This window comes from Mucilaginibacter flavidus (assembly GCF_024055575.1).
In the GTDB taxonomy this organism is placed as follows: Bacteria; Bacteroidota; Bacteroidia; order Sphingobacteriales; family Sphingobacteriaceae; genus Mucilaginibacter; species Mucilaginibacter flavidus.
This window is the reverse complement of record NZ_JAMXOE010000001.1, coordinates 806,478-921,820: the sequence shown is the minus strand read 5'-3', so window position 1 is coordinate 921,820 and position 115,343 is coordinate 806,478. Positions and strand designations below refer to the sequence as shown.

The 115,343-nt window shown below is 43.1% G+C and carries 102 protein-coding genes and 1 tRNA gene (2 of these 103 cut by a window edge); 58 read left to right on the top strand and 45 right to left on the bottom strand.

All coding sequences use genetic code 11. From position 1 onward, the window contains the following. From NAF19_RS04110 to NAF19_RS04095, 4 genes are all read right to left on the bottom strand, one after another. Positions 1-2,009 carry the 5' portion of a caspase family protein gene (locus tag NAF19_RS04110; RefSeq protein WP_252788535.1) on the bottom strand. It extends 334 nt beyond the left edge of the window, so only the first 2,009 of its 2,343 coding nucleotides appear in the window; its start codon is at positions 2,007-2,009; its stop codon lies off the left edge, out of view. Beyond that, entirely contained in the window at positions 2,006-2,980 is a 975-nt protein-coding gene (locus tag NAF19_RS04105; RefSeq protein ID WP_252788534.1) for a WD40 repeat domain-containing protein, read from the bottom strand. Before NAF19_RS04105 ends, NAF19_RS04110 begins: the two co-directional genes overlap by 4 nt. An 8-nt stretch (positions 2,981-2,988) precedes the next feature. Beyond that, positions 2,989-6,198: a caspase family protein gene (locus NAF19_RS04100; RefSeq protein WP_252788533.1), complete on the bottom strand. Its 3,210-nt coding sequence runs from the start codon at positions 6,196-6,198 to the stop codon at positions 2,989-2,991. 137 nt (positions 6,199-6,335) lie between these two features. Beyond that, positions 6,336-7,964 (bottom strand): C1 family peptidase, encoded by a 1,629-nt coding sequence (locus tag NAF19_RS04095; protein ID WP_252788532.1) that lies wholly within the window; start codon positions 7,962-7,964, stop codon positions 6,336-6,338. 545 nt (positions 7,965-8,509) lie between these two features. Here NAF19_RS04095 and NAF19_RS04090 point away from each other — a divergent pair. Together NAF19_RS04090 and NAF19_RS04085 are read left to right on the top strand one after the other, a co-directional pair. Next, positions 8,510-9,268 carry an SDR family NAD(P)-dependent oxidoreductase gene (locus NAF19_RS04090; RefSeq protein ID WP_252788531.1) on the top strand — a complete coding sequence of 253 codons (759 nt, stop codon included), beginning with the start codon at positions 8,510-8,512 and terminating at the stop codon, positions 9,266-9,268. A 779-nt stretch (positions 9,269-10,047) separates the two neighbouring features. Then, complete coding sequence (locus tag NAF19_RS04085) at positions 10,048-11,193, top strand: amidohydrolase family protein (protein ID WP_252788530.1); 1,146 nt, start codon at positions 10,048-10,050, stop codon at positions 11,191-11,193. Between the two features lie 2 nt (positions 11,194-11,195). Here NAF19_RS04085 and NAF19_RS04080 read toward each other — a convergent pair whose 3' ends face one another. Next, positions 11,196-12,071, bottom strand: a complete 876-nt coding sequence (locus NAF19_RS04080; RefSeq protein ID WP_252788529.1) for a helix-turn-helix transcriptional regulator — start codon at positions 12,069-12,071, stop codon at positions 11,196-11,198. Next, on the bottom strand, positions 12,068-12,448 hold the full coding sequence (locus NAF19_RS04075) for a VOC family protein (RefSeq protein ID WP_252788528.1): 381 nt from the start codon (positions 12,446-12,448) through the stop codon (positions 12,068-12,070). The genes NAF19_RS04080 and NAF19_RS04075 overlap by 4 nt, the downstream gene beginning before the upstream one ends. Before the next feature lie 330 nt (positions 12,449-12,778). On the opposite strand from NAF19_RS04075, the gene NAF19_RS04070 reads away from it, so the two are divergent. From NAF19_RS04070 to NAF19_RS04060, 3 genes are all read left to right on the top strand, one after another. Continuing rightward, positions 12,779-16,027: a SusC/RagA family TonB-linked outer membrane protein gene (locus NAF19_RS04070; protein WP_252788527.1), complete on the top strand. Its 3,249-nt coding sequence runs from the start codon at positions 12,779-12,781 to the stop codon at positions 16,025-16,027. Between the two features lie 40 nt (positions 16,028-16,067). Beyond that, a complete protein-coding gene (locus NAF19_RS04065) occupies positions 16,068-17,540 on the top strand; it encodes a SusD/RagB family nutrient-binding outer membrane lipoprotein (protein WP_252788526.1) in 1,473 nt (490 codons plus the stop codon). Positions 17,541-17,636: 96 nt separating this feature from the next. Next, on the top strand, positions 17,637-18,521 hold the full coding sequence (locus NAF19_RS04060) for a BT_3044 domain-containing protein (protein ID WP_252788525.1): 885 nt from the start codon (positions 17,637-17,639) through the stop codon (positions 18,519-18,521). Positions 18,522-18,691: 170 nt separating this feature from the next. Here the strand turns inward: NAF19_RS04060 and NAF19_RS04055 are convergent, their stop codons facing one another. Genes NAF19_RS04055 through NAF19_RS30520 form a run of 3 tightly spaced genes read right to left on the bottom strand, consistent with a single transcriptional unit; the run spans position 18,692 to position 22,417 of the window. Continuing rightward, entirely contained in the window at positions 18,692-19,318 is a 627-nt protein-coding gene (locus NAF19_RS04055) for a response regulator (RefSeq protein ID WP_252788524.1), read from the bottom strand. A 9-nt stretch (positions 19,319-19,327) separates the two neighbouring features. Continuing rightward, positions 19,328-22,255, bottom strand: a complete 2,928-nt coding sequence (locus NAF19_RS04050) for a sensor histidine kinase (RefSeq protein WP_252788523.1) — start codon at positions 22,253-22,255, stop codon at positions 19,328-19,330. A 39-nt stretch (positions 22,256-22,294) separates the two neighbouring features. After that, complete coding sequence (locus NAF19_RS30520) at positions 22,295-22,417, bottom strand: hypothetical protein (protein WP_256484198.1); 123 nt, start codon at positions 22,415-22,417, stop codon at positions 22,295-22,297. A 190-nt stretch (positions 22,418-22,607) separates the two neighbouring features. On the opposite strand from NAF19_RS30520, the gene NAF19_RS04045 reads away from it, so the two are divergent. Then, positions 22,608-23,099, top strand: coding sequence for a c-type cytochrome (locus NAF19_RS04045; RefSeq protein ID WP_252788522.1), 492 nt, complete (start codon positions 22,608-22,610; stop codon positions 23,097-23,099). Positions 23,100-23,140: 41 nt separating this feature from the next. Here NAF19_RS04045 and NAF19_RS04040 read toward each other — a convergent pair whose 3' ends face one another. After that, complete coding sequence (locus NAF19_RS04040; RefSeq protein WP_252788521.1) at positions 23,141-23,836, bottom strand: LytR/AlgR family response regulator transcription factor; 696 nt, start codon at positions 23,834-23,836, stop codon at positions 23,141-23,143. Next, positions 23,833-24,978: a sensor histidine kinase gene (locus NAF19_RS04035; RefSeq protein WP_252788520.1), complete on the bottom strand. Its 1,146-nt coding sequence runs from the start codon at positions 24,976-24,978 to the stop codon at positions 23,833-23,835. Before NAF19_RS04035 ends, NAF19_RS04040 begins: the two co-directional genes overlap by 4 nt. A 195-nt stretch (positions 24,979-25,173) precedes the next feature. Here NAF19_RS04035 and NAF19_RS04030 point away from each other — a divergent pair, with 195 nt between their 5' ends. Next, entirely contained in the window at positions 25,174-26,118 is a 945-nt protein-coding gene (locus tag NAF19_RS04030; protein ID WP_252788519.1) for a GLPGLI family protein, read from the top strand. Further along, positions 26,115-28,787 (top strand): carboxypeptidase regulatory-like domain-containing protein, encoded by a 2,673-nt coding sequence (locus tag NAF19_RS04025; protein WP_252788518.1) that lies wholly within the window; start codon positions 26,115-26,117, stop codon positions 28,785-28,787. Before NAF19_RS04030 ends, NAF19_RS04025 begins: the two co-directional genes overlap by 4 nt. Before the next feature lie 8 nt (positions 28,788-28,795). Here the strand turns inward: NAF19_RS04025 and NAF19_RS04020 are convergent, their stop codons facing one another. Beyond that, positions 28,796-29,176 (bottom strand): hypothetical protein, encoded by a 381-nt coding sequence (locus tag NAF19_RS04020; RefSeq protein ID WP_252788517.1) that lies wholly within the window; start codon positions 29,174-29,176, stop codon positions 28,796-28,798. A 146-nt stretch (positions 29,177-29,322) separates the two neighbouring features. Here NAF19_RS04020 and NAF19_RS04015 point away from each other — a divergent pair, with 146 nt between their 5' ends. Beyond that, positions 29,323-29,883 carry a dihydrofolate reductase family protein gene (locus tag NAF19_RS04015; protein ID WP_252788516.1) on the top strand — a complete coding sequence of 187 codons (561 nt, stop codon included), beginning with the start codon at positions 29,323-29,325 and terminating at the stop codon, positions 29,881-29,883. Positions 29,884-29,925: 42 nt separating this feature from the next. On the opposite strand, the gene NAF19_RS04010 is transcribed toward NAF19_RS04015, so the two are convergent. After that, the gene (locus NAF19_RS04010) at positions 29,926-31,017 is read right to left on the bottom strand and encodes a serine hydrolase domain-containing protein (RefSeq protein WP_252788515.1); all 1,092 of its coding nucleotides are present in this window, start codon (positions 31,015-31,017) and stop codon (positions 29,926-29,928) included. An 82-nt stretch (positions 31,018-31,099) separates the two neighbouring features. Here NAF19_RS04010 and NAF19_RS04005 point away from each other — a divergent pair, with 82 nt between their 5' ends. Continuing rightward, a complete protein-coding gene (locus tag NAF19_RS04005) occupies positions 31,100-31,306 on the top strand; it encodes a DUF2683 family protein (RefSeq protein ID WP_252788514.1) in 207 nt (68 codons plus the stop codon). 305 nt (positions 31,307-31,611) lie between these two features. Here the strand turns inward: NAF19_RS04005 and NAF19_RS04000 are convergent, their stop codons facing one another. Together NAF19_RS04000 and NAF19_RS03995 are read right to left on the bottom strand one after the other, a co-directional pair. Further along, positions 31,612-32,064 (bottom strand): helix-turn-helix domain-containing protein, encoded by a 453-nt coding sequence (locus NAF19_RS04000; protein WP_252788513.1) that lies wholly within the window; start codon positions 32,062-32,064, stop codon positions 31,612-31,614. A gap of 2 nt (positions 32,065-32,066) precedes the next feature. Further along, positions 32,067-32,399: a type II toxin-antitoxin system HigB family toxin gene (locus tag NAF19_RS03995; protein ID WP_252788512.1), complete on the bottom strand. Its 333-nt coding sequence runs from the start codon at positions 32,397-32,399 to the stop codon at positions 32,067-32,069. A 122-nt stretch (positions 32,400-32,521) separates the two neighbouring features. Between NAF19_RS03995 and NAF19_RS03990 the strand changes: the two genes are divergently transcribed. Beyond that, complete coding sequence (locus NAF19_RS03990) at positions 32,522-33,295, top strand: DNA-formamidopyrimidine glycosylase family protein (protein ID WP_252788511.1); 774 nt, start codon at positions 32,522-32,524, stop codon at positions 33,293-33,295. Here NAF19_RS03990 and NAF19_RS03985 read toward each other — a convergent pair. Next, positions 33,292-33,660 carry a winged helix-turn-helix transcriptional regulator gene (locus tag NAF19_RS03985; protein WP_252788510.1) on the bottom strand — a complete coding sequence of 123 codons (369 nt, stop codon included), beginning with the start codon at positions 33,658-33,660 and terminating at the stop codon, positions 33,292-33,294. The two genes, NAF19_RS03990 and NAF19_RS03985, sit on opposite strands and share 4 nt — an antisense overlap. Positions 33,661-33,740: 80 nt before the next feature. On the opposite strand from NAF19_RS03985, the gene NAF19_RS03980 reads away from it, so the two are divergent. The 7 genes from NAF19_RS03980 to NAF19_RS03950 all read left to right on the top strand — a co-directional run bounded on the left by NAF19_RS03980 (position 33,741) and on the right by NAF19_RS03950 (position 42,326). Then, complete coding sequence (locus tag NAF19_RS03980; RefSeq protein ID WP_252788508.1) at positions 33,741-34,625, top strand: NmrA family NAD(P)-binding protein; 885 nt, start codon at positions 33,741-33,743, stop codon at positions 34,623-34,625. Between the two features lie 228 nt (positions 34,626-34,853). After that, a complete protein-coding gene (locus NAF19_RS03975) occupies positions 34,854-35,534 on the top strand; it encodes an SGNH/GDSL hydrolase family protein (RefSeq protein WP_252788506.1) in 681 nt (226 codons plus the stop codon). A gap of 95 nt (positions 35,535-35,629) precedes the next feature. Further along, the gene (locus NAF19_RS03970; RefSeq protein WP_252788504.1) at positions 35,630-38,656 is read left to right on the top strand and encodes a glycosyl hydrolase; all 3,027 of its coding nucleotides are present in this window, start codon (positions 35,630-35,632) and stop codon (positions 38,654-38,656) included. A gap of 12 nt (positions 38,657-38,668) precedes the next feature. Beyond that, positions 38,669-40,108, top strand: a complete 1,440-nt coding sequence (locus NAF19_RS03965; RefSeq protein WP_252788502.1) for an arabinose isomerase — start codon at positions 38,669-38,671, stop codon at positions 40,106-40,108. 21 nt (positions 40,109-40,129) lie between these two features. Beyond that, positions 40,130-40,444, top strand: a complete 315-nt coding sequence (gene rhaM, locus NAF19_RS03960; protein WP_252788501.1) for an L-rhamnose mutarotase — start codon at positions 40,130-40,132, stop codon at positions 40,442-40,444. A 306-nt stretch (positions 40,445-40,750) separates the two neighbouring features. Continuing rightward, positions 40,751-41,506, top strand: a complete 756-nt coding sequence (locus tag NAF19_RS03955) for an SDR family oxidoreductase (RefSeq protein WP_252788499.1) — start codon at positions 40,751-40,753, stop codon at positions 41,504-41,506. Between the two features lie 238 nt (positions 41,507-41,744). Further along, on the top strand, positions 41,745-42,326 hold the full coding sequence (locus NAF19_RS03950) for a TetR/AcrR family transcriptional regulator (RefSeq protein WP_252788497.1): 582 nt from the start codon (positions 41,745-41,747) through the stop codon (positions 42,324-42,326). A gap of 2 nt (positions 42,327-42,328) precedes the next feature. Here NAF19_RS03950 and NAF19_RS03945 read toward each other — a convergent pair whose 3' ends face one another. From NAF19_RS03945 to NAF19_RS03920, 6 genes are all read right to left on the bottom strand, one after another. Then, the gene (locus NAF19_RS03945; RefSeq protein WP_252788495.1) at positions 42,329-44,077 is read right to left on the bottom strand and encodes an STN and carboxypeptidase regulatory-like domain-containing protein; all 1,749 of its coding nucleotides are present in this window, start codon (positions 44,075-44,077) and stop codon (positions 42,329-42,331) included. Positions 44,078-44,080: 3 nt separating this feature from the next. Next, positions 44,081-45,052 carry a FecR family protein gene (locus NAF19_RS03940; RefSeq protein WP_252788493.1) on the bottom strand — a complete coding sequence of 324 codons (972 nt, stop codon included), beginning with the start codon at positions 45,050-45,052 and terminating at the stop codon, positions 44,081-44,083. After that, positions 45,049-45,669: an RNA polymerase sigma-70 factor gene (locus NAF19_RS03935; RefSeq protein WP_252788491.1), complete on the bottom strand. Its 621-nt coding sequence runs from the start codon at positions 45,667-45,669 to the stop codon at positions 45,049-45,051. Before NAF19_RS03935 ends, NAF19_RS03940 begins: the two co-directional genes overlap by 4 nt. A 263-nt stretch (positions 45,670-45,932) precedes the next feature. Next, positions 45,933-46,724, bottom strand: a complete 792-nt coding sequence (locus NAF19_RS03930) for an SDR family NAD(P)-dependent oxidoreductase (protein ID WP_252788488.1) — start codon at positions 46,722-46,724, stop codon at positions 45,933-45,935. Next, on the bottom strand, positions 46,721-47,701 hold the full coding sequence (locus NAF19_RS03925; protein ID WP_252788486.1) for an SDR family NAD(P)-dependent oxidoreductase: 981 nt from the start codon (positions 47,699-47,701) through the stop codon (positions 46,721-46,723). The genes NAF19_RS03930 and NAF19_RS03925 overlap by 4 nt, the downstream gene beginning before the upstream one ends. A gap of 2 nt (positions 47,702-47,703) precedes the next feature. Then, positions 47,704-48,384, bottom strand: coding sequence for a DUF6134 family protein (locus tag NAF19_RS03920; protein ID WP_252788484.1), 681 nt, complete (start codon positions 48,382-48,384; stop codon positions 47,704-47,706). 425 nt (positions 48,385-48,809) lie between these two features. Between NAF19_RS03920 and NAF19_RS03915 the strand changes: the two genes are divergently transcribed. From NAF19_RS03915 to NAF19_RS03900, 4 genes are all read left to right on the top strand, one after another. After that, complete coding sequence (locus tag NAF19_RS03915) at positions 48,810-51,374, top strand: BamA/TamA family outer membrane protein (RefSeq protein ID WP_252788481.1); 2,565 nt, start codon at positions 48,810-48,812, stop codon at positions 51,372-51,374. A gap of 309 nt (positions 51,375-51,683) precedes the next feature. Further along, positions 51,684-52,829, top strand: coding sequence for a M28 family metallopeptidase (locus NAF19_RS03910; protein ID WP_252788480.1), 1,146 nt, complete (start codon positions 51,684-51,686; stop codon positions 52,827-52,829). Positions 52,830-52,833: 4 nt separating this feature from the next. Beyond that, positions 52,834-53,814: a hypothetical protein gene (locus tag NAF19_RS03905; protein ID WP_252788478.1), complete on the top strand. Its 981-nt coding sequence runs from the start codon at positions 52,834-52,836 to the stop codon at positions 53,812-53,814. A 104-nt stretch (positions 53,815-53,918) separates the two neighbouring features. Next, positions 53,919-54,692, top strand: coding sequence for a TlpA family protein disulfide reductase (locus NAF19_RS03900; protein WP_252788476.1), 774 nt, complete (start codon positions 53,919-53,921; stop codon positions 54,690-54,692). A 124-nt stretch (positions 54,693-54,816) separates the two neighbouring features. On the opposite strand, the gene NAF19_RS03895 is transcribed toward NAF19_RS03900, so the two are convergent. Continuing rightward, positions 54,817-55,590: a MerR family transcriptional regulator gene (locus NAF19_RS03895; protein ID WP_252788474.1), complete on the bottom strand. Its 774-nt coding sequence runs from the start codon at positions 55,588-55,590 to the stop codon at positions 54,817-54,819. A gap of 117 nt (positions 55,591-55,707) precedes the next feature. On the opposite strand from NAF19_RS03895, the gene NAF19_RS03890 reads away from it, so the two are divergent. Together NAF19_RS03890 and NAF19_RS03885 are read left to right on the top strand one after the other, a co-directional pair. Continuing rightward, complete coding sequence (locus NAF19_RS03890) at positions 55,708-56,265, top strand: arylesterase (RefSeq protein WP_252788472.1); 558 nt, start codon at positions 55,708-55,710, stop codon at positions 56,263-56,265. 96 nt (positions 56,266-56,361) lie between these two features. Beyond that, positions 56,362-56,784, top strand: coding sequence for a pentapeptide repeat-containing protein (locus NAF19_RS03885; RefSeq protein WP_252788471.1), 423 nt, complete (start codon positions 56,362-56,364; stop codon positions 56,782-56,784). A gap of 475 nt (positions 56,785-57,259) precedes the next feature. On the opposite strand, the gene NAF19_RS03880 is transcribed toward NAF19_RS03885, so the two are convergent. The 6 genes from NAF19_RS03880 to NAF19_RS03855 form a co-directional block, all read right to left on the bottom strand. Then, a complete protein-coding gene (locus tag NAF19_RS03880; RefSeq protein ID WP_252788469.1) occupies positions 57,260-57,673 on the bottom strand; it encodes a DUF5655 domain-containing protein in 414 nt (137 codons plus the stop codon). A 237-nt stretch (positions 57,674-57,910) separates the two neighbouring features. Next, positions 57,911-60,292: an ABC transporter permease gene (locus NAF19_RS03875; RefSeq protein WP_252788466.1), complete on the bottom strand. Its 2,382-nt coding sequence runs from the start codon at positions 60,290-60,292 to the stop codon at positions 57,911-57,913. A 171-nt stretch (positions 60,293-60,463) separates the two neighbouring features. Next, positions 60,464-62,905 (bottom strand): ABC transporter permease, encoded by a 2,442-nt coding sequence (locus NAF19_RS03870; RefSeq protein WP_252788464.1) that lies wholly within the window; start codon positions 62,903-62,905, stop codon positions 60,464-60,466. Between the two features lie 188 nt (positions 62,906-63,093). Beyond that, a complete protein-coding gene (locus NAF19_RS03865) occupies positions 63,094-65,550 on the bottom strand; it encodes an FtsX-like permease family protein (RefSeq protein ID WP_252788462.1) in 2,457 nt (818 codons plus the stop codon). A 161-nt stretch (positions 65,551-65,711) separates the two neighbouring features. Continuing rightward, positions 65,712-68,102: an ABC transporter permease gene (locus NAF19_RS03860; protein WP_252788460.1), complete on the bottom strand. Its 2,391-nt coding sequence runs from the start codon at positions 68,100-68,102 to the stop codon at positions 65,712-65,714. Positions 68,103-68,198: 96 nt separating this feature from the next. Further along, positions 68,199-70,559 (bottom strand): ABC transporter permease, encoded by a 2,361-nt coding sequence (locus NAF19_RS03855; protein WP_252788459.1) that lies wholly within the window; start codon positions 70,557-70,559, stop codon positions 68,199-68,201. Between the two features lie 323 nt (positions 70,560-70,882). Between NAF19_RS03855 and NAF19_RS03850 the strand changes: the two genes are divergently transcribed. Both NAF19_RS03850 and NAF19_RS03845 read left to right on the top strand, forming a co-directional pair. After that, positions 70,883-71,602, top strand: coding sequence for a carbonic anhydrase family protein (locus tag NAF19_RS03850; protein WP_252788457.1), 720 nt, complete (start codon positions 70,883-70,885; stop codon positions 71,600-71,602). A gap of 268 nt (positions 71,603-71,870) precedes the next feature. Then, positions 71,871-73,340, top strand: coding sequence for a glycoside hydrolase family 30 protein (locus NAF19_RS03845; protein WP_252788455.1), 1,470 nt, complete (start codon positions 71,871-71,873; stop codon positions 73,338-73,340). Positions 73,341-73,431: 91 nt separating this feature from the next. On the opposite strand, the gene NAF19_RS03840 is transcribed toward NAF19_RS03845, so the two are convergent. The 5 genes from NAF19_RS03840 to NAF19_RS03820 form a co-directional block, all read right to left on the bottom strand. After that, positions 73,432-74,061 carry an ATPase gene (locus NAF19_RS03840; RefSeq protein ID WP_252788454.1) on the bottom strand — a complete coding sequence of 210 codons (630 nt, stop codon included), beginning with the start codon at positions 74,059-74,061 and terminating at the stop codon, positions 73,432-73,434. Further along, positions 74,061-74,312 carry a hypothetical protein gene (locus NAF19_RS03835; RefSeq protein ID WP_252788452.1) on the bottom strand — a complete coding sequence of 84 codons (252 nt, stop codon included), beginning with the start codon at positions 74,310-74,312 and terminating at the stop codon, positions 74,061-74,063. Before NAF19_RS03835 ends, NAF19_RS03840 begins: the two co-directional genes overlap by 1 nt. A 486-nt stretch (positions 74,313-74,798) precedes the next feature. Beyond that, positions 74,799-75,755: an acetyl-CoA carboxylase carboxyltransferase subunit alpha gene (locus tag NAF19_RS03830; protein ID WP_252788451.1), complete on the bottom strand. Its 957-nt coding sequence runs from the start codon at positions 75,753-75,755 to the stop codon at positions 74,799-74,801. 136 nt (positions 75,756-75,891) lie between these two features. Beyond that, the gene (locus NAF19_RS03825) at positions 75,892-76,392 is read right to left on the bottom strand and encodes a hypothetical protein (RefSeq protein WP_252788450.1); all 501 of its coding nucleotides are present in this window, start codon (positions 76,390-76,392) and stop codon (positions 75,892-75,894) included. A gap of 86 nt (positions 76,393-76,478) precedes the next feature. Then, a complete protein-coding gene (locus NAF19_RS03820; RefSeq protein WP_252788449.1) occupies positions 76,479-77,576 on the bottom strand; it encodes an acyltransferase family protein in 1,098 nt (365 codons plus the stop codon). 320 nt (positions 77,577-77,896) lie between these two features. On the opposite strand from NAF19_RS03820, the gene NAF19_RS03815 reads away from it, so the two are divergent. After that, positions 77,897-78,622, top strand: coding sequence for a hypothetical protein (locus tag NAF19_RS03815; protein ID WP_252788448.1), 726 nt, complete (start codon positions 77,897-77,899; stop codon positions 78,620-78,622). Positions 78,623-78,743: 121 nt separating this feature from the next. On the opposite strand, the gene NAF19_RS03810 is transcribed toward NAF19_RS03815, so the two are convergent. Next, a complete protein-coding gene (locus tag NAF19_RS03810; RefSeq protein ID WP_252788447.1) occupies positions 78,744-79,484 on the bottom strand; it encodes a LytR/AlgR family response regulator transcription factor in 741 nt (246 codons plus the stop codon). Positions 79,485-80,292: 808 nt separating this feature from the next. Here NAF19_RS03810 and NAF19_RS03805 point away from each other — a divergent pair. Continuing rightward, positions 80,293-82,266 (top strand): tetratricopeptide repeat-containing sensor histidine kinase, encoded by a 1,974-nt coding sequence (locus NAF19_RS03805; protein ID WP_252788445.1) that lies wholly within the window; start codon positions 80,293-80,295, stop codon positions 82,264-82,266. A 26-nt stretch (positions 82,267-82,292) separates the two neighbouring features. Here NAF19_RS03805 and NAF19_RS03800 read toward each other — a convergent pair whose 3' ends face one another. Next, positions 82,293-82,580, bottom strand: coding sequence for a hypothetical protein (locus tag NAF19_RS03800; RefSeq protein WP_252788444.1), 288 nt, complete (start codon positions 82,578-82,580; stop codon positions 82,293-82,295). A gap of 312 nt (positions 82,581-82,892) precedes the next feature. On the opposite strand from NAF19_RS03800, the gene NAF19_RS03795 reads away from it, so the two are divergent. The 8 genes from NAF19_RS03795 (at position 82,893) to NAF19_RS03760 (ending at position 91,722) form a co-directional block, all read left to right on the top strand. After that, positions 82,893-82,963: transfer RNA gene (locus tag NAF19_RS03795), tRNA-Gln, on the top strand. A gap of 172 nt (positions 82,964-83,135) precedes the next feature. Next, the gene (locus tag NAF19_RS03790) at positions 83,136-84,080 is read left to right on the top strand and encodes a ribose-phosphate pyrophosphokinase (protein WP_252788443.1); all 945 of its coding nucleotides are present in this window, start codon (positions 83,136-83,138) and stop codon (positions 84,078-84,080) included. Positions 84,081-84,188: 108 nt separating this feature from the next. Further along, on the top strand, positions 84,189-84,773 hold the full coding sequence (locus NAF19_RS03785) for a 50S ribosomal protein L25/general stress protein Ctc (protein WP_252788442.1): 585 nt from the start codon (positions 84,189-84,191) through the stop codon (positions 84,771-84,773). Positions 84,774-84,934: 161 nt separating this feature from the next. After that, the gene (gene pth, locus NAF19_RS03780; protein ID WP_252788441.1) at positions 84,935-85,495 is read left to right on the top strand and encodes an aminoacyl-tRNA hydrolase; all 561 of its coding nucleotides are present in this window, start codon (positions 84,935-84,937) and stop codon (positions 85,493-85,495) included. Between the two features lie 223 nt (positions 85,496-85,718). Next, complete coding sequence (locus NAF19_RS03775; protein ID WP_252788440.1) at positions 85,719-88,151, top strand: outer membrane beta-barrel family protein; 2,433 nt, start codon at positions 85,719-85,721, stop codon at positions 88,149-88,151. 12 nt (positions 88,152-88,163) lie between these two features. Then, positions 88,164-88,511: a Spx/MgsR family RNA polymerase-binding regulatory protein gene (locus NAF19_RS03770; protein ID WP_252788438.1), complete on the top strand. Its 348-nt coding sequence runs from the start codon at positions 88,164-88,166 to the stop codon at positions 88,509-88,511. A gap of 271 nt (positions 88,512-88,782) precedes the next feature. Then, positions 88,783-90,798 carry a M1 family metallopeptidase gene (locus tag NAF19_RS03765; protein WP_252788437.1) on the top strand — a complete coding sequence of 672 codons (2,016 nt, stop codon included), beginning with the start codon at positions 88,783-88,785 and terminating at the stop codon, positions 90,796-90,798. Positions 90,799-91,038: 240 nt separating this feature from the next. Then, entirely contained in the window at positions 91,039-91,722 is a 684-nt protein-coding gene (locus NAF19_RS03760; RefSeq protein WP_252788436.1) for a hypothetical protein, read from the top strand. Positions 91,723-91,789: 67 nt separating this feature from the next. On the opposite strand, the gene NAF19_RS03755 is transcribed toward NAF19_RS03760, so the two are convergent. Further along, on the bottom strand, positions 91,790-93,547 hold the full coding sequence (locus NAF19_RS03755; RefSeq protein WP_252788435.1) for a DUF885 domain-containing protein: 1,758 nt from the start codon (positions 93,545-93,547) through the stop codon (positions 91,790-91,792). Between the two features lie 298 nt (positions 93,548-93,845). Next, positions 93,846-94,370, bottom strand: coding sequence for a hypothetical protein (locus tag NAF19_RS03750; protein ID WP_252788433.1), 525 nt, complete (start codon positions 94,368-94,370; stop codon positions 93,846-93,848). Between the two features lie 252 nt (positions 94,371-94,622). Between NAF19_RS03750 and NAF19_RS03745 the strand changes: the two genes are divergently transcribed. The 3 genes from NAF19_RS03745 (at position 94,623) to NAF19_RS03735 (ending at position 96,724) form a co-directional block, all read left to right on the top strand. After that, on the top strand, positions 94,623-94,781 hold the full coding sequence (locus tag NAF19_RS03745) for a hypothetical protein (protein WP_252788432.1): 159 nt from the start codon (positions 94,623-94,625) through the stop codon (positions 94,779-94,781). Between the two features lie 189 nt (positions 94,782-94,970). Then, on the top strand, positions 94,971-95,195 hold the full coding sequence (locus tag NAF19_RS03740) for a hypothetical protein (RefSeq protein WP_252788431.1): 225 nt from the start codon (positions 94,971-94,973) through the stop codon (positions 95,193-95,195). An 800-nt stretch (positions 95,196-95,995) separates the two neighbouring features. Further along, positions 95,996-96,724, top strand: coding sequence for a hypothetical protein (locus NAF19_RS03735; protein ID WP_252788430.1), 729 nt, complete (start codon positions 95,996-95,998; stop codon positions 96,722-96,724). 19 nt (positions 96,725-96,743) lie between these two features. Here the strand turns inward: NAF19_RS03735 and NAF19_RS03730 are convergent, their stop codons facing one another. Beyond that, positions 96,744-97,175, bottom strand: coding sequence for a DUF1801 domain-containing protein (locus NAF19_RS03730; protein WP_252788428.1), 432 nt, complete (start codon positions 97,173-97,175; stop codon positions 96,744-96,746). A gap of 1,410 nt (positions 97,176-98,585) precedes the next feature. Between NAF19_RS03730 and rpsL the strand changes: the two genes are divergently transcribed. From rpsL to NAF19_RS03705, 5 genes are all read left to right on the top strand, one after another. After that, positions 98,586-99,008, top strand: coding sequence for a 30S ribosomal protein S12 (gene rpsL / locus NAF19_RS03725; RefSeq protein ID WP_096350116.1), 423 nt, complete (start codon positions 98,586-98,588; stop codon positions 99,006-99,008). A gap of 19 nt (positions 99,009-99,027) precedes the next feature. Further along, on the top strand, positions 99,028-99,495 hold the full coding sequence (gene rpsG / locus NAF19_RS03720) for a 30S ribosomal protein S7 (protein ID WP_252788427.1): 468 nt from the start codon (positions 99,028-99,030) through the stop codon (positions 99,493-99,495). Between the two features lie 151 nt (positions 99,496-99,646). Next, positions 99,647-101,758: an elongation factor G gene (gene fusA, locus NAF19_RS03715; protein WP_252788425.1), complete on the top strand. Its 2,112-nt coding sequence runs from the start codon at positions 99,647-99,649 to the stop codon at positions 101,756-101,758. 113 nt (positions 101,759-101,871) lie between these two features. Further along, positions 101,872-102,177: a 30S ribosomal protein S10 gene (gene rpsJ, locus NAF19_RS03710; protein ID WP_022830652.1), complete on the top strand. Its 306-nt coding sequence runs from the start codon at positions 101,872-101,874 to the stop codon at positions 102,175-102,177. Between the two features lie 675 nt (positions 102,178-102,852). Continuing rightward, positions 102,853-103,068: a hypothetical protein gene (locus NAF19_RS03705; RefSeq protein WP_252788424.1), complete on the top strand. Its 216-nt coding sequence runs from the start codon at positions 102,853-102,855 to the stop codon at positions 103,066-103,068. Positions 103,069-103,412: 344 nt separating this feature from the next. Here NAF19_RS03705 and NAF19_RS03700 read toward each other — a convergent pair whose 3' ends face one another. The 3 genes from NAF19_RS03700 to NAF19_RS03690 form a co-directional block, all read right to left on the bottom strand. After that, complete coding sequence (locus tag NAF19_RS03700; protein WP_252788423.1) at positions 103,413-103,709, bottom strand: hypothetical protein; 297 nt, start codon at positions 103,707-103,709, stop codon at positions 103,413-103,415. A 114-nt stretch (positions 103,710-103,823) separates the two neighbouring features. After that, positions 103,824-104,318, bottom strand: a complete 495-nt coding sequence (locus tag NAF19_RS03695; RefSeq protein ID WP_252788422.1) for an EVE domain-containing protein — start codon at positions 104,316-104,318, stop codon at positions 103,824-103,826. Positions 104,319-104,349: 31 nt separating this feature from the next. After that, on the bottom strand, positions 104,350-105,042 hold the full coding sequence (locus NAF19_RS03690) for a hypothetical protein (protein WP_252788421.1): 693 nt from the start codon (positions 105,040-105,042) through the stop codon (positions 104,350-104,352). Between the two features lie 130 nt (positions 105,043-105,172). On the opposite strand from NAF19_RS03690, the gene NAF19_RS03685 reads away from it, so the two are divergent. From NAF19_RS03685 to NAF19_RS03675, 3 genes are all read left to right on the top strand, one after another. Further along, a complete protein-coding gene (locus tag NAF19_RS03685; RefSeq protein WP_252788420.1) occupies positions 105,173-106,432 on the top strand; it encodes a prephenate dehydrogenase in 1,260 nt (419 codons plus the stop codon). Between the two features lie 107 nt (positions 106,433-106,539). Then, positions 106,540-106,794 carry a type II toxin-antitoxin system Phd/YefM family antitoxin gene (locus NAF19_RS03680; RefSeq protein WP_252788419.1) on the top strand — a complete coding sequence of 85 codons (255 nt, stop codon included), beginning with the start codon at positions 106,540-106,542 and terminating at the stop codon, positions 106,792-106,794. A gap of 17 nt (positions 106,795-106,811) precedes the next feature. Next, on the top strand, positions 106,812-107,090 hold the full coding sequence (locus NAF19_RS03675; RefSeq protein WP_252788418.1) for a Txe/YoeB family addiction module toxin: 279 nt from the start codon (positions 106,812-106,814) through the stop codon (positions 107,088-107,090). A gap of 17 nt (positions 107,091-107,107) precedes the next feature. Here NAF19_RS03675 and NAF19_RS03670 read toward each other — a convergent pair whose 3' ends face one another. Further along, positions 107,108-108,523, bottom strand: a complete 1,416-nt coding sequence (locus NAF19_RS03670; RefSeq protein ID WP_252788417.1) for a C45 family autoproteolytic acyltransferase/hydrolase — start codon at positions 108,521-108,523, stop codon at positions 107,108-107,110. Between the two features lie 112 nt (positions 108,524-108,635). Between NAF19_RS03670 and NAF19_RS03665 the strand changes: the two genes are divergently transcribed. Continuing rightward, positions 108,636-108,800 (top strand): hypothetical protein, encoded by a 165-nt coding sequence (locus NAF19_RS03665; protein WP_252788415.1) that lies wholly within the window; start codon positions 108,636-108,638, stop codon positions 108,798-108,800. A gap of 238 nt (positions 108,801-109,038) precedes the next feature. Here the strand turns inward: NAF19_RS03665 and NAF19_RS03660 are convergent, their stop codons facing one another. Both NAF19_RS03660 and NAF19_RS03655 read right to left on the bottom strand, forming a co-directional pair. After that, positions 109,039-109,668, bottom strand: coding sequence for a hypothetical protein (locus NAF19_RS03660; RefSeq protein ID WP_252788414.1), 630 nt, complete (start codon positions 109,666-109,668; stop codon positions 109,039-109,041). Continuing rightward, positions 109,655-110,005 carry a PadR family transcriptional regulator gene (locus tag NAF19_RS03655; protein ID WP_252788413.1) on the bottom strand — a complete coding sequence of 117 codons (351 nt, stop codon included), beginning with the start codon at positions 110,003-110,005 and terminating at the stop codon, positions 109,655-109,657. The genes NAF19_RS03660 and NAF19_RS03655 overlap by 14 nt, the downstream gene beginning before the upstream one ends. Before the next feature lie 150 nt (positions 110,006-110,155). On the opposite strand from NAF19_RS03655, the gene NAF19_RS03650 reads away from it, so the two are divergent. From NAF19_RS03650 to rpmC, 10 genes are all read left to right on the top strand, one after another. Further along, entirely contained in the window at positions 110,156-110,458 is a 303-nt protein-coding gene (locus NAF19_RS03650; protein WP_252788411.1) for a S24 family peptidase, read from the top strand. 249 nt (positions 110,459-110,707) lie between these two features. After that, positions 110,708-111,325 carry a 50S ribosomal protein L3 gene (gene rplC, locus NAF19_RS03645; RefSeq protein WP_252788410.1) on the top strand — a complete coding sequence of 206 codons (618 nt, stop codon included), beginning with the start codon at positions 110,708-110,710 and terminating at the stop codon, positions 111,323-111,325. A 1-nt stretch (position 111,326) separates the two neighbouring features. Continuing rightward, the gene (gene rplD / locus NAF19_RS03640; RefSeq protein WP_252788409.1) at positions 111,327-111,956 is read left to right on the top strand and encodes a 50S ribosomal protein L4; all 630 of its coding nucleotides are present in this window, start codon (positions 111,327-111,329) and stop codon (positions 111,954-111,956) included. Between the two features lie 2 nt (positions 111,957-111,958). Continuing rightward, positions 111,959-112,249 (top strand): 50S ribosomal protein L23, encoded by a 291-nt coding sequence (rplW, locus tag NAF19_RS03635; RefSeq protein WP_252788407.1) that lies wholly within the window; start codon positions 111,959-111,961, stop codon positions 112,247-112,249. 8 nt (positions 112,250-112,257) lie between these two features. Next, positions 112,258-113,085 (top strand): 50S ribosomal protein L2, encoded by an 828-nt coding sequence (gene rplB, locus NAF19_RS03630; protein ID WP_252788406.1) that lies wholly within the window; start codon positions 112,258-112,260, stop codon positions 113,083-113,085. A gap of 2 nt (positions 113,086-113,087) precedes the next feature. Further along, positions 113,088-113,354, top strand: coding sequence for a 30S ribosomal protein S19 (gene rpsS / locus NAF19_RS03625; RefSeq protein ID WP_073405792.1), 267 nt, complete (start codon positions 113,088-113,090; stop codon positions 113,352-113,354). A gap of 3 nt (positions 113,355-113,357) precedes the next feature. Further along, on the top strand, positions 113,358-113,786 hold the full coding sequence (gene rplV / locus NAF19_RS03620; protein WP_256484195.1) for a 50S ribosomal protein L22: 429 nt from the start codon (positions 113,358-113,360) through the stop codon (positions 113,784-113,786). A gap of 6 nt (positions 113,787-113,792) precedes the next feature. Beyond that, positions 113,793-114,704: a 30S ribosomal protein S3 gene (gene rpsC / locus NAF19_RS03615; RefSeq protein WP_252788404.1), complete on the top strand. Its 912-nt coding sequence runs from the start codon at positions 113,793-113,795 to the stop codon at positions 114,702-114,704. A 48-nt stretch (positions 114,705-114,752) separates the two neighbouring features. After that, a complete protein-coding gene (gene rplP, locus NAF19_RS03610) occupies positions 114,753-115,175 on the top strand; it encodes a 50S ribosomal protein L16 (protein WP_073405789.1) in 423 nt (140 codons plus the stop codon). A 92-nt stretch (positions 115,176-115,267) separates the two neighbouring features. Further along, on the top strand, positions 115,268-115,343 hold the beginning of the coding sequence (rpmC, locus tag NAF19_RS03605; protein WP_252788403.1) for a 50S ribosomal protein L29. 128 nt of this gene lie beyond the right edge of the window; the window shows 76 of its 204 coding nt (coding positions 1-76); the start codon lies at positions 115,268-115,270; its stop codon lies beyond the right edge, outside the window.

Below are 115,343 nucleotides of genomic sequence, written 5' to 3'. Positions count from 1 at the left end.
CTTTGGCAGGCATCCAGGATAAATACCTGTTTTTGGGCGGCTATGTTAATAGCATATTGCTGCAGCATTTTTGAGGGTATGCCGTGCAGTTCCAATGCTTCGTCAACATTTTTTAAATCGGTTACGTCATTGGGCACCAGGTAAAATTCTTTGTTTTTTTCGCTGATAACCCCGTGGCCTGCATAATAGAAGACGAACACATCCTGCGGCCTGGCGTTTTTTTGAACATCGGTAAGGGCAGCTATAATACCGGCTTTGTCGGCTTTGTCATCGGTTACCAGGTAGGTTTTAACGCTGGTTACCATTGTGCGGGCATCACGTTCAGCTTCATCCTTAAAAGCCGTGGCATCGGCCAGCGCATAATTGAGCGCCATTTTTGGATTTTTATATTGATTGATGCCAACCACCACCAGGTTCAGCGTTGCATTTTTATCGATAGCAGCAATTATGCCGCCTGCGTTTGTACTAACCGGGGCCGGAGCGACTGCTGCATTACCCCCGGTATAAATTACAGCTAATTCATCGGGCGTGCTCTCTGTCCGCTGCGTGTTTAGCGCCAAAGCACGGACGTTGTTCTTGCCCGGCAGCAGGTTGATGGTGTATTTTTTTGTAACCGTGCTTGCCTTGCTGTCATTTGTTACTATCAGATTCCGGGAGGTAAGCGTTACAATTTTACCATTGTGAAAAACTCTTATTTCATCAATGGCATCGTCGGGCGATGTTGCTGTAACAGTAATTTCCGCTACACCGGTTGTGTTATTAAAGGTGGGAATATCATTGCTTACCACCAGGTTGCGCTGCCCGGCCTCGTACGTCATTTTTACCTTTGGCACCATTTTAAGGTTATTAATGTCAACCGGCAGCGGCGCAAACTGCTCACCATTAAGAACCCGATTGATAAGCAAGGGGGTGAAAAACTGCTCGTATAGGCCCTCGAGCGGGATAATTTCCTTCCCCCGGGTGTAATACATTTTCTTCAGCACATTTGCCGATGCATCAAACCTGCCATCGGGCATAAAGGCCACCCATTCTTCATTTTCATCAAACAGCACCAGCTTTATCAGCTCCCTATGGTTTTTCCAATCCCATATCCTGATGGTATTATCCCACGATGCTGATACCAGGTACTTTTCGTCATTCATGAAGGTACTATAGCTAACAAATGCATTATGTCCACCCAATTCGCCGGTTTTGGTAAAAGTATTCAGGTCCCATACTTCAATAGTGTTGTCCATATTAAGCAACGCAAATTTCAGGTCATCGGTAACTATTGCGTTGTAGATGGTGTTGTCGCCAAAAGCTTTTTCGGCGATAAGCTCGCCGGTATTAGCGTTTAACCACAACGCTTTTTTATTATAGCGGTCGATACAAAAGACCACCTTGTTGTCGGCGGTGAATTTGAATGTATAATCTTCTCCTCCGCGTTCCCAAAGTTTAACACCCGAAGCAATATTAAAACAGGCCATAAAACGCGAAGGCTTTTCCTGCCTGATACCAAAAGCTACATACATTTTGTTATCGGGCGAAAACGCGCCTATCCCGGCAGTGCCCGTTACCGCGTAATTGCCTGTTGCAATAGTTTTAAGTACTTTTTGAGTTACTACATCAATTATTATAACCGCTGTTCCGCCCGCCGAGGCCAACAGCTTCCCATCTTTCGAAAAAACAATATCCACAGGAATGTCTTTGTCTTTTTGTGGAGTTTTAATTTCGTCGTAATCGTCGCCTGGTGCTTCTGCGTTGTACAAGTTTACAAAATATGCCGACGCGTTTACGCCGGTTTTACCGTCGGGCGAAATACCTATTATATTGCTGCCATAGTTGTGGCGCAGGTTATCGACCGAAAATCCGTTGCGGGTTATATTAAGCTGCTTAAAATTTATTTTATCGCCGCCTAGCAATATAGTACTGGCCAATGCCGGTATTTTTAATGATTGAACAGACAACAGTGCATCGCCAAAATTATTCCCGGTGAGGTTGTTGGTTGTATTAAAGGCGTACAGGCTCACGCCAACCTTGCCCTGCTTGTTTGTTCCGATAATATACTCTCCAGGTTTAGCTGTAAAAAGGTACTGTTAGCTTCGCCCTGGGGTACTGTATACAAATTGGGGGCTGTATGGTTTACATAATCAAACACAGCAAAATCCTTACGCGATTGCAACAAGCACAGTCCTGTTTTTTTATCGAATTGTATGGCTTGGAAATTATAATAAAAGCTAAAAATGCTTTTAAATTCAATGTTAGTTTCCCATTTTAACTGTTTCGTACCGGCATCAATTAACTGTATATTATACTTACGGCCGCCGCTTTCCTTTACGCCCATCATCGTTCCATCAGGCAGGAAGCTTAACATCTTTACATCGCTGTTAAATATTTCCAATTCTTTACCCGCGGTGTCGATAAGTACCGAGCCTTTCAGGCGCGTGTAGCAAAGTAGTTTATCTTCCTGTTTATTTAATGATATCCGCGCAAATTCAATATCATAATAATCCGGCGCCGAAAGCTCGTATAGCTTTTTAACCGAAAAATCCTGCATATCCAGACTTAGCACATCCGCCTTGTACTGTTCAGGCTGGTTCGTGATATATAAAGTGCGGTCGTTAGTTGCCAAGGCTCCGTACACAAATCCTTTAAGCGCAACCTGTTTAGTGATCTTGAATTTATCGAAATCAAAAACCATCAAAACATCCCTGCCCATAGCGAGCAGCTCGGTGCCGTTGTTTTTGAAGATAAACTGGCTAAACGAATAAGGCTTACCTTCGGCTGTTTTATTGGGGAAATTGTAAATCAATTTACCTGAGGCCAGCTCCCAGATTTTGGTGGTGGCATCAGCCGACGATGAAATAAGATATTTATTGTCCGGCGACACGATTGTTGCCTTTATATCGCCAGTGTGCCCTGCCGGCAGCGTAAGCACGGGACCTTGCGAAAAGCCTTTCAATCCTAAAAAACAAAATATCAGCAAAAATATTTTTTTCATGGCCTTATTTATTTAATCACCTCCACCGGGAAATCATCACCCAAACCATAGCTCGATGGATATTGCGGTGTACCGTTATATTTCTTCATCAAATCGGGCACCTGTACCTGCAAATAATTTTTAAGCCCATTAATGGTTATCATTTTATTGCTGGCTGCCCCGCCCTTCATGGCCTTAAGCAGTACATAAGTAAATGCCCCATGGCCCAGCTGCGAAAACTCGTTAGCAAATTGCTGACTACCGCTGGCGGCTATCCAGTGCGTTCCTGTGCTGCGGGCTACAACGGCCATGCTTTTTTGACGGTCGGCATCATCTGTTAACAATGTAGAAAACGCCCCTGCGCTCTGGCAGGCATCCAGTATAAACACTTGTTTTTGGGCGGCTATATCAATAGCGTATTGCTGCAGCATTTTTGAGGAAATGCCGTGTTGGGCCAACGCTGCGTCTACATTATTCAGGTCGGCAACATCGTTTGGCACCAGGTAAAACTCTTTGTTTTTATCGCTGATTACACCGTGGCCTGCATAGTAAAATACAAACACATCCTGTGGTTTGGCATTTTTCTGCACCTCGGCAAGGGCAGCTAAAATGCCGCTTTTGTCGGCCTTATCATCGGTAACAAAATAGGTTTTAACACCGGTTATCATGGTTTTTGCATCCTGTTCGGCCACATCCTTAAATGAAGTAGCATCGGCTAATGCATAGTTGAGCCTCATTTTAGGGTTTTTGTAGGCGTTGATGCCCACTACTACCAGGTACATGGTGGCATTACGATCAACCACATCTATGATGACGCCGCTTTTATTAACCGGCGCAGGTGCATTTGCTTGTGCGCCACTATTGTAGGTTACCATTATTTCGTCAGGCTCGCTTTCAGTTCGCTGCCCGTTAAGTGCTACGGCGCGGATGTTGTTTACACCCGGCAGCAGGCTTATTGTATATGTTTTTGAATCGGTGCCGGTTGTGTTATCGGTAACAAAAAGTCCGCGTGTTGCCATGTTTACGATTTTACCATTTTGAAACAGCCGAATCTCGTCCACTTTGTCGTTCTCGGCCGATGCTTTTACAGTAATGTCTGCAATGCCAGTGGTGTTTTGATAGGCAGGTATCTTATCGTCAACCACGTTTAGATTACGGGTAACCTGGGCGTATGATATCTTTATCAACGGCGACGGATTAATGACCACATCAATAGGATCGAACTGCTCGCCATTTACCGAACGTTGATAAAGGTTAGGGGTATAAAATTTTTCGTAAACAACATCCAGCGGGACCTTGCGCCTGTTGCTGTAATAGTAAAGCTTTTTAATGCCAGCATCAGTTCCCTCAAACCGGCCGTATTGGTCTATAAAAACAAAATCGTTGCCATCATTAAACAGATAAATTGTACCTAACAGCTTACCGGTTTGTGGGTGCCAAACTTTAATTGTGTGGTCTAACGATACCGTATACATGGTTTTGCTATCAGGCGCAAATAATGCCTTACGGATAGCCGATAAATGAGCTTGTTTGGTGTAAACCGGCTTGCCCTGTATATCGTAGGCCGTCATTTCGCCGTCGTAATTTAAAGCAAAAAGTAATGATAGGTCCGGTGTGCAACTGTAAACACCAAAGGGCCTTATTTTAGGGTAGGCTGCCGACTTTGATTCCAGGCTGCCATCGGCAAGGTTGTATTTTTCGGTGGTGTTATTACGCACCAGCAATACATTTTTTTTATCAGCTGATATGGAAATAAAATCGGTGGTTTCACCATCGGGGATGTCTTTATCAAACAAAATAGCGCCTGTGTTTATATTCCACACTTTAGCATGGTTATATTGGTAACCTTTTTCCATCCCTGCAAGCAAATCCTTGTCTGGATGCAAATAGGGGGTTTCGGTACTTTTAAAGTTAAATACTGGTTGACTAATACCCGTTTTGACATTTATGCGATAAAGGGTGTTTAGTTGCCGCGGCACCGAAAATGTTGTGTAATAAACATTAGCGCCATTTTTTGAAAAAAAGAAATTTGCCCTTTCATTGCTCGATGCTTCATTCGTTAACTTAATAAATGGTTGCAGCATTTTACCGGTAACTATGTTTTTGATATACCCTTTATGGTCATCAAACACGGCAACTGTATCGCCTGTTGCACTAAATGTGGTCATTTCTGTTCTAACCGGGAGCACTTTGTGCCTTATGGGCATTAATTTCACCAGGTTAATGCTTTTAAATACCGAGTCGTCGGTCATAATGTTCAGTATGCCCGTTGCGTCACTGTACTCCATCGAATTAAAGGTACTCATACCCAGGTCAGCTACTTTTCTATTAAACAAGTGCCCAACATGATTATCATTTGTGTTTACATCAAAAATTTGAGCCATATCGCTCGCGTAAACCGTATTGCTTGCAGGTATAAAACTGCACACGGTATACCTGCTGTTGATTTTTAACTGACCGACAGGCGTAAATGATGCATCGTAGATGGTGTGATTGAAGACAAATTGCTTGCCCGGGCCTTCTGCAGGTATCACATAGCCCTTACCCGGCACCGACTTTAACAGCTTGCCAGTGTACACATCATAAATATCGGCGCTTACCTGGCTATAGTTCTTCACTACGTAAGTAACCATAGCATCCATATTAGGTAAATAATTAAAGGCGCCGATTCCGGCAGGAGGCCGATAATCGAGCACCATTTTTTTTTGTGCAGGGTCCCATACTTGCCAGCCTGTTCTATTAGTTATAACCAGGTTGCCCGTTGTGGTTATATCGATACCAGTCCTGTCATCGAGCGGATCAATCACCTTCACAACTTGCAGGCTTTTTATATCCAATTCGTTTATCTCCCCATTATAGTTTATGGAGTACAGTTTGCTGTCATCGGGCGAAAATGCAACGTATGTGCCTGAAATTTTTAGGTTGAATAGCAGCTTACCTGTTACGGTGGAATAAATAGTATAACCGTTCACCACTATTTTTGTCCCATCGTTGCTGATAACGAAACTTCGCAGCCCCCCTTTTCCTACAGGAAAAGTGTATAATTGGTCGTGCGTTTTAATATCCCACATCACTATCTTTTCATCCTCTGTACTATACAGGTATTTGCCTTGCCGGTCAGGTATAATCCTGTTAATTACCAATGAATTTCCGCTAGGAATAATAATGTTACCTGTTTGCCCATAGCTGCCATAGACGAAAAAAAGTACCGCGCACACTAAGAGGATTATTTTTTTCATTTTTTATACTCAAGATCTCCATTTGATAACCGCTTACCGCCGAATGCTAACCTGCAGTTGGATACAAATTAGCATCGGGCACAGCAGTAGCATTTGGTTATCGTTTTTCGTGATACGGGCCGATTGTGGAAGTTGTTTTACTGGTGTTTAATCTCAACCATCAATGGTACTACGCTTCCTGTCGTAGGCCGTTTGTCGTCGTCGGTAACTGTTAAATTCCGGGTAGATAATTTTTTGGTGCTGAAACCTACCTTATCGCCGGCGTATTGAATATTGGCTTTATCAATCAGTTTATTGCCAAGCACGGTTTTTATTTTAGTGCTCAGGTTGCCCTTCATACCGTTCATTTTATCTGCAATGGCGGTTGCATCCAGTTTCTGGGCCGAGTACAATATCAGCAGGTAATCCACTCCCTTTTGCTCATCCAGCTGGATCACTTTAGTATCCGATGGAAAAGCGATAGTACTGCCCGCACCAACGTGGGTCGATATCATATCGTCAAAAGGCAAAATGCGGTTTACTTTACCCGTTAAGTCGCTGGCAAAGGCATATACATAAGCCTCATTGTCAACATTCATATAAAACCTGAACTTGGTGCCGCTGGTGTAGCTGCCTGCCATGGTATAGGCCACTAAATCTTCTTTAGCGTTGGCATCATCCTCAACTGTTAAATTGCGGGTAGATGTTTTATTTACAGGCATATCGTCACCGGTGTTTAGTTTAAACTCCAGGTTGCCGCTCAGTGCAAATGTTGGCGATTCAGGTACCGGAACAGGTTTTGGTTCGGGTTTTGGCGTTGGCGTTGGCTGCGGCGTAGGCGTAGGAGTAGGAGTAGGAGTAGGAGTAGGAGTTGGCGGTACGGGTTTCGGTGCTTCATCTGGCGCAAGGGTATTGGGGTCGCCAAATACTTCCACGGCAAGCTTGCACCAGTTCGGAAAATCGGAATAGCGTATCCAAACAAAACCGCCATCGCCCCATTTGGTGCCCCAACTGTTCATGATACGGAATGCGCCGCCTTCAATATGGTCGTCATAACCAACTATGGCCATGGCGTGGCCGTTATGCTTCCAGTCTTTCAATTCCTCATTCGGGTCGGGGTGCCAAACTGCCGACTTAATGCGGAAAAACGACTCAGGTATATGCCAGCCGCCAGATACCGGGTAGCCCTCGGCCAGCGCCTTTTTTACCGATGATATCATCACATCAGCCGGCTGAATGTATTTGTCCTCGCGCATCATCCCGGCTGCGGCAAACAACATTGCGCCATCCTGTACCTTATAATTTGCCGCTTCCGATTTTACATTATCTGTTAGTTGGAATCCGCATTGGTACGGCACTTTGCTTAACAGCGCATCGCCCGTTTTTATCATAAAGAAAATAGCTTTTATGGCGTCCAGGCCATCCTGGCAATCGGCATCGGTGGCACTTTTTACCTGTTCATAAATATAAGTTGGCGAAAAAGTGTATTTATTAATTAAAGCCTTATCGGTGATATTGTGCGTTTTTGCATATAATATGGTGGCTATATCATAAGCACTGGTGAAAGCTACGCAGGTGCCGTGATTGCCCTGGTCGCCGGGAGTTGGGCAATACTTTTCGAGGCTTACACTTTCAGGAAGCCCGCGAAAGCTTCTGAATGATAATGTGACTTTTTGAGGCGCGGCCGCAATACTTTCAGCGTTGAATATTGCACCCATTCGGTGTTCCTGGGCAAAAAGTGTAGTGCCCGCAAACAGGCAAGCAAGGGCAAACAGGTAAGTTTTCATTTTATAGGGATTATTTAAACTTTGTTAATATTTCTGCCACTCAGCGCAAAACAGTATCTGGTTATAAAAGGGAACATTGTTTGATAAACGAAACCGCATCCACAGGGGGCAGGATGTTGTAAACACAGCTGGTTATATGCGTTTTTTATCGTTTATCAAATCAATATCTAAAAATAATATTATTTTTTATATCATTCATACTAAGTGTTGTATGAAACAATATAATTATATAATATTTGTTTATGCCGGAATGATTTGCCGCATTATATAATACAAAGCTAATCCGTGGCATAAAGTTGGGCAATACCGTTAATGGGGTATATTTATATGCGTGTTAACCCGCAATAATAATTATTGGGTTCGGAGTATTGAGAGAGGAAATGGCTGGAGAATATCTGTAAGCCGGTCACCGGGTTTTGCCGGGCGTGTTACAAACGGTTTTTACGCAAAACACAAAAGGCCCCCCCGGCCGGGTTAAAAATATTCGACGTATATATCTTAAATTCGGCACGGCGACAATAAACCCTCGCTATAATTTTATCGTTATGGAATGTGTTTTTAATGCAAAGGGCAAAGTTGCAATTGTTACCGGTGGTGCATCGGGCATTGGCGAAGCAACGGTTTGGAAATTTATTGAAGCCGGTGCAAGCGTCGGTATTTTAGATATCAATGATACGGATGCCAACAGGCTCGTAGCCCAAATAGAAAACAAGGGCGGCATCGCCAAATACGTGCATTGCGATATGCTTAGCGAAGACAGTATCAAAACATCCATCGATGAGATTGTTACCGCTTTCGGCAGGCTCGATTATGCTTACAATAATGCCGGCATAGGTGGAGATTTTGCCAAAATTGAAGATTACCCCACTGATAATTGGGATAAGGTGATTGCCATTAACCTGCGTGCCGTTTTTCTTTGCATGAAATACCAGATCCCTCACATATTGAAGCAGCAAAAAGGGGCGATTGTAAACTGTGCATCGGTATTGAGCACCGTAGCTTACATGAACGATTCTGCTTATGTAGCCTCAAAATTTGGCGTGCTGGGGCTTACTAAAAACGCAGCGCTCGAGTATGCAACAACCGATTTGCGCATAAACTCAATAAGCCCCGGTTTTACACTGACACCCATGATAAAAAATGGCGGCGAAGAAAAATTAAAGCAAATAGCCCAAAAACATGCCATACAGCGGCTGGCCAGTCCCGAAGAAATGGCACAGGGCGTAATCTGGCTTTGTTCGGATGGCGCCTCATTTGCAATCGGCCTTAATTTGCTGCTTGATGGGGGCTATACTTTGCAGTGAGGGGGTGAATAGTGAGTGATAATTGCCAAAAAACGTTGCTGTTCACACTGAAACATATAGAACAGGGTGGAACAGGAAATTTCAATACACTTTCGTAAAAAGTGCATTTCCGGGATATTACGACGGTTTTTTATTAAAAAGCGCCATCAAAAACTCTAAAAATGCTGACAAAACAGTGTCAGCATTTCATCGTTTTTAATGACGAAATTTGCAGCCGCACTGATATCCGCCTAACAAATTGTCCATCGGGTAATAAATAATGAACAGCGAAGTTGACGACCTTTTAATTCTAAAAAAATAAGGCATAAAAAAAGGAATCCACACCTCGCGTAAAGATTCCTTAATTAACTATTAACTAACCTTATCATCAATGAAAAATTAGTTGATCAAATATATAAGCCGTGTTTATCGGTCGATATGCCATTACAACCAATTTGCAGTCGCTGTGTATGCCACAACCGAAAAATACCCCCTGTGGGGTGATAGATTAAAGGTTTGTTGAAGGTATCTTTAGCTTTGGAAATCGAGTGTGTTGTACGTCAATTGCGAAGGCCTGTATTCGGCAATGTCAACAGATGGTGGAGAAATCTGCCAGGTGTCGTGCGCTAATACTTATATCGTAAAAATAACAGGGAAAACAATATAAACTAAACACCAAAACTGAAACAGCGGGCGCGAAAGTGCCTGCTGTTTTTTGTAACATGTTTACAATAATCTGGCTATGATTTTAGTTTAGTTTCAACATATTTGTTTACTTAATATTTGTACATCAACCTAAAATGAAATCATTAAAACTTGTTTTTTTTGCACTGTTAGTCGCATCGGCTTTTACATTGTCTGCGCAGGATAAAATGGACATTGAAACCTATAACCCAAAATCGACCCTGGTTGTAAAGCAGCATTTAATTAAAAAAGCCAAATACCCCTTTATTGATGTGCACAACCACCAATGGGATATGCCTGGCCAAAACCTGGGAGAGTTATTGAACGATATGAACGGCCTAAATATGGCAGTGATGGTAAACCTGAGCGGCAGGGGCGGTAAAATGGTTGATAACTACTATAAAGGGCGCAGTTTGTTCAGTGTAAATGGTCCGGAATATTTTAACCGCACAATGGACAATGTGCGTAAAAATGGCAAGGGCAGGATACTGGTTTTTACCAATGTTGACTGGACCGGAATTGGCGACCCGAACTGGACTAAAAACACCGTTGCACAAGTTGAAAAAGATGTAAAAAACGGCGCCAGCGGGCTAAAGGTATACAAGGAGTTAGGGCTTGAAATTTACGATAAAATCGGCAAACGGGTGGCGGTTGATGATCCGCGCATCGACCCGATTTGGGAAAAATGCGGCGAGCTGAAAATACCTGTGCTGATACACACCGGTGAACCCATTGCCTTTTTTGACAAAATGGATAATACCAATGAGCGCTGGCTTGAATTGAAATTACACCCCGGCAGGGCCAGGCCGGCACCGCAGTACCCCAGTTGGCAGCAGGTAATGAGCGAGCAGCACCGCGCCTTTGCAAAACACCCGCATACCACTTTTATTGCCGCGCATTTGGATTGGCTGCCCAACAACCTCGACGCACTGGGCAAACTGCTCGACTCATTACCTAATGTGATGACTGAGTTTGCAGCTGTGATGGAAGAAATAGGAAGAGAGCCCAGGACTGCCCGCAACTTCTTTATTAAATACCAGGACAGGATATTGTTTGGCAAAGATACCTGGAGCGTACCCGAATATGGTTTTTACTTCAGGATGTTGGAAACGGATGATGAATACTTTCCGCCGCTAAGGAAGTACCATGCTTTCTGGAGCATGTACGGGTTAAACCTGCCCGACGATGTGCTTAGAAAAATATACTATAAAAACGGGCTGAAACTTTTTCCCAAAATAGATAAATCGTTGTTTCCCGGATAGCATTAGGCGGCAATACCGGTTCTGAAATTGCCGGGGGTAATGCCATATCGGCCTTTAAAAAAGCGGATAAACGAGCTTACATTGTCAATGCCTATCATGCTCACAATTTCGTTTACCTCGTAGTTCGTGTTTTTCAGCATGTGTTTGGCCTGGCCCAGCCTTACCTGTATTAAATACTGGTAAGGCGAGCAATGAAAAGTTTGCTTAAAGGTGCGGCAAAAATGAGTTTGCGAAAGGCACGCGTGCTGGCATATCTCGGTTAATGTTAAAGCCTGGTTGTAATTGCTTATAATATAGTCTTTGGCAATATTTAAACGCTTAAACAGTTCTGTGCGCGTTTTGTAACTAAGCGCTTTCAGTTCGTCACTTTTTGTTAAAATCTCTTTGTTATATATCCTGTAAAAGTTTATTAATGAATGCAGCAGGTACTGATCAATCAACATTTCATCAGTAGTATCCGTATTAATAATTTCCTGCAAATGCAGCAGGTTATATCGCATGTCTCCTTTCAGCGGATAAATGGTTTCTAAAAACACAGGGGCTGAATTTTCGGGAACAAAAAACGGCTCGTCAAGCAACAGCGATTGAGCAGCGGTTGCGCTGTGATGAAAGGAATTTAAAAATTGTGAATCGTATAGAATAGAGATTGTATTGACCGGTATTTCTGAATAAATTTCCCTGCCAAACACCGTTCCTTCATTAATAACCAGGAAATTTCCGGGCAGGATATTCAGTTTTTTATTCCCTAGTTTATATTGCTCCTGCCCGTCAACAACCATCCTTATCGAAAACTCGTGGCACTCGTTAGCATAAGTGGCGTTTGTAGTTATTTCGCTGTATATTTTGTTTTGGTTATTTACAATCTGGATCTTTTTCATAGTTCATCGTTATAATCCCTGTGTTCTAACAAGGTGTATCTGGTGCCGTTGTTGTCTACAGCAACTGCTCTTAGCCCATCGCTGGTATAGCCGGGTATTCCGTCAAATTGTACCCCTTGTTTATCAAGCAGGTAGTAATCCTTCAGGCAGTCGTCGGTATTTATAACTATTGGCGAATTATAATCGTCATGATCAGCGTGCAACGCGATGAAATAACTCCGTCCCGATTTGTCGTGGAGCAGAAACCCGGGCCTGCCGGGGTTTTCGGCATTATACAGGTTACTTACATTAACAAAGCCCAGGTACTGCGTAAGGAACTTTAGCGTCGCCCGGGGTTCCTTCACACATATTTCCGCATAAGTTAGTTCTTCCGTCATGTCCTTCAAGTTTTAGATGGTCAGTTACTGTATAGGTTTTAGGGGCCTGTATTTTAATGCATTACAAAGCTACCTGTAATGGCTGCGGCTGCCATACCCCTCAAGGGGGTATTTTTCAAAATACGCCCTTGGCGGGCCTTCCAGTGCGCAAAAAGGCTATAAAAGCATATCCGGTTACAGGGGTAATATCTAACATTACACTTTGACTAATAACTGACCATATGACTGCAATTTTGTACAAGGAGATCCCTCCGTGATTCCGCCTCCCTTTATTTAGGTGCTGCTTGAAATAGTCAGCGATATAAAACTTCAACTAATCATTAAATTTTTATGAAAAAACTATTACTACTAATACTAGTCATCGTAACAGCCCAGGTAACCGTTGTTTTTGCGCAAACCCGCACAATTACAGGTACCGTTACGGGTAAGGATGACAATTTCCCGCTTCCCGGTGTAAGTATAAGCGTACCCGGAACCCAGATTGGTACAGTAACCAACGATTATGGTAAATACACTATTAAGGTACCTGCATCGGCAAAGTCGATCGCTTTCTCGTTTGTAGGTTATAACAAGCATGTTGCCGAACTCGGTGCTACCGACATCGTTAACATAGCGCTCGAAACAAATGCAAAGCAATTAAAAGAAGTTATAGTAACAGGCGGTTATGGCATTAAGCAAACAGCAAAATCAAACTCCAATTCGGCGCAGGTAGTGTCGGCCACAGAATTAAACACCATTCGCGAGCCAAACATTAACAACGCGCTTGCCGGTAAAGTTGCCGGTATACAGGTGCGCAGCCAGTCGGCAGCGGCATTGGGCCGAAATACCGAGGTAAGGCTACGTGGTGCATCAGGTTTTGGTGTGGGCCAGGGCGCTCTATACGTTGTTGATGGCACTGTGCTGCCAAACGTCGATGATGTGAACCTGGACGATGTTGAGAGCGTTACCGTTTTGCAAGGCGCGGCTGCAGCTGCCTTATTAGGTTCGCAGGGCGCTAATGGTGCTATCGTAATCACCACATCGAAAGCTAAAAAGAATGGTGGCCTTGGCATCGACCTTAGGCTAGGCGCAACTTTCGACAGGGCTTATATATTGCCAAACTACCAGAACACCTATGGCGGGGGTAACAACCCGGTATTTACCCAGTATACATGGAAAGCTGGTGACCCTGACCATTGGAAAGCACTAAGCGGCAAGTACTATCCTGACTATTCGGATGATAGCAGCTGGGGTCCTAAAATGGTTGGCCAGGAATACATTCCATGGTATGCGTGGTACGCGGGTACCCAATATACCGGTAAAACAGCTTCCTGGACACCACACCCAACAAATGCCGCCGACTTTTTTCAAACAGCGCCGCTGCTTGATAACAGTATAATGTTTAACAAATCGGGCGATGACTACAGCTTTAAGTTAGGGTATGGCAACCTTTATCAAAAAGACCTTATACCTAACCAGGATTTGAAAAGGAATACACTGAACCTCAACTACAACTACGATTTAAACAAACACCTGTCGTTAACTTCAAGTATTAACTACACCAATCAAAAGCAGAACGGGGTGGTAAATGATAATTACGCAGCCCTTGCCACAGGAGGCCTTACCCAATGGTTTCACAGGGATATGGATATGAATAAATTAAAGGAACTGCGCCACTTGCAATACGGCCCGGGCCAGTATGCAAGTTGGAACCACAGCGATCCTGCGGCATGGAACCCCGCCAACCCAACCGCATTTTACGGCGGTAATTATTGGTACAACTATTATACTTACCAGGATTTGTTGAAAGACCCATCAAACACTGATCGCTTTTTTGGAAACATAGCGCTTACCTATAAAGTGAACAACGATTTAAGCTTTAAAGCAACCTATCGTAAACAGCAACTCACGTTATGGCAGGAAAATTATACGCCTACCGAATTGGAAATAAGTGCAAATCAAACGGGTGTAAAAGCTGGTTATTTTTCAAATAACGCTTACTCAAACAGGGAAAACCTTGAATTTTTGGCGACATACACCAAAAAAATAAAGGAATTTAAGGTTGATGCCAACGTAGGTACTGATAAATTTCACTGGACATTTAAGAACAATTTCGCTGCAACAAACGGTGGTTTAACTATCCCCGGCTTGTATAATGTTGGCAACAGTGTTAATCCGCCTACGATAGCTAACGCCAGGATTGCTGAAGCGTATAACGCGGTTTTGGGCCACGTTGCTTTAAGCTGGAAAGACCTGATTTTTATCGACGGCTCGATGCGTAACGACTGGTTTTCAACTTTTCCCCAAAACAAAAACGACGTATTGTCAAAATCAGCCGGTATATCATTTGCTTTCAGCGATTTGCTCAAAAGCCAGGATAAATGGTTAAGCTATGGAAAATTAAGGGCTACCTACGGGCAAATTCCTAAAGCGTTGGGCAACACCAACGAAACCTTTGGGGCATACCTTTACCCGGGAGCATCGTACATAGTGAACCCGCAAAAACTTAACGGGCAGCTTGTACAATCTACACCAAACCAGCTTGTTGACAATCAAATTCACGGATCAACAGTAACGCAGAAAGAGTTAGGCCTGGATTTGCGCTTCCTGAACGACAGGATTGGGGTTTCGGGCACGTATTGGACCGGTTCCGAAATTGCGATACCAGCTTCGATAGGTGTAAACGGCGCCAGCGGTGTAAACTCTATTCTGACAAACTTTGGTGATGTCGAGAAAAAAGGGTTTGATTTAAACATCAATGGTTACCCGGTGAGAATACCGAATTTCTCGTGGAATATCTCGTTAACCTACTCAAACCTTTTAGAGGATAAGGTGGTAGAAATCAGTAATAAATACGGCATTTACCAGATTATTGTAGCGCTAAACACCAACTTTGGTTCAGCCGGCGTTCCGTTCCTGGTGCAAACAACAGGTAAGCCGTGGGGACAGATTTACGGCCCCGGCATATTGCGTAATGCTGCCGGTGTTCCAATTTTAGATGCAGCCGGTATGTATCAAAGAAACCCCGCCGTTTACTTCGGCAGTGTTCTTCCAAAACATACAGGTGGTATCCAAAATACCTTCACCCTGTTTAAAGATATTGCCTTTAACTTCAATATCGACTACCAGTTTGGCGGCAAGTTTGCGTCGTTAACTGATGCATTCGGATCGTTATCGGGTACAACTTACCGCACAGCTGCTTTAAACGACAAGGGTAACCCGGTTCGTGATGCGGTTGCCGATGGCGGTGGCGTTCACCAGGTTGGTGTTGATGCAAACGGCAAAGCGGTAAGCATGTATGTTAGCGCTTACGATTATTACCACAACAACTTTAACAACGCTACTGAAGATGAGTTTGTTTACGACCTAACCTTCATTAAACTGCGTGAGGCCGGTATTTCATACCGTCTCCCTGTTAAAAAGTGGGGCCTAAGTAATGTTATAAAAAATGCAACATTCCAGATTCAAGCACATGACCTTTGGTTAATATACGCTAAAACGAAAGATTTTGACCCATCGCAAATAAGCGCAGTACAGGGCGAATCGGCGCAATTGCCTGGTACACGAGGCTTTGGATTTAACTTAAAAGTAGGTTTCTGACAAGCTGCTAACACGAAAATTTAATTTAAATATTTAACGGATGAAAAAGATTTATATATACGCGCTCACTACCCTGATGTTTTGGGGAGTAGCGAGTTGTAGAAAGCCAAACGATTTTGGCACCACTAACCTGAATCCTGATGCGGTTACCCAACCAGTGGTTTCGGCTCTTTTGGCAAGCGTTGAAAATGACCTCCCGAATTATGGGTCAACAGGTTTTGCACTGGGGCAGGGTGCATATGCACAGTATTTTTCTGAAACGCAGTACCCTGCCGTTTCATTGTACGCCGCTCCGGCCGTTGGTTTTACCGGCCCGTACGTAACTGATTTGTACGATTGCCAGAATGTTATCGGCCTCAACCAGAGCAAAAATTCTGTTGTTGCTGCTATTATTATGCAGCAATATATTTACTGGGTATTAACTGACACTTTCGGCGATATACCGTATAGCCAGGCATTACAAGGGTTGAAAGCTATTACTCCTGCTTATGACAAGCAGGAGGATATTTACAAAGGTATTGTCACCAAAGTTGCGGCTGCTGTTGCTTCAATGGATGGTGGTGCTGTACCAGGGGATCTTTTTTATGGCGGTGATGCTGCCGGGTGGAAAAGAGCCGGTAATTCGTTAGTAATGATGGTTTCCATCCAGGCATCAAAAAAAGTTCCGGGCGCGAGCGATTTTTATGCAACTGCATTTAAAGCGGCATTAGCGTCAGGGTCTATTACCACAAACGCCCAAAACTTTGCGTTTGCCTTTCCTGGCGGTTCGTTTAAGTCGCCGTGGTATAATTTATATAATGGCAGAACTGACTGGGCCGAAAGCAAAACGTTGACTGACTACACCAAGGCTACAAACGATGGCCGGCAGCTGATGTTTGGCGGCTCGTTTAGCGATCCGGGCCAAATAACAGGCGGCACCGTTACTTCTAACGATGGCGTGCCCTACGGTGTTGACCGCACCACGGCCAACAATTATATAGCGGCTAATTCTGATTGGGCGCTTGTTATGAGGGCTGATAAACGGAAAGATGCATCTACAGTTAACATTATCGATGCCGCTGAAGTTACCCTGGCAACTGCCGAGGCAATTAATATTGGCTGGGTTACCGGCGATTTGGTAGCTACCTATCAAAATGGTATAAAATTATCGTTCGAGCAATGGGGGGTTGATCCGCCCACTAATACATACCTTACTAATTCAAACGTCGCAATTAGCCCGGCTCCTGGTGCCGCAAACGCAAAAAATATTGCGGTGCAACAATGGGTAAGCGGCTATCCTGACGGACATATTGGTTGGAATATTTGGCGTAAAACAGGTTACCCTGTTTTAACTCCTGCCCCGGCCGCAACAAACACATCTAAAAAAATTGTAAGGAGATTTATTTATACTTCGGCCGAACAGCAAACCAATGGCGTAAGCGTAAATGCAGCCATTGCCCGGGAAGTGCCTACCGCAGGTACCGACTCGCAGGATAACGCGGTTTGGTGGGATGTAATTGGCCAAACTCCGTGAGTTTAGCGTAGCTTTTAACAATAAGTCAAACTATCATGAGCGGTAGCCATACACTGGTTCTGCTCATGATAATTAAACAACACTAAAGAATTAAAGATGAAAAATAAATTTTTACAATACACGCTCATTGGCTGCTCGGCGATGGTGCTGTTCAGCGCCTGCCGTAAAGACCCGTTCAGCGGGATAGAAACTAAGCAATCGGGTAAATCTTATGTTTACATTACCGAAGCCCAGGAAAACGACCTGCATTTTCTGCCATTTACTGATACAAAAACGGTAACAGTATTTACCTTAAGGAGAGATGCTGCAAATAGTGCAGACTTGCAGAAATCGGCGTCAATTGTACTCACGCAACTTGACCTCGCTGCATATAACACAGCACACAACACTACCTATACGCCAATTCCGGGTACATTAGCTACGCAAACTGCCGACCCATCGATCGTAACGTCTGCAACAGGTGTTACGTTTAACCTGGCTCCCGGTGTTTTTGCCAAAAATTACTCGTTGGATATTAAAGGACCGGAATTTGATCCATCAAAACAATATGCCGTATTACTGGCTATTACAAATTTTAACGGCTATTCAAAAATGCATTCGCCCGCTGGCACCAGCCTGGATACTATTCTTGTTACGCTGGGCGTTAAAAATATTTACGACGGCGTATACCATGCGAGTGGCACATTTGTGCGGGTTGGGCTAGACCAGCGGACTATTGACGAGGATAAGACACTCGGAACAGTGGATGCGAATACTGTATCGTCGACCGCGGCAGACATAGGTGAGCCTATAACTTTGCGCGTAAATGCAGATAATTCCGTTACAGTAACGTTTGTAGGGGCGAGTTTAACAGATTTACCCGGGCCATTTACTCAAGACGGTGTCAATGTATATGACCCTGCCACTAAAACATTTACGTTGCACTATCAATACAGAGGGGGGGCAAGGACCACCGAAGAGACCCTCACGCTGAAGCAATAAGCCAGGCGGTTTGTTAACAGGAAAGCCGGTCACAAGAAATGATCGGCTTTTTTGTTAAAAAAAGCCGTGTGCACGGTTTTCAGCAATGTTTGAACCGTGCTTTATTTGGGGGCTTTGGCACATTACCTACTGCATCGATGTATATTATTACCCTAACTCAAGACTAACAATTAAATTAACCTGTTTTTTTTGACGACCTTAAGTGCATCGCTGCGGGAGTTAACGTTAAGCTTTGAGTAAATATTTTTGATATGTGTTTTTACGGTTTCAAGTTCGATAAATAATTCATCGGCAATCTCGTTCCTTTTTTTGCCTTCACTGATCATTTTTATGATTTCTGTTTCGCGCTTTGAAAGTGGCGAGTCGGTGTTTTTTTGAAACGATTTGATAACGATAGACGCGATTTTTTTTGACATTGGCCCGCCGCCCGCACGGGCATCGTAAATTGCCTCAATAATTTTGGCTGACGAAACATCCTTGGTTAAATAGCCTGACGCGCCATTGGCAAGGGCAGCAAATATCTGCTCCTCAATTTCGTATACCGTAAGCATTATAACCATTGCCTTAGGCACCAGCTTTTTTATAAGCGGGATAGCCTGCACGCCATTGGTGCCCGGCAATTCAATATCGAGTAAAATAATGCCAGGGTCATCATTAACCAATTTCTTTTCAGCGGCGTCGAAACTACTGTAACAGCTAACAACCTGGAACCCGCATTCATCCTCAATCAGTTGTTTGTATGCGTGTTGCAATATTTGGTCGTCTTCAATAATTACTATTCGTATCGTTTTTTGCATAGCACTTGTTTAAGGAATGGGTAATAACAAAACACTGGTTGCGCCGGCATTATTATTTGATATAAAAGTTAACGATGCGTTGAGTTTTTTTGCGCGGTTCCGCATGTTTTTAATGCCGTTACCTCCCGAACTATGTTCAGGGTCGAAACCGCACCCGTTGTCGGTAACATCAAACTCAATGCATCCATCACTTGTAATATCAACTGCAAAAGTTACAATATTTGCTTTTGAGTGCTTTAATATATTAGTAAACAGTTCTTTAAATATCAGTATAATGTTCCTGCTGTGCCCCAACGGCAGTGTCATTTGGTTCAAGCGGAGCTCATCTGCAGGGAGGTTGAAATTTAACTTAACATCAATATTCATAAATAAGTTTTCAGCAAAGCCCTTTATTACATCCAGCACCTCGGCCAAATTATCATTGTCAGGATTTAAGGCCCATAAAATATCTTTCGTACCGGCATACATTTCAGATGCACTGAGTTGTATTTGTTCAACCAATTTGCTTTCGGTCTCGCTATGCCGGGCAAAATTGCGGGCCAGCAGTTCTGCAAGCATGTTTATACGGGTTAGCTTATTGCCAAGGTCATCATGAAAATCTTCGGCAGTTTGCCTTCGTACCAGGTCTTGTTCATGATGCTTAAGCTGGTTTATATAGTTTAATTTTTTGCGATGGCTGTAGATTTTATAAAGGTAGATGCCAAAGACTAGCGAAAGCAAAAAAAGCAGGATGATAAACTTAAACTCGGCGGTTTGATATATGGTGGGTACTATAGTAAAAGTGTACGATACGGTATCGCTTATCATACCGTCAACAATGGCTTTTATCTTAAATGTATAAGTGCCCGGCGGAAGTTGCGGATACTCAACGGCGTTATTCTGAACAGGCCAGCTGAAATCTTTATCCAATCCCTCAAGCTTGTAACGGTAAAAAATATCGCGGTTGTCGCCAAATTCAATAGCCTGGAATTTTATGGCCAGCCTGCTTTCGTCTGATGACAGCTCCAACTTTTCGGGGATTCTGTAACCGTTTTGATATACCGAATTAAACTTTATATCCGGGTTATTAACCGAAACCTTTTGAATTGCCAGGTGAAGCGATAGCGGCGGCTGTTTTTTGACATTGTTGTCGAAAATTATAATGCCATGTGTTGTGCCTATCCAAACCTTGTGATCGGTTAGTAAAACGGCATTTTGGTTACATTCATAAACATCGGCAGGTGCAATTAACTTTTTGAAAATAGGGGTATCGTTACCTTCAATCATATAACGGTTTATCGATCTCGAGGTACCGAGCCACAATTGGTAGCCCACAACAAGCATCCCTGAAATGGTGTTAGGGCTGGCCTGGTTTTTAGTGTCGATATTTCGCAGCTTACCTGTTCGGGTATCCAGGCCATATAAACCCTTGTCGGTGGTGCCAATCAAAATAGTTGTCCGGTATTTCTGCATGCAATTAATACTGGAGCCCTGGAGTAGTCGGCTTTCACCTGCTATTTTTTTATCCTTAACCAATACCAGCCCATCAAACGTGCCTACGTACATCGAGTCGGTGCCCATCGTCAACAGGCTGTTGCATTGGTAATTGAGCCCGTAAATTGGTATAGTCTTATTATTTTGAATATAAAAGCAACCAAAATTAGTAGTAAACCAAATAGTGCGGTCCTTACTTTGGGTTATAAAAGTGCAGCTTAAGTTGTTTGATATTTTAACGGTTCCGTTTCTTGTTTTCTTCCACAAACCAAAGTCATCGGTACCAATCCAGAGGTCATCATTGGTGTCAACGTATAGACAGTTTATGCGGGCATCTTTAAATTCGGGCGGCAGGTTTTTAATCTGGGTGATTTTACCGTCTCTACAACCTTGTAATCCGCCGCCATAAGTAGCAATATAAATTTCGCCGCGGCGGTTTTTAACCATGGCCATGGCCAGCTGGCTGGTAAGCCCCTGCGATTTATCATAAACCAGGTAATCGTCAAGCTGGTATTTATATAAACCAGCGCCGTCGGTGCCAAACCAGATATGGTTTTCGTAGTCAACAAATATCGAAAATACCCTGGTGTTGGTAAACCCGTTAGTGTCGTCAAAGTGCTTCAGCGTGTGGTTTGATAATAAATATGCACCCTTATCGGTACCCAGCCATAAATCAAGATTATGGTCAATGGCGAGGCATACTAAACGCATATTAATTTTGCTGATAAGTGCATTATCAACCGTTGTGGTTACACTGTCTTTTAGAAAAAGTAGCTGACTTTGAGTAATCATGTAAACCTGGCCGGCATGGTGAGGCACCACTGCGAATTGAATTATATCACCAACGTTTTTAAACGCATTCAGTGGCGCAAACGGGTCCCATTTGTTATAGCGTAATTTGTAAATACCTTTATTTTGGATGGCTGCATAAAGGCTGCCGCGTTCGTCTTTTTCAATATCGGTAATAACTTCGTTATCTACTGTTATTTGCTGCTCTACGAGTTTTTGATTAACTATCTTAAATAGTTTTTGATCGCTTAGCGCCCAGATATTATCGTGCCGGTCGCACACAATACGCCGTACAGGTCTTAACGTATTTTTACCGGTAAATGGGTAGTTAATTAATCCCTTTGCCTCAAAGCAGGTTAAGCCGCCCGAATTACCGCACCACACCCGACCGCTGTTATCGGTGCCTATGGCGAAATTAAAATAGTTTTTAATGCCATTACCCACCGTAAACGAGGTAAACTGCTTGCCGTCGAAACAATTTATCCCGCCTAAATTCGACAACCAGATCTGGTTCAGTTTGTCTTTGGTAATTGATGTTACCTGCGATTGCAGCAAACCCTTATCGATATCATAGTGCTGAAAATTATATTTTTGGGCAATTAGGGCATGGGCAAATAGCGTTAAGACAGTAACGATAAGCCAACGGATATAATATTTCGAGCTAACTGGGGCCATGTTTTACAATCGGAACATAAATATACGATAATAGGGAGTTTAATGGGCGACCATTAAAAGACCTTTGGCTACAGGTTCGCGAATATCTATCTGCGTGCATAAACTGCTTGCGGTTAATATAATAACAAGCAAGCTAATGGTTAGTTGTAATGCCTTTTTCATTAAGCGGTTAATAGTTAATCAGCTACTGTTACCAAAAGTACTTTTTAGAAATTGATGAAAAATACCCCCGGAAGGGGTATTTCAGATTCACGTTAAAGTGGTCGAAATTGCCGTTGCGTTTACAAATACCCCTGCCGGGGGGATGTTTCCGGGGCGGGATATCGATAAATTTGATAAACAAACCCGCAAAATGAAAAGAAACCTCACAATTGTTTTCTCCTTACTGCTTATTGTTACATTTTTTAGCGCGTTCAACTTAAACGGCAGCGGAAAGCAAAATGCTAAAAACGGCCCCGATTCGATTTTAGCCGATCGTAAACACTATGTTGATGAATTAAGACAGGCGATAAAAGGCAAGGAAAACATGCCTGCCGATTCTGTTTTTAAGAATATTAAATTATTGAAAGGTGTACCGGCCGGCAAGCTGATAGCCATCATGAACTTCGGGTACTCAAACTCCCTTGGCGTAAGCTGCGGCTATTGCCACGAACCAGGGCATTGGGAATCGGAGGTTAAACCGCAAAAAGAAATCACAAGGCAAATGGCAGCAATGAACGCCGCCATTAATAATCAATTATTGAAAAATATAAGCGGGCTGCAAAGTGCCAATCCTATTGTTAATTGTACCACATGCCACCGTGGCTCGGTTAAACCGGCGCTTGATATGCCTGCTGTAAAGTAATGTTAGTCTGTTTTCTTGAGTCGGAATCCTGCGAAACGTGCTTACAGCAACCCCAATCTCGTCTTCATCTCGTCCCTATACGTGCTCCCGATAGGGATTTTATGGGCGCCAATAATCACCTGGTGGTTCTCAACCATGGTAATATGCCGTATAGCAACCACGAAGGATTTATGCACCCGTACAAAATTTTGCGCCGGTATCACCTTAAAAATATCAGCCATATTTTGGCGAATAAGAATTTTTTTCTCGTTAAGTACAACCGAAATATAGTTGCCGTCTTTCTCTAAATATAAAATGTCGGCAATTTTTACCTGGTAGGTTTGCGGTCCGCTTTTAACAAACGCATATTCGGGGTGTTCGTCCTTGCGCTGGGAGTTGCTTTTCAATGAGTGCAGGCTTAAGGCTTTGTTAACAGCAGTTAAAAAACGCTCAAATGTTATGGGCTTAAGCAGGTAATCAATCGCATTAAGGTTGTAGCTTTCCACGGCATAATCGCTATAGGCGGTAGTAAATACAACCATGGGCTTAACCGCAAGCGACGAAAACAGCTCGATGCCGTTAATGCCCGGCATGTTTATATCCAAAAAAACAAGGTCGGTGTGGGCACGGTTCAAAAACTCCATGGCCTTAACCGGCTCACGAAACGATGCCTGCAGTGTTAATATACCGCTTTTTGCGCAGTACCGCTCAATTACTTCCAGGGCCTTGGGTTCGTCGTCAATAGCGATGCAGTTCATTGGTTTAAATTTATTTTTAGCTCGACCCTAAATTTGTCTTCGTCGTTTTTTATCAGCAGCTCATGTTTGCCGGGGTAGAGCAAATCGAGCCTGCGTTGCACATTCGCTAACCCGATACCGCTTTTGTCATCATGCATCTTTTTAATAAAGCTATAGTTTTTATTAGTGCAGGTAAACAGTAATTCTTTATCCGTAACAGATATGGCGATATCAATAAACGAGGTATTGTTAATGGTTACGCCATGCTTAAACGCATTTTCAACAAAAGGGATGAAAACCATCGGCGCTATAAATAAATCAGCGGGTAGTTCGCCATAACGAAAATCAACTATCGCCTCATGGTCGGCATAGCGCAGCTTATTTAGTGCAATGCAGCTTTTAATATATTCTATTTCGTTTTTAAGCGGCACGGTCTCGGCGTTGCTTTCATAAATCATATACCGCATCATACCCGATAGCTTTGAAATGCCATCGGCCAGTTCATCATTGCCCTTATCCTGCGCCATCGAAAACAGGTTGTTGAGCGTGTTAAACAAAAAATGAGGATTCACCTGCGACTTCAGGAATTTTATCTCGGTGCTGAGCTGGTGGGCTTCCAGTTGTTTGCGAAGGAACTCGCTTTTGATCCACTCTTTCGAAAAAAAGTAAGCTATTGCGATGCCGAGCATCGAAAGAAAAGTAATGACGTGTGTAACCTGGAAAAGCCCGATCCGCTTAATGATTACAGGATCGTGCGATGTACTATTGATGTCTAGAATGGCGGTAGTAGTTGAAGCCGCGTCCATCTTTAAAATATCGGAAGCCGGCGAAACAAAAATTAGTGTCAAGACATAATCGAACATGAATATAAATGCAGTCCAGCCTAATACAGCTGCTACACGTGCCATGCTGCTGTTAAACTTCATTACTTGTTTCAACAGCCTAAATGCAACGCTGTAAAATAAAAGCATCAACATAGATAATGTTAAAAACGACTGTGTATAAGCCGTTTTGATGGTTACGATCTGCTCCGTCTTGCCGTTCACAACCTGCCTGAATACCTGGAAATGCTTGGCCGAGTTCCCCGTGGTGTAAAATATGGCCGCCCAAAACAGTACGTGCAATACTATTTCAACCAACTGATTTCTTTTGATTCGTAACATATTAAAACTAAGGTAATACTTATTGCACCAGCTTGAAAATATGTGGTGCCTATTGCCGATAATAGGGGGCAAACCATACTTTTTTTGAAAAGCCGGATAACAAATATTGGGCTTTCACAGCTTAAAATCACGTGTTTACACCTAAGTTTTTGCCATACCCTGCCAACGCTTTACAATTGAAGAAAAATTAATATTATGAAACCTATCAACTCAGTTTTCCTACTTATTGTTGTGTTTAGCATACTGTCGATCAGGAGCAGGGCACAGCAAAACCCCGAACGGGCACAACTCGTTATTCATTACAATTTTTCGCACCTGCGGGATACAACCAACCGGGCAGCGCCTTTTACCGAAAAAATGATTTTGTTTTTAGGCAGTCACTCCAGCGCTTATAAAAGTTACGATAAAGCAATGGCAGATGCCTTAATGAAGAAACAAATTCAGGAGCAAATGGCCGCTAATGGGGGCGGCGGTGAAATACGAGTAATGCGGGGCAAAAATTCGGGCTCGAGTACCGAATACTACCAGTTTGCCGGTAACGGAAAATTAGTGCGGAGGGAAAAACTAATAAACAGCTATTTGATTGAGGAGCCGCTGCCAACAATTAACTGGAAAATAAATAGCGATACTGCGACATTCGGCGGCTTGCATTGCCAGCAGGCCACTACCCATTTTAAGGGTCGCGAATACATTGCCTGGTTTTGCCCCGACCTGCCTTTTCATACCGGGCCGTGGAAATTAAATGGTTTACCCGGTGTAATCGTAGATGCTCATGATACCAAAAACGAAGTGGTGTTTAAATTTGACGGGGTAGAAGATATAAGTAAGGCTCCGCTTGTTGCAGAGGCCACGGTTAGTGCCCCGTCCTCGCCCAACGTTACCATTGTAACGATTGGTGGTGCTGACGACGGCGACCCCAACGTAATACAATTGCCCCAAGGCGCTATAAAAACTACCGATAAAGAATATACAAACTTACGCGAAGCGATGCGGAAGGATCCTGATGCTTTTACGCAATCGGCAATGGCTGGGGCAGGTATGGGCGCACAAGGTGGTGGCGGCCCACAGCCGGTTATTAAACTCAAAATTGGACCTGGCCCGGTTATTAATAACCCAATTGAATTGCCCGAAAAGAAATGATGAGCAACTTCAAATTTGCGCTGCCGGTTCTTCTGTTTATGCTGCTTGCTTTTACCGGATTCGCACAAACAATAAGGGGGACCGTTAAGGATACTGCCGGCAAAGGGGTACCCTATGCCAGCATAAACCTGAAAGGTACGGGCAGTGCCATAATTGCCTATACCGTTACTGGTACCACTGGTCAGTTTGCGCTTAATTTGCCTGCGGATGTCCCTAAAAGCGGCTTAAAGGTGGAAGTAAGCTGCATTGGTTTTAACAAACAAGCTAAAGAGCTGATAGACTTTACCGCACCTTGCAATTTTACACTAGGCATAGCAGTAAACCAGCTGCAGGGCGTTGTAATAAAAAATAACAGGCCGTTTTTAAAAACAAGCGGTGATACCACCGGCTACAAAGTATCCGACTACAGCAGCCCGCAGGACAGGGTGATTGGCGATGTAATAAAAAGACTGCCCGGCGTACAGGTGGCTGCAGATGGCAAAATATCATACAACGGCAAGGCGATATCAAATCTTTATTTGGGTGGCGATAATTTGCTCGATGATAAATATAACATCGCGACAAATACCATCCCCCACGGCGCGGTAGACCAGGTGCAGGTTATTGAAAACCATCAGCCCATTAAAATGCTGAAGGATAAAGTAGTGAGTGAAGACGTTGCCCTCAATCTTAGTTTTAAAAAAGATGCCAAATTGCAGCTGATAGGGCAGGAAACAATTGGCGGCGGTATCCCCGGTAAATACGACGAGAACCTAAATGCCATGATGTTTAAGGATAATTTCAAAGCCATAAACTACCTTAAAGGCAATAATACGGGTTTTGATTTGGCCGAAGATTTGATATCGCACAACGTGCAAAACTACTTGCAGCGTATTGATAATAATAAACCCGGCACCATGTTATCTACCGGTACAGCCGGCGACCCTGATTTGCCGCGTAACCGTTACCTTTTCAATCAATCAGGTATCATCAACCTAAATAATCTTGTGCATTTAAAAAAGGATGTGCTGTTACGGGCCAACCTGTATTACCTGCACGATACCCAGTGGCAGGATTATCAGAAACGGGCCGCCATTTATTTGCCAAACGATACGGTAAATTACTCCGAAACTCAGCATAATAAACGCCGGCCGGATATTTTGCATGGCGGCTTAACCTTAAATATTAATAAGGATAAATACTATTTAAATGATGACTTTATTGCCGATTATAACCACAATACCAGCTACTCCGCATTAACGACAAACGGCACGCCGGTTAACCAGGTTTTAAGAGATAACATTGCTGATTTTTCGAACGAGTTTAACCTGATGCAGACCTTCAAAAGCAACAATATCATTGAGCTATCGTCGTACATTAACCATATTGCCGAGCCGGAAAACCTGGCTATAAGCCCCGGCTTGAACCCACAGTATTTTAACAATGGATTACCCTATAATAAGCTAAACCAAACGGTTAATGTGCCAACATGGTTTACCAATAACTACATCTCCTACAAAATACCTTCCGATTATGTAACCCAAACCTATCGGGCAGGTTTTAGCCTGCAAAAGCAAAGGCTGGGCTCGGGTTTAAATACTACGCAGATTGATAACTCAGTTAATGCGGTTACCGATAGCACCAGGAATAATTTGAACTGGTCGCGGCAAAAGTTGTACACCCAGGCGATTTTCGATTACCCTGGGAAGGTGCTTAAGGTAAACCTTACGCTGCCTTTAAGCCTGCAGCAAACAAATTACAGCGATGGCTTTTTTGCAGTGGATAAGAAGTCGACCCATTTGTATTTTAACCCCAGGCTTTTTGTTAAATACCAAACCGGGGTAGAGAATTATTTAAGCCTTGTATACGGCATCCGAAACCAAACCGGCAATATCGCCGATATTTATCGCGGCTATATTTTGAAAGATTACCGCACCCTGCTGGCCAACAATGCCGACCTAACCGAGCAGCGCGACCAAACGGCGGCCCTGGGCTTTAATTATCGCAAGGCCATTACGCTATTCTTTTTTAGTGTATCAGCCGCTTACGACCATATATCAGCTAATAATATTTCGTCGAGCATAGTCAATAACAATATAGCGCAAAACATAGTGCTGCCGTTTGCAAACAGTACAAACTCGCTGTCGCTTAGTGGCTATATCAGCAAGTATTCATTTGCTCTGCGTACAACGTTTAGTGGGGGGATATCGTGGCAGTCTGCAAGTTCAAACCAGGTGCAAAACAATATCCTGCTGCCTTATAAAACTATATCGGTAACCGAAAATGCCGGTGCCGAAACGAAGGTGAGCAGCACACTAAATATAAGCTATAAGGTAATTTACAACCAGTTGAGCAGCAAATCATCCGCTGCTACATCGACAACTGCAATCAGGAGTATTTTCCAGCAGGCTGCCATTAATTATAATCCAACAGAAAGGCTTGAATTTAAATTAGCAGGCGACGATTATTACACCCATACCGGTACGTTGAATAACCAGAAATATGTTTTTGCCGATGCGTCGGTTAGGTATAAATTAAAAAAGCTGAAAACTGATTTCGAGCTAAGCGCCAATAATCTTTTCGACACAAAAAAATATAATGCGCTGTATTTGTCGGCCAATAATTTCACTTCAAATACCTACACTATACCTGGCAGGATTATATTGTTGAAGGCTACGTTTAATTTATAGGGTGTGGATTATTTAACTAACAGTTTTGGCGGCACACGGCTGCGCCAGGCATTTACCAGCAATTCGGCTAAGTCATCCGGTTTTACCGCTTTAAGGTCGACCAGCATGTAGTTGGTATTTAAATAATGGTCGGTAACATAAAAGATAGTTGGGTCGGCATCGATCCATTTATCACGGTCGATATTGTAAACCACAAGTGTTTCGCCATCCTCACGCAACCGGCTGAATAAGTTTTTGCCGGCATAGAAACCGGGGGTGCTGTAACAGGGCTTTTCATTTACGCCGGGCAGTGGCATTACCGTTTTGCGGATAAATTCCAGGTAAATTATGGTGGCCGGCTCTTGTAGCTTTTGGGCAACATTGAACCGCCATTGGTGCCTGTTATTCATGGTGTTTTAATTTATTTTACTAATTTATCATTTGGGCAGCACCCGTTATAAATTTTAACGGAATATTTTTTGTGTTGTCCAATTATGTTAACCTCGTTTGATATGTGGTTAATAAATAAATTTGATAACCACTAAAAATTAAAATCATGAGAAAATTAACAGTGTTTAACCACATATCGCTCGACGGATATTTTGTAAGTGCCAACGGCGATATGAGCTGGGCTCACCGCGGTAGTGACGATCCGGAATACCAGGCTTTTGTTTCAAACAATGCCAGCGGCGATTCTGAAATGCTGTTTGGCAGGGTAACCTACGATATGATGAACAGTTTTTGGCCAACCCCTGTTGCACATCAACAAATGCCTGTAGTGGCCGACAAAATGAACAATGGCCGCAATGTGGTTTTCTCCCGCAAAATGGACAAAGCTACCTGGAACAACACCAAACTGGTAAAAGGCGATTTGGTTGAAGAAGTTAAAAAAATGAAGGAGGAAGAAGGGCCGGGTATGGTAATAATGGGCAGTGGCAGTATTATTGCTCAATTGGCTGCTGCGGGCCTGATAGATATATACCTGATAGTAGTAAACCCGGTTGCCCTTGGCGGCGGACGGACCTTGTTTGAAGGATTGCCCATTATGTTAAGCCTGACACTTAAGTCGAGCAGAACGTTTAATAATGGTAAGACTTTCTTAACGTACGAAGCTTAGAATAGTCATTAATTGAAAAAGCGGACCGCGCCGCTTTTTCAATTAATATTTAATTATTGCCTTTAATTTACCCCAAAGCTCGTTGTCAAAATCAGATCCTGCCGGTTTAACTCCGCCTGCCGTGGTGCCCATACGGATAATAACCAATTGCTGCGATGGCACAACATAAATTTTCTGGTCGTTTTTGCCAAGTGCGGCGAATAAATCTGTCGGAGCATTAGGGATTATAGAGCCCGGGAATACAATTTGCGATTGCGGCAGCATGTTACTGCTTTTGCCGTTAAGCCAGGTTAAATAGCCATAGCTCAGATTTATACTTTGCGAGGTGTTAACCTGGCTGTGAAAATAATTGGTATCGCTTAAAATGGCGGTGGTGTTCCACTTGCCTTTATTTAACAGCAGCAAACCAAACCTGGCCATGCTGCGCGGGTTGCTATAGAATATGTTGTTCGAGTTTGGCGTTTTTACCCATAAACCATTCATCCCGATTTTATCCCTTATTTTTTGCTGGAAATAGGCATTATAGCTTAATCCGCTAGCTTTCTCAACCACGGCATCCAATAAGGTATAAGCCGCATTGTGATATGCCCAGCGCGTGCCCGCGTTAGCTTTAAAAACAAGGCAGCCGGGCAGGGTGCAATCAGGGTCTGCCACGCCGTCGTCAAGCCCGGTCGTCATGGTTAGCTGGTTTTTTAGAGTGATTAAATTTTCTTTGTCAGCGGGTTCCGATGTCCAGCCCGTTCCCAGGTATTTCGAGGTGCGGTCATTGATATTCAGCAGGCCTTCCTGTTGGGCAATGCCTACCAAAAAGCCGGTCATGGTTTTACCTGCAGATGCCCAGTACCAAAGGCTGTCGGCTGTAAATGTTCCGAAATATTTCTCGGTCACTATTTTGCCGCCTTTAAGTATAATAAATGCCTTGGTCCCTTTGCCTTGCAGGTAAGGGTAAAGATTGTTTAGCGCAGTATTGTCCCAGCCTAGCGAAGCAGCGGTAGTTGTTTGCCATTCGGTTGCGCCGATGGGCGGGAAGTATAGTGATTGGGTTGTGGTGCTTTTATTTGGATCACTACTTTTTTTGCACGATGCCATGGAAATGATAGCGAGGATTATTAAGTAGGGGTATATTTTTTTCATATTTGACGTTATACGGTTTTATGCTTGGAAGGTTGATGCGTTTAAAGGTTTAATGTTATAATTTGAATTGTTATATTTGTATATGGACGCCTTGATTGTTTACCCGGAAAATAAAGAGCAGCTGATCGCTTTAAAAGCAGTGATGAAAGCTATGAAGATTTCTTTTGAGCAAAAAAGCGATACATACCCTGATTTCGTGCTTGATGGAGTAGAAGAGTCGTTGAAAGAAGCAGATGAAGGAAAACTAACGCCATATACAGGTATTAAGGACATGTTGGATTTGGCATGAATTTGTCAATATTTTACACACCTCGTTCAAAGCAAACACTTGCCTCTGTTCACAGCTTTATACAAAATAAATTTGGAACTAAGGCCTCCGATAAATTCATAATTAAGGCAGAAAAAACTATTAAGCTCGTGTCGGTTCATCCGTTTATGTTTAAAGCAAGTTCAATTGATGACCGTGTGAGAATCGCTTTAATCACGAAACAAACATCGTTGTTTTATAGGGTTACAGATACATCGGTACATCTTTTGTTCTTTTGGGATAATCGTCAGGAGCCAGTTATGCCTGCATTGTAACCTGAATCCAGATTACTTAACATACCGCAATTGCTTGGTTGTATTCATTACACTCGCATTACGCAAATGCGAATTAATCGGCGAAATTAATTTATATGGACGATTAAAAGCTTCTTGCCTCACTTTAAAGCGCTCAGCTAATTTTCGTATCACCTCTTTTGAAAGCCCTTTTTTATAATTCAAAATATCCGAAACATAACCTTTACTAATCCCTAGTATCACGGTCATGTCCTGTGGTTTTAAATGATGGTCGTGCATTAATGAGCGCAACAATATAATAGGGTCTGTTTCTTTAAAGGTGTTATGCTCCTCATCGTATTTTTCAATTAGAAGTGTTAGTAAGTCAACCTCATCTTGAAAGGCTTCACCGTTTCCCAATATCAAAATATCTTCGAGGTGGTTACAATATTGGTCGTATTGCTCCCTGTTTTTAATGATGGTATATTTTAATGTCGCTGTTTCCATTGTTAATACAAATTAATGGTGTATTGTAATCCGTCGTTACATATTTTATCATAGGCCGAATGTGTGCCTATCCAGCACACAAATAAATGAACTTGCTTTGCTCCGAAAATATAATTACAAATCATCCGGTGGTTATTTCCGCCAATGTCAAAAATTACCCGGTTACAGCCTTTTCCCAAAAGGTCAGCAGTATTAAAGGTGTTTTTGATGTCGCCCGGCTGTTCCCAATTTGCAAGTTTTAACTTTTCAATCCAGTCCTCAAGCGAAACCTTACTTCTTGCGTTTATGCGTGCAAAATCTTCTAGTGTTTGTCTTTTAATGAGGTGGACTTTCATTCTTTTAACAAATATAAATAAAATTGTTCACATTTTGTGAACCTTATGTTTGCTTTTTTGTTGATAGATTATGTTGCAATTGGACGTAGATTATTTTTTACTTTGAAAAAAAACAATCCACCATGCCCGAACTACCCGACCTCCAGGTTTTTAGCCATAACCTCACCAAGCTATTTAAAGGTAAAAAGCTTGAAAAAATTGAGATTAAAGTTGCCCAAAAGCTAAACGTGCCCGAAAAACAGGTACAAGATGCTTTGGAAGGTAGTAAGCTTGACAAAGTTGTCCGCGTTGGCAAAGAGTTGCAATTTGAGTTTGATAACAACCATGTGCTGGCTACTCACCTGATGCTGCATGGCCAGTTGCAGCAATTTGATAAAACCAATAGCCATAGATTTACCATAGTTGAAATGCTTTTTGAAGGCGACAAAGGCCTTGCCTTAACCGATTTTCAGAAAGCCGCCACCCCAACCCTCGATCCGGAGAAACTGGATACGCCGGATGCCCTGGATTTTGATGAAAAGTACCTTGAAGATAAATTAAGCAAAACCAAAACACCGGTTAAAACAGTACTAATGGACCAAAAGGTATTGCGCGGGATAGGCAATGCTTATGCTGATGAGATTTTATACGATGCAAAATTATCACCCTTCTCCGCATCTAATAAAATACCTTCAGCCAAAGTAAAGCAGCTGGCAAAATCAATTAAGAAGGTATTGGAAGATGCCGAAAAACAAATTTTAAAACACACACCCGATATCATCAGCGGCGAGTTCAGGGATTTTATGCAGGTGCATCAGCCCAGGAAGAAACAAACACCAGCCGGCGAAACTATTCATCAAAAACCCGTAAGCTCGCGCAAAACTTATTATACAGCGGAGCAGGAATTATTCAGTTAGGCTGATTTCATATAACGTTTACTGTCGCGAAGACCCCAATCGGCCATTGCATTTAATACGACCGTTAGGTCTTCGCCCGCTTCGCTCAGGTAATAAGTTACAAATGGCGGTACTACATTTTCGGCTTTGCGGATAACCAGGTTATCGTCCTGCAATTGCTTTAAATGCTGTATCAGCATCTTTTCGGTCACAGCCGGGATGGCGCGTTTCAACTCGCTATAGCGTTTGGGGCCGCTCATTAAATGGTACAGTATAATGGGTTTCCAATGTCCGCCAATCTTATTAATAGCATAAGTAACCGGGCACGCGGTAATTGATAATCCCTTGTTAAAATTCCGGGTCGAGCTTTCTTTTATTTGTGTCATACGCTTACATACTTTGGGGTAAGTACTTGTAAAAAAGTAAGTACAAATATACCTTTGTTCGCAAGAAATAAAAACACAAAATGAAAATTACAATAACAGGATCATTAGGAAATATCAGCGGGCCATTGGCTGCCGCTTTAGTTAAGGCTGGTCACCAGGTAACCGTGGTAAGCAGCAGTGAAAACAGGAAAGCCGAAATTGAGGGTTTGGGTGCCACGGCAGCCATTGGCTCGGTTGAAGATGTTGAGTTTTTAACCGGCGCATTTAAAGGTGCGGATGTGGTTTACACCATGGTGCCGCAACAGCACGATTCGGACGACTATAAAGGTTTTATCCGTGCAACGGCCCAAAAACTTGCTGATGCTGTTAAGGCAGCGGGCATAAAACACGTAGTAAACTTAAGCAGCATTGGCGCGCATTTGCCGGCCGGAACTGGCCCCATTGCAGGCATGCACGATGCCGAAGAAATTTTAAACGAGCTGGGTGGAGTCATCATCAAGCACCTGCGCCCGACATCGTTTTATTATAATTTTTTCGCCAATATCGGCATGATTAAACACGGCGGTATATTAGGCGGCAACTATCCTGCGGATACCCGCCTGGTATTGGTTCACCCGAAAGATATTGCTGATGCTGTGTTTGAAGAAATAACCGCGCCATTTACCGGAAACACCATCCGCTACATCGCCAGCGAAGAAACAACCGCAGCTGAAGTTACAGCCGTAATTGGCAAAGCAATTGGTAAGCCCGAACTTCCATGGGTTGAATTTACCGATGAGCAATCCATCGGCGGCATGCAGCAGGCCGGGCTATCTGAGGACGTTGCTAAAAATTTAACCGAAATGGGTAATGCCATTAACAGCGGCATTATTTGGGAAGATTATGATAAGCACAAGCCGGCGTTATCGAAACGTAAATTTGTGGATTTTGTGAAGGGAGAATTTTTGGCGAAGTATAACGGGTAACATTCTTAATCTATTTCTTTCTCCGCGCTCTTTGTGCCCTCTCCGTTATCTCCGTGGTTGTTTTTTACCGTGGAGGTCGCAAATATGGCACGGAGTTCGCGGAGTTTTATTTTGGTATCGGTTTTTAATTTGTTTTTACTTACGCCGGTTATAAATTTCCGCGTGTACAAAATGAAAAAACAGCTTTTTAAAATCGGGTTGCTTCTATGCATTACATGTAATCTTGCGATGGCACAAGCTGCAAGCAATACTGCAACACCCGACACCGCCTATCTCTCCACCATCATCACCCAACTCAATAAACAATGGCCGGCCAACCGCACAATTAATCTTGTTTTTCACGGACACAGTGTTCCATCCGGATATTTTAAAACGCCCGTTATTAATACATTGGGCTCGTATCCATACCTGCTGCTGTCAAAACTAAATGCCAAATACCCTTATGCCGTTATCAATATCATTAAAACCTGCATTGGCGGCGAAAACTCGGAGCAAGGGGAAAAACGTTTTAAGAAAGATGTGTTAACCCACAAGCCTGATGTCGTTTTTATCGACTATGCCCTGAACGACCGCAACCTTGGCCTCGAACGCGCCCTCATAGCCTGGGAGAAGATGATAAAGGCCGCTTTAAAGCAAAATATCAAAGTTGTTTTGCTAACCCCAACGCCCGATGTTACAGAGAATATACTCGACCCCAATTCACTGCTGGCACAGCATACCGCTCAGATAATAGCATTAGGAGCAAAATATCATATCCCGGTTGTTGATAGTTATCAGCAGTTTAAAAATATCAAAGCCGGTGGCCAAAGCCTCGAACCTTATATGGCACAGTTTAATCATATTAATGGAAAAGGGCACGCGATTGTTGCTCAACAGATTGCGGTTTTGTTTGATGCTGAACAACACTAAGTTACACGCGGCGAGTTGACCGCAATCCCTAAAAGATTGTACGGGATAGTATTATCAACTCAAGAAAATAGATTTGTACATCCCTGCATTAAACCATGTATAAACAAAATCTACTTATCCGGCTAGCAGTTGCCCTGTTTGTGGTAACTGGCATTGTTCAGCAGTCAGCTGGGCAAACAACCGACTTAAAAAAAGGCTTCCTTAATCCACCCGCCAGCGCCAAACCAGGTGTATACTGGTATTTTATGGATGGCAACATGACAGCCGAATCAATGACGAAAGATTTGGAAGCCATGAAAAAGGCAGGAATCGGCAACCTGATTTTCCTTGAAGTGAACGTCGGCATCCCACGTGGCAAGGTTGATTTTTTGAGCGATGAATGGCAGAAATTATTTGTTCATGCCGTAAGAGAAGCGGAACGCTTAGGAATTGAAATTACTTTAGGTATCGGTCCGGGATGGACGGGCAGCGGCGGGCCATGGGTGCCGGCAAAGCAATCTATGCAGCACCTGGTTTCAAGCGCAGTAAATATTACCGGCGGGAGCAATCAAAAAATAAAGCTGCCAGTTCCCCCGCCAATGAAACCCTATTTCGGCGAAGGCTCTTTTACGCCTGAATTGAAAAAAAGGTGGGAGGATTTTTATGAGGACGTTGCCGTGCTGGCTTATCCCACCCCTTCCATCAGTAAAAAAATAGATGGTATTGACGAAAAGGCACTGTTCTATCGCGCACCATACTCCTCGGCTAAAGGCGTAAAGCAATTCCTACCATCGGTTGCGGTGTACGATAAAGTGCCGCAGGAAGCTATCATCTCTAAAAATAAGATAATTAACCTGGCTGGTAAACTAAAACGAGATGGCACACTCGACTGGACACCGCCGACCGGTAACTGGACTATCGTAAGGTTTGGAACCCGCAATAACGGTGCAGTTACCCGGCCCGCGCCCATCCCGGGTGTAGGCTTCGAATCTGATAAGTTTGATACCGTTGCGCTTTACGCGCAACTTGATAATTACGTAGGCAAGCTTATCCGCAAAACTGGTAAGCCACAGCTTAAAAATGCAGGGGGCCTTAAGCGCCTGCACATGGACAGTTGGGAAATGGGGGCCCAAAACTGGACCGGACATTTCAGGCAGGAATTTATCAAACGCCGGGGTTATGATCCACTTCCATTCTACCCGGTTTATGCCGGCAATATTGTGCAGAGCCTCGAAATCAGCGAACGTTTTTTGTGGGACTTGCGCCAAACCTCGCAGGAGTTAGTGCTGGAATATCATGCCACGGCTGTAAAAAAATATGGACACAAAAATAATCTCAGCCTTTCTATCGAACCTTATGATATGAACCCTACTGCCGATTTGGAGCTGGGCAACATCGCCGATGTGCCGATGGCGGAGTTTTGGAGCAAAGGCCTGGGGTTTAATTCCTCGTTCAGTTGCTTTGAGTCAACCTCAATCGGACACGTAAACGGCAAATCATTAATACCGGCGGAGGCTTTTACTGCGCAGGATGATGAAGGCTGGAAACAATATCCAGGCTCAATGAAAAACCAGGGCGACTGGGCGTTTGCAAACGGCATTAACCGGTTTACATTCCACACCTTTCAAAACCAGGTATTGCCCGATTCGTTACGGCCCGGCATGACGATGGGCCCATATGGTGTGCACTGGGACCGTAACCAAACCTGGTGGCCAATGGCCGGTGCCTATCACCAATATGTTTCGCGTTGCTCGTACCTGTTGCAACAGGGCAATACTGTTGCGGATGTTTTATACCTGACGCCTGAAGGTTCGCCGCATGTGTTCAGGCCGCCGTTTTCGGCTATCGAGGGTGATGTTGTTATTCCCGACCGAAAAGGCTATAATTTTGATGGCTGTTCGCCGGGTCAGCTGTATAAAGCAAGCGTTAAAGATGGGAAAATTGTTTTCCCCGGTGGAGCTGGCTACCGTATTTTAGTACTGCCTGATGTAAAAACCATGACGCCGGCATTGCTGGCGAAGATAGGTCAACTGGTTAAGGACGGCGCTGTAGTAGTTGGCGGTCCGCCAATAAAATCGCCGGGGCTGTCTGGCTATCCTGCGTGCGACCAAAAAGTCACCCTTCTCGCGAAAATGATGTGGGGGGATACAAACCAGCCCGAAAAGCAAACCACACGGATTTACGGAAAAGGGAAGGTTATTTGGGGCGGGGAACTTTCAAAGAATATTGACAACCTGTACCCTCAATATGATTTGACGGCCGCAATTTTAAAATCGATGCGTATAAAACCAGATTTTGAAACAGAGGGGCAGGTTAGGTACACACACCGTGCAACAGCAAACTGGGATATGTATTTCGTGTCCAATCGCAGCGATGGGGTTACTGAATCAGCGGTTACGTTCCGCACAACAAAGGGCACGCCACAGTTGTGGGACCCGGTTACCGGCGAGACCAAATTCCTTCCTGAGTTTAAAACTTCTGAAGGCCAGGTAACGGTGCCATTGAAATTTGATGCCTATCAGAGTTATTTCATCATCTTTGATAAAAACATCAGGGTCAAACTGGTTCCGGGAAAGAATTTTTTGGCAGACGTAACAGTCAGCACATTAGACGGTCCGTGGCAAGTAGCATTCGACCCTAAGTGGGGAGGCCCGGCAAGTATAACCTTTGATAAATTGACAGATTGGATAACAAGGCCGGAGGAAGGGATAAAATTCTACTCGGGTACTGCCGTTTATAAAAAAGAATTTGAATTGCCGGCTAACCTCGGCACGGATAAAAATGGAAAAATTTATCTTAATCTTGGGGAGGTGCATGACATGGCCAGGGTGAAACTTAACGGCAAAGATCTAGGCGTGGTATGGACAGCGCCATGGCGCGTGGATATGAGTAAAGCACTTATTAAAGGACAAAACAAGCTGGAAATTGAGATAATAAACCGCTGGCCAAACAGGTTGATTGGCGATTCAAAATACCCCGACAATGGCGTGGTTGACGAGCAATGGCCCGAATGGCTTTTAAAAGGCAAGCCGCGGAACAGTAAGAGGTTGACTTTTGCAAGCCATAATTTTTATGATGAAAAATCGCCGTTGCTGAAGTCCGGCCTGGTGGGGCCGGTTACTATTCAACACAGCGGACAATAACCAATATTGATAATGGAAGAGAATTTTAAACCCAGGTTGAAGGTAGGTCTTTTTGGGATAGGCCTACAGGCTTACTGGGAACAATTTGAAGGATTGGAGCAGCGGCTTAAAGGTTATGTTGATGTGGTAGCCCAGCGCCTGCAGGGTTATGGTGCGGAAATTGTAAACCTTGGTCTTGTAGATACACCGGAAAAAGCATTCGAATCGGGCAGCCGTTTCCGGCGCGAAGAAGTTGATTTGATATTTTTGTATGTAACCACCTATGCATTGTCGTCGACCGTGTTGCCGGTGGTAAGCAGGGCGAAGGTGCCGGTTATTGTGCTCAACCTGGCGCCGGAAGCCGCCATTGATTATGGCACATTTAATAAAATGAACGACCGCACGGCAATGACCGGCGAGTGGTTGGCCTTTTGTTCAGCCTGCCCGGTGCCCGAGATTGCAAGCGTTTTTAACCGCTCAAATATCCCATTCTATCAAATCACTGGTATGCTGCACAACGACCCGGTTGTTTGGAATGAAGTGGAGGAATGGATTGAGGCCGCAAAGGTAGCTCACACTATGTATTATAACCGGTTGGGGGTGATGGGTAGTTACTATAATGGCATGCTGGATATCTATTCAAACCTTACCCTGCATTGCGCAACCTTTGGCGGTCATATCGAGATTTTGGAGGTTGATGAACTTTCTGGGTTGAGGGGAGAAGTAACCGACGAGGAAACAATCGAAAAGACAAAAGCCTTCCACGAAGTCTTTGATTTGCAGGCTGATTGCCCGGATGATGAACTAAAGCGCGCGGCCATTACTGCGGTGGCGTTGGACAAACTGGTGGAAAAGCACAAGTTAGGCTCGTTAGCCTATTTTCATAAAGGGACCGGTAACCCGCAAAATCTGGATACCATGACATCGGTAATATTGGGGACATCACTGCTAACAGCCAACCATATCCCGGTCGCCGGCGAATACGAGGTGAAGAATGCACAAGCTATGAAGATTATGGATAGCTTCGGTGCGGGCGGCTCTTTCACTGAATACTATGCGATGGACTTTAACGAAGATGTGGTGCTGATGGGGCATGATGGCCCCTGCCATCCCGCCATCGCCGAAGGCAAAATAAAAGTAAAACCATTGCAGGTTTACCATGGCAAGGTAGGTAGCGGTTTGTCAGTTGAGATGTCGGTACAGCATGGACCAGTAACCCTGTTATCGGTCGTTGAGACGGTTGACGGCAAGCTGCAACTGCTGGTTGCAGAGGCCGAGTCTGTAGCCGGGCCCATACTGGAAATTGGCAATACCAACAGTCGTTATAAATTCCCGATAGGGGCGAGGGCTTTTGTTGAGACCTGGAACTCCTATGGGCCCGCGCACCATTGCGCAGTTGGCAAAGGGCACATAGCCTCGAAAATTGAAAAATTGGGTAAATTGCTGGGTATACAGTTTATAAAAGTTTGTTAACTTAACTTCAGCTCAAATAAAATGGAAATCATCGCTTTTAAAATGAAGTTGCATCCCGGTCAAAAAGATGAATACCGCCGGCGCCATGCCGAGGTTTGGCCCGATTTACAACAATTGTTAAAGGAATACGGTATAAGTGATTACAGCATCTTTTTGGATGAAGAAACCAATATTCTGTTTGCTGTGCAAAAATTGGAGGAAAAAGAACCACGCATTGATTTGCGCAGCCATCCTGTAATGAAAAAATGGTGGGATTACATGGCTGATATTATGGATGTAAATTCGGATAATTCGCCGGTGTCAGTCCCGCTTGAACAGGTTTTTTACCTTGAATAATGAATGAAAACCTGTAGAGAGATGCTTTGCGTCTCCCGCTGACAGGTCTGCGACGGACAAAGAAAACTCACAGTAATTTTTTGCGGGCAAAATACAACGTTCAATACCTTTCTACCGGAGATGCGAAGCATCGCGTCTCCTAGACCCTACCTTTGTAAATCCCTATCCTGTCATCCAATAGTAAAATAGAAATTTTATATTGAAACAATCGTTTCAATATAATTACATTTGTACTGTCAATTAAAAACGATATAGTTGATTATATTGAAGCGATTGTTCTAAAACAAAAATCAAACAACAAAGAAAATGATAAACTTAACAAACAAAGTGGCCGTAGTTACAGGTGGTAACAGCGGCATAGGTTATGCATCGGCAAAAGAACTGGCTGCACAAGGCGCAAAAGTGATCATCACAGGCCGCAATAAAGAAACTACTGAAAAGGCTGCCAGCGAACTGGGCGTAACCGGCATAGTGGCCGACCAAAGTAACATCGAACAAATTGATAACTTGGTTGCTGAAGTAAAAAGCAAATTTGGCAAAGTAGATGTGCTGTTTTTAAACGCCGGCGTTGCCAGCTTTAGCCCTGTTGAATCGGCTACCGAAGCACATTACGACACCATTATGGATTCGAATGTAAAAGGCGTTTATTTTACTGTTCAAAAATTCATCCCGATATTAAACGATGGCGCTTCGATTATCTTTAACACATCGGTAAATGCAGTTTTAGGCATGCCAAACAGCGGCGTTTACGCAGCCAGCAAAGCAGCCCTGATATCGTTAAACAGGGTATTGGCCGTTGAACTTGCCGCCCGCAAAATACGTGTAAACGCTGTGTCTCCCGGTCCGGTTGCCACACCTTTATATGGAAAAGTTGGTTTAACAGAAGAAGAAGTTAACGGCTTTGGCACTATATTGAGCGAACGCATATTGCTTAAACGTTTTGGCCAGCCAGAAGAAATTGCCAATGTGGTGAGGTTCCTGGCTTCGGACGATGCTTCGTTTATTACAGGTAGCGAAATTACCGTTGATGGCGGCTTTACAGTAAACGCCATTGTTTACTAAGAAAAAAAATTTATACCTAATTGAAACATTCGTTTCAATTAGGTATTTTTGTAACTGCAATAGATTCTGACAAATATTCATTGCCCTGCGCTTTAGCGCGGGGGTTATTATAATTAAGGAATGTTGGCTTTAGCCCAATTGCCGCGCGGATTTCGGCTAAAGCCGCTGTTGTATTTGTTTTTATCCCCGACTTAAAAGTCGGGGCAATGAAGTTTAGTTATTTGTAATTGAAAATTTTATGCCACGCAAAAAAGAATTTGATGAGGATGAGCTGCTGGAAAAAGCAGTAAACCTGTTTTGGCAGAAAGGCTACAACGCCACCTCGGCGCAGGATTTGGTTGATGGATTGGGGATAAACCGGTCGAGCCTTTATAATGCTTATACGGATAAACGAACGCTGTTTAAAAAATCATTAAACCATTACCAGCTGAAGCAAACCAATGCCATGATAGCGATGTTGGGCAGGGCGGAAAATGCAAAAAAAGCACTGAAGCAAATATTTGCTGGCCTGATTGAGGAAAGTGTAAACGACCGCCTGTTAAAAGGCTGCTTTATGGTAAATACCGCTGTTGAGCTTGCCAGCATAGACGAAGAGATTGGGGACATCGTAAACAAAAACAACAAAAGCGTTGAAGATGCCTTCACCAAAATAATTGAGAAGGGCCAAAAAGATGGGCAGTTTTCGTCAAAGACAGATGCGCGCGCTTTTGCACGTTTTATCTTCGGGAATATTACAGCTATAAAAGTAGCCGCACGTACCGGAGCTGAAAGAAAGGCCCTGGAAGATATGGCTGAAATTACCCTTGCTGCGTTGAAGTAAATTTAGAAAAAATTTATCCCTACTGTCCAGCCAAGCCAACGGGTGTATTTGGGGTTATTTGTTTGGTGATGATTGGGTTCGTTAGGTACAAAGTTGTACCCGGCGACCGGGTTCTTTTGCTGGTTATAAAAAAAGTTTAATGATGGGCCGGCCTGTACCCCAAACGAGTGGCCGAGCTTAATATTTAAGGTTTCATCAAGGCGGTAAAGCACATTCAGGTACCTGCCGTTACCCTGGTAAACATAGCTGGCAGTCGCCTCTGTATTAAATGCCAGGAAGTTAAAGACAGGCAGCTCGTTACCGTAGCCTACCCCATAGGTGTACTGCTTTTTGTTTTTATCCAATTTTGCGCCCGCAAGTATGATATTATAAAACGAATGCGTGCCAGTTTTGTAAACCAGGTTGGCATCAGTGGTCTCGTTGCTGTAAACGCCACCCACATGGTACCCGTTTTGTACAAAATTTAACAGGCCGATACTCACGCCCGACGAATTATCCGAAGCGTTTATCAGCCCAATCTGTATCCCCTTAAGGTCCTTTGCATAATTAAACAAGCCGCCGAGCTGGATGCCTGTAAACTTTCCTGAGGCAATATTCACTGGTGCAATTTGTAAGCCGTTTACATCGCTTGATGCTATGTTAAGTACAGCTAATTGCACGCCATTTAGCTTTTTGCCAATGTTAAAGCCTGCAGCCCATTGCACGCCACTAACATTTCCTTCCACGTTGTTAAAGCCAAGGGCGGCTTGAACCCCGTTAACATCTTTTAAAACCTGGTTAAAAGCGCCCCCAATTTGTATTCCTTCTACCGAGCCGCCAACTACGTTAAATAGTATCCCCAACTGGAAGGATTTTACATCGCTTTTATCAAGGTTAAATAAACCCAGCTCTACGCCGTTAACGCCCGCGTTATAGCCACCAGCGATATTTAACGAAACGGCATTAACCACCTGGCCGCTGAACGCCCCGTGCGTGCCCAAACCCGGCGCCAGTGATACCTGAAAAGGCGATTGGGTGATCAACCCGCCCAGGTTTAATGACTGTATTTGCTGCTTCGCCGAAATAAACAATTTACCAACCCCCGATTTTTCAACGCCCGACAAATCGCCTGGCAGGTAACGATAACCGCCATTGCCGCCATTAGCGCTACTAGTGCCGCTTTTATTTTCAGTAACCTTAACGTCCGATAAAAAAGTTACCGATGTATCCTTATAGTTCTCCTTGCTAACCGTTAATATAACCGGCTGGTTTTCGTTTTTGATTTTTATTTCAAAATGTCCATCAGCATCGGTAAGTGCAGACGCTATAGGACGGCGGCAGTACACACTTGCATTTTGAAGCTTCTGGCCGTTCCGTTCGTTAGCCACATACCCCGTTATCACGCAGCTTTGGTCGTCGTTTAAAAACTTGTCAGTCGTCATGGCCAGCTGGTAGGGCGCATATCGTAATATCACAAAGTTTTCGGCTTCGCGGTATTCAAACTGGTTATTCAGCAATTTATCAAGCGCGTCTTTAACGGTTTGGTTGGCTACGTGGATGTTAACCAGGCTATCCTGCCGGATGAGATTACTGTTGTACGAGAAATTGAATTTGCCCTTATCTTCCATTATATGCAAAACACTGCCCAGCGGCTGGTCGTTCACATTCATGGTGATGTTACGGTTTAGCACAGGCTGGGCCACGCAAGGCGCAAACGCAGCGCCAAGCACCAATAAAAGCAATCCTTTAATGGCTGAATATTTCAGTTGCATCGGTTATTTTAAAAGAATTTGCCCGCCTTTATTTTCAACTTTAATCTTGAAGGTTTGGCTAACAATATTTAGCACTTGTGGCAGGGTTTGGCCCTTAAATGTGGTGGTTATAGGCAAATCGCTCAGTTGATTGTTGGCAATTTTAATGTCGCTGCCGTAAACTTGGTTGAGCTTGTCGACCAACTCCCGTAACGGCGTGCGGTCGCAAATAAGCGCTTTGGTAATGTAGTAATTATACAGGCTGCCACGGGTTTCCTGTACCACCAGGTTGGCCCCGCCGGTTATAACCATTTGGCCGGGGTGCAGCAACACCTGTTTGCCGCCTTCATTTACTTTTACTATGCCGGTTTCAACTATCACTTCTGTTTTGCCTTTAACGTTCTTTACGTTAAATGACGTGCCGACCACGCTAACCGTTGCAGCATTTATTTTTATTATGAAGGGTTTTGTTTTATCTGGGGTGATTTTAAAGAATCCCTCGCCTGTTAATTGCACCAGTCTTTGCTCCCCACGGAAGTGCATCGGATAAATAATTTGAGAATTACTATTCAACGTAACCAGCGACCCATCGGGCAGGTCTTGGGTTAAAGTAGCGAGGCCACTGCCCTTGCTGATCAGGCTTGTGTTAAAAAACTGGTTGTAGGCAAAATAACCGATAGCACTAACCAATAATATTGACGCGGCAACTTTTAACCAGCCAAATTTTGAAGCCCGTTTTATTTGCGGCTGTTGCTCCGCAGACATTTTGGCAATACGGTTTTGCAACCGCAGCCATGCACCATCTTCGTCCGGGTTGTTGGTTGCGGCTATGCGCTCGCTTTCCTGCCAAATCAGTTTGAAATCGGCATAGTACTTTTTGTTTGCATCGCTGGTGTTTATCCATAGCTCCGCATCGCTGCTTTCAGTAGCATCTGTTTCGCCCAGCAGGTATTTCACCAGCAAATCATCAGTTATATGTTTGTTATCGTCGCTCATTTATATAACCGTGCAATAATGAATAATATAATGGGTAAAAACTCCGCCAGTTTTTCCCTTAAAACTTTTAAAGCCTTACCCATTTGGTTCTCTACCGTTTTAATGGATAAGTTTAAATGGTCGGCTATTTCCCTGTATTTCAAATTCTCGAACCGGCTGAGCTGAAAGATAATGCGGCATTGCTGCGGCAAATGGTTCAGCGCCTGCTGTATGTGCCCGTCAAGTTCGGCAATCAAAATTTTTTCCGATGCTTGGCCGGTAAGTTCTTCACCGTTGTTGTTGTAGTGCACCTGGAACGCGGCCCGTGTTTTTTGGTGTTTTAAATAATTCAGGCTTTCGTTATGCACAGCACGGTACAGGTAAGCTTTAATCGAGCCTTCCGGTTTCAGCTGGCTGCGTTTCTCCCATATCCGACAAAAAACATTTTGTACAATTTCCTCGGCCTGTTCGTCGTCCTTCATAAATGTATAAGCATAAGCGTGCAGGCTTTTAAAATACTCCCTGAATATTTTTTCAAACGCGCGCTCATTCCCTTCCCTTAATAAATCAATAACAGTTCTGTCGCTGTACTCCACTTTAAAAGGCTGATTATACCTTTCAAAGATAATGGCTTTCATCAATTCACCAACTTTTTCACCCGGGCGCCCGGCAGGGACGGTCAGCTTGCAATGGCTCTTTGGGGCGCCCGGGGGAGTAAAATTCTGAAATACGCGTCATTGCGAGGAACGAAGCAATCTCTGCACGTGCCAATCAACAACACACAATACATTTGGGAAACTGGCAGCCGGCATATAGGTTGCCACAACACAAAGTTTCCTGAATGTCCTATGTAGAGGTTGCTTCGTTCCTCGCAATGACGAGTTTGATATTTGTTCAGTTCTCACATCTTCACCACCGGCTTCAACTTACTCCTGATGATCATATCCTTAATAAACCCCGGCAAAATGGCGTTCAGCACCACCATCAGTTTATTTACTCCCCCGGGAATAATCTTCTTCTTCCCCAAAAACATCCCATGGATAGCTTCATACGCTACACGGTCGGGCTCGGTAATGGTGGCTTTGGCAATACCGGTTAAATTATGGTTCATCACCAGCAATTCCGGCTTGGTATTTATGCCGCCGGGGCTTAGTAAGCTTATACTGATGTTGGCGCGGTCCATCTCCAGCTGCAGGCACCGGGTAAAATAGCTGATGAATGATTTTGTTGCCCCATAAACCTGTTTTTTCGGCACCACAAACCTGCCGGCCAGGCTGCCCACATTTAGCAAATATGCCCTGCGCTCCTCATCGATCTGTGCCAAAAACAAATGGGTAAGCAATACCGGGGCAATGGTGTTCAGCTCAATCTGCTTTTTATAAAATCCGATACTCATGTCCTCAAACCACGCCCAGTTGCCCAAACCGGCATTATTTACAAGGATATGGGCCGTAATGCTTTCACTTTTCAGTAGCGCAAATAAGGTGCTGTAGCTTTCGGTCAGCGTTAAATCAGCTTCAAAAATGATTACTTCTACCCCGAAATTTTTGCGGATAAAATTAGCCAGCTCGGGCAGGCCGGATGCAGGCAACGACACCAGCACCAAATCAATTTGCCTGGATGCCAGCTCGAGTGCCAGCGATTTGCCAAGCCCTTCGCTTGCACCTGTTACGATGGCGGTTAAACGGCTCATAAGCTTTTTATATGATGAATTGTTTTAGCCATACCCTCGGCAAACGGGGTGATGCTATAGTTTAACTGGGTGATGGCTTTTTGGCTGCTGTATTTCTGGTCTTTCCTTAATCGCGCAGCAAACTCCGGTAAAAATACCGGCGGCAAACCGGTCAGCGTAGTTTTTACTAATTCGAAACGGCTATAGGCTTCAATCAACCTTTGCGGTAGTTTATACATGCTTTGTTTTATCCCCGTGATATTTTGCAACGTGCCGAAGAAGGTATTGAAACTGACATCCTCGCCACCCAAAATATACCTGTTGCCGGCAATGCCTTGTTCCATGGCGGCTATATGGCCCTGCACTACGTCCGGCAAATAAGCATAGTTTGATACCTGGGTGCCCTTGCCGGGGATAACGCGCCATTTGCCTTTTAAGTAGCCGCTTATCATTTTGCCAACGGTGTTGCTGTCGGTTATCGGCCCTTCGCCATATACCCGCGACGGGTTCACCGTTACCACGTTCAAACCCTTCGCCGCATAAATGCGGGTCTCAATTTCGGCCAGGTGCTTGGTGCGTTCGTAATCTATGGCAAAGCCGTCAATGCGCGGGTCGTTCTCGTTCATCGGGTACTTAATTGTTGGTCCCCAAACACCGCAGGTAGAGGTATAGACAACTTTATCTACCGATAAATCTGCCGCCAACTCCAGCACATTGCGGGTGCCGATTACATTAATGTTGTAGAAATCGTTTTTATCGCGGCACCACATTTTTGCGAGAGCCGCTGTATGGTAAACCTGTTTGCAACCGCGCACTGCATTAGTCAAGCTTTCCGTATCAAGTATATCGCCTTTTACGGGGATAATATTTTTATGGGCGATGAGGTACGGATGGTTAATATCCCTGCAAAGTGCTATCACCGTATAGCCCTGTTCTGCCAGCTCAAAACATAAATTTCGGCCTATAAAACCTGTTGCCCCAGTAACTAATACTTTCATGGTTATGCCAGCTGAATTTGAATGGTGTATAATGAATGGTGGATATCAACCCGGCTGCAAACCCCGTTGGCATACGTGTAAAAGTTGTAATTGCCATCGGGCAGGTTAATGCGGTAAGTATGGCTGCCAGTTTGTTCAACCTTTACAAACTGCTGGAAATTGTCCGAATAAATTTGCGACAGGCCAACAGGCTCCTGCAAATACATCAGCGTAAGGTTGTTATTTATTTGTTTTTGGTTGATGCTGCTAACCTTACTACCGTCGGTAAGCTGGTAGCTTTCGCCATTGGCTTTTGTTGATTTATCAGCCTTTTGGCTGCCGTTTACCATACGCGATACATGGGAGCTAAGCAATTTTCCGTTGCTGTAATGCGCATCCTCACGAATGCATACTTGTATACTGAAGATAAACTTCATTTTAACATCCGAGGCTACGTTTAAAAACGTATCGCCGCCATCCTTGCGTTGCTGCAATTTCATGTGCCCTACTGTATGGCCGCTATGCAGCACGTTATAGTTTAACGTTTGCTCCTGCCCAAATGCAAGGCCACTTAATGCAACAAAAAGGATAGTTACCGATAACCGCTTAACCGGTATGGTAAACTGGTTAAAGAATGATTTATGCTGATAAAAAAACGGTCTGCCGTATTTTTTGAAGAGCCAGATTAGTAGTGCGGTTATCATATGGTTGTGTTTTGTTGTTTACTTTAATACATTCCGGCTTTGGTTTACCCCTATGCCGGTGGGGTTAATTTTTTATGTTGATGCAAATCAACCGGGTTTTTGCTTTCACTTTTTTATTATTCGACAAGGCCCTGGTTTTGCGCTGCGGAAATGAGATATCGGTTATTTGCAGGGTAAAACAGGGGTTTCGTCGAGCGCTTGCATGTTGTGCAATAGTAACTGGCTATGCTATAGCCGTCTCCTCAATTCGCGATTTGAGCATTAATTTATTTAGTAAAGGATAGCAGGAAGGAGTAAGAATATCGCCGTTTTTTTATGCGATATAATTTATTGCCGTATCTTTAGCTTGAGTTGAAACATATATAAAGCATGGTAGTTATTAAACAGGATAATAAACTATCACATTATTTGAACTGCCTCTTTTTATGAAAAAAAGCTTTACCCTGATATTAAGTTTATTATTTGTTTTTACGTTAAGCCATGCGCAACAAGTAAAGCACGACAGCATCCGCATAGCCGTTGAACCTGAATACAACGTCGCAAGCAAAACGCACAGGTTTTTATTTGGTGAAAATTACCGGGCCTTATGGGCAGCGCCGGTTAAACTGCCCATATTCAGACTCGAAGATGAAAAGGGCGGCCTGAAAATATTGCAAAAAGGAGGTGGGTTGCAAACCATGTCGCTACGCTTGCAGGATTCATCGGGCCAGCAATGGGTATTGCGCACCATTCAAAAATACCCTGAACGCGGTTTATCGCCAAGATTACGAGCCACCGTTGCCAAAGATATTCTGCAGGACCAGGTATCGGCCGCACATCCCTTTGCCGCGCTAACCGTGCCGCCTTTGGCGCAAGCTTTGGGTATCCCGCATTCGAACCCGAAAATAGTTTACGTGCAGGACGACCCGGCATTGGGTAAATACAGCAAGGATTTTGCCAACAAGGTTTTTTTGTTCGAAGAACGTGAGCCGCTGGATGCTGAAAAAACCGATAATACCGAAAAAGTACAGCGTAAGTTAAAAGAAGATAACGACAACCACGTTGATGAAAAGACGGTGTTAAGAGCCCGCCTGCTGGATATGCTTTTAGGGGACTGGGACCGCCATGAGGACCAATGGCGCTGGGAAAAAATTGAAGAGAAAAAAGGCAATTTATACCAGCCCGTTCCCCGCGACCGCGACCAGGTATATTACCGTACCTCAGGCGTTTTTCCATGGATCGTATCGCACCAATGGCTGAAAGCAAAGTTTCAAGGCTATAGCGACGAGATCAGGGATATTGATGGGTGGAACTTTAACGCCCGCTACTTCGATCGTTATTTTTTAAACCAATTGAGCGAAGATGACTGGCGCGAGCAAATAACCTATGTGCAAAAAACATTAACCGACAGCCTCATTACTGCCGCAGTAAAACAAATGCCCGATACCATATTTAAACTATCCGGCCCCGCAATCATCACCAAAATGAAAGCCCGGCGCGATAAATTGATGCAACAGGCGCTGGAATACTACCGTTTTATATCAATTTATGTAGAAGTCCCCGCTTCGGATAAAAACGATAACTTCAGCATTAACGAACAAAAAGACGGCGATGTGGAAGTAACCGTTAAAAAAATAAAAAAAGGCGGTGACGCGGATAAAATAACCTTTCACCGCATTTTTAAGCCCGATGTTACCAAAGAAGTACGGCTTTATGGCTTTGGTGGCAGCGATGTGTTTTCGGTAACCGGCGACACGCCATCACCCATAAAAGTAAGGATGTTGGGTGGCAATGGTGTTGATAGTTTTTATGTAGATAAAAAACTGAACAACCGGGGCAACCTGTATGTTTATGACAGGTCCGATTCTACAAACGTGCTGCCGTCGTCTGCCGATGCTCGGCTCCGCACCAGTAAGGATACAGGCGTAAATAATTATGATAAAAAGAGCTTTAGGTACGATAGGTTTGAACCCATTATACTGGCAAATTACAATACGGATATCGGCATATTGCTGATAGGTGGTTTCTCCTATGAGAAGCACGGTTTCCGTGGTGAGCCCTATTCGTTCAGGCAGGAGTTTTTGACTAATTATTCGCTTTCGCGCAAATCGCTGTTGTTTACTTACGTGGCCGATTTTAAGAATGCCATCGGCAATAATGATATCCGCATCAATGCCCTTTCGCGCGGGCCAAATAACGTGAGTAACTTTTTTGGCATCGGCAACGGTACGCCATTTGTAAACCAGGGCAGTAAAGAAATTACTTACTATCGCAACCGCTACGATTTGGTTACCGCCGATGTTGGCCTTTATCATACCTATGGTAACTGGCGTTTAAATGCCGGCGTTGGCGGCCAGTTTTATAACAGCCAGGCTGGTAACAATACAACCAGGTTTTTAAAGGATTATGATGCAGCACACCCTAATGAGAATGTGTTCTCGACCAAATGGTCGGTAGGAGTGGTTGCCGGGGCAGTTTATGATACCCGCAATAAAGGTACGCTGACTACTAAGGGCGTTTATTGGAACACTACGCTTACATCAATGAAGGCGGTAAACGGTTCGCATAATGCTTATTCGCAGCTACAGTCTGAATTTAGCTTTTACCTTAACCCCGACCGCGATTCGGTATTAATAATAGCCAACCGCACGGGTGGCGGCACCTATTTTGGCAATGCCGATTATTTTCAGCAGATAAAACTGGGCGGTCCGCAAACTTTACGTGGCTACCACACCTGGCGTTTTACCGGGCGTACAGCGGTTTACAACAACCTGGAGCTGCGATTAAAAGTGCTGGATTTTACCTCGTACCTGTTGCCCGGCAGTGTGGGTATTCTTGGGTTTAATGATATCGGCAGGGTATGGTCAGCAACGGATAGTTCCAATGCCTGGCATGACGGTTATGGCGGCGGTATTTATGTTATTCCCGCTCAATTGGTGCTGATACAGGCTGCTGTGGGTTTTTCAAAAGAGGGTTCGTTGCCGTATATTTCTGTTGGGTTTAGGTTTTAAATTGATTTATGCAGGGAATACGGAATTTGGCTAAAGCCAATGATTTGCAGCCCTGTACTCCGTCGGTTAAAACCGACGGTAATGAATAAACGCTTTGAAAATTTGCTATGTTGACGGTTAACCCGCGCATGGGGCGTTGCCTTAATTAGGTGCTTTACACGATATTTTTCACCTTCATTGCCGTCGGTTTTAACCGACGGAACAAGCCGTCAGCAAAGATGGCTTTAGCCAAAGTCAGGGATCCTAAACTATTGATATGGTAAAATATTAAAAGCTTTTCTTAATTTGCCCTACCCACTATCACCCTAAATGAAATTTAAGCTAATCCTGTTACTGCTAATATCTTTCCAAACCCTATTTGCGCAAGACTCCTTATACGCACGCAGGATTGTTGATACCTTAACAGCGCCTTACTTTTGGGGCCGTGGTTATACCAAAGATGGCGTGGGCAAAGCAGCAAGCTTTATCACCAACGAGTTTAAAAGTTTCGGTTTAAAGCCTCTTGACGGAATAGATTTTGTACAGCCTTTTAGCTACGATGCCAATACCTTTCCCGGTAAAATGAAAGTGGCCATCAACGGCATCGACCTAAAACCTGGCCGCGATTTTATTGTAAGTCCCGAAAGTAAAGGTATAAAAGGCAGCGGCGATCTTGTAAAAAGTGACAGCGTATCCTTTGTAAATCCCAATAACCGCATTGTAGTGGTATTGCAGGATAAACTCACATGGTCGGTTGAGCAAAAGGCAGCAGATTATACGGGTATATTGGTGGATAAAAAGGCATTGACTCAACAGCCCGCTACTGTTAACGCAGACATAGAAAATAAATTTATACCAGGATTTAAAACCGGCAATGTTTGTGCCTTTGTTCGCGGCACAGCAAAACCTGATTCTTTTTTGGTAATAACAGCACATTACGATCACCTTGGAGGTATGGGCGCCGACACTTATTTCCCCGGTGCTAATGATAATGCCAGCGGAGTGAGCCAGTTGCTAAGTTTGGCCAAATATTATGCGGCACACCCGCAGCGCTATTCCATGGCGTTCATATGTTTTTCGGGCGAGGAAGCCAGTTTGCTGGGCTCGATGTATTTTGCGGAACACCCCCTTATCCCGTTAACCCATATCCGCTTTTTAATAAACCTTGATTTAGAGGGAACAGGTGAAGAAGGCATAACCGTGGTAAATGCCACCGTATTCCCCAGGGAATTTGACTTGATGAAACAGGCCAATACCACCGGGCATTACCTGGTTAAAGTATACTCACGCGGTAAAGCACCTAACAGCGACCATTACCCCTTTACCGAAAAAGGTGTGCCTGCATTTTACCTGTACACCATGGGCGGAATAAAAGCCTATCACGATGTTTTTGATATCAGCAAAACCTTGCCGCTGAATGAGTATAACCATTTGTTTAAATTGCTGGTAGATTTTAATGCGGGGGTGATGAAATAAGAGTATGAATAGGAAAACTATAACCGCTAATTATTTAAAAACCATTGCCTGGTACGACAATACATTAATTGATTGGGCAAACGCCGGAAAACAATATGTTTTGGATGATAGTAAGGCAAAGCAGTTAGGACACGATACATATGGATTCGGTGATGCCGCAATCATTTCTGCTGACGGCGTATATGCATTCATTTACAAAAGATTGGGAACCAAGGGGCTTTTGCTTAAAAACGGTGAACTGCTGAGAGAAATTAACAGGTCATATTACTGCGCTGATGTATATGAATACCCGGCAGCATTTGTGACAGTACTCGACGTTACTTATCTCATTCACTGCCCCCTGGCATACAATCGATTGGATTTTGAAAATGCTGAAACAGGAGAAATTGTTACAGATACTTCTAAAAGAAAACCAGAGGACGTATTTCATTCGAGGTTAGAAGTGAGTAATGATAGTTCATTTTTATTATCTAAGGGCTGGTTATGGCATCCATTAGATGTGGTAAATGTCTATAACATCAAAGATTGCTTTGCCAAGCCGAAGCGACTGGATGTCGCAATAACGTATCCTGATAGAGGGGTCGAAATTTGTACTGCGAGTTTTATCAATAGCACCCAAGTCCTCATTGGGTCATCGGATGAAGTAATAGACGAAGAGAATTTGGACGTACTGCCTCCAAAGCATATTGCAATATGGGACTTAACAAAAAGTGCATTTTCAAAACCAGTAACAGTTAATGCCGAATTCGGAAATCTGTTTGCTATCAATGAAAATTTAGCGTGGGACTTATTTAAATACCCTAAAATTATCGATATCAACACCGGGGAGGTAATTGATAAAATGGAGGACATCGACAGCGGGCAGCAGAAATCGTCAATTATACATCACGTTGAAAATTATCCTCAAATTGTATTTAACAGGGAATCCAAACAAATTGCAATAGCGGGAAAAGATAAGATCGAGGTGTTGACACCTGATATATGACAGAAGTTTTTTTCATTATATATACGGCAAGAATATCTAATTTAAAACCGCAATTTTAATTGCCTGTAAAATCCTATATTTAACTAACTAATCCGGCTGTCACTATGAAAACTTTGCTTTCAATCATCGCGTTTTTCTTTACAGTCCATTTTACGACCGCACAAACCACCCTGCACGGCAAACCCATTGGCGACCCGGCTAAAATTTTAAAAGATGGAATGAGCCTGGCCTACTACAACCGCGATTATTTAAAAACATCCGAAGATTTTAAGGCTTACAATACTTCCGGGCAACCTATAAATAAGAATGAGTTTTTCAGGCAGTTTGCTACAGGTAATTACCTGCCGATGCGGCTTCATTCCAAAAGCGGCAATTACTATCAATTATACAAGTTGGCTCCTAGCGTTAGTGAGGATGTACATTCAGTGCTTCAGAGCTATGGGCAAAACGGCTACAAGCACTTTAAAATGGAGGGCAAAAGGCTGCCCGGTCTAAACTATACCGACATTAATGGCGAGGTTTATAAAAGCCACAATACCAAAGGTAAAATTGTGGTGATAAAATGCTGGTTTTTGCATTGCCAGGCCTGTAATGAAGAAATACCTGCGCTAAATAACCTGGTCGACCAATATAAAAACCGGAAGGATATTGTTTTTGTAAGTCTCGCCTTCGATCCGGTTGACAAACTGAAAGCCTATATGAAGACTCATGTATTTAAGTACGCACTGGCTCACGTTCCGGAATCGTATATTGAGAAACAATTAGGTACAAACGAATATCCAACACATTATGTGGTCGACAAAAACGGATTGATTGCAAAAGTGGTTAACAATGCTGATGAACTGACCGTAGCGCTTAAAACTGAGGCTGCAAAATAACTTCGGCGTTAGTGATGCTTTAAAAACGGCACTTAAAAATGAAAATATTTTTGTAGGGTACAGGGGCGAAAGCATTCGTGTATCGCCATACTTGTATACAACATCATCGGATATTGAAAAGCAATTATTTCAATTTGCTGTCTGCAAAGTGTACCATCGCCTTATGCATAAAGCTTGCAAATTCCGGATTGGCTTTTCCCTCAACTGTGGTATAACGCTCATCGGCAATGTATAAATCTGCAAGGCCTTTATACGTCTCAATTTTTAAATCCGTTGGGTCGCTTACGCCCCAAAAGCTGCGGATGTTGGCGTAATGCCGGGCAATTTGCAATTGTACTTCATTACTTTCAGGGTCTTTATCGGCCAGTGACATTAGCTTTTGAGTGATGTCTTTCTGGTCGGCTTTAAGCTGTTCCAAATTCAATTTTGGCATTTCTAACAATGCATTTTCTGAGCGGAGTACAACGTCTTCGCCCCATTTGGCGATGGCCTCGCTGCGGTAGGCTTCTGCCTGTTCCTTTGGCATGCCCTCGTATAATTCCTGGTAATTACTCATGGTTTTGTTTTTTAAATGATTAACTGTTTTATCAATTGTGTTAAGTAAAACTGTGAAATGATCACGCTTAATAGTCAGCAATTGCTTGTGCCCTTCAAGCGCTTTCAGCAACTCGAACTCCGGGTTGTCAAGTATAGCCCCGATATCTTTCAATGGAAAATCGAGCAGTTTGTAAAAAAGTATTTGCTGCAGCCGCAATAGCTCTTTTTCTTCGTACCGGCGATACCGGGCATCAGTACGAACAGACGGTTTTAGCAGGCCAATCTTATCATATAGGTGTAGTGTGCGCACACTTACACCGGCAAGTTTGGCCAATTGTTTTACCGAATAGTTCCCTTTCATTTTACTTATTTCATTATTTAACCACAAAGCTATGGTATGACGTAAGGTAAGAGTCAAGTGTTTTTTTAAAATAAATTTTTATACCGAACATTAACCCTCAAAATCAGTTAATTAACTATGCAAAACATTTTGTTTTTTGGCGATAGCCTTACTGCCGGCTATGGACTCCCCAATGCCGCCACCGAATCTTTTCCGGCTATAATCGGCCAAAAAATCACTGCAGCAGGGCTTGGTTACCGGGTTATAAATGCAGGCCTCAGCGGCGATACATCGGCGGGTGGTTTGCGCCGCATCGATTACTGGCTAAATCAGCCGGTAAGTGTATTTGTGTTGGAGTTGGGGATAAATGATGTGATCAGGGGTATGGCGCCGCTAACCACTAAAAATAACCTTCAGGCTATAATTGATAAAGTAAAGGCAAAATATCCGAACGCTAAAATAGCCGTTATGGGTATGCAGATGCCTGTATTTTTGCATAGCCCGGTGGCCGGGCAGTTTATGCAAATTTTTACCACCCTGGCTGTTGCAAACAATATAAGCCTCGTGCCATTCTTTTTAGACGGCGTTGCCGGCGTACGCCACTTTAATCTGCCTGATAAACTTCATCCTAATGCCGCAGGTTATAAAGTTATTGCTGACAACGTTTGGCCGGTTATTCAAAAACTGCTTTTATAAGACTATTATGGCGCACAAACACCCTGAATATGGCGTTTTTACACTTTGCCGACTGCAGATTTAAGCCTTATTTTTGATGAAATCAAAAATAATAACATGGCAAACAACGCACAGGCAGAACCTAATGACGAGCACCTTGAACTTTTCGAAACCAGGAAGATACTGAATGTAAAATGGTCGAACCTTAACAACTCGAAGTTTCGCGAGTTTTGCATAAACAATGCCCATATACAGGATGTGAGCGCAACAGGCGTAAAAATTATTGACGCCAATTTAAGCGATCTTGAAATTGAAGGGGCGCAACTTGGCGGAGCCTACATTCATAACATTGGCATGCCGCCAAAGGGGCACCCGGCTTACGACCCTGCTGCAAAACAACGCCCGTTAAAGTTTGAAAACTGCGATCTAAACGGCAGCACTATCACTGATTGCGACCTGAGCAACGTAAACATCAGCGATTGCAATTTGAAGGGAATGAAAATTAACGGCATTTTAGTAGAAGAGTTGCTTAAAAGATGAGCTATCTGTTGGCGTATTTTAAGTTTATCTAAAATATTTGATAAGGACGGACAACCGCGTGATATTAATTCTCGTAATTAAAATATCATGCCAAAGCCGATTCTTATATGCCATAAGTGCCGTGCCGTTTTTCATTTTTCAATTCCAAAAGGATGGTTTTTGAAAAATATCCTGTTTTTTCTACCTGTAAAAATATACTTCTGCGCCAAGTGTAATAAGCGGCGCTACCTTTGGATGTCGGACGAAAATGAAAAAAAACACCAAAGGGTCTAGCGCCATCGGACTATAAATTCGCCTCTTTTCTTTCCGCTGTCTGAAAAATACAAACCACCTGGTATTTACCGCCCCGCGTATAAACATCACTTTTGAGAAGGATGTTTATTTTATACCCATTAAAATTTACTGCTACAGCGAGTGTAAAAAAAATGTTTACATAGGAGTAAAGGACTTAAAGCTACCCGGTCATAAACATTTCCTAACTGCCAATTTCATAAGCCATCCTCATATACATCCGCACTTCGTCGTTTATGTCTTCAGCAAAATACATCCTGAAATGGTGATTGAAATCATTGCTGCCGGGTACCGGCTTTATTTTGTTAAAGCATAAATTGTCTTCGTAAGGCTGTTTAAACGGGAACACCACATCAACAAAGTTTTTACCAAGTTGTATAACGTAGGCAAACCTTTTACGCGCTGCAAAACTTATCATTGATTTTGCCGGGTGCAGCCGCACATCGCCGATTTGCCCGTATTCATTTACCAGATGGTTAAACAGCGCAATGGTATGTTCAGATTTTCCTGCTAAAAAATCAGCCAGTTCTTTGTCGCGACACGAGTGCACCTGGTTGGTATTTACAAATTGCTGTTGGCATAGCGGGCAGATCCACATGGTGGTAGTTGATTAGAGATTAGTTGTTATGTTCAAATATAACAAGATAGGTAATTAGAGAGTAGTCTCAATAGTGCAAATAAAAAAGCGCCCGGTATCTCATCTCCGGGCGCATTAAACTGGAAATCCCAGGCTCTTTTTAGTTCATAGTTGATAGTTCATAGCCGAAGCTGTTAATTGGTTTACTGGTTGAAAAGTTTATAGCCGGGTTATTTTTAACTAATTTCTTACCTCTAATCACTCCGATTTCAGGCTTTTCACCGGGTTCATCAATGCTGCTTTTATGCTTTGGTAGCTTACCGTTAACAATGTAATGACCATTGCGCCTGCAGCAGTTATAATGAAAATCCACGCTGAAATGTCAGACCTGTAGGAATATTTTTGCAGCCAGCTGTGCATAAAGTAATAACCAACCGGGGTTGCAATAACCAACGCGATGGTAACCAGGATCACAAAATCTTTTGATAGCAGCTTCCATAGTGTAAATACCGATGCGCCTAACACCTTGCGCACACCAATTTCCTTAATGCGCTGTTCGGCCATAAACGATGCCATACCGAACAAGCCCAGGCAACTAATGAAGATGGCCAGGGCAGCAAAAAAGCTTGCAAGTTTGCCAATGCGTTCTTCGTTACCGAATTTTTTGGCGTATTCGGTATCAGCAAACTGGTAGTCAAACGGCTGCGCAGGGTTGTATCTTTTAAACACCGGCGCTATTTTTTCGATAGCCTCGCTGGTGCTCATTTTTGGGTTGATTTTAAGTATAACGACATTGCCGCTCCCCCGCATCATGTGGTATAGCATGGGCCTTACGGGCTCGTATGGCGACTCGACAACCATATCTTTAATAACCCCAATCACCTTATAGGGTGCGCCGTCCCAATGTATGGTTTCGCCAACCGGGTGTTTAAGGCCCATAAATTTTGCTGCAGTTTCATTAAGAACAAAAGCCACGGAGTCGGTTAAAAACTGCGCTGAAAAGTCGCGGCCATCTTTAAACTGCCAACCCACGGTTTTGCCGTAGTCAGGCGTTACATCAATGTTGGGGAAGTCAACAGCTAAAGTTGGGTCTTTTCCTCTCCAGTCGAAACCGGCATTGGTTGAATATACGGCGGTTGTAGGGCTGCCTGCTTCGGCAATGCTGGCAATTGCGCCTGTTTTAGATAATTCATCTTTAACTGCTGCAAACTGCTTATGAACGTCGTCGCCTACCATCGACAGCATCATAACGCCATCACGGCTGTAACCTACCGGGCGGTTTTTTGCAAATTGAATTTGCCGGTAAACCACTATGGTGCCAATTATAAGCGTAACTGACACCACAAACTGCGTTACTACCAGTGCCTTGCGCGGTATAGCGGCCAGCCGGCCAACCTTAAATGTGCCCTTTAACACCTTAACCGGCTGAAAAGACGATAGGTAAAGGGCAGGGTAACTACCCGAAATTAGCCCGGTAATCAAACTAAAGCCAACGCCCAGCATCCAGAATAACGGATTGTTCCACGGGATTGCCATCTTTTTACCGGCCACATCGTTAAAAAACGGGAGGCCCAGCTGTACCAAAAGGGCCGCCAGCACAAATGCAAAAATAGTCACCAGCAACGATTCGCTAAAGAACTGGTAAATCAGTTGGCTGCGTAACGAGCCTATTGCTTTGCGGATACCAACCTCCTTGGCCCGCTTTTCGGATCGGGCGGTGCTCAGGTTCATGAAATTAATGCAGGCCAGCAGCAGCACGAACACGCCAATAATACCGAATAGCCAAACGTATTGTATGCGGCCGCCAACAATTTGGCCGTTTTTAAAATCGGAATATAAATGCCAGTTTTTCATAGGGTCCAAAAAAACCTCCGGCTTTTGTTTCAATTCGCTTTTATCTACCTTGCTAAGTTTCACATCTTTTATTACTGCTGATGCCTTATTCACAGCCACATTATCCGCAACCTGTGCCAAAGCCATATAACAATTACATCGCCAGGTATCCTTTTGCTGTTTCATGCCCTGTGCGGTCTGCAGCAACTCCCATGGCGAAATAAAATTCACTTCACTGAAAGTGGAGTTATAAGGGAAATCCCTGTAAACACCGGTTACCTTCACCGTCATGCTATTATCAATCTTCATTATCTTATTCATGGGGTCGGCATCGCCAAAATAGGCTTTAGCTGTCGACGCCGAAAGGAGGATAGATGCAGGGTCGTTAAGGGCAGTTTTGCCACCCTTAAGCATGCTTACCGAAAACATATCAAGTGCCTGGGGTTCAAAAAATGTACCGCTTACATTAAGCTTTTTTTCTCCTTCTGCAATAATATGGCCGTAGATGAAGGATGCCATGGTAACGGCTTTAAAATTGTTGCCATAATCTTTACTTATTTGGTCGCCAATGGGCCAGGGTACACTGGTGCCCGTGCCCTTTTCACCGTTAATATTATAGTTTTGCTTAACCTGCGCCAGGTGGTCGTAGTTTTCAAAGTTTTTGTCGAATGATAATTCGTCCCAGATCCAAAGGCCAATCAACATGGCAACCGCCATGCCTACCGACAGGCCGGTTATGTTGATAAGGGAGTGCGCCTTGTTTTTAACAAGGTTTCGGTACGCAATTTTTAAATAATTCTTTATCATAGCGTTGGGTCATTAGTTCATTTGTTCAATAGTTCATTGGTGAAAAGTTCACAGTTAATGGTTAATAGCCGGAATTGTATGGCGCCTAGGGCTAATGCAATTCGCCCCTACGTTAATAACTGCTACTGCTACCTCCCACCGCCACTTTTTTTACTAACCTCTAGTCTCTAATCACTCGCTTCTCAAACTCCTCACCGGGTTTGTCAATGCCGCTTTAATTGCCTGGAAGCTTATGGTGCATAAGGCAATAGCTACCGATATTATACCGGCCGCAGCAAATACCCATAAGCTTATATTTATGCGATATGCAAAGCCCTGCAGCCAGTTATGCATCACCAGCCACGATATAGGGGCCGAGATCACAAATGATATCACCACCAGGGTCATAAAATCTTTTGATAAAATATATACCACGCTTTTGGTTGATGCACCCAGTACTTTGCGGATGCCTACCTCTTTTGTGCGCTGCAAAATGTTATATGCTGATAAACCAAGCAAGCCAAAACAAGCAATCAGTATTGCCAGCGATGCAAACAGCGTAAACACTTTGCCAAATTGCTGGTCGCTTTTGTATTGGGTGTTAAACTGGTCGTCTAAAAAGAAATAGTTAAACGGGTCGTTGGGGAAGTATTTGTCCCATGTTGTTTTTACGCTTGCTATGGTACCGGTTAAATCGGCAGTTTGTAGTTTGATAGAGTAGGCCTGGCGTGCATCAAGGCGTAATGTTATCAGCTGCGGATCGATTGGTTTTTGCAGACCAAGGTGATGAAAGCTTTGTATTACCCCAATAACTGTCATGGTATCGCCATTTGAAATTTTTCTGCCTATGGCGTCTTCCGGGTTTTTAAAGCCCAATTGCACCATGGCATTCTCATTTATAATGGCTGCCTTTTTATCGGTAGGGAAATCTTTTGAGAAATCCCGGCCGGAAAGTAGCTTGATTTTAAACTGCGAAAGAAAGTCGTAGTCGACACCTAAGCGGTATAATGTGCCGGAGCCGAGTTCTTTATGGTCGAGGCTTTGGTAACTGGTGGTCCAATAAATTTCTTTACCCATGACGCTGGTGGACACGGTCATGCTTTTAATGCCTTTGTTTTTTAATAAATCGGCCTTAAACGGTTGCAGGGAATTTAAGTACAGCGAATCGCTGATGGATTGTACACCGTTTAAAACCAATGTTTGATTAATATCGACCCCAAGCTTTTGGCTGCGCATAAAACTTACCTGCTGGTAAACTATAATGGTGCCGGCAATTAAAATAACGGAGATACTGAACTGAACTACGATAAGGCTTTTGCGTAACAACAGGCCGCCTGATGTATTTTTAAAGGCACCTTTCAAAACCGCCACCGGCTGATAACCCGACAAAATAAACGCAGGATACAAACCTGAAAGCAACGTGCCTGCCAAAAACATCCCTGAAAATATTAACCAGTATTTGGCCGACATGGAAAAGTCAGGGGCACTTTCGCGGCCCATTAAACTATTAAACCATGGGGTTAATGCCACTACGGCAATTGCTGCGATAACTATTGCCATAAAGTTTAACAGCATATTTTCGAACATAAACAACCTGATCAGGGTGCTTTTAGCTGCACCCAGCACTTTGCGTACGCCTACCTCTTTTGCACGCTCAACAGAGCGGGCTGTTGACAGGTTGATATAATTTATCCACGCAATAGCGAGGATGATAAAGCCAATCAAAAACATAAAATTAACAGCGCTGCCACTGCCGTTTACTTCGGCCTCCTGGTTGTAGTTTGAGAGCAGGTGAATATCGCGGAAGGGAATAGTGTAAAGCCTGTCTTTTATATTATTTGCCTTTCGATAATCGGTCTTATTTATATACTTATCTGTAAACCCAGAAAGTTTAGCCTGGAATTGTTGGGCGTCGGTACCGGGTTTTAGCTGTATATAGGTGTAAAAATCATACCAGTTGAAAGCAGTATTGGCCAGGTCGGTTTTATCGCCACCACCGGCCAGCTCGCTCACAAGTGTTGCATATGATACCATGTAATCCAATATCAAATGCGAGTTAAAAGGATAATCTTTAAATACGCCCCCGATTTGAAATGTTTCGTTTGCCCTCGTACCGCGGGCCAGCAGTGTTTTACCCAGCACATCGTCGGTTCCAAAATATTTTTTGGCCATGCTTTGCGATACGATGATTTTGTTGGGCCCTTTTAATGCTGAAGCGGCGCTGCCGCTAAGCAGCTGAACATCCAGCATGTTTATTGCCGATGGGTCGGCATAATAACCCTTTGTTTCGGAGAATTTTATATGTTTGGCATCGTTGCTCAGTAGCAATTCGTCATCAATCAGCCTGCAATAATTTTCTACTTCGGGGTAATCGCGTTTCAGGGCCGGGCCGATGCCGGGATATGATGTGGCTGACTGCCACATCAGTTTGCCCTGTTTGCTCTGGTCGAGACGCAAACGCACAATTTGAGGCGATTTTGCCTGGAAGGTATCATAGCTTCGTTCGTATGATACATACTGAAAGATAAGCAGGCAGCAGGCTATTCCTATAGCCAACCCCAAAATGTTTAACGCGGTGTAGCCCTTTCTTTTTAAAAGGTTACGCATGCCGATGGTGAAGTAGTTTAGTATCATAGTTTTAGTTTATTAGTTCACTTGTTCATTAGTTCATTGGTGAGGCAGTTCATAGTTAATCCCGCACGTGCGGGATAGTTCATGGCCGGAGTTGTATAGCGCATAGGGCGAATGCAATTCGCCACTACATTAATAACGGCTACTTCCCTCTGCCACTTTTTTCCGTACCTCTAATCTCCAGTCTTTAATCACTCACTTCTTAAGCTCTTTACCGGGTTAGCTAATGCTGCCCTGATGGTTTGAAATGCAGAGGTGGCTAATGCCATCACCAACAGGCCGCCTGCGCAAACTGCAAATACCCACCAGCTCATGGTGGTGCGCTGGGCAAAGTCCTGCATCCATAAATTTATTGCGTATACCGCCGCCGGTATGGCAATAACCGATGCCAATATGATCAGCAGCATAATTTCTTTCGATAATAACAACATAATGCTGGAAACGGACGCACCGAGTACTTTGCGTACGCCAATCTCCTTGGTGCGCTGGGCAATATTGAAAATAGTGAGGCCCAGCAGCCCCATGCAACTGATCAATATCGAAAGGCCGGTTGCCCATTGCAACAGGGTAACTGTATGTTGTTCCTTGTCGTAAAGGCGGGCAATACCCTCATCTACAAATTGCAAGTCGTCTGCATCGTCTGGATAAACGCTGTGCCATTCGCTGCGGATGCGAGCCAATGTGCCGCTCCATTCATCGCTGTTTGCGGCAAGCAGTATGTGGAAAGTGCCGCTCATTCTCGCCTCGGGGCTGGTCATCAGCGCCATTGGTGCAATAACGTCATGAACCGTGCCCTGGTCAAAATCGGCAACTACGCCAACTATCTCCATGCGGCGGTCGCCGTTAAAATTATCGACGAACTTACCTATTGCATTCTGCGGGCGCTGAATACCGGCGCGGTGCAAAAAGGCTTCATTTACTAAAAATGCATGGTTGGCATCGCTGGGTAGCAAGTTGCGCCCGGCCAGCAAAGGGATATGGTAAAGTTTGATATAATTCTCGTCGCCGAACTTCATGGCAAGGTCATCCATGTGGATGGTGGTTTTGCCGTCTTTGTATTCGGCCTCTGTGCTGCTGGTATTGTCTGATGCCGGCGCGTCGTGGCCCATACTTACCATGGTTATACCTGGGGTTACCCGTAATTGTGCAAGCAATGTGGCGTTTTGGCGGGCCGAATTGTTTTTAAATGGCGCATTTAGCGTAACCACATTGTCTTTTTTAAATCCGAGGTCTTTATGAAGGGCAAAGTAAATTTGCTTGCCCACCATTGCGGTAGCAATAACGAAGAATTGCGCTATCACAAATTGTGAAACTGTAAGCGATTTACGCAGCAGCGTTTTACGTGTTTGTCCCTGTGCCTGTGTTTGATTTTTTAAGACCGATACGGGTTTATAACCCGACAATACCAGCGCCGGGTACGTGCCCGCGGCCAGCCCTACGCCGATGATAAGCAATAAGCCGAACCACCAGATAAACTGCTGATGCACAAGGTCGAGGTGGATGCCTTCGGGAATGAACCCGGCAAATAGTTTAAGTAAATAAGGCGTCATCATTAACGAGATGCCAAAAGCAACAATGGTTATAAGCAAAATCTCGCTCAAAAACTGGTAAACTAACTGTGCGCGGCTGCTGCCGAGCGTTTTACGGATACCTATCTCTTTTGCCCGCTGGCCACCCTGCGCCGTGCTCAGGTTAATAAAGTTGATGCAGGCCAAAAGCAGCAGGAAAACGGCAATTGCAACCAGGCTATAGATAACACTTTTGCTCGCCCTGTTATTATAATCGGCAATGCCGCCGTATTTTGTATTGAAGTGAATGTCGTCAAGCGGCTGCAGCGCGAAAGCCTGGGTTTTGTGTTTGTTGGTATTGTCCAGGTTTCGTTTAAGCAGTGCATTTAGCTGTTTGGTTACGGCTGTTGCACTAGTGCCCGGCGCGAGCTGTAAAAAAAGCTGCGACTTAACCTGCGCGCGGCCCCAGTTGTCGAGCCGGAGCGACTGGCGTAGCACGTGGTCGGTCAATAAGGTGTTATATGATATAAAATCATGAAAGGTGAAGCCGGTGTTTTCTGTTAGCGGCGCTACGATACCAGTTACAGTGGTTTTAACCGAGTCGTAAATCACTACTTTGCCGATTACCTGACGTAAAGGTTCGCCGGGGAAATATTGCTGCGCCCTGTCGGCGGTAAGCACGGTGTGGTAGGGTTCGTTCAATGAAGCGGGGTTACCGGCCAGCCACTTGTAGTTAATGAGTTTAAAATAATCGGGTGTAGTAAAAGTAATATCCCTTTGCTGCCTGAATTTTTGTTTTGCGGCCGGATTACTTTCCCCCAATTCAACATCGGGAAATAAGGGCTGATCGAGGGGTACCACCAATTCCAGGCCGGTAACTGATGTTTTTGCAGCCATTGGCAAGGGCGAACATACACCCGGATTATATGCCGGCGTGCCGCTAAAGGTGAAATTGGTAACCACGCGATAAATACGGTCGCTGTTTGTTTCAAATTTATCAAACGTGAGATCGAAATACGCCACAAGATAAATAACCAGTGCCGAGCAAATACCAATTGCCAGCCCGATGGTATTGATCAGCGTAAACCATTTGTTCTTCCGGAAAGTGCGAAACGCTGTTTTTATATTGTTTTTTATCATGTTATTTAGTTCATGGTTGATAGTTCATGGTTCATAGCCGAAAAGTTCATAGCCGTAATTGTATAGCGCATCGGGCGAATGCAATTCGCCCCTACATTAATACCTGCTACTGCTACTTCCCACTGCCACTATTTTCCTAACCTCTAATCTCCAGTCTTTAATTACTCACTTTTCAGGCTCTTCACAGGGTTGGCCAGCGCGGCTTTTACCGAGCGGATGCTGATGGTTATAAATGCTATCAGCATTGCTATTATGCCGGCGCCTAAAAATATCCACCAGTGTATATCAACTCTGTAAGCAAAGCTTTGCAGCCATTTGCTGATGGCAAACCAGGCAATTGGCGTTGCGATAACCGCCGCAACCAGCACCAGCAGCACCAGTTCTTTTGCAAGCATGTTTACGATGTGGCTTATGCGTGCGCCTAATACCTTACGGATGCCGATTTCTTTAACACGCTGTTGCGCGGTAAATGTTACCAGGCCAAACAGTCCCAAACAAGCTATGGCAATTGCAATCACCGTGAAAATCAGCAGCAGGTTGCCTTGTTTTTGTTCCGATTGGTACTGGGCGGCAAAATTTTGGTCGAGGAAGTGATAATCGATTTTATTCTCCGGGTCAAATTGTGCATAAACCTGCTGCAGGTAATTAATTGCTGCAGGGATATTGTTTTTGCTTAAGCGTACATACAGGTTGTCCTTGTCGTTGGAGACGTAAGGAAGGTTCAAAACCATTGGGCTTATTTTATGCTGAAGCGAATAAGTGTTAAAATCGTTGGTAACGCCAACAATGGTTGAGTAAAGTACCACGCCATGGTCGACCCCTGTAGGCACGCGCTTTCCTATCGGGTTTTTCCAGCCATACTCTTTTACCAGTGTTTCGTTCACCAGGATTGCGTGGTTAGCCGTGTCTGAAACACCTTTGATGAAATTACGGCCCTGCACCATTTTGATCTGCATTGCCGGGATAAAATCTTCATCAATAATTAACGACTCAACCAGTTTGGTATCCGGTGAGTTGCGCCCGTCGGTACCAATGTTAAAACCCATTGAACCGATATCGTTATTGCCGATTGGGTTACCCGCAGCGGCAACGCTTTGTATCAGTGGGTTTTGCAGCAATTGCGCTTTAATTTGTTCTGTTTTTGCGCGGGCGCCCTTATTATTGATATGGAAAGTTAACACCTGCGATTTGTTGAAGCCTAAATCCTTCTCCAACACATAATGCAGCTGCTGGTATATTACGCTTGAGCCTACTATCATTACAACAGTTATCACAAACTGGAAAACTACCAACCCTTTCCTGAATATTATGGTTGACGATTGGTTACCCAACTGCCCTTTCATGGCGGGTATGGTTTTAAAGCCTGATAGGAACAATGCCGGATAGATACCACTGATAATACCCGCTATAAAGGCGAAGGCGGCGAATATAAAGAGCGATTTAGCCGTCCCAAAATACCAGATGTCTAAGCCCTTTCCCGATAAATGATTGAAGTAGGGGATAGCGGTTTGTATTACAAGCATGCCGGCAACAGTAGCCAGCGTAGCCAGCAATATCGATTCGGCAAAGAACATCATTATTAAATTGGCTTTGCCTGAGCCGATGACTTTGCGGATGCCTATTTCTTTTATTCGTACTGATGAACGCGCGGTGGTCAGGTTAACATAATTTATAATGGCAATGGCCAATATTAGCAGACCAACTACACTGAATACGTACATGTAGGCAATATTACCGCTGTTACCCATTTCATAGTCGAGCTTCGAGTGCAGGTGAATTGAGGTGAGCGGCTGCAGCTCCATATTGTATTTAACACCAGCGAAATAGGGCTTTAAATATTTGTTGAAAAATGCGCCTGATTTAGCCTCTATCTTTTTATAATCATCGTGATTTTTAAGTAAAACAAACGTGAACAGGTTTGCAGCTGGCCAGTTGCCGGTAAGGTTTGCGTTAAACGACCGCAGTGCGCTGAACTTAAAGGTTGAGTTTGCAGGCACGTCGTTAATTACCCCGGTAACCGTTTGCGCATCGTTTTTATCAAAATAGATGGTTTTATCAACGGCGTAGGTGGCATCGCCAAATATCTTTTCGGCGAGTGTTTTTGTTAAAACAATTGAGTTTGGTTTTGATAAGGCAGTTTCGGGGTCGCCTGATAAAAAGTGGTAAGTAAACACATTAAATATGGCTGCATCTGCAAATGAAATGTCGCCTGCGTCAATCTGCTTATCGCCATAAGTTATTTTGCCACCACCTTCCTGGTCAATGCGGATGGCTTCTTCTACTTCCGGGTAATCGGCCTTTAACGCCGGTGCATACGGTACTGAGGTAATAGCCAGGTTAAAGCCGCCGTTATCCCATTTGCCATGCTGAGCGACACGGAAAATACGGTCCGATTTTTCGTTATAGCGGTCGTAACTCCATTCGTCGGTTACGTATAAGGCAATAATCCAGAATGCAGCTACGCCTATTGCCAGGCCGCAAATATTTACCAATGAAAAAAAACGATGCTTGTGCAGGTTTCTCCAGGCGATTTTAAAATAGTTTTTTATCATGGTATTAGTTCAATTGTTCATTAGTTCATTGGTGGAAGTTCATAGTTTAAGGTTCATAGCCGAAGGTTTTCCTAATCTCTAACCTCCAGTCTCTAATCACTCCGACTTCAAACTCTTTACCGGGTTTGCCAGCGCAGCTTTAATGCTTTGATAGCTAACCGTTAATAATGTAATTGTCATTGCGCCAACACCTGCAACCGCAAATATCCACCAGGTAATTTGGGTGCGAAATTGGTAGCCCAACAGCCACTTATGCATAAAGTAATATGAAAAAGGCGTGGCAATAAGCAATGCAATAACTACCAACGCTACAAAATCTTTTGATAATAATTGCCATAAGTTAAACACCGTAGCACCGAGCACCTTACGTACGCCAATTTCTTTGATGCGCTGCTCGGCCATAAACGATGCCATGCCAAACAAGCCCAGGCACGAAATGAAAATGGCAAGCCCCGCAAAAACGGTAGCAATATCGCCTATGCGCTGCTCGTCTGAAAACTTCCGTGCATATTCGTCATCAACAAATTTAAAATCGAACGGGCTGCCGGGATTGTATTTTTGAAATACAGGCGCAATTTTACTCAGCGCATCTTGTACAGCTGCTTTGGGATTTATGCGGACAGTAATCAAATTAACCCATCCCGGTTCCATGTGAAAAATGGTTGCTATTGTTTGTTTATAAGGCGACTCCATTATCATATCTTTTACCACGCCGGTAATAGCGTGGTCTTTGCCGTCCCACCTCATTATTTTACCTACAGGGTTTTTAATGCCGCTAAGCTTTACGGCCGATTCGTTTAAAATAAAGGCCCCGGTATCCGAAGGGAAATTTCTTGAAAAATCGCGCCCTTCAATAATTTTCCAGCCAATGGTATTGCCAAAATCCTGGGTAACGGCAATGGTGCCGAAAGTAGGGTCGAACCCCGGCGTTTTTCCCATCCAATCAAAGCCCCCGTTGTTTGACCATATTTGTGTAGTCGAGCTGTTTGATTCTGCCATATCCGCTACGGCGCCGGTTTTAATCAAATCGTTTCTCAAAGCATCGTAGTGGCCATGAATCTCGGGCGTATTCATGTTAACTGTAATCAGGCCGCTTCGGTTATAACCAACTGGGATATTTTTGGCAAATTGTATTTGCCTGTAAACTACAATAGTGCCTATTATTAACACTATCGACACTGTAAATTGAACAACTACCAGCGCCTTGCGTGGCAACGCGGCTAAACGGCCCGCTTTAAAAGTGCCTTTTAATACTTTAATGGGTTTAAAACCCGACAGGTAAAAGGCAGGATAACTTCCTGATATAATACCGGTTAAAAAAGTAAAAGTGAGTGCGATCAGCCAAAATAAAGGGCTGCCCCAGGGAATACTTACGGTTTTGCCTGCTATTGTATTAAAGTATGGCACGGCCAGTATCATCAATATTATTGTTAGCGCAAAAGCTAAAAACACAACCAGCATCGATTCGCTTAAAAACTGCCTGATAAGCTGCCCCCTCAATGAACCAATGGCTTTGCGGATGCCCACTTCCCTGGCTCTTTTCTCGCTGCGGGCTGTGCTTAAATTCATAAAATTAATACAGGCCAGTAACAATACAAATGCGCCGATTATTCCAAACAGCCAGGTAAACTTTATACGTCCCCCAACCGAAACGCCATTTTGAAATTCGCTGTACAAATGCCATTTCGCCATAGGGAACACCTGCATTGTTTCGTCATTCATTTTAAAGTGAGGCTTGGTAATGTTCCTTATTTTGGCCGATACTTTGGCAAAATCGGCTTGTGCATTCAGTTCTACAAAAAGATGGCAGCCATGGTTAGACCATGCTGTGGTTTGCGTGTTCCACCAGTTTGCCGGATCCTTCCAGGGCATCATAAACATGGTTTGGCTAAAAGTGGTATTATGCGGCAAATCTTCATAAACACCGGCAACCTTCAGGTTGGTTTTATTGTCAACCTTCAGGGTTTGATTAATAGGGTTGGCGTCGCCATATAATGACTTTGCTACGGAGGCCGACAGGAGGATAGATGCAGGGTCGTTAAATGTATTATAATTACCTTGAACCATCACCAACGACAATATTGCGGGTAGGTCTGGTTCAGCCCACATGCCATTCAGCGATAATTTTTTGGCGCCTATTGCCAGTATATGTGTTCCCTCCCATGTAAGGGCGACACGTTTAAAATCGGCCGGGTACTTTCTCTGCAATTCATTACTGAGCGGTACCACCGTTGATTGAAAGGTCCCGGTTTCGCCATTGCTGGTTTGCGTAGTCATCAACTGACCAATGCGGTCATAGTTTTGATGATATTTATCATACGATAATTCATCCCATATCCATAGACCAATCAGCATGGCCACCATCATACCAACGGCCAGTCCGCTAATATTTATTAGTGACGAGGTTTTATTTTTTATAATGTTCCTCCAGGCAATTTTAAAATAGTTTTTTATCATGGTAGCTAGTTCATTAGTTCAACGGTTTATTATTTCATTGGTGGGACTACGACACCGTACACATAACTTTTCACGGATTCTTCAATTCAAAACTGTGCCGATAATTTAAATGTCTGATTATCAGTTTTTTACCAACTATTTATGCATTATATAAATGGTGCATATCCGTACGGTAAGTGTACGGTTTTGTTACAGTGCCTTAACTCCAAAATACATTTCCGCCTTAGTATAATTGTCTTATTTTTAATAGCTTATAATCAAATTTCTTTTTATAATATTGTCTATTCCCCTGATAAATTATAAACCTAATTTTTAAGCCTATTATGAAACCTATTATCGTGATCTTAGTTGCCTGCGTGTTGTTTTCGTGCGGTAACTCCAAGACGAACAGCGCTGCGACCGCAAAAAATGCCAGCGTTATTAGCGACAAAGTAATTACAGCGGATGAGCAGAAGCAGCTGGTACCTGATTCGGTTATTGCATTGCTTAAAGCGGGGAACCAAAGTTTTTACACCCATAAAGGAACGTTAAAAAACGATAGTCTGCGGATTCATTTAACTGCATCGGGACAATACCCTATGGCTGCTGTTTTATCATGTATCGATTCGCGGGTGCCAGTTGAAGATGTTTTTAATATGGGCATTGGTGACTTGTTCGTAGCGCGTGTGGCTGGAAATATTGAAGACCAGGACATATTGGGCAGCCTTGAGTATGCATGCAACATAGCCGGTGCCAAAATAATATTAGTACTTGGACATGAGCATTGCGGCGCGGTAAAATCAGCTATTGATAACGTAAAACTCGGCAATATAACCGCATTACTAACCAGGATACAGCCGGCTGTGGATGCTGTAAAAACGCCAGGCAAAAGGTCATCAAAAAATGAAGCGCTGGTGCATGACGTTGCCAGGAAAAACGTGGAGTTAACAATCGACAAGATGCGCACCGATAGCCCTATCCTAAACAAAATGGAGCAGGAAAAGAAGATTAAGATTGTGGGGGGCATGTACGATTTGGACTCAGGAAAAATAACTTTCTTTTAACTGCCGGCTGTAATATTTTACGGCATTGGTATTTATCCGCATTGAAAAATGACCTGCATGTTTGTGCCTTTAATTGAACCGGTTGATTATGAATAAATTGATTGGAAGGCGTTTGGTACTATTGCGTATCAAACGCCTTCCAATTGACTATTAATCAATTATTTATATAGTAGTTTGTGCTTGTATGATTAATTTTGTTTGATAGATTTGGTTATTATAATCCTGCTATAACAATAGCACCCTCGCAATTCCTAATTTTTATTCAATCATGAAAAGAAAATTCATTTCACTTTCCATTGCTTCGGCTTGTTTGGTTTTGGCCGCCGCTAACCTCGCCAACGCGCAACGAAAACACCTGCCATATTCGGCTGCCAATAAATCGGTAAAAGTTTATGTAACCGCCAAAGGTACCGATGACCGGATGAAGCAAACCGAAACGCTTACTTTTAAAAGTAGCCCGCAACCGGTTGAAACCGAAGTTGCCATTTTTGTGGACCCGTCAAAAACGTTCCAGACTATGCTGGGGATAGGTGGCGCTTTGACTGACGCCTCAGCCGAGATATTTTACAAATTACCTAAAGACAAGCAAAAGGAATTGCTGACTGCCTATTACGACAAGGAAAAAGGTATTGGTTATACCATTGGCCGTACCAGTATAGCCAGCAGCGATTTTTCGAGCGGAACGTACGGTTATATAAAAGATAATGATGTGTCGCTTAAATCATTTGATGTTAGTCATGATAAGCAATACCGCATACCATTTATAAAAGAAGTTACCAAGGCGGCAGGGGGTAAGCTTACTTTGTTTGCTACACCCTGGAGCCCGCCGGGATGGATGAAAAGTAATGGCGATGTGTTGCACGGTGGCAAACTGCTGGCCAAGTACGACCAGCCCTGGGCCAACTTCTACATCAAATTTATCCAGACTTACGAAAAACTGGGCATTCCTATCTGGGGCCTTTCGGTGCAAAACGAGCCGATGGCAACGCAAACCTGGGAATCGTGCCTTTACACTGCTGAGGACGAGCGCGATTTTATCAAGAACTTTTTGGGTCCAGCCTTATACAAAGCGGGCATGCAAAGCAAAAAGCTAATCATTTGGGACCATAATCGCGATTTACTTTACCAGCGAGCCAGCACTATACTGGAAGACCCGGCAACGGCCAAATACGTTTGGGGCATAGGTTTCCACTGGTACGAAACCTGGACCGGCGCGGGGATGGACTTTGAAAGCACCCGCCTTGTAAATAAAGCTTTCCCTGATAAGAATTTGATATTTACCGAAGGCTGCGTGGAAAAATTTGATTTTAACAGGCTGAATGATTGGTCACTGGGCGAACGTTACGGACTGTCGATGATCAACGACTTCAACGCCGGTACCGTAGGCTGGACGGACTGGAACGTGCTACTTGATGAAAAAGGCGGGCCAAACCACGTGGGTAATTTTTGCTTTGCACCTGTGCATGCCGATACGCGTAACGGCAGTTTAATTTATACCAACTCGTACTATTACCTTGGCCATTTCAGCAAGTTTATTCAACCCGGTGCCAAACGCATAGTAAGCGCAGCAAGCAGGGATAAACTGTTAACCACCGCCTATATCAACCCCGATGGCAAGTTGGCCGTTGTGGTAATGAACGGCGGCGATGAGAACATCGATTATTCGTTATGGATAAAGGGGAAAGCTGCTAAAACTACGGCGCTGGCGCATTCGATTGCGACGTTGGTGGTGGAGTAACATTATTAAGAAAGTAAATTTATGCCCGTTTAAACTTTGAGATTAGACGGGCATTTTTATTAGTGAGATTTAAACTATGGACGTCATATTATTAATGAATGATTGCATTGATAGCCGGCAGGTATTCAACAAACCAACCTGGTAAATCAGCTACTGGAATTGACGACACAATAATACCTGAAGTTAACGTTGCCAGGGTGATATGATGAATTTCAGAAGTATCAACAATAGTTAAGTGGTCTATGAACCTGAAATTGATATTGAGCATCTCAAGGTTTCCTATAAAATTAGCTTCAATTGTAGATCTATCAACGTAATGTCCACCTTCAGTAACCCTGTCTGCAACCCTTAATTGTGATAAGTCGGGGCTTGTTAACCCCAAAAAAAATAGATGAATGGCATATCCTGCGGCTTTAAAGCGTTTTGGCGTGTCCCAAGTCGCGCTATTTGTAAAATGTCCTTCGTAAACAAAATTGTCATTGTTTGTTAACGCATCATCTGCAAGTTTTTCAAATGTATCGACTACATGTTGAAAAGCTATTTTCTTTGCCTCTTTTGGCGAACGTGTAATTGCTGGGAATAATTCGCGTTGCTTAGCCACAAAAAGAAGGTCTCCATCAAATACCGGATATTTATCGTGAATATGTTTTGGCAAATATTCGGGCCCAACGGTTGATTTACCCGCCCCATTTGACCCGGTAATGATGTAAAGTGAAGGCATTACAACAGATTAAAACCGTAGCGAACCGATTGGGCTTCTTTGTCAGAAAGTTTACGGATTATTTCGAAAGAACGGGCATCGGCAGCAACAATTACTATATTTATACTTCCGTCCGGATATTCAAGATAACTTTGTTTGGATGGTAAATCTTTAGAGTTAATCATAAAAGGTTTGCCAGCAGCAAGTTTATTGCTACGTAATCGCAATACTGCATCAGTCCCTTTTTTCTCTAAAATTTCAAGGTCGCTCATGAAAATTTTCTTTAAAGTCTTAGTCAAATATAACAAGAAAAGCGGCCATTAGCTGTTTTTTTGTTTACTAATACCACCACCAGCTGGACACGAAACTGGTTGTCGCGAACATGGATGCTCACAACCGTTATCATTCAAGCGAACGACGCGGGCGGACAAGACAATTTTTACGAAAAGTACTGACACTAATTTGTCAGTACTTTTCGCATTTTTAGCATAGTAAATAAGGTGAAAAGCGTATTTTTAATGCAGAAACAAGCTTTTTAGCAACATGGGTTAGCTTTTCACTGTTCCACCCTGTTCCTTATGTTCCACTGTGCACAGGAACATAAAACTATACTATAATGCTGATATAGGTTTACACTTCGACATCGATAAGCGACGGGGTTGCTGCGCTCGTACTTCGCTCGCAATAACAAGATTGGATTACTGCTAAACAAAAAAAGCGACCATCGGCCGCTTTTTTCATATTATATAAATATTGTGTTAGTCTTCAATCACCACACCCATATTACAAAACTTGTTTATCCTGTCGGTAACCAGTTCATCAATATTGCGCTCTTTTAGCACTTTCAAATCTTTTAGCAATTGTTTTTTAAGGATGCCAGCCATAGCAACAGGATCCTGGTGGGCGCCACCGAGGGGTTCTTTTATTACGCCGTCAATCAGTTTGTTTTTCAGCATTTCGGTGCTGGTTAGTTTCAGCATTTCTGCCGCACGCTCTTTTTGCTCCCAGGTTTTAAACAGGATGGTGGAGCAGTTTTCGGGAGAGATAACCGAATACCAGGAATTATCAAGCATTAATACCCTGTCACCAATGCCAATACCCAATGCACCGCCTGAAGCGCCTTCGCCAATCACTACGCAAATAATCGGCACTTTTAATATCGACATTTCGAGCAGGTTTCGGGCAATGGCTTCGCCCTGTCCTCGTTCTTCGGCTTCAAGGCCTGGAAACGCTCCCGGTGTATCAATAAGCGTAATAACGGGTTTGTTAAATTTCTCGGCAAGCTTCATTAGTCTTAATGCTTTGCGGTAGCCCTCTGGGTTAGCCATACCGAAGTTGCGCATCTGGCGCTCCTTGGTGTTGCGGCCTTTCTGGTGACCGATAAACATCGCTGTTTGCCCGCCTATGGTGCCGAAACCGCCAACTATTGCTTTGTCATCACCTACAGTACGGTCGCCGTGCAGTTCGATAAAATCGTCGCACATCAGCTCTAAATATTGCAGGGTGTAGGGTCTTTCGGGGTGGCGGGATATCTGTACTTTTTGCCAGCCGGTTAAGTTGGAGTATATGTCTTTTTTGGCGGCATCCAGTTTGCCTTCAAGCTCCAATATCGTTGCCGACATGTCAAGCTTGTTTTTATCTTCAACCTGCTTTACCTTTTCAATTTGCTGTTGCAACTCGGCAAGTGGTTTTTCAAAGTCAAAAGTAATCTTCATTCAACAATTTATTAATAGTGAGATGAACTTCCTGTATAAATCAATTCAAACCCGTTTGGTGATAATAAACATCAAAATGTTTTTACACTTAATTAGGGGGCGCTAAATTAAATAAATCTAATGGTATTTCAGTGAATTACCTTTTTTCTATCGACTCAATTTTGCGAACCTGCTGTTGTGTGAGTATGCTTTTGGTAACAAGGCAGGATTGTAAAATGGTGTTCCGCAACTCTCCCTGGTATAGGCCGTAGCGGTTTGCATAATATATCAGCGAACCGTTATCTACCCGGTTATATTTAAAAATACTATCAAGTGTTCGCTCATTGCGGATGACTATAAGGCCCATTTCCAGTATTTTGCGGCGCAGTTCTTTTACAATCGGCTTAAGTTTGGCTTCCTGTTCTGTGGTTAAATTAATCTCCTTTTTATATTTCAATGCTTTAACCGGCGATGGGTAATGATTCAACTCGGCCGCTAACGACATGTGGTATAAGTCGGTGCCGTTTAATAAGGCGGTGTATTCCTCATCAGTAATGGTTTTGAGTTGAGATTTTTTGATAATGGCGGTGTCAGGAGATTGGGCTCTTGCTGAAATTGTAATTGTCAAGGCAATCAGGGTAAGTAGTAGTTTCGGCATAAAGTGTTGATTTAGTTAGATTCGAATAGGTCGACCCAATACACCTAATCCAACCAAATAAACTCAATGAAAAGAAATTTGTTCGGTTACAATTTAAAAAACACCTTTTTTCGATACAAAAAATAACAAATCAACCATTCGAACCCGAAAATGCAAATTGCACCGACTATAACTTTTAATAATTCCCCGGCATCAAACCAGCCTAAAACGCCATTCGAAATTGCACTAACGTAGCCATTAAACCACCGGCTGCCTACAATTTCAAAAAACAGGTAGATGAAGATGGAATTCATCCCCACTATGGTAAAAAAGGTTAAATACTTCTTGTGTCCCGCTACATCAACCCACCAATAACTAAGGGCCAAAAACCAGAGGCACCAGCCTAAGGAAGCTATGGTGAATGATGTAGTTGCAATACGTTTAATTATCGGGGTGATATTCAACAAGTCCAGCCCAAAGCCAATAAGCAGGCAAATTGCGCCCCAGAGCATTATCCGGCCCAATTTGTTTTTGTTATCGCTTAGCAAGAGTTTGCCGATAAGCGCGCCGGCGATGGTGTGTACCGCAGTAGGGATGCAGTTTATGGCGACCCAGCCGCCCTTGTTTATTTTGTTCATCAGCAGCAAATCAATATAGTTGCCAAAGTTGTGCTGATCGGTAAATGGCTGATCGAAACCCTGTACATGGGTAAAGCGGTACAATACTTCGGTAAGCAACGGCAGCCCAATGCATATGCCAATTTGCGCTAATGAACTCCAGCGAAAAATGAGAAATGCTACCAAAGTAGTAAACGACAATTGGGTTAACACGTCCCATAGCTCGAATGATAAGCCTTTAGGCCGCACGGCATAATCCAAAACGCCCCAAAAAAACAGCCAGCCGCAACGCTTTAATGTTTTTATAAACGATTGGTTCCAGCTAACGCCATTTGCCCACTGCTTGTTTAACGAAAAAGCCATGGCCACGCCCGCCATAAACATAAACGAGGGCTGCACCAGGTCCCAGAAATGGAGTCCATGCCAGGGATGATGCGTAAATTGCTCAATAAATCCGTTGTGGGTATGCTCGTATAAATAATCGTACAAACCTGTCGACTCGATAGCTAAAAGTACCATAATAAACCCGCGAAGAAAATCGAGGGAAAGCAGTCGGTTAGATACGGAGGCTGAGGTTTTGGCGGTCATTTATTCCCTGGGTTTATTGGTAAGAATTGTTGGCGATAATTAATAAAGCTAAACAATATTTGGAAATTTAAAAGGGCTAATAAATGACCCAATAGCCCCTTGTTTATCATTTAATGCAAACATTTATGAAAATCTTTATCCACAGTTGCAATAAACGGGATAATATATCTGGCAATAATTGTCGCAGATAAGTTCAAAAAAGCAATTATTCGCTTAGCCGAATTGTTAGTTAAATATTATGATAACAGATAAGCCTGTATCATTATAAGTATTAAAATTTATTACATTCGGTCGATTTAAATTATTACCCGGGCGTTTTTTTGAGAAAGTTACTTTTAGCTTTTTGTGGTTTCTTATTGGCTGTATCGGTTAACGCGCAAAGCATTAAAAGTTTTGCGGAGTTTGGCGTCGGTATTGATGGAGGTTCTACCCTTGGTTATACCGACTTGGTGCGACAAAATCCAGGTTATAGCGCCGCTTTCCACTTCAATTATAATTTTAGCCCTTATTTCCCCATTTCTCTCGAACTGCAGCACGGACAACTATCGGGCGGCGGGAGTACTTTAGCACTTGATAAAAATCTGCGAAAATATAAAAACAACTACACAGCCATTGTTTTGCGTGCCGACATGCAGCTTGGTGAATTGCTTGATTACGACAGCGATATACTTGACCCGGTAAAAGGCCTTTTTGCCGGTTTTGGTTTTGGCGGAATCAATAACCAGGTAATAACCAACAGGATTAAGCCCGATGGGTCGCACTATATGTTTCCCGGGTTAGACCATAGCCTGGAATTTATTGCATCGGGAAGGGTAGGGTACGCTCTTCGGATTTACAACGGATTTGACGAACCGCAGTTTGTTATCACTTTTTGCTACATACATACTTTTGATATCGGCGATAACCTTGATGGATACAACGACCCGGTATCGAAGTTTAAAAACCACGATACCGACCATTACCGTCAAATTTCGGTTGGAATTACGTATAATTTTGGAAATATACAGCCTTATTATAAAGAGCGGTCGTACAGGAGGCGGAATTGATGATACAAGGCGAAGGGCAGGAGATTGGGTGGGATGGTATAAATAAGTTAATAGTCGATAGTCCATAGACCATATTTTATTCAGTTCAGGCTATGGTCTATCGTCCATGGACCATGGTCTTCTAAATAAACCTGATCAGATCGCTTAATTCTTTTTTATACGTTACGCCAACGGGTATTTCCTCATCATCGATCCACAGCCTGTTGTCCTGGATTTTGGTGATATAGTTTATGTTGATGATATAGGAGCGGTGCACCCGCAGCAGGTTTTTTGCAAAAGCAAGTTTGACCTCCAAAAAGCTTAAATTCTCGCTAAATATAACATGGCTCGCGTTGTAGTACAGTTCGCAATAGGCGCCATTGGCTTTTAAAAACCGAATATCGCTTACCATTATTTTTTTAAAGCTGCCGCCATCTTTAACAAAAATACTATCATTCATAAGGTAGGAAAATTCTGTTGCTTTTTGCGATGCTATTTCTTTGTTTGCGGAATGTTTTAACGCAAGATCGATGGCTATGCTGATATCGAGTTTAGTGAACGGTTTTGGAACATAGTGCACCGCGTTGGTTTCATAAATCGCTTTTTTGCGCACGCGTTCATCTGTGTTGTTGGTGATAAAGATAATAGTTGGGTCGCAAATCTTTTTAAGCTCAATTGCCGTGTCGATGCCGTTTGTATTATTGGCCAGCTCAATGTCCATAATTATAATGTCGGCAAGGCCGGGTTTGAAGTTTTTGAGCACCTCAATTCCTGAGTTAAACATGGCCGTTACTTCGTATCCAAGGTTTTCCAGCATTATCCGCAATGCCTCTGCGATGAATACTTCGTCCTCTACGACTACAATTTTAACTTTGCTTAACATATTACCAAAGTTATAATAACAAGTGGTTAAAAAATTATATTAACTGTAAATTTTGTGCCTGATGCAGGTGCAGGTTTTGTTACGATTGCACGGTAAATTTTGTTACGGTGGGAATGTCGACTTTTAGTTAAAGTGCTAAAAACGCGCATTCACAAAGTAAAATAGCCAATTCGTAAACTTGATGCGGCAAAATTAATAATTGGAGTTAAATTCATACCAAGTTTAGAAGCTAAAGTTGCCGGTGCCCGATACACACCCGTAACATCAAGACAGTGCTTTGATAACCCACCTAAACCTTATCACATATTTTAAAAAGTACGTGCCCGCATGGTCGCCTTGACAATATTTGTGCCGCCGTAACCATATTCAAACAAAATATCGGCGTCATGAACTGATATGTGATAACCAAAATTATGAAAAAGACATTGCCGGACAAGCAGGTGCAATAGAGGGCAGAACCTACCCAACCGCCAATGACGCCTGCCCTCCTTAAACGAAAGGAGGTATTTAAAGTGCGTATATTTCTATGCTTTGCAGCAATATTATTTGCTGTAACGATGATGGTAGGTTGTAAAAAAGACTCAACTGTAACCCCTGTAAAAAACTATCAAATTATTAAGCTTGCTCCTGTCGATTCAACGAATTTGAACGGTGGTCAAAACGGCCAAAAGCCCCCTCATAGCTAAAAATAAATAATATAAAAAAGGCTGCACATAAATGCGGCCTTTTTTATTACTTTTAAAGTTGTAAACTTTATCATGCGGTGTCGGATTTTATTTTGCATTACCTGAATCAAATTTTAACTTAAATGATGCTATTGAAAAAAGGGATATTACTATTGTGCGGCATGTTTACGCTGCTTAATGGTAATTTTTCGCTTTTTGACCAAAATAATCAAACGGCTGATTCTCTGTTAAAAAAAGCTACCCTATCAAAAGATCCGATAATCGGACTCAGCCTATCTAAGCAAGCCTTGTTTAAAGCAGAATCTACAGGTAACCAAGTAGCCGCTGTGAAAAGTCTAAATTTCATTGCAAAGTATTACGCCATTTTACGAACCAACGACAGTAGCCGATTTTATGCCAAGCGTGCATTATCTAATGCAGAGAAGAATAATATCGATTCTCTTAAAGGAGATGCTTGGATTTATTTAGGGAATGCCGATTACAATGATGGCGCTTTTAGAAAGGCGATTGATCGGTATCAAAACGCTATAGTTGCATATAAAAAAATCAATAAACTTTCCGATGTCGCAACATCGTATTTGAATATTGGTAATTGCGAAAGCAAACTATCATTATATTCTGATGCCATAAGCAACTTTATCAAGGCTTCAACTATTTTTGAAAATTTAAGCGATAATGATTACTTATCTGCGGCACTTAATTCAATCGCACTTTGTTATGTTGAGCAAAAGAATTTTTCAAAAGCAATTGAATATAGCAGGAAGAGCTTGTCTTTGAGGCAAAAACTTAATAACCGAGCAGATATAGCAGAGGCTTTAAATAATATGGGGTTTGTTTTCTATCGAAAGAAAATGCCGGACTCGGCGATCTATTATTTAAATAAATCGCTTTCTTTTAACAAAACAGGTGCAGATTCGAGCAGTCTGGTGCTAACCTTACAAAATATTGGCTCGTCCTGGATGATAAAAAATGATTTACCGAAGGCTGAAAAGTACATTCAACGGTCATTGCGCATCGCTTCAAGATATGAAATGACAGAAGATTTTGCTCGCGGTAATAAAGACATGGCAGAGATTTATCTCCGGCAAAATAAATACGGGCAAGCACTCGCCGCAATAAACATTACGATAAACACAGCAAAGAATTTAAGACTACCTGAATTGCTGATGGAGGGTTACGGTACCAAGTACAGAATATACAAGCTATCAGGCGACTATAAAAACGCCGTAATATATGGCGATAAGAGGGCCCAGTTAAATGATTCTCTTTTTACAATATCAGCCAATCGGGCCATCACCGAGATGGAGACCAAATATAAAACTGCCCAAACCGAAAAAGATAGAGATGCTTACAAAGTCCAGAGTCAACTGCAGCAAAAAATTGTTAGCCAGCAAACAAAGTATATCGTCGTTTTATCCATAGCCGCGGTTTTGCTCGCCGCCTTATTCGTAATAGCTTACAATAACTTCCGCAAAAAGAACAAAGCCAACAAGCGCATACAAACCCTGATGCAGGATTTGCACCATCGCGTTAAAAACAACCTGCAGATACTCTCGGGCCTTTTTACCATGCAGATTGATAACCTGAGCGACGAAAATACCAAGAACGCCCTCCGTGAAAACGAAGCCAGGTTAACCTCGATGAACCTGATCCATAACAAACTGTATTTGGATAATACTACCACCAAAATTGAGATGAATGATTATTTAACCAAGCTGTTAAATCACATCAAAGACTCTTTTGGCGGTTACAAGCAAAACGAAATTAATTTAAGGATAGAAGTAAGCAACATTATGCTGGAGGCGGACAAAGCAGTTGCCATCGGCTTGATTGCCAACGAGCTTACTACCAATGCCTTTAAATATGCCTTCAACGGCCAGGTTCATGGCGAAATACACCTCGCCTTGCAATTGGTTGAAAAATCAAAAATATTGCTAACCCTTGCCGACAATGGCGTGGGACTAAAAGCCGAAAACAAAGATAGGGCCCCCTCATTTGGCTTGAAGCTGGTAAACCTGATGGCCAGGCAACTAAACTCGACCCTGGTAGTAAATAATAGTAACGGGGTGTTTTACCAAATGGAAATCAGCATATAATTTACACGTTCTGTGTTCAGATAGTCTTAATCACCAAAATCGCTGATGTCAAAAGTTTCCGGCATTTCATTATTTATAAAAGCGCTTTTCAAGAGTGATAGAATATTACCCGGCAAAGATTTTAAATTTACCGGGCAGGCTGGCCTCGATATTAATCTGTATCCGGTGTCGGCGAAATTGCCCGGGACTGTTTTATCAAATGAGAATAACTCACGTCTCGACATTTCCAGGAAACAGGAAACAAATTGGTTGTCCGGCCCTCTGTCTTTCTTAGTTAAACGACCGTTTACAATAGCATCGCTGTTAAGTGGCATGGTTCCGAAATATTTACTTAGAATTTCAAGCTCATCTTACGACTTCCTTAAAATACATCCGGGAAGTTGACCACCTGCTGACGCTGCGAATCCTATTTCGCTACCGTTGGTAAAAAAACCACTGTATATCCAATGTCTCCTGCTCAATATCAGTTATCATCCTTTTATGTTTATACCAAATATAGCGCCTTGATTAAACAACGCGAGTAGTCTATGGCTGTAAAATACTTTTTTTCAAAAACCTTTTTGAGAACAAAAAAAACCTCCTATATTTGCATTCCTTTTTGGAATGGATAACAAACCTAAGGAGATTGCCTGATAGTATAATGGTAGTACGACGGTTTTTGGTACCGTTTGTCTAGGTTCGAATCCTGGTCGGGCAACAATTTTTATTTCGGATTTCGGATTTTCTATTTCGGATTTACTCCGGTTGAAAAAGCGGAATCCGAAATTGTTTTTATAGCAGGCAATTAAAAAATTACTTGCGTGGAATCAAGAAATCCGAAGTAAAAAAAAATAATTCCGAAATCGAACGTCCGAAATCCGAAATCAAAAATGCCTTTACAATTTAACCCCGTTAAATTATTTGCAGGTTCGGCCACTCAAAAACTGGCTGAAAAAGTTGCAGCGTCGTACGGCCGTGAGCTGGGCGAAGTTGAGGTTTCGCGTTTTAGTGATGGCGAGTTTCAACCACATTTTAATGAATCGGTACGTGGCAGCGACGTATTTTTAATACAAAGCACCAACCCCCCTACCGATAACCTGATGGAACTGCTGATGATGATTGATGCCGCGAGGCGTGCATCGGCGCATTATGTCACAGCAGTGATCCCTTATTTCGGTTTGGCAAGACAGGACAGGAAGGATAAACCCCGTGTAGCTATCGGTGCAAAGCTGGTTGCCAACTTACTGGTAGCCGCAGGCATCAACCGCATCATGACCATGGATTTGCACGCTGCGCAGATACAGGGCTTTTTTGATATCCCGGTTGATCACCTTGATGCTTCAATAATTTTTGTTCCTTATATAAAAAGCCTGAAGCTGAAAAACCTGACTATCGCGTCGCCTGACATGGGTGGCTCGTACAGGGCACGTACCTTCGCCAAGTTTTTTAATGCAGAGGTTGTAATATGCGATAAACGCCGAAAACGCGCCAACGAAATCGAGTCGATGACGCTGATTGGCGATGTAACCGGGCAGGATATAGTGTTGATTGATGATATATGTGATACCGCTGGTACATTGGCAAAAGCTGCAGCGTTGATTATGGAACGTGGCGCTAACAGCGTACGTGCAGTTTGTACGCATCCTGTATTATCGGGTAAAGCATACGAAACGCTGGAAAATTCGGTATTAACCGAACTGATTGTTACCGATACGATCGGGTTAAAACACCAAAGCGATAAAGTTAAAGTGCTTAGTACTGCTGATTTATTTGCCAAGGCGATAATGAATGTAAACGAACACGGCTCGATAAGCCAGTTGTTTAGGGTAGACTGAGAAGTCCACAGACCATGGTCGATAGTCCATGGTGAAAATTGAAAAGCGAATAATAATAAAACCATTGTCTATAGACTATGGACTTACAATAAATAAAAATAAATAAAAATGAAATCAATTGCTATTAGCGGTTCTCCAAGAGAGAACGTAGGGAAAAGAGACGCTAAAGAACTGCGTTACCAGAGCCTGGTGCCAGCAGTACTTTACGGTGGGCCAACCCAAACCCACTTTTCAGTGTCCGCAAGTGATTTGAAAGCCGTAGTTTATACGCCGGTTGTTCATTTCATCAACTTAGACATTGCCGGTACAAAATCACAGGCTATTATTAAAGACCTGCAGTTTCACCCGTTGACAGAACAAATTATCCACGTGGATTTTTTACTGTTAGACGAGAAGAAACCAATCACTATCGAAATCCCTGTTAAATTAACCGGAACTTCGCCAGGTGTTAAAACAGGTGGTAAACTTGTGCAAAAATTAAGAAAACTGCGCATCAAAGCATTGCCAAAAGATCATTTGGACGCTATTGAAGTAAGCATTGAAACTTTGGAAGTTGGTAAATCTGTAAAGGTTAGCGACATCACAGTTAACAAGCTTACAATTATGAACGCTAAAGAAGATACCATTGTTTCGGTAACTACTTCACGTGCATTGCGCCAGGCTGAGCAGGAAGCTGCTGCCGGTAAAAAATAGCCCCCCACCCCCTGAAGGGGGAGCAAAAAGGGAAAAATTAACAGCGATAAGTTTATACTTGTCGCTGTTTTTGTTAAAAGTAATATCTTCGCGTTTTAATAATTATACATTTTGCAGCGCAGCTGCAATAATAAATTCCCCCCTTTAGGGGGCCAGGGGGCATGAACTATTTAATTGTAGGTTTAGGAAACATTGGGCCCGAATATGCCGACACCCGGCATAACATAGGCTTTATGATATTAAATGAATTTGCGAAGCAGGAAGGCGCGAAGTTTTATAATATGCGCCTGGCTTACTATACCGAGGTTAGTCACAAGGCTCGTAAATTGTTTCTGATAAAGCCCACAACGTTTATGAACCTTAGCGGCAAAGCCCTTAACCATTGGATGAAGGACCTGAAAATTCCGATCGAAAATGTGTTGGTGCTGGTTGACGATATCGCCCTGCCGTTTGGCACCTTGCGCCTAAAACCCAAGGGCAGCGCCGCAGGCCACAATGGCCTGAAACATATTGAAGCGACTCTTGGTCATAACAATTATGCCCGCCTGCGTTTTGGCGTTGGCGATAACTTTCCGAAAGGCCGCCAGGTTGATTATGTACTTGACGCTTTTGACAAAAATGAACTGCCAGAACTGCCTGCTTTAATAGACCGCTCGATAGAAATGATAAAAAGCTACGCCACCATCGGTGCCGAACTTACCATGACGTGGTATAATAAATAGCCGGATTTTTAAAAGTTTAAAATTTTTCTTAATCTCCTTTCCGTCCCGGAACAATCAGGAACATTAGCTGGGTAACCTGGATTAGTGCGTATTACCGCCTAATATTTACTGCAACAAAGTAACAACCGCGTTACGTAACTAAAATGATAGTTAAATTAGGCAAAAACGTTTTTTTTATGCGGACAGAGGTAATATCTTCGCGCCAAATATCAAAATACCCTTAATGAAACATTTTTTACTGATGGCTGTGTGCTGTTGTATTTCGGCCATAGTTTTTGCCCAGCCAGCGCCAAAGCCATTAACCGTTAAAGGAACAGTTATAGATTCTGCAACAAAAACCCCTGTTGGTTACGCTACCGTTTCGCTGATCGATGCTGCAACCAAACAAGCGGTTCGTGGTGGTCTTACTAAAGATGACGGCACTTTTGAGTTAAAAACTGTCACCGGTAAAACATACCAGCTAACAGTGGCGTCGGTAGGGTATGGCAACAAAATAATAAAGATAACCGGCGGCGACGAAGAGGTAAACGTAGGTCGCATTTTTTTATCTACTGCAAAAAATCAACTAAAAGAAGTTTCCATAACTGCTTTGAGGCCCGTGGTAAAACAGGAAATTGACCGCCTGACCTATGATGTACAGGCAGACCCTGAAACTAAAACACAAAACGTGCTGGATATGTTGCGTAAAGTGCCCTTGCTAACGGTTGACGCCAGTGATAACATCCAGCTAAAAGGCGAGAGCAACTATAAAATTTTGATAAACGGCAAACCATCATCGCTGGTGGCGCATAACCCGTCGGATGTGTTTAAGTCGATGCCGGCAAGCAGCATCCAAAAAATTGAGGTAATTACCACGCCGCCGGCAAAGTATGATGCAGAGGGTTTGGCAGGTATAATCAATATCATCACCAATAAAAAGATAGACCAGGGTTATAATGGCAACGTTAACCTGCGTTATAATACGCTTTACGGGCCCGGTGGAGGCGTAAACCTCAACATAAAACAGGGTAAACTGGGTGTTACTAATTACACCGGTTTCGGATACCAGAAGAAGCGCTATTCATCATCAACGTCCGACCTGACTTCTTATAAGCCGGATACCACCTTGTTAAAGCAAAATTCTTCCAATGTAAATTCAGGTCGTTATATTTATACCAGCACCGAGGTAAGCTATGAAATTGACAGCCTTAACTTAATCACCGGCTCTATCGATTTTAACAACGGGCACAGCAATAGTGAAAATAACCAGTTCTCGAACGAGTTTGATGATTTGGGCGCGCTTATCCAAAGCTACCGGATAAGGAATACCGGCCACAACAAAAATAACGGGTTTGATTTTGGAGTTAACTACCAGTTGGGTTTTAAAAGCAGCAAACAGCGATTGCTAACTTTTAGTTATAAGTACTCCAACTCACCAGGCGATAACACCACCAGCAACAGCATTTTCGATAGGTTTAATTACGGGCAGCCAAGCTATACGCAGTTTAACAACTCCGGATCGCGTGAGCAGAATATACAGGCAGATTATGTTCACCCCTTAAAAAACCTCACTATTGAGGGTGGACTTAAAGCCATATTGCGGCACAACATCAGCGATTTTGAGAACAGCATTTTTAACGATACCACACAGACATACGCGGTAGACCCTAGAAGCACCAATAATTTTATTTACAATCAAAACGTTTACGGCTTTTATAATACCTATCAATACAATAAAGATAACTGGGGTGTAAAAGCCGGTGTAAGGATAGAAGGCACTTACCTCAACGCAAACTTTTTATCACAGGGCGGCTTTCTCGACAGAAATTATTACAATTTTTTCCCATCGGTATCGTTGCAGCGTAAGCTTAAAAATAACGCCAGCCTTAACTTTGGTTTCACCAACAGGATACAACGGCCGTATATTGGCGACCTGAATCCTTTTGTTGATAAAACCAATCCGAGGTTCATTAGTTCGGGTAACCCCAACCTGGAACCTGCCCTTAACCACAGCCTGGAACTTAACTACAGCAAGTTTAGCAAAGGCGGTTTCAACATCGGCATGTCCTACTTTTTCTCCAACAATACAATTCAGCGCGTCACAAAGCTGGTAGATACGGTTACTTACAGTACCCCTCAAAACCTTGGTACCAACAAAAACCTGGGTATTAACGGCAGCTTTAATTATCCCATCAGTAAAAAAATCAGCTTTAACCTTAATGCCAGGGTATCAAACGTTTGGATAAAAGGATATTTCAACAACCAGCTTTACAGCAATAAAGGGCTAACAGGCAATGCCTTCACCTATATGGGCTACAAGATAACTGACACCTGGCGCGCCGGGATAAACGCAGGCTACTCCAGCGCTTACATAACACTGCAGGGTAAATCAAGCTCCAATACGTTCACATGTATCAGTACTTCAAAAGATATACTGAATAAAAAGGGTTCGATATTTTTTAACGTAAATAACCCCCAAAGCAAAAACCGCACTTATACCAGCTACACCCGCGACCCTGCATTCTACCAAAGCAATACTTCAGAATCTCCGTTGCGCTCGTTCAATTTTGGCTTTAACTACCGCTTTGGTAAACTAAAGGCCGAGATTAAAAAGAACCAGCGCGGCATTGATAATGATGATACCAAAGGAGCGGAGAAACCGACAACCGGAAAATAATATATTTGCGGTATGAAAGTTTACGGAATAACCAACTGCAATACGGTAAAAAAAGCGCTCGACTGGCTAAAGGCCAACCATGTTGCTTACGAATTTCATGATTTTAAAAAACTTGGCGTAAGCCCCGAAAAACTTGGCGAGTGGGATGCAAAAGCCGGTTACGAAAAGTTTATGAACAAGCAGGGCCTAACCTGGAAACAGCTGGACCCTGCCGTAAAAGAAAGCATTAAAACCAAAGCCGATGCCCTGCAACTGCTGCAACTGAAAACCAGCATGATAAAACGCCCTGTTATTGAAGATGGCGATTTCTTGTTTTTTGGTTTTGATGAAGTGGAGTACAGTAAGAAGTTTATTAAGTGAGCTGAGTCCGGAAAGTCAGCAAAGACGGAAAATTCCGAAAGATTATTTTTCAATTAAATTTTTATAGCGATGGGTTTTAAACCCATCGCTATGGAAAAAGCCGTTTCAAGGTTTTAAAAAGCCAATGTCACAAACCAATCAACTTCAATAATCCTCCCCCTAAAAGGGTGATTTTCAAATTCCCAACGGTAACAATTATTTTACTTTAGGCAGCATTCCTCAATTAATAGTATACTTGCTGTATATTTTTATAAACTGACCTTTTTAAAAAATGAAACTAAAACTAATAGCCGGTTTTACACTGGCATTATTGGCTGTAACCGGTATCAGCCGTGCCCAGCAAACCACACCAGCGCCAAACGCGCCCGCTGCACCGCCGGCTACAAATTATGATAATCACGAAACCTTTGGGTACTCGTTTTATACCAAAAATGGTACTGAATACCGTGCTGCTGATGGCGAGCCGGGGCCAAAGTACTGGCAAAACCGCGCTGATTACCAATTGGCTGCTACGCTAAACGACCAGACAAATGAGATTACCGGCTCGGAGGTATTGACCTATACCAATAACAGCCCGCAAAAACTTGGCTTTTTGTGGATGAACATGGAGCAAAACATGTTTAAGGAAGATTCGCGCGGCCAGGCTATAGTTCCGTTGCGTGGCAATGTAAAGGCAAGCCGCGATTGGGGCAACGGGCAGGTTTTTGATGCCGGCTTCAAAATAAAATCGATAAAAATATTAAACGCAAAGGGCGTTGCTACCGATGTTAAGTTCGAAGTGAGCGATACCCGTATGCAGGTATTTTTACCAAGTGGCGTTGGCGCAGCAGGAGGCCAGGTAAAGCTTAAAATTGAATACAGTTTTATTCCGCCAAATTACGGTTCAGACCGTACAGGTATCCTGGATACCAAAAACGGGAAGATATTCACTATTGCACAATGGTACCCGCGCATGTGCGTGTATGACGATGTAATGGGCTGGAACACCCTGCCATATCTAGGTGCAGGCGAATTTTACCTGGAATACGGCGATTTCGATTTCACCATTACCGCACCTGCTAACCACATCGTAGTGGGTTCGGGTGAATTGGTTAACCCACTGGAAGTTTATACACCAGCACAGGTAAAACGCTGGGCCCAGGCTGCTGCAAGCGAAAAAACCGTAGTTATCCGCTCTGCTACCGAAGTTACCGATCCTGCATCTCGTCCGGCCGGCAAAAAGATGCTGACCTGGCACTTTAAAATAAAGAATGCACGCGACGCGTCATGGGCATCTTCTGCATCGTTTATTATAGATGCTGCTAAAATGGATTTGCCAAGCGGAAAGAAAACAATAGCAATATCAGCCTATCCGGTTGAGAGCGATGGCGATAACGCCTGGGGCCGCTCAACTGAATACGTGAAAAAATCGCTGGAATATAATTCAAAAAAATGGTTCGAATATCCTTACCCTGCTGCTACTGCCGTTGCTGGTGTAGTTGGCGGTATGGAATATCCCGGTATTGTTTTTTGTGGCTACAAGGCTACAAAGGGTAGCCTTTGGGGTGTTAACGACCATGAGTTTGGCCATACCTGGTTCCCGATGATCGTAGGCTCGAACGAAAGGCTGCACGGCTGGATGGACGAAGGCTTCAATACCTTTATTAATACACTTTCTACAGACGACTTTAATAAAGGGGAATATGCCCAGAAGAATCCGACTGATCTGCATAAGATTGCTGACGCCCTGACACGCGTTGGTGTTGAACCAATTTTAAGCCAGGCCGATGGCTTCAAAGAAAACATTAAAGGCCTGAATGAATATTTTAAACCAAGCACAGGATTAGTACTGCTGCGTGAGCAGGTAATGGGACCTGAACGTTTCGACCGTGCTTTCAGAACTTACGTTGAAAGATGGGCGTTTAAGCACCCTACACCCGACGACTTTTTCCGCACTATGGAAAACGTATCGGGCGAAAGTTTACAATGGTTCTGGAAAGGCTGGTTCCAGAATAACTGGAGGCTTGATGTTGGTGTACGCAGCGTTGACTATGTAGACAATGATCCAACAAAAGGTGCTATTATCACCATCGATAACCTTGAAAAACAAGTAATGCCGGTTATCCTGGAAATTAAAACCGTTAGCGGTAAAACCGACCGTGTAAAACTACCGGTTGAAGTGTGGCAACGCAATAAATTCTGGAGGTTAAGATACAACTCGACCGAAGCAATAGAGTCTGTTACGTATGACCCAGACCATGTTTTCCCTGATGTAAACGAGGCCAATAACGTTTGGAAAAAGCAATAAACTGGTGAGTAGTGAGGGGTGAATAGTTGAATACCTCTAAACATATTAAGTCGGCTGGCAATTTTACTGTCAGCCGATTTTTTTATGTATGGCCGATTGTATAGGAGGGTAGGGTACCCATTCACTACTCTCCACTCCCTATTCACCACTTCTGTGTAAAATGTTTATCGAAATGTTAAAATCAAAACCTTTATTAATGAAATAAGGTTATTTTACCAGTGTAATTCATCTGCCATGAAAATGAGGTATATTTTGATTTTGCTGTTAGCTGTAATAGCGACATCTGCAAGTGCACAGGGACTGTTAAAAGGCACTGTTTACGAAAGCGCGAGCGGTAATAAACTAGCGGATGTTTTTATCAGGAACAGCAACAGTAAACAACTCGGGATTACCGATAAAAACGGCAACTTTAGTATAAAGGCCGAAGTTGGCAACCTGCTGATATTTGATTCGCCGGGTTATGTGTCTGATACTTTGTATGTGATTGATTTGGTGCCTAAAAAAATACAAATGTTTACCAAAACCATCGCCCTGCGCGAGGTTACGGTTAACTCAACCCGGGAGGCATTCGATCCCCATAAAGAATATCCCGAAATATACACCAAGAGCAAGCTTTATGTATTATCGCCAACCACCTGGTTTGGTAAGGAAGCTACTGATGCCCGCCGGCTTAAACGTTACTTTAAGAGGGAGCAGGAAGAGCGACGTATTGATGCAGTATTTACCCGTACTTACGTTGGCAGTATAGTACCGCTGAAAGGAATTGAACTGGAGGACTTTATGCTGATGTACCGCCCCACCTATGCGTTTATTAAAGGAAACAACAATGTATCGCTGGCGGTGTATATAAACGACAGCTACAAAAAATACCAGGCACTACCGCCCGAGAGACGCAAACCGCAGAGTTTGACGGGAGGGCAGTAGCGTTCGTTAAATTCTACTTTCGGTAAATCGGTGCAATCGTTCTCCAATCGGTGAAAATCAAGAAAAACTACATCACATTACCCCACGTACTCTTATCCTTCAGCATCACCTCTCTTAGCAAACGCAGTTGCGGCATTCCATGGTTTAGCACTTCATCATGGAACTTTTTGAGCGAGAAGTTGGCGCCTTCCTGTTTTTCGTAATCTGCGCGCAGTTTCAGTATTTCCAGCTTGCCAATGGTGTAAAACAAATAGCCTGGGTCGAACGTGCCGCGCAGGGCTTCCTGGTACGATGGTTTTTCGCCCTGGTACCAGTTGGCCATAAAAAACTTCGTGGCATCGTTAAGCTTCATGCCCTGGCAATGGGTTTTTATGGAAACACATAGCCTGCACAAACGTAGCAATGCATCGCCCGATTGGGTTAACCTGTATTTTGCTGCTTTTACTGTATCGCCATTGTGGCCATAGCCTTCATCGGCCATCATTTTTTCGCAGTAGTGCGCCCAGCCTTCCACAAAGGCATAGCTGCCAAATATCTTTTCAATTTTGGTGGCCGGCGAAGCATTCAGGTGCAGAAATTGAGCATAATGGCCGGGGTATGCTTCGTGTATGGTAATATTATCGGTAGTATAGTAGTCAAACTGACGCAGCCAGTCTTCCTTTTGTTTGGACGTCCATTTGGCATCAACGGGGGTAACGTAGTAAAATGCTTCAGTAGCCTTTGTTTCAAACGGCCCCGGGTCATCGTTTGATGCGGTGCTGGTTGCACGGGCATATTGCGGTGTTTCCGTAACCTTCAGGTTTACCGAATCAGGCATCGAGACAATGTTTTTATCAGTTAAAAACTTGCGGATTGCTTCTACATTTTTCCTTACTTCGGGTATCAGGTTTTCGGCGGTAGGGTGTTCCTTTTGCAGATCCTGGTATACCTCGATAGGTTTTTTATTGGGGTTGATGGTTTTTGCAGCGGCGTTAAATACAGCTTGTTCTTTTTTTAACTCGCTTAAGCCAATCTCTAATATCTTTTCGGGCTCAAGTGTCAGGCCTTCGCTGTAGAGTAGCATCTTTTTGTAGCTTATGGTGCCAATAGCGTACTTGTTATTCGCCTTTGGCAGTTTTTGCTTTTGCAGCCAGGTGGCGTAGCTATTTATAGAGGCGATAGCAGTTTTATTAACCGCGTTGAAAACCTTCATCAGCGAATCATTTTTAACATCCTTAAGAGCTATTTTTAGGTCCCCACCTAAAAAATCAGCAGTGCCATGTGCAATTTCAATGGCAGTTTCAACGTAGGGTTTGGCCAGTGTATCTTTAAGATTGGCTTTTGCTGCGATAAAAACATTTGCTGCATTTTTTTCGATAGCTATTATCGATTTCAGCCTTTCTTCGAGCGGGGCGAAGTTACGTTTAATGTAAATGCTCACGTCAACAGCACCTGCGTAGGTCATGGGGTTGCGGTCGAATTGACCCATATCCTCGAAATTGAAAATCTCGTCTTTGATGGCCGACCGCAATATCCTGAAATCAAAAAAATCTTTAGTGCTTAATGATGCGGTATCCGTAGCGGCTAACTGCTGGTCAAAATCCTTTAACCGCCCCAGTTCTTTGCCGATAGATTCCTTACCCATGTCTGTTACCTTACCATCATACTGATGATAGCCCAATGCAACGCCGTTTGCCGGGCGCCAGGCCAGGAATCCTGTTAAATAGTTTTCCGATAACTTTTCAAACGCAGCATCGCCCGAAACAGGCACTGCCGCTTGTTTGGTTTTTTGTTCGCAACTAAATAAAACTGCCAGGGGGATAATTAACAGGATGGATTTTTTCATGAGGTGCATTGATTGGTAAAGTCGAATTTAGGATTAAATTATTGGATTGTCATTAGTAAATTAGTCGTTTGGCATCGCAAGTCTTCGCCGGATCTTCCTAAACAATATACTAATCATGTCGTCATTGCGAGGAACGAAGCAAACTCTGAACTACGCAAGTCATGAACCTTTAACTACCGTGAAGAAGCGGCTGCATGCTTAACACATGCATTATCCTCCCTGATTGTCCTATGTAGAGGTTGCTTCGTTCCTCGCAATGACGGGTTTGTTATTAAACCTCAGTTTTGATTATCATTAACTATTTCAGATATTCCGCCGGTATAGGGTTGTCCTTCCGTTCGCTGTCGTAAAACCAGCCCAGTATCCAAAAGCGGGTGCCATCGTTAAATAGTTCGATACTGTTTATTCCGCGGTCGATTATTGGTCCGCCGGCTACGTTGCGCGATTCGTAAGTGCTAAAAACATGATAGATGGCGCCGAATCTCTCGGTTTTGCGGGCTATTTCGCGCTCGTCAAAGCCATCTTTCTCTACATAAGGGTCCGACAGTTCATGGAACCTTTTCAGGGTAACAAAGCCGATTACCGGTTTGCCGTCCTTATTCATACTTACGCCGCCAACCCTTACGTCTTTCCAGTGCAGCAGGCTATCGCGTTCAAAATAAACCTTACCGCCTTTTTGTACGCTAACCACATCGTAAAAGGCTTTAATAATGCCATCGAGCGTGCTAACGTTGTCGCCGTATTTGGTTGTTACCTGTGCCGATGCGCGGAAGCTGGTGGATAATAAAAATAGTGCGATGATGATTAGGGCTGCTCTTTTCATAATTAACACGATTTAAGGATTTAACACGATTTAAGGATTAGCAAGATTTGCAGGATTTCTTTGATTATCAAATATAAGGTTTGGATTTTACCGATTATAGGCGGATTTCACCTAACACGATAACAATATTTACAGGATTTTTTCAGCAGGGTTGGCAGTATTTTCTCTTTTCGATTAATCCTTTTCAATTTAAAAGCATCCAACATACAAACGCCACAACATTTGAGGCATTGAAATTAAAAGCTAATCACCATGAAAAAGAAATTTGTTGTATTCGCGCTGGTAATATGCGCTATAGTATCAGTAACCTCGGGTTGTATCGTTCGTGAAGGCTACGGCGGTGGGCACAGGGATCATGACCATGAGGGCCATTGGCATCACGACCATGATTATAATCGCGGTTATAATTAAGATAAGGTTTATAGTTTTTGGATAAGTGAGGTGTGTTTTGAAGGCCCTAGTGTAAACCGGGGCTTTCTGTTTTTTGAAGGGATTACGCCGATTTGAGGATGATTTCACCGATTTTTTAGCGTATATCATGCCGATGATTTTGATGACGCTGATGTTGAGTAAGAGGATATTATCAATTACCTTTGATTAATGATGGTAACAATGACTATACGGATACCAAAAAAAGCAGAAGATAAATTGTCGGCTATCGTGAAAGAGATGGGCGGTGAGGTTATATCTGTAGTTTCTGATAAAGAATTATTAAAAAAGCAGAAGCTTTTGAACGAGATAAGACAGGGCTTAATCGAAGCTAAAAGAATACAGGAAGGGAAGGCAAAAGGCTATTCGATATCTGATATTTTTGATGGCAAATAAATTTGTTCTCGCTGTACTTAATCTTTAAGAAAATATTTTTCTTTATTAAACTGCGCTGACAAACCTTCGCATTGTTAACCGGTACTTTGGCGGCAGATAATCTACCTGTAATCGTCATCCCGGCCAGTAAAACCCGGGGTGACGGTTCATTCAAAAAATTTCCTGCTTATTATTCCACTGTTACGCCTGGAACGTTTGTAAGGGGGAATAACACGCGTTCCAGGCGTTACAAATACTTTAATGATGCGAACGGCGAAGCCCTCCTTGAACGCCTTAAAAAATAAACACCTGTGAAAAATCATGGTTCAGACAAATTGCTGATGTAAACCACTGTAACACCTGTAACGTTTGTACTGGGGAATAACAGGCGTAACAAGCGTTCCAGCTATTTCGTCTTGAAAAAAGTTTACGCCGTCGACGATTAATCCTGTTGTGGGTTTACATTTTTATCTCCTGTATCGCTTGTATTGCTGTATTGGTCAGTACGGTGATACAGAACAACAGGCAATGGTCTGTAAGTAAATTGCTATATTATGAGGTATAAAAAGGCAATAATATCAGTAAGAATTATTTTGATATACCAGTTTATTTTACTAAATTTGTTAGTATAAGGCCCCTGTGGGCTATCCAATCAATTTTCAGGGTATTTAGTTGCAAAGCAGTCCTTTACTTATAGTAGTAAGCGGGTAAGGAAGGAGTGTATTTAAATATCGGGTGAAATTTAAGCTGATATTTAATATCAAATAAAAAAGCTTTGTTGATTCACTTATCTTTAGCTGAAATTGCTTCCGTTGATTTTTATGAAAAAATATTTTCCGTTAGATAGCAGCTACAATTCTTTGTTTAAACAGCTTGGAGAAACAATCAAGGCATTTTATCCGGCAGGACTAAGCAGCTACGAGCCTGAATACCACGAGTATGCCGGTATAAAAAAATTGCAGGAGATAATATGGGAAGGTATAGGGGTGAGAAAGAATTTCAGAAATTGGTCTGCATTTGTAAAAAGGGTGAGCGCAAAATTAAATAAAGAAGTGGACGGCACTACGTATGGGCTCATGCCTGGCTACAGCGCTGATTTAATCTTAGAAAGGCATGAAGATAATATGCTCATTAGAGAAAAGAAAATATCGTTTGCTGTGAGCTTATTAGGGCCATATTATTCGATATGCGGGATAGACCAAACCACCATAAAGCTGTTGGATGATGAAGCTACCAGGTATTATGAAGCGATAAATGTGGTTACTGTGTCGCCCTACAGGGAATTCGAAGCCGATTTTATTTTTATCGAACAGCAAATAACAAAGAAATTTAAAGGGTACAAGATTGTTCCGTTTGATATTTGCATGGACTTTATTAAAGACGTTGAAACGTTATACAGTATGGGGCAGGAGGGAAATATTTACAGTGCGCTATTTAACCACATGTTTAATTTTTATGCTCATCAACGCTCAAGGGGCGACCGCTATTATGGGTTGGAGAGAAATCCCAATATAAAGGTAACACTATCACCACCACCTAAGCAGCCATAATTTATCCTTCCGCTTTATTTCACTTTTCCCTTGTAATCTCAACGCCATCCCGTATTGCCGTTTCAAGTACATCAATATTTATATCTTTTAAATTTTTAAACTTAATGCAATACCCGGTCACGCTTGCTTTGCCCAGGTCTTTCCCGTACGTTTGGGCTAAGTATGTTTTATCGGTAAGACCGAGGATATAAACAGATATCCCGGTTGTATTCGCACTCAAACCAATCTGAAAAAAATCCCTGGTCTTTCCATCGGCATATTTTATGGTGTAAAGTCCGTAGCCTATATTAGGGTTGCTGACGGTTTTATTGTCGGCATTTTTACCGTCCTCGAACCATAATTTACAGCCTGGCAATGCCTCAAGTATACGTGTATGCAACGCTTGCATTTCACTGCGTTTTGGTTCAGGCTGGCTGGTAATATAGTTTTCTATTTGTTCTGGTATGCTCATATCAATATTGAATTATGGGTTTGCTTAACTACCTTCTCAAATGACAAATCAAATTGTAGCTCATACATTTTTGGCTAAAGCCGTCAACACGCTTTTTAAATCCCGTCCCTTAAAAGGGACGGCAATGAAATAGTTCGTTCTTTACTTCATTGCCGTCGGTTTTAACCGACGGTTAGGGAATAACGAAATGAGGCTTTAGCCAAATTCCACCATCCTGAAGAATTCAATATTAAGCATTTGAGCGATAATTTGATTTGTGCCGCTGTATCGCTATGGCGACTAATGCAGCGATACAAGCGATACAAATCTGCACAATTTAATAAGTAAAAGCTAAAATATGACTGTTACACCTGTAACGCGTGTAAAGGGATATAACAGTCGTTCCAAGCGTTACAGGGTTATTGGTGAGATAGTGTGACAAATAAATATGTCATTTCGAACGAGGTACGAGGAGAAAACTTATAAACGCGATAAAGCAAGTCGTACAAGTTTTTTCGCTGCGAACGGTATAGTTTTTGGTTTGTAACGTCTGTAACGCGTGTAAAGGAGTATAACAATCGTTCCATGCGTTCCAAGGTGTGCCTGCGCCAGGTATCCTTTAATCCTTTAATCAAGCGAATCATGGTTCAGACAATGGTTGTAACGCCTGGAACGCTTGGATAGGGAATAACAGTCGTTCCAAGCGTTACAGTGTCAACGTGCACGAGCCCACATTTAATAAACCCGATTGCAGCGGATACCGGCCATCGCGGTTAAGGCCTGTGTAGTATTAGCGAAAAGCGGGACGGGTGGGAGATAGCAGCACAGGCTTGATGTTTTCAAACTTAAACAGGAATTTATAAGTAGTGATAGATTATCACGGGGACTGCAATAAATATCATTAACAAAATATAAAAGCGTTTCTTTTTTACCACCAACGCAAAAACTCCACTTATCAAAAAAAATATCAGTGCCGTTAATATTAACATTACGCCTTCCCATTCTCGTACGCCGTATGGCCAATGGCCGTTGTTCTGTTTCATTACTCGCTCAAACTCAATTTGCCGCATACACGATGATATGAAAACCCAAATGTAAAATGCATAAAATGCCAACGCGATGGGATGATTTTTCAATGTGTGCAAGGCAACTTTCATATTCAACTTTCGTTTATCTTAATACTTTGAAAATCAAAAAGTAACCTTGTACAAAAGGTAAAAACACTTAACACCCAACTTTACAACTTTCCAACATTACAACCTTTCAACAACATTCATTCCCAACCCTTTCAGCCCCTGCAACTTAAACCGCAAACTTTTTTCATCAACCTATTGAAAATCACAAATTAAGTCCGTACTTTTGCAGTCCCGAAAAACTGCCCGCTGTGTTGGTGGGTAACGGGATAAAAACAAATAAACAAAAAAAGGAAGAATGCCTACTATTCAACAATTAGTTAGAAAAGGTAGAGTAGCTCTGGTTGACAAGAGTAAGTCGCCAGCGTTGGACAGCTGTCCACAGCGAAGAGGCGTATGCACACGCGTGTATACCACTACCCCTAAAAAACCAAACTCAGCAATGCGTAAAGTGGCCCGTGTGCGCCTTACCAACGGAAAAGAAGTTAACGCTTATATCCCTGGCGAAGGTCACAACTTACAGGAACACTCTATTGTTTTGATCCGTGGCGGACGTGTTAAGGATTTGCCAGGTGTACGTTACCACATCATCCGTGGTGCATTAGATACATCAGGTGTAGCAGGCCGTAACCAACGCAGAAGTAAATATGGAACTAAACGCCCTAAACCAGGTCAGGCAGCAGCTGCGACTAAGGGTGCACCAGCTAAGAAAAAGAAATAATTAAAGGAGGATAGTAACAATGAGAAAGTCAAAACCAAAAAAAAGAATCCTTCTTCCTGATCCAAGATTCAATGATGTTCTGGTAACCAGGTTTGTAAACAACATGATGTATGACGGTAAAAAATCTACCGCATATTCTATTTTCTACAATGCTGTTGATATAGTTGAGAAAAAAACCAACGAAAACGGCCTTGATACATGGAAAAAAGCTTTAAACAATGTAATGCCTGCTGTTGAAGTGAAAAGCCGCCGTGTAGGTGGTGCAAACTTCCAGGTGCCTACTGAAGTTCGTCCTGAGCGTAAAGTAGCATTGGGTATGAAATGGCTGATCAGCTATGCCCGTCGTCGTGGCGAAAAAACCATGATGGAGAAATTAGCAGGCGAAATTATTTCGGCAGCTAAAGGTGAAGGTGCAGCAGTGAAGAAGAAAGAAGACACGCACAAAATGGCTGAAGCCAACAAAGCGTTCTCGCACTTCCGTTTCTAATAAAAATTAGTGATTGAGTGAATTAGTGAATTAGTGATTTAGTAACATTATGCTAATCGTTAATTCGTTACTTCGCTCTTTCATTCAGATAATTAGTGTTTGGTGCACATAAAATTCACTAACTCACTAATTCACTAATTAAATAATTAACATGTCAAGAGATCTAAGATATACAAGAAATATAGGTATTGCCGCTCACATTGATGCCGGTAAAACTACTACTACAGAGCGTATACTGTACTACTCGGGCTTTAGCCACAAAATTGGCGAGGTTCACGAAGGTGCAGCTACAATGGACTGGATGGCACAGGAGCAGGAGCGTGGTATTACCATCACTTCGGCTGCTACTACTATCGACTGGAAATACCGTGGCAAACAATACCACATCAACATTATTGATACCCCGGGACACGTGGATTTTACCGTTGAGGTAAACCGCTCGTTGCGCGTATTGGACGGTTTGGTGTTTTTGTTTAGCGCGGTTGACGGTGTTGAGCCACAATCTGAAACTAACTGGAGGCTTGCCAACAACTACAACGTTGCCCGTATAGGTTTCGTTAACAAAATGGACCGCAGCGGCGCCGACTTTTTAAATGTTGTAAAACAGGTGAAAAGCATGTTAGGCAGCAACGCTGTTCCGCTTCAGTTGCCAATTGGCGCCGAAGAGAACTTTAAAGGTGTTGTTGACTTAATTAACTGGAAAGGTATTGTTTGGAATGAGCATGATAAAGGTATGACCTTTACCGAAGTGCCTATCCCTGCTGATATGATTGAAGAAGCAACCGAGTGGAGAGAAAAACTGCTTGAATCGGTAGCTGATTATGATGAGAGCCTGATGGAGAAATTCTTCGACGCTCCTGAAACAATTACTGAGCGCGAAGTGCTTGACGCTTTACGCAAGGCTGTTTTGGATGCCAAGATTGTTCCTATGGTTTGCGGTTCATCGTTCAAAAACAAGGGTGTTCAAACCATGCTTGACTATGTGATGGAATTACTTCCTTCGCCAATGGACGTTGATGGTATTGTGGGTACAAACCCTGATACCGGCGAAGAAATTGTTCGTCAGCCATCAGAAAAAGAGCCATTTGCAGCATTGGCGTTTAAAATTGCAACCGACCCGTTTGTGGGCCGCTTGTGCTTTATCCGCGTATACTCAGGTAACCTTGAAGCTGGTTCGTATGTGCACAACATGCGTTCGGGCAATAAAGAGCGTATCAGCCGTATATTCCAGATGCACGCTAACAAGCAAAACCCTATACCTAACGTAGGTGCAGGTGATATTGCTGCGGTAGTAGGCTTTAAGGATATTAAAACAGGTGATACCCTTTGCGACGAGAAACACCCGATCGTATTGGAATCGATGAATTTCCCTGAGCCGGTTATCGGTTTAGCTATTGAGCCTAAAACACAGGCCGACGTAGATAAATTAGGTATGGCTTTAGGCAAGTTATCTGAAGAGGATCCAACCTTCCGTGTAAAATCAGACGAAGAAACCGGCCAGACTATAATTTCAGGTATGGGCGAGCTTCACCTTGATATCATCATGGACCGCTTAAAACGTGAGTTTAAAGTTGAGGTTAACCAGGGTGCTCCGCAAGTAGCTTACAAAGAATCAATTACCGGTACTGTACAGCACCGCGAAACTTATAAGAAACAAACCGGTGGTCGCGGTAAATTTGCCGATATCCAGGTTATCATTTCGCCGAATGACGAAGGTAAAGAAGGTTTACAGTTTGTGAACGAAATTTCAGGTGGTTCAATCCCGCGTGAGTTTATTCCATCTGTCGAAAAAGGCTTTGCTGCTTCAATGGCAAATGGTGTATTGGCAGGTTACCCGTTAACCAGCTTAAAAGTACGTTTAATTGATGGTTCGTTCCACGCAGTCGATTCAGATGCGTTATCTTTCGAGATAGCCGCTAAATCTGCTTACCGCGAGGCGTTGCCAAAATGTAAACCGATGTTGCTTGAGCCGATCATGAAAATTGAGATATTAACCCCTGAAGAAAACATGGGTGATGTTATCGGTGACATGAACCGTCGTCGTGGCCAGCTGTTAGGTATGGATTCACGTGCAGGTGCACAGGTAATTAAAGCTACTGTACCACTTTCTGAAATGTTTGGCTATGTAACCCAGTTACGTACCATTACTTCGGGCCGTGCTACTTCAACCATGGAGTTTGATCACTATGCTGAAGCGCCACGTAACGTACAGGAAGAAGTAGTTGCCAAAGCAAGAGGAAAAAAAGCTGCTGCTAACGCTTAATTAGAGATTAGTTGATTGGTGATTAGAGATTAGTTGCCAATCAACTTTTTAAATAATAAATAACCAACCAACCCTAACAAATAGCTCTTAGGGGAGGTTAAAACAAAAACAACATGAGCCAAAGAATCAGGATCAAACTAAAATCGTACGATTACAACCTGGTTGACAAGTCAGCCGAGAAAATCGTAAAAACAGTAAAGCCTACGGGCGCTGTAGTTAGCGGACCACTTCCGTTACCAACTGAAAAGAAAATCTTTACAGTATTGCGTTCACCGCACGTAAACAAAAAAGCACGTGAGCAATTTCAATTATGCTCATACAAGCGCTTATTAGACATTTACAGCTCGAACTCGAAAACTGTTGATGCCCTGATGAAACTTGAATTGCCAAGCGGCGTTGAAGTTGAAATTAAGGTGTGATAGTACCGGAAGAGCCGGACTGTTTAGAATCAGGATATAGTAATCAGGATTCAAGATAAAAGAAGAAGCCATTTCGAAAGAAGTGGCTTTTTGGGTTTTAAATACCTTTATCTTTAGTAATGCGCTACCGACTAATGATCGTGCCTTTTTTATGCTTGAGTATTAGCTGTTCAAGTCATCGTATAAACTATCGCTTAATAAATCGTCTTTCAAAATGTCGAGACCAGTGGCAGTATTTTACTTTAGACCGGCAAATTCGCGGTAGAGTGTTGTCTGATGCTTTGGGCTATTGTGGAATTTTCGCACTTAATTCAAATACTATAATTATTACCTCAAATGGTGATACGATTAGAGTGCTTGAATTGCGATGTGACGGTAAGACATTTTCAAAGTCAGATTCAGTTTTAATCAAACCTGATAACAAGCCTTACACCTCCAGCGCGATTTTAGATAATTTTAGTTGCATAGTTGAAAAGACTTGTAATGGATTTATCACTAAAATCCAGTAAGCCTTGAATTACCAAGCGGTGTTGAAGTTGAAATAAAGGTGCGGTAGTACCGGAAGAGCCGGAATGTTTAGAATCAGGATATAAGAATCAGGATTCAAGATAAAAGAAAAAGCCATTTCGAAAGAAGTGGCTTTTTTGGTTTACTTGTATTTTGTATTTTTGATTTATGAAGACTTATTTGTTATACCCGAACGGGGATCAGGAAAAAATGATCGCTGATTTCTTAGAAGCGAATAATATCTCTTTTTTTGAGGATGATGACGCTGGAGAACAACTCCCTCAACATGTAATAGACGGTATTAAAAGAGGGCAGGAGGATGGAAAAGCTGGCCGTACGATAACCTTAGAGGAGTTTAGGAAAAAGCATTTGTCGAATAGATGAATTATGAAGTAGTGATTTCTGAGGCGGCGATAGAAACGTTTTAGGATATCAGAATTCAGATTGAAAACAGGTGGGGCGCAAAATATGCTGACCAATTTGAAGAACGGGTCGCTCACGTTTTGGACTTACTATCATCGTCGCCATTTATATTTAAATCAATCACTTTTGATGAGAATATCCGCAAAGCTCATATTCACCGCAATTGTTCAATGTTTTATGAGATTCACGAACCCGTTGTGATAGTTTTATTTTTCTGGGATAACCGACAAGACCCAATATTCCTGTAGTAAAACTCCGTCCGCACCCTATGGCCTCTTAAAACCGGACGGACAAACAAAACCCAATTAATACCCGCCATCCGGCGCGCTGTAATCCAAAATAAAATCGGCAACCTGTTTTTGTTCGTCGCTGTTTAGCTTGTCGCCGTTATATTCCCAGGTTGCGTCGTCTTTATCTACAATTAGCTCGCCCAAAAATCGGGTGCTTTTTGTATTATGCGGTTCAGATTCAAGCTTTGCGCCCTCATGTACAAAGTGTGCGGAAAATAAATGATAACTGCCGTTTGCCCAATCGCCTTTTTCGTTAACTATTTCCAGTTCGCGTTCGTGGGTGTTGTCTGTGCTGATTTTTAAAATAACCATAAGTTTCAAGTGTATACATTGTACTACAAGGATTGGATGAACTTGTTTTGTTAAAAAAACGTCAAAAAGTTACATGTACCAAAAACGAGAAAATGGATTTTATTACTTTGGCGGCTAAATATCAAAAAGGTTTTGTTCATCCAGGAAACTAAGCCAAACACCTTCCAGCTCATCCACCAGTTGCGGCTTTATAGAAATGCCTGAAGCCTGGGGCGTCCAGTTTTGTGTTGATAAGTTACCGGTTTTTAAAATATCCATACCAAGAATACTTTGTTTGGTGGGGTTAAGCAACACGTCGAGCGCAATGGTTATCCGGTAATAATGCCGCCCGTTACGAAAAGCCGGATAAGCCTCGGAGGCTATAGTACCCGAACCAAAAATACCTCTCGGCTCAACGCCAAGCCTTATCATGTAAGCCCTATCGCCTGGTCGTATACTTTTATGGCTGATTACGCTCCAGTTATCTTCCAGCTTACCGGTTGTTTTTAGCTTTTCAATATCCTGGTCAAGGTCGGGCCATTCCCATTTAACGGGATTCCAGCCAAAGAGGTAGGCTTTGCGCCCTAACCCCCTAAAGGGGGAATAGTTGATGGATTTTAATGTTGTCATAGCTTTTATTGTCCCCTTTAGGGGCTGGGGGTTAGCTTCTGCCCATTAATTCATCAACTTTATTGCGCTCGGTTTGCAGTTCGCGGGCAAGCTTCTTTTCCTTTTCGTTGGCTTTGGCTTTGTAGGTTTTAAACTCTTCTTCAAGCTCGTTGTAAAGGTCAATGCGGTAACGTGCCTCGCGGCTATAGCTGCCCGAGCGATAGATAACTATTGCTGCGGTAAGCCCCAGCACAATTACCAGGCCCCACATTATCAGGTTATAAACGCCTTTATCGATATAAATACCCAACAGGTTTATGGCGTTAACCCGTGAGTTTGATTGTGCAAGCGATTTTTCTTTTTCAGATACATTGCTTTGCAGATCGGTAGTGGTTTTGGTTGCAGCGGCAAGTTTTGCTTCAGCTTCCTGTAGTTTTTTGCGATCGACATTCATCGTGTCGCGCATGTTTTTGTAAAACGAGGTAACAAAGGGTTCCTGCATATGGTACACTTTGGTTAGTAGGTATTTATACTGCCCGCTTATTGATTTATCGCGCATAAGCAACGTGTCTTCATGGGTGGGTTTACGAAACCTGAACGTGGGGGCTGGCCTGTAAGCAGGTTTGGCCTGTACCGGTTTCGCTACCGGAGGCGGTGTTTGCAAATTAACGGAAAGCGCACGTCCGTAACCGGCTATTATTATTAAGATAATGATGAATGGTCTTACGATAAAAAGCTTGTTCATAGGGTGAGTTTATTTCAACAATATTAACAAAACAGGGCTTTTACGGTTTTTATTGCCTTAAAATACCCTTTTATAAATGCGAATGTAAGGTTTCATACGGAATTTTGCTACTCATAGCTATATTAGCAGGATGAATATAGGTATTATTGGCTTGGGTGATATGGGGCGGTTATACGCCAAAGCTTTTGCAGAAGCTGGCTACAAAGTGTGTGGCTGCGACCTGCCTGAAAACCGCGACTGGTTGGAAGACGAGCTTGCACCATATGATATTAAGGTGATGGATAGCGGCAAAGATGTGTCGCGCATTAGCGATTTAATCATCTATTCAGTTGAAGCCGACCGCATGGCACAAGTTGTTGGCGAATTTGGTTCATCAACCAAGTATGGCGCTATAGTAGCCGGCCAAACGTCAGTTAAAACCCCCGAGATAAACACATTCGAAAAATACCTGCCTGCCGATGCGCAAATCATCACCTTTCACGGCATGCACGGCCCGGGCTTTAAACCGAAAGGTCAGAAGCTGATATTGATACGCCATCGCGCTGATGACGCCGCATACCAGCGCATGCTGGATTTGTTTACGTCTATCGACTCGGATATTGTTGAACTGAACGATTACCACGAGCACGACAAGATGGTTGCCGACACGCAGGCTGTAACGCACGTAGGATTTGAGAGCATGGGCACAGCATGGAAAGAAGCCGGGTTTTTCCCATGGGAGAATGCGTCGTACGTTGGTGGTATAGATAATGTAAAGATACTGACCACCCTGCGTATATTTAGCTACAAAGCGCACGTGTACGCAGGCCTGGCTATACTGAATCCCTATGCAAGGCAACAAGTTAAGCGCTATGCCACATCCGAGTCGGAGTTGTTTAAGCTGATGATAAAGGAGGAAGAGGAAGCGTTCCGCGCCAGGCTTTACCGTGCCCGCGATTTTGTTTTCCACGAAAGCCGCAAGCCAATTATGCTGAATGACTCGGTGATGAAAGAGTTTTCATTGTCAGACAATGCACATCTTCGCAAACCCAACTCGCACCTGAGTATATTGAGTATGGTTGATGCCTGGTACCACCTGGGTGTAAACCCTTATGATAACCTTATTTGTCAAACACCGCCTTTCCGTTTACGCCTGGGTATCGCCGAATACTTATTTAAAAATGAAGAACTGCTGGAAGAATCGATAGAAACAGCGCTGTATGATAAAACCATCCGAGGCGACGATTTGGAGTTCCACTCAGCTGTGCGCGAATGGTCGTCGATAATTGGTTACGGCGATATGCAGGGCTACAAAAAGCATTTTAACGATGTACAGGCCTTTTTTGATGGCAGGCTGGAAGAAGGGAATAAGCAAAGCGCGGAGTTGATAAGAAGGTTGATGAGCGAGTAAACCGCTGATTTGATTGATTGCGTTGATTTCGCTGATTGGCGATAAAAGATTATTATAAAATATTTATGTATGTTTGTACGTTATAAAGTACATCTGAAAGTACAATTATGAAAGCAATTACAATATCGTCGTTAAGAACAAAGATGAAAGCTTACTTTGACGGAGTAAGCGGTTCGCAGGATGTTATTGTCGTTCCCAGGAATAATAATGACGACGATGCCATAGTAATTATTTCGATTAAGGAATATAATTCGTTAAATGAAACAGCCCATTTACTATCCACTGGTGCAAACAGGAAGAGGCTGGAAGAGTCTATCGAACAGCTTAATGCCGGAGAAGTGATTCCTTACGCCTTTGATTAAACTCAATACGCGTTAGCATGAACACGGAGTTTACAAAAAATGGCTGGGAGGATTTTGAATACTGGCTTGAGAATGATCCTGAAACCGTTAATAAAATACGGGATCTTATAAAATCCATCAAACAAACACCATTTGCAGGCTTAGGAAAACCAGAACCCCTGAAGCACGGTCTCAAAGGGTTCTGGTCCAGAAGAATTACAGGTGAGCATAGGTTAGTTTACCAAATATCCGGTACAAAAGGCTCGGATCAGAAATGCTCAATTTTGCAGTGCCGGTTTCATTATGGCGATAAATAACACTGCCCAATTAAAAATCAGTTAGCAGCCGCGCTAAACAACGTCCACGGATAAGCTTTCATATTCCTTAAATATTTACCCTGGGTTTTAACATATTCCGGGTGTTTCTTAAGGAATGGCCCGGCCAGGAAATCGGCGCCACCGGGGTGACCCATGTGTGCCCACATTTGCATTTTACCGGCCAGGTTGCTGGTGGTTACTTTCCCTTGTACCGCACCCATCGGGAAAAATGCAGGTTCATTAAATTCCTTACATCCCATTGGGTCTTCTTCTACGTGGCCATCAATAACGCAGCGGTTATAGGCGTCTTTGTTATTTAATGCGTCGTACGTATCGCCTTCGATGGTTTTGCCGGTGGTGTCGCTAAGCTTGCCTTTATAATCTACATAAACCAGTTTTTCCATGCGCTTCCTGCGTGCATTTGGCGATGTAGTTTTGTCGTTTACGTCAAAAGTGGTTTCCTCTTTAATAAGTTTAGGGTCTATGGCGAAATTGGAACCAATAATGGCCGTGTCTTTCGAGCGCCATACTTTGAAGTTTTTAAGCCCGAGTTCAAGCTTGGCAACCTCGTTGGTTTTGGTATCGCCAATCAGCCAGTCGTTGGCATAGCCGCCGTTGTTGTCGGTTGTCATTATTTTTACAAAATCGTCGATGTTGTTGGCGTACTGGGCGGCTTTGCGGGCACGTACAAATTCGGCTGTTTTGGTGGTATCGTAGCCCTTAAACTGGGTTATGGTAGTTTCGGTTATCAATACACCGCTCTTGCTTACCACAAAATCGTCGCCGCTATGAATAAAGCCGGGGCCGGTATCCATTAAAAATTCGTTGCCCTTTTCGGGTTTTATATCGGCAATTACGTTCCAGCGTTCGCCTACGATGTAGTCGGTCCAGTTATTATGGGCTATTACAATTTTATGGTCTTTTGTAAAGCTGCCGGTAGCAATAAAGGCGCTGCAATTGCCGGGCGCCCGGTTGTCGCCGCTGCCGGGTTTAAGTTTGTTCATTAATAAAGGCACATAATATCCAGGCAGTTCGTAATAAGCATTCAACGCAGTAATATCGAGCGAATCGTACTTAAAGCCTTTAGCCCGCAGGCCCTCGGCAATACCTTTCATTTCATCCTGGTATTCCTTGTCGACCTTCTTCCATAAAAACCTGGCGGAAGCTGCGCGATAAAATTCCCATGTTTTGCCGCTGCTGCTTGGCAGGTAATATTGCATTACCTTAATCATGGTATCAATTTCTTTAGATGCCAGGAAACCGTGCTGGTAGCCAATGTCGGCCGGTGCGCCTGCCAGGTGCAGGTATATCCAGCCATTTTTGTCTTCGCGACTGGCATTGGCCAGGCGGTTGTTTGTTTTGGGTGCTTCTTTACAACTGAAAAGTACAGTTACTAGTAATAAAGTAATGAGGATTTTTAAAGGGGATTTCATTTTGAGTCAGTTAGTTAGCGATGGCTGAATATAGGAAAACTTGCGAAGCTTTCAAAACTTCGCAAGTTTTTGGTAACGATCATTTCTTGCATTTGAATAAACAAATGGAGAAATGAATGACGAAACAGAAATTAATGACAATAACTTAGATGGCGATGATTTAAGGGACGGGACTTCCTACATAATTAAAAGCGAAGCCAATAAAAGACTTTTGCAGGATGCTGTCGATGAAATGAATAGCGGTGTTCACTTTTCTCATCGATTGATTGAAGAATAATTGAATTGGTTTGGCAATCAAAAGCCTGGGTTCCATTTTTACATTTTGGAACACCTTTGGTAAAGTGTAACTCGCTGATTATAAATGATTCCAATTTTAATAAATGGTCTGATTTGAGTAAGTGGCTAACAACCAACACGACGTAAGCGCATTTTTTTTTGGCAACACCGCCTGTAAGTGCTTAATAATCAAATATTCCATCTTTTTTATCGGCCCGATTTTTGTCTCGCTGAGGTAATTAATTGTTAATTTTTGCTGTGTTTATTAATTCTCCCCGGTATAAATGATAAAAGAACATGGGCAGAAATACGAGGTTGAGCAGCAACACGCCTGCTACTATTTGTGCGCCTGCTGTTGGATAATGAAGTGATTTAAAAATAGCGCCAACAGAGATTAGTAATGCAGCCAAGAACCCTGTTACTACCCGTACATTATACCCCGCTGTATGAGATTTCCAATGTTTTATTGAACTTGAGAACAGGATAATGGCGGTAGCGATTACTAAAAGGAAAGCGATTAGGAATAAGACGGAAGCGCCCGGCCAATGCATGGTTTTGAACATAATAACGGTGGAGATACAGAATACTGTTAAAAAACCGGCGAAATAAATGGTGCGTTTCATGATCGTTTGTTGTTTATGGTTTAAAATAAAATAAAGTTCCTCCTGTATTTCGTGCATACCGTTGGGTGTAATGGCCTGGAATGCAGTTTTATAAGCCGATTCAAAATCAGCGCCGGTTAATAGTATTTCTTCAATAAAGCAGCAATAATGGTCGAGCAAGTCATTTTGAAGAGCCTTATCGGTAACCCCATCAGCTATGATGTGCCCAAGAATTATCATTTCCTCATAGTCACTAAGTTGTCCCATATGGTTTTGATGGCTGTGCGGTAATTAATTGATGTATGGTTTGTAAGAATGCCAGCAATTCATCTACCGATGCTTTAGCCGATATTTTTCCGGAAGGTGTAAGGCTATAGTACTTACGGATCCTTTTACCGATAAATACTTCTTCGGCAACTAACAATTTATCTGCTTCCAGTTTATGAAGCGCGGGGTAAAGCGAGCCTTCTTTAACCAGTATTTTTTCATCCGACATTTCTTTAACCAATTGCACTATCTCGTAACCATACATCCGGCCTTTTTCTTCCAGTAATTTAAGAATAATGGTGCTTAGTGTGCCCTTCAGTAATTCCGTTTGTATCATGGTTGTTTATTGCATCAGTTAACAATGCATCACGAAGCTATGTATTTAAATTTAACATGCAAGTTTTTTATTTTAAGATAAAAAACCCTTTACCGCAAGCCGAAAGGAAAATTGTAGATTTGGTAATCTCCCCAGGCGCGAGTTTATACGATGAGTTGGGCAACCCACTATATAGAAAAACTAAAAAATGGCGAAACGGTCCAGTTTCGGCCAAAGGGCAATTCTATGAAAGGAAAGATCGAATCAGGTCAATTAGTGACGGTTGAACCTATCGGCAAAAGATCGCTTGAAAAAGGGGATATAGTTTTATGTAAGGTAAACGGAACTCAATACCTGCATATAATAAAGGCAATACAGGGTGAGCGGTTCCAGATAGGTAATAATATAGGCCGCATAAATGGATGGGTAACGCTAAATTCTATCCATGGAATATGTACAAGTATCGCAACCTAAGAACCGGAGACGGATGCTTTAGCGTAAATGAGGCCTCTCATACCGAACTCAACTTAAAATTATCGCTGCTTATTCTCATTTAATCAACCAATTCCCTCACAAATCCCCCTCTAAATAAATTATAAAAAAATAACTCACTAACTATTTGATAATTACTGTAAAGTTTCTATCTTTGCCGTCCCTTTCGGGGGGAATAATATGTCTTGAACGAAGCCCTACTGCTTCGATGGACACAAACTAAAAAAGAAAATGTCAGGAATTATTGGTAAAAAGGTAGGAATGACCAGCATTTTCGATGAAGCAGGAAAAAACATTCCCTGCACAGTAATCGAAGCTGGCCCTTGTGTGGTAACACAGATTAGGTCTGTTGAAACCGACGGATATGCAGCTGTACAGCTTGCATATGGCGAGAAAAAAGAAAAACACACTTCAGGTCCTTTAAAAGGTCACTTCCAGAAAGCCGGCACTACACCAAAACGTAAGCTGGTTGAATTTAAAACTTTCACGGACGAAAAAGCATTAGGAGACACTATTTCGGTAGATATCTTCGAGATAGGCGACTTTGTTGATGTGGTTGGTACCTCAAAAGGTAAAGGTTTTCAAGGTGTTGTAAAACGTCATGGTTTTGCGGGTGTGGGTATGCAAACTCACGGTCAGCACAATCGTTTACGTGCACCAGGTTCAATGGGAGCGTCTTCATGGCCTTCACGTGTATTTAAAGGTATGCGTATGGCCGGACAGATGGGAAATGAGCGTGTGAAGATTCAGAACCTACAAGTTGTGAAAATTTTCGCCGAACAAAATCTGCTGGTTGTTAAAGGTTCCATCCCCGGAGCTAAGGGTTCATTCGTAATAGTGGATAAATAAGATGGAAGTTAAAGTAGTAAATGTATCAGGTAAAGAAACAGGTGCCAAGGTGCAACTTCCTGAGTCCGTATTCGGTATCGAACCAAACGATCACGCAATTTATCTTGATGTTAAGCAGTATTTAGCTAACCAGCGTCAGGGTACACACAAATCAAAACAGCGTAACGAAATTGCAGGTTCAACCCGCAAGTTATATAAGCAAAAAGGTACCGGTGGTGCCCGTGCAGGTAGCGTAAAATCTCCATTGTTTAATGGTGGTGGCCGTGTATTCGGTCCGCAGCCGCGCGATTACAGCTTTAAGTTAAACAAGAAGCTTAAATCACTGGCCCGCAACTCTGCTTTATCATACAAAGCAAAAGACAGCAACATAGTAGTTGTAGAAGACTTTACTTTTGACGCAATCAAAACTAAAAGCTACATACAGCTTCAGTCAGATCTTAATGTTAGTGATGTAAAAACACTTTTAGTATTAGGCGCTGCAAATGACAATGTTTATTTATCAAGCAGGAACCTGAAAAAAACTAAGGTTATTGTGGCAAACCAGTTAAACACTTATGATGTGTTAAACGCAGGCAAGCTAATTTTAACTACAGGTGCCCTTAAAACTTTGGAGGAAGCATTAGCTAAGTAATTATGGAAATTTTAAAGAAACCCTTACTTACTGAAAAAGTAACTCAATTAACCGAGAAGCTTAACCGTTATGCTTTCAAAGTTGATCCAAGAGCTAACAAGATTCAGATTAAAGGAGCCATTGAGGCTATGTATGGTGTTAATGTGAAAGCTGTAAACACCATGAAATACGTTGGTAAACTTAAAACCCGCAATACAAAAGCAGGCGCCGTTAGCGGCCGCGCTGCAGCGTATAAAAAAGCGGTTATTACGTTGAAAGACGGAGAAGTAATTGATTTTTATAGCGGTATATAAATAAAGAGATGGCAGTTAAAAGATTTAAACCGGTTACACCCGGTACCCGCTTCCGCATAGACACCAGTACATCGGATATCACAACAAACGTTCCTGAAAAGTCGTTGGTTGTGTCTGCGAACACTCGGTCAGGCGGACGTAACAACAGCGGTAAAATGACCATGCGCTACATGGGCGGTGGCCATAAACAAGCCTACAGGTTAATTGATTTCAAACGCAATAAATTTGATATCCCTGCAAAAGTTGCAACTATCGAGTACGATCCTAACCGTTCGGCACGTATAGCTCTGTTACACTTTGTTGACGGAGAGAAAAGATATATGATAGCGCCGGAAGGTTTAACAGTTGGATTAACTGTTATATCGGGCGAAACAGCGCCACCTGAAATTGGTAACACCTTACCATTAAAAAATATACCGTTAGGCTCAATTATTCACAATATTGAATTGAACCCAGGCCAGGGCGGTACCATAGCACGTAGTGCAGGTACTTACGCACAGCTTTCGGCACGTGACGGCAAATATGCTATCATCAAATTGCCTTCAGGCGAAACCCGTATGATTTTGTCAACTTGTTTGGCAACTATCGGTACCGTTTCAAATGGCGACAAAGCAAACGCTGTGTTAGGTAAAGCCGGCCGCAAACGCTGGTTAGGCCGTCGCCCAAGAGTTCGTGGTGTAGCCATGAACCCGGTAGATCACCCTATGGGTGGTGGCGAGGGCAGGGCCTCAGGTGGTCACCCACGTTCGCGCAAAGGTTTATTAGCTAAAGGCTACAAAACCCGCGACAAAAAGAAAACATCGGATCGTTATATCATTGAAAGAAGGAAGAAATAACAATGGCACGTTCAATTAGAAAAGGACCTTACATCGATCATAACCTTGACAAAAAAGTTATGGTTCTGAATGATTCAAATAAGAAATCGGTTGTAAAAACATGGTCAAGACGCTCCATGATCTCTCCGGATTTCGTTGGTCATACATTTGCAGTACACAACGGTAATAAATTTATCCCTGTGTACGTAACAGAAAACATGGTTGGACACAAGCTGGGAGAGTTTGCACCAACACGTACATTCCGTGGTCACGCAGAAAAGAAAAAATAAGGCATGGAAGCAACAACAAAAATTAAAAGGTCTGTATTAATCAGACAGCAAAAGGAAGCTGCAAAATTGCAGGTTGGTGGTGCATCTGTTGCCAAATTACAGAACTGCCCTACCTCACCGCGTAAAATGCGTTTGGTGGTTGACCTTATCCGTGGTATGAACGTTGAGAAAGCGATATATACCCTAAAATTTTTAAATAAAGAAGCCGCAATACGCGTTGAAAAGCTTTTGTTATCAGCCATCAAAAACTGGGAAGCAAAAAACGAAGGCAAGCGTGTTGAAGACAGCAACTTATATGTAAAAGAGGTTTCAGTAGGCGGTGGTCGTCAGCTAAAAAGGTTACGCCCTGCTCCGCAAGGAAGGGGATACCGTATCCGCAAACGCTCAAACCATGTACACCTGATCGTAGACAGTAAAAACGACAACAATTAATTTGAAATGGGACAGAAAGCACATCCAATAGGTAACAGATTAGGAATCATCAGAGGTTGGGATTCTAATTGGTTCGGTGGCAATCACTATGCCGACAAATTAGTTGAAGACGAAAAGATCCGCAAATATCTATCAGCACGTATCTCAAAAGGTGGTGTATCAAAGGTAGTTATCGAGCGTACTTTAAAACGTATTACTGTAACTATACACACTGCCCGTCCGGGTATTGTTATAGGTAAAGGCGGTCAGGAAGTTGACAAGATAAAAGAAGAGTTAAAGAAATTAACTAAAAAGGAAGTTCAGATCAATATATTTGAGATCAAACGCCCTGAGCTTGATGCACAATTAGTTGCTGAAGGCATAGCAAAACAGCTTGAAGCTCGTATTTCATTCCGTCGTGCAATGAAAACCACTATTGCTTCAACCATGAGAATGGGTGCTGAAGGAATAAAGGTGATGACATCAGGTCGTTTAGGTGGCGCTGAGATGGCACGTACCGAGCAATATAAAGAAGGAAGAATTCCACTACATACTTTCCGTGCAGACATTGATTATGCATTAGCTGAAGCATTAACTACTTATGGTAAAATAGGTGTTAAGGTTTGGATTTGCAAAGGCGAGGTTTACGGCAAACGCGATTTATCGCCAAACATTGGTGGCGCAAGCAGCGCCAGCGGTAAAGGCGGACGCCCTGAAGGCGGCGCGGCAGGCTTCGGCGGCCGTGGCGGCAACGAAAGAGGCGGCGAGCGCGGTGGCGAACGCAGAGGCGACAGGAAACCAGGCGGTGATCGCCGTGGCGGTCCAGGTGGCCCGGGCGGAAATCGTGGCCCAGGCGGTCCGGGCGGTAATCGTCCCGGTGGACAAGGCGGAGGAAGCCGTCCAGGCGGAAATCGCCCGGGTGGTCCAGGAAAGAGATAATAATATTTAGTAGAAAAATATATCGTTACGATATAAAAGCTTAAGAAAATGCTACAGCCAAAAAGAACGAAGTTCAGAAAGATGCAAAAAGGCAAAATGAAAGGTAACGCCAGTCGTGGCGCTGAGCTTTCATTCGGATCTTTCGGTATAAAATCACTCGAGCCTGCCTGGATAACCAGCCGCCAGATCGAAGCTGCACGTATAGCTGTAACACGTTTTATGAAACGTGAAGGCCAGGTGTGGATCAGGATATTTCCTGACAAGCCTGTAACCAAAAAACCAGCAGAGGTACGTATGGGTAAAGGTAAAGGTGCTCCTGAGTACTGGGTAGCGGTAGTACGCCCCGGAAGGATCATTTTTGAAGCAGAAGGTGTGCCTTTGGATGTTGCCAAAGAAGCATTACGCCTGGCAGCACAGAAATTGCCGGTGCAAACAAGATTTATAGTACGTAGAGATTACGTAGAAGCATAAATAAAAATGAACGTTATAAATGTGTTGTAATACGTTTAGTACAACAGGTAACTTTTATAACCTCTTCAACATAACACAAACAGTTAAATAAAATGAAGAACTCAGAAATTTTGGAGTTGTCAACTGAAGAATTGGTTGCCAGGGTCAGTGAGGAACGAGCTACGCTTA

Coding starts and splice junctions, on each gene's coding strand:
- NAF19_RS04085 (WP_252788530.1), top strand. CDS start 10,048: ATGAAATCATTAAAACTTGTTTTTTTTGCACTGTTAGTCGCATCGGCT.
- NAF19_RS04080 (WP_252788529.1), bottom strand. CDS start 12,071: ATGAAAAAGATCCAGATTGTAAATAACCAAAACAAAATATACAGCGAA.
- rpsG (WP_252788427.1), top strand. CDS start 99,028: ATGAGAAAGTCAAAACCAAAAAAAAGAATCCTTCTTCCTGATCCAAGA.
- NAF19_RS03760 (WP_252788436.1), top strand. CDS start 91,039: ATGAGGTATATTTTGATTTTGCTGTTAGCTGTAATAGCGACATCTGCA.
- NAF19_RS30520 (WP_256484198.1), bottom strand. CDS start 22,417: ATGAAAAAGGCATTACAACTAACCATTAGCTTGCTTGTTATTATATTA.
- NAF19_RS03940 (WP_252788493.1), bottom strand. CDS start 45,052: ATGAGCGACGATAACAAACATATAACTGATGATTTGCTGGTGAAATAC.
- NAF19_RS03675 (WP_252788418.1), top strand. CDS start 106,812: ATGAACACGGAGTTTACAAAAAATGGCTGGGAGGATTTTGAATACTGG.
- rpsL (WP_096350116.1), top strand. CDS start 98,586: ATGCCTACTATTCAACAATTAGTTAGAAAAGGTAGAGTAGCTCTGGTT.
- rpsS (WP_073405792.1), top strand. CDS start 113,088: ATGGCACGTTCAATTAGAAAAGGACCTTACATCGATCATAACCTTGAC.
- NAF19_RS03755 (WP_252788435.1), bottom strand. CDS start 93,547: ATGAAAAAATCCATCCTGTTAATTATCCCCCTGGCAGTTTTATTTAGT.
- NAF19_RS04010 (WP_252788515.1), bottom strand. CDS start 31,017: ATGAAAAAAATATACCCCTACTTAATAATCCTCGCTATCATTTCCATG.
- NAF19_RS03835 (WP_252788452.1), bottom strand. CDS start 74,312: ATGAGCGACCTTGAAATTTTAGAGAAAAAAGGGACTGATGCAGTATTG.
- rplW (WP_252788407.1), top strand. CDS start 111,959: ATGGAAATTTTAAAGAAACCCTTACTTACTGAAAAAGTAACTCAATTA.
- NAF19_RS04030 (WP_252788519.1), top strand. CDS start 25,174: ATGAAACCTATCAACTCAGTTTTCCTACTTATTGTTGTGTTTAGCATA.
- NAF19_RS03990 (WP_252788511.1), top strand. CDS start 32,522: ATGCCCGAACTACCCGACCTCCAGGTTTTTAGCCATAACCTCACCAAG.
- NAF19_RS04055 (WP_252788524.1), bottom strand. CDS start 19,318: ATGCAAAAAACGATACGAATAGTAATTATTGAAGACGACCAAATATTG.
- NAF19_RS03925 (WP_252788486.1), bottom strand. CDS start 47,701: ATGAAAGTATTAGTTACTGGGGCAACAGGTTTTATAGGCCGAAATTTA.
- NAF19_RS03980 (WP_252788508.1), top strand. CDS start 33,741: ATGAAAATTACAATAACAGGATCATTAGGAAATATCAGCGGGCCATTG.
- NAF19_RS03830 (WP_252788451.1), bottom strand. CDS start 75,755: ATGAAGATTACTTTTGACTTTGAAAAACCACTTGCCGAGTTGCAACAG.
- NAF19_RS03920 (WP_252788484.1), bottom strand. CDS start 48,384: ATGATAACCGCACTACTAATCTGGCTCTTCAAAAAATACGGCAGACCG.
- NAF19_RS03825 (WP_252788450.1), bottom strand. CDS start 76,392: ATGCCGAAACTACTACTTACCCTGATTGCCTTGACAATTACAATTTCA.
- NAF19_RS03895 (WP_252788474.1), bottom strand. CDS start 55,590: ATGAAAGGGAACTATTCGGTAAAACAATTGGCCAAACTTGCCGGTGTA.
- NAF19_RS03965 (WP_252788502.1), top strand. CDS start 38,669: ATGGAAGAGAATTTTAAACCCAGGTTGAAGGTAGGTCTTTTTGGGATA.
- NAF19_RS04060 (WP_252788525.1), top strand. CDS start 17,637: ATGAAAAATAAATTTTTACAATACACGCTCATTGGCTGCTCGGCGATG.
- NAF19_RS03850 (WP_252788457.1), top strand. CDS start 70,883: ATGAAACCTATTATCGTGATCTTAGTTGCCTGCGTGTTGTTTTCGTGC.
- NAF19_RS03680 (WP_252788419.1), top strand. CDS start 106,540: ATGAAAGCAATTACAATATCGTCGTTAAGAACAAAGATGAAAGCTTAC.
- rhaM (WP_252788501.1), top strand. CDS start 40,130: ATGGAAATCATCGCTTTTAAAATGAAGTTGCATCCCGGTCAAAAAGAT.
- NAF19_RS03970 (WP_252788504.1), top strand. CDS start 35,630: ATGTATAAACAAAATCTACTTATCCGGCTAGCAGTTGCCCTGTTTGTG.
- NAF19_RS04035 (WP_252788520.1), bottom strand. CDS start 24,978: ATGTTACGAATCAAAAGAAATCAGTTGGTTGAAATAGTATTGCACGTA.
- NAF19_RS03690 (WP_252788421.1), bottom strand. CDS start 105,042: ATGAACAAGCTTTTTATCGTAAGACCATTCATCATTATCTTAATAATA.
- NAF19_RS03880 (WP_252788469.1), bottom strand. CDS start 57,673: ATGTGGATCTGCCCGCTATGCCAACAGCAATTTGTAAATACCAACCAG.
- NAF19_RS04050 (WP_252788523.1), bottom strand. CDS start 22,255: ATGGCCCCAGTTAGCTCGAAATATTATATCCGTTGGCTTATCGTTACT.
- NAF19_RS03985 (WP_252788510.1), bottom strand. CDS start 33,660: ATGACACAAATAAAAGAAAGCTCGACCCGGAATTTTAACAAGGGATTA.
- NAF19_RS04070 (WP_252788527.1), top strand. CDS start 12,779: ATGAAAAAACTATTACTACTAATACTAGTCATCGTAACAGCCCAGGTA.
- NAF19_RS03840 (WP_252788454.1), bottom strand. CDS start 74,061: ATGCCTTCACTTTACATCATTACCGGGTCAAATGGGGCGGGTAAATCA.
- NAF19_RS03665 (WP_252788415.1), top strand. CDS start 108,636: ATGAATGACGAAACAGAAATTAATGACAATAACTTAGATGGCGATGAT.
- NAF19_RS04020 (WP_252788517.1), bottom strand. CDS start 29,176: ATGAATAACAGGCACCAATGGCGGTTCAATGTTGCCCAAAAGCTACAA.
- rplC (WP_252788410.1), top strand. CDS start 110,708: ATGTCAGGAATTATTGGTAAAAAGGTAGGAATGACCAGCATTTTCGAT.
- NAF19_RS03655 (WP_252788413.1), bottom strand. CDS start 110,005: ATGATACAAACGGAATTACTGAAGGGCACACTAAGCACCATTATTCTT.
- NAF19_RS03770 (WP_252788438.1), top strand. CDS start 88,164: ATGAAAGTTTACGGAATAACCAACTGCAATACGGTAAAAAAAGCGCTC.
- NAF19_RS03845 (WP_252788455.1), top strand. CDS start 71,871: ATGAAAAGAAAATTCATTTCACTTTCCATTGCTTCGGCTTGTTTGGTT.
- NAF19_RS04045 (WP_252788522.1), top strand. CDS start 22,608: ATGAAAAGAAACCTCACAATTGTTTTCTCCTTACTGCTTATTGTTACA.
- NAF19_RS03875 (WP_252788466.1), bottom strand. CDS start 60,292: ATGATAAAGAATTATTTAAAAATTGCGTACCGAAACCTTGTTAAAAAC.
- NAF19_RS03790 (WP_252788443.1), top strand. CDS start 83,136: ATGCCTTTACAATTTAACCCCGTTAAATTATTTGCAGGTTCGGCCACT.
- NAF19_RS03820 (WP_252788449.1), bottom strand. CDS start 77,576: ATGACCGCCAAAACCTCAGCCTCCGTATCTAACCGACTGCTTTCCCTC.
- NAF19_RS03660 (WP_252788414.1), bottom strand. CDS start 109,668: ATGGGACAACTTAGTGACTATGAGGAAATGATAATTCTTGGGCACATC.
- NAF19_RS04015 (WP_252788516.1), top strand. CDS start 29,323: ATGAGAAAATTAACAGTGTTTAACCACATATCGCTCGACGGATATTTT.
- NAF19_RS04025 (WP_252788518.1), top strand. CDS start 26,115: ATGATGAGCAACTTCAAATTTGCGCTGCCGGTTCTTCTGTTTATGCTG.
- NAF19_RS03955 (WP_252788499.1), top strand. CDS start 40,751: ATGATAAACTTAACAAACAAAGTGGCCGTAGTTACAGGTGGTAACAGC.
- NAF19_RS04065 (WP_252788526.1), top strand. CDS start 16,068: ATGAAAAAGATTTATATATACGCGCTCACTACCCTGATGTTTTGGGGA.
- NAF19_RS03905 (WP_252788478.1), top strand. CDS start 52,834: ATGAATAGGAAAACTATAACCGCTAATTATTTAAAAACCATTGCCTGG.
- NAF19_RS03705 (WP_252788424.1), top strand. CDS start 102,853: ATGAAGACTTATTTGTTATACCCGAACGGGGATCAGGAAAAAATGATC.
- NAF19_RS03800 (WP_252788444.1), bottom strand. CDS start 82,580: ATGCCACTTAACAGCGATGCTATTGTAAACGGTCGTTTAACTAAGAAA.
- NAF19_RS03670 (WP_252788417.1), bottom strand. CDS start 108,523: ATGAAATCCCCTTTAAAAATCCTCATTACTTTATTACTAGTAACTGTA.
- NAF19_RS03915 (WP_252788481.1), top strand. CDS start 48,810: ATGAAAAAAAGCTTTACCCTGATATTAAGTTTATTATTTGTTTTTACG.
- NAF19_RS04100 (WP_252788533.1), bottom strand. CDS start 6,198: ATGAAAAAAATAATCCTCTTAGTGTGCGCGGTACTTTTTTTCGTCTAT.
- fusA (WP_252788425.1), top strand. CDS start 99,647: ATGTCAAGAGATCTAAGATATACAAGAAATATAGGTATTGCCGCTCAC.
- NAF19_RS04090 (WP_252788531.1), top strand. CDS start 8,510: ATGGAATGTGTTTTTAATGCAAAGGGCAAAGTTGCAATTGTTACCGGT.
- rpsJ (WP_022830652.1), top strand. CDS start 101,872: ATGAGCCAAAGAATCAGGATCAAACTAAAATCGTACGATTACAACCTG.
- NAF19_RS03900 (WP_252788476.1), top strand. CDS start 53,919: ATGAAAACTTTGCTTTCAATCATCGCGTTTTTCTTTACAGTCCATTTT.
- pth (WP_252788441.1), top strand. CDS start 84,935: ATGAACTATTTAATTGTAGGTTTAGGAAACATTGGGCCCGAATATGCC.
- NAF19_RS04105 (WP_252788534.1), bottom strand. CDS start 2,980: ATGAAAAAAATATTTTTGCTGATATTTTGTTTTTTAGGATTGAAAGGC.
- NAF19_RS03805 (WP_252788445.1), top strand. CDS start 80,293: ATGATGCTATTGAAAAAAGGGATATTACTATTGTGCGGCATGTTTACG.
- NAF19_RS04040 (WP_252788521.1), bottom strand. CDS start 23,836: ATGAACTGCATCGCTATTGACGACGAACCCAAGGCCCTGGAAGTAATT.
- NAF19_RS04095 (WP_252788532.1), bottom strand. CDS start 7,964: ATGAAAACTTACCTGTTTGCCCTTGCTTGCCTGTTTGCGGGCACTACA.
- NAF19_RS03935 (WP_252788491.1), bottom strand. CDS start 45,669: ATGAAAGCCATTATCTTTGAAAGGTATAATCAGCCTTTTAAAGTGGAG.
- NAF19_RS03765 (WP_252788437.1), top strand. CDS start 88,783: ATGAAACTAAAACTAATAGCCGGTTTTACACTGGCATTATTGGCTGTA.
- NAF19_RS03950 (WP_252788497.1), top strand. CDS start 41,745: ATGCCACGCAAAAAAGAATTTGATGAGGATGAGCTGCTGGAAAAAGCA.
- rpsC (WP_252788404.1), top strand. CDS start 113,793: ATGGGACAGAAAGCACATCCAATAGGTAACAGATTAGGAATCATCAGA.
- NAF19_RS03890 (WP_252788472.1), top strand. CDS start 55,708: ATGCAAAACATTTTGTTTTTTGGCGATAGCCTTACTGCCGGCTATGGA.
- NAF19_RS03865 (WP_252788462.1), bottom strand. CDS start 65,550: ATGATAAAAAACAATATAAAAACAGCGTTTCGCACTTTCCGGAAGAAC.
- NAF19_RS03945 (WP_252788495.1), bottom strand. CDS start 44,077: ATGCAACTGAAATATTCAGCCATTAAAGGATTGCTTTTATTGGTGCTT.
- NAF19_RS03700 (WP_252788423.1), bottom strand. CDS start 103,709: ATGGTTATTTTAAAAATCAGCACAGACAACACCCACGAACGCGAACTG.
- rplB (WP_252788406.1), top strand. CDS start 112,258: ATGGCAGTTAAAAGATTTAAACCGGTTACACCCGGTACCCGCTTCCGC.
- rplP (WP_073405789.1), top strand. CDS start 114,753: ATGCTACAGCCAAAAAGAACGAAGTTCAGAAAGATGCAAAAAGGCAAA.
- NAF19_RS03885 (WP_252788471.1), top strand. CDS start 56,362: ATGGCAAACAACGCACAGGCAGAACCTAATGACGAGCACCTTGAACTT.
- NAF19_RS03745 (WP_252788432.1), top strand. CDS start 94,623: ATGAAAAAGAAATTTGTTGTATTCGCGCTGGTAATATGCGCTATAGTA.
- NAF19_RS03685 (WP_252788420.1), top strand. CDS start 105,173: ATGAATATAGGTATTATTGGCTTGGGTGATATGGGGCGGTTATACGCC.
- NAF19_RS03930 (WP_252788488.1), bottom strand. CDS start 46,724: ATGAGCCGTTTAACCGCCATCGTAACAGGTGCAAGCGAAGGGCTTGGC.
- NAF19_RS03910 (WP_252788480.1), top strand. CDS start 51,684: ATGAAATTTAAGCTAATCCTGTTACTGCTAATATCTTTCCAAACCCTA.
- NAF19_RS04005 (WP_252788514.1), top strand. CDS start 31,100: ATGGACGCCTTGATTGTTTACCCGGAAAATAAAGAGCAGCTGATCGCT.
- NAF19_RS04075 (WP_252788528.1), bottom strand. CDS start 12,448: ATGACGGAAGAACTAACTTATGCGGAAATATGTGTGAAGGAACCCCGG.
- NAF19_RS03855 (WP_252788459.1), bottom strand. CDS start 70,559: ATGATAAAAAACTATTTTAAAATTGCCTGGAGGAACATTATAAAAAAT.
- NAF19_RS03730 (WP_252788428.1), bottom strand. CDS start 97,175: ATGAGCATACCAGAACAAATAGAAAACTATATTACCAGCCAGCCTGAA.
- NAF19_RS03650 (WP_252788411.1), top strand. CDS start 110,156: ATGAGTTGGGCAACCCACTATATAGAAAAACTAAAAAATGGCGAAACG.
- NAF19_RS03750 (WP_252788433.1), bottom strand. CDS start 94,370: ATGAAAAGAGCAGCCCTAATCATCATCGCACTATTTTTATTATCCACC.
- NAF19_RS03860 (WP_252788460.1), bottom strand. CDS start 68,102: ATGATAAAAAACTATTTTAAAATCGCCTGGAGAAACCTGCACAAGCAT.
- NAF19_RS04000 (WP_252788513.1), bottom strand. CDS start 32,064: ATGGAAACAGCGACATTAAAATATACCATCATTAAAAACAGGGAGCAA.
- NAF19_RS03740 (WP_252788431.1), top strand. CDS start 94,971: ATGATGGTAACAATGACTATACGGATACCAAAAAAAGCAGAAGATAAA.
- NAF19_RS03695 (WP_252788422.1), bottom strand. CDS start 104,318: ATGACAACATTAAAATCCATCAACTATTCCCCCTTTAGGGGGTTAGGG.
- NAF19_RS03995 (WP_252788512.1), bottom strand. CDS start 32,399: ATGAAAGTCCACCTCATTAAAAGACAAACACTAGAAGATTTTGCACGC.
- NAF19_RS03735 (WP_252788430.1), top strand. CDS start 95,996: ATGAAAAAATATTTTCCGTTAGATAGCAGCTACAATTCTTTGTTTAAA.
- NAF19_RS03870 (WP_252788464.1), bottom strand. CDS start 62,905: ATGATACTAAACTACTTCACCATCGGCATGCGTAACCTTTTAAAAAGA.
- NAF19_RS03975 (WP_252788506.1), top strand. CDS start 34,854: ATGGCACAAGCTGCAAGCAATACTGCAACACCCGACACCGCCTATCTC.
- rplD (WP_252788409.1), top strand. CDS start 111,327: ATGGAAGTTAAAGTAGTAAATGTATCAGGTAAAGAAACAGGTGCCAAG.
- NAF19_RS03785 (WP_252788442.1), top strand. CDS start 84,189: ATGAAATCAATTGCTATTAGCGGTTCTCCAAGAGAGAACGTAGGGAAA.
- rplV (WP_256484195.1), top strand. CDS start 113,358: ATGGAAGCAACAACAAAAATTAAAAGGTCTGTATTAATCAGACAGCAA.
- NAF19_RS03810 (WP_252788447.1), bottom strand. CDS start 79,484: ATGTTAAGCAAAGTTAAAATTGTAGTCGTAGAGGACGAAGTATTCATC.
- NAF19_RS03775 (WP_252788440.1), top strand. CDS start 85,719: ATGAAACATTTTTTACTGATGGCTGTGTGCTGTTGTATTTCGGCCATA.